This window comes from Pantoea rwandensis (genome assembly GCF_000759475.1).
Classification (GTDB): domain Bacteria; phylum Pseudomonadota; class Gammaproteobacteria; order Enterobacterales; family Enterobacteriaceae; genus Pantoea; species Pantoea rwandensis_B.
Map to the genome: position 1 here is coordinate 2065845 of NZ_CP009454.1, position 115343 is coordinate 2181187.

Here is a 115343-nt window from a genome sequence, read left to right on the forward strand (position 1 = left end):
GATTGGCATTCTTTCGCCGGTGATCGTACGCGTGCTGTATGGCGCGTCGCATGAGCAGGTTTACCATCTGATTCCACTGATGCTGCTATTCGGTATGCTGCGTCCGATGGGGGGCTTAACCGGCGCGATTTCCCAGGCGAACGGCAAGACCAACGTCGAGTTCTACTGGAACATCGTCGCCAGTCTGGTGGTGGTGGTGGTGTTGGCGACAACCTACATCTGGCCGAACGTGCTGTATGTGGCGCTGACGTTGTCTATCTCGCAGGTGTTGATTTCTGCCTTCGCCCATCCGTTCTTTATCAAGCCGGTGATTGGTATCCGCTTTATGCCGTATGCCCGCCAGTGGGTTTCGGTGTCGGTGGTGTTTGTCGGCCTGATGATGCTAGTGAATCACTTCAACTTGTTTGTGATGCCGGAGTGGTTTGAGGGTTGGCTGTAGGTTTTGCCATTACTACGTGATCTGCGCGGGCATGCACTTGCTGCCTGCACAGATCCGTAACGGCGACATGTATGGCGTAATGCCGCTCGCTTAAGCCAGGGAGTGCGTATTCAACCCGGTTCTCCCTCAATGCGCATCCTGTGAAATTCGCACTGAACAATGTAGGGTCGCCATTTATGGCGACCAAAACGCACTCAACTGACCAGCATTACGCCATTTATGGCGCAGTCTACCCGCACGCACCACGAAAAAACTCCGCTGAACTCATTCTGTAAACCACTGGTCTTAACCTCTGCCACTTTTCCATAGACCTCCCACTGTTTTTCAGCGGTTTAGCGCCTCCATTTTGCTTCGGTCAGGCGAAGCGGCAGCCCGCCATTTTGGCGATTTTTGATGTGGTGACAGAGAGTTAGTGCCGGATTTTCAGATAAAGATTATACTTGCTGCACCGGCCGATCCTGCATAATCGACCCCACGTATTCACTTCATGAAATGGAATAAATATGACCAAGCTTAAAGCAGTAATCCCGGTTGCGGGTCTCGGTATGCATATGCTCCCTGCAACGAAAGCCATCCCGAAAGAGATGCTGCCTATCGTCGACAAACCAATGATTCAATACATCGTTGACGAGTGCGTAGCGGCGGGCATCAAGGAGATTGTGCTGGTCACCCATGCTTCCAAAAATGCAGTGGAAAACCACTTCGACACCACTTATGAGCTGGAAGCGCTGCTTGAAGCGCGCGTAAAACGTCAGCTGCTGAGCGAAGTGCAATCAATCTGTCCTCCTGGCGTGACTATCATGAACGTGCGTCAGGCGAACCCGTTGGGCCTCGGCCACTCAGTGCTGTGTGCACGTCCAATGATCGGTGATAACCCGTTCGTGGTGGTACTGCCAGATGTGCTGCTGGATGACTCAACCGCTGACCACCTGCGCTACAACCTCGCTGCGATGGTCGCGCGCTTCGAAGAAACCGGTCACTCACAGGTGCTGGCGAAACACATGCCGGGCGAAGATCTGACCGAATACGGTGTTCTGACCACCGAAGCGCCAATTGATAACCCAGGTGACATCAGCACCATCACCAACATCATTGAAAAGCCAGAAGCGGGCCAGCTGGATTCAGACCTGACTGCGGTTGGTCGTTATGTGCTGTCTGCGGATATCTGGCAAGAGCTGGAAAATACCGAGCCAGGCGCTTGGGGCCGTATCCAGCTGACCGATGCCATCGCCTCACTCAGCAAGAAAAAACCGGTAGATGCACAATTGCTGACCGGTACCAGCTTCGACTGTGGTAAAAAAATGGGCTACATGCAGGCCTTCGTTTCTTACGGTCTGCGTAACAACGCGCAGGGCCGTGATTTCCGTGAAGCTATCCAGAAAATCCTGGCGAAATAATCCATTCTCATGCCGCGCCGCTTGCGCGGTTTAAAGGAGTACACATGGCTATTTTGGTAACGGGCGGAGCAGGGTACATCGGCTCCCATACGGTGCTGGCGCTGTTAGAGCGCGGCGACGACGTTGTGGTCCTGGATAACCTTTGCAATGCTTCGCGCGAAGCCGTCAATCGCGTGGAGAAGTTGTCTGGCAAGAAAGCGGTGTTCGTTGAAGGCGACATCCGCGATCGCGCTTGCCTGCGTGACTTGTTTGCGGCCAACGACATCTCTGCAGTGATTCACTTCGCGGCGTTGAAAGCCGTAGGTGAATCGACCCGCATGCCGCTGGAATACTACGAGAACAACGTGGCGGGTACCGTGGTGCTGCTGGAAGAGATGCGCGCTGCAGGCGTGTGGAACTTCATTTTCAGCTCTTCAGCGACCGTATACGGCGCCGATGCACCGGTTCCTTATGTGGAAACCACGCCAATCGGTGGTACCACCAGCCCGTACGGCACCTCTAAGCTGATGATCGAATTCGTGATGCGCGATTTCGCCAAAGCAGATCCGAATTTCAAAGCCATCGCGCTGCGCTACTTTAACCCGGTTGGCGCGCATGAGTCTGGCGAGATTGGTGAAGACCCAACCGGTATTCCTAACAACCTGCTGCCGTATATCGCGCAGGTGGCAATTGGTCGCCTGGAGAAGCTGGGCGTGTTTGGTGATGACTACGACACGCCAGACGGCACCGCTCAGCGCGACTACATCCACGTGGTGGATTTGGCCGAAGGCCACCTGAAGGCGCTGGATCATCTGCCGAAAGTCACCGGTTACAAGGCGTATAATCTTGGCGGTGGGGTAGGGTTCTCGGTGCTGGAAATGATTAAGGCGTTCGAGAAGGCTTCTGGTAAGGCGATTCCGTTTGAGTTTAAGCCGCGTCGTGATGGCGATCTGCCGGCGTTCTGGGCGGATGCGACGCTCGCAAACAATGAGCTGGACTGGCGTGTGACGCGTGGGATCGATGCGATGATGCGTGATACGTGGAACTGGCAGAGTAAGAACCCGGAAGGGTTTAAGTAATTGAAAAATGCGAACTCAGCTTTAAAGCCTGTTACTTAAACATGTTTATGAACATAAATTCACTTTCTTGCTTCAAGTTTATAATTAAGGCATTTGACTTGCAGGCATGTTTGCATTGATTAGAAGCTCGAACTCTCGGGCTTCAGTTCCTTAAGTGACCAGCATTAAACTCATGATAACTTTTTTATACCATTGAGCAGTCCTTAATAGCGTTTACATTTTTTACTCCCCCACTGAGTAAGATGTGATGAACTAGTATGCGTTAAACCCACGCAACGCAATTACCCTCTACCCTTCAAATATACGGTCAACTCGACAGGCTAACCCCCCGTTCATTAATAAATAACGATCCAATCTAGCGGAAATGCTCCTGATGCCTGAACAGCGGATTAAAGAACTGAAACAGCAACTGGCTAAATCTGAAATTAAAGCAGGTTTTGTATAAGTCTCTGAAGCGGGAAGAAGTAATCGAATAACGTTCCTAGCATATCGTGCAGCAGGTGGTAGACATCCGTCTGCATCTTCTCTAGCTGCGTAAACATAAGCTATGTCACCTGCCGCGGTGACAGCTGATGGCTGGCCATGGCCTCTTGTTCCAGTTGCTGCACAGCGGCAGGCTTCTAAAATTACCTTGGCGGGCATATTACAAACGACAATAACTATCACTACTTTATTGCCATCCCAATTTGCCAAAAGTGTTGGAAATCAAGAGAAAGTCAGCCGCCCGTAGCAGGTGCGGGTAGCCGAATCACTATTTTGCCTTTACGAGTGGGAACAGCATATGCCAGCCTGAAAACGGACGTCTGGTAAAATATAGGGAATATTATGTGCAGGGTAGCATGCATGCCCGCACGTTGACTGTGCGTTCAGGATCGCTCAGGGCAGCAGACGGTCATAGCTTCCGCTGGTACATCACTCAGACAGGGGCATCCAGTACTGCTCTGAGGAATATCTATCGGGCATTGCACAAACGATATGGCATCACGAACTCAATGACGGACGGTTACGACTGTTAACAGAATGCACTGGCGGAACGGATAAACGGGATACTAAAAACTGAATATCTGCCCGTGAAATCGGAAAATATAGAACAGGAAAGAAATATGGTTAGAGAGTCCTTGAAAGTCTACAGAACCCAACAGTTTCAGGTGTCGCTATAATACAAAACGCCCGCTGAAGTTCATCGGGCGTTAGATAACTGAAAGTGTAAACCTATTCCAAAAGCCGTAACATAACTTCATGGGGATTCTACAATGAATGATTATTATCAGAAAATATCAGACCCTCACTTCATACTTACGGGCAACTTTACGACCTTTATTTCGTAAAGGTATTTCCAGATATCGATAGCTTAATTCAGATGAAATAAAAATTAGCCCTAAAGCAAATATTGTCATCCATAGCGATCTAAGGTAGGAATCTCCAGCTGCAAAACCGTAGTGAACCATAATCCGAACTGTTGATTCCTGAACTAAATAGATTACAGGCATGTGTGCCAGATAAATACTATATGATCGTGATGCAATCCATCTCATAGAACGAGCTAAAATCCCTTCGAATTCGGGTGAAAGAAATAAGCCGCCGTCCCAAGATGCAATATAAACCAGCAATGTAGAAGTTAGTGCTAAAGAACCGAAGAGAAAAATAGAACCTTTTAAAGCTGCCGGAATGGCGAAAAGTGAAAACAGCAGCAAAGTATTCACCAGATATCGGAGATGCCACCGCCTCAAAAAAACGGGTTTGATTTTACTGCCCAGCGACAACTTTAATATGGCTAAGAGGACACCAAAAATAAGACCATGATAGCGAAAGTTCGGACTCCAATCACCCTGTTGAACATTGTAGAGCAGGAGAATAGCCACTATCGAAAATGTGATTATTTTCCAGCGCGTTCTCATGAAAAGAAGAATGAAAGGTGCAACAAAATAGAATTGTTCTTCTAACGATAACGACCAATAAGGTCCATAAGTTGGCAAGTAACCTTGTTCAAGCAGATAACCGGAAAAAGCATTAAATGAAAAAGTGATTATTGTAATGCAATAAATAATATTGTGCCTAAATTCTCCAAATGCGTTGGTGATATTATAAAACGCTGAGAAAAAAAGGACCACAAACATCCAGAACCATGAGGCAGGGATCAATCTGTATATTCTTTTCACAAAAAAAGGAATAATAGTATGACGGAAAAGTTGTGTAGGTGATTGATTATTATTTAGATGAGTCAGAAGGTTCGTAGTAATCAGGTAGCCAGAAATAGAAAAGAAGAGATCAACACCGGGCCAGAGTTCAACGTACTTGTTGATATTTTGAAGTAATTGATGTTTGCTCCAGATATACAGAGTAGGCAAGTGTTCAAGAAGAACAGCAACTATTGCAAAAAACCTCAAATACTCAATTTCAATATTGAGCTTGCCTTTTTTTACCATACTAATCACCACTGCTAAGGGATTTTGGCGGGAAGCCCCGCCAGAAAATTATTTTACCATTCCCAAAAGATATTGACCGTATTCAGTCTTAGATAATTTCTGACCTTCGTTATAAACATCCTGGCTCGAAAGCCAGCCATTTTTGAAGGCGATTTCTTCAAGGCATGCTACTTTAAATCCTTGCCTTTTTTCAATCGTATGAATGAACTGAGAAGCTTCGATCAGACTGTCATGAGTACCAGTATCAAGCCACGCAAAGCCACGTCCTAAAAGTTCTACATTTAGCGAGTTTTGCTCTAAATATAGACGGTTGAGATCGGTGATTTCCAGCTCACCTCTGAGAGAAGGTTTTAATGTACGCGCATAGTCAGTGACATTGTTATCATAAAAATACAAGCCAGTAATAGCCCAGTTAGATTTTGGTTGAACAGGTTTTTCTTCCAGCGATAGGGCCTTAAAGTTCTCATCAAACTCAACGACACCAAAACGCTCAGGATCTTTAACCTGATAACCAAACACGGTAGCACCGTTAGTGTTTGCAGTTGTGCGTGCCAGAACAGGGGCAAATCCCTGGCCAAAGAAGATATTATCACCAAGAACTAATGCACAACTTTCATTGTTGATGAATTTTTCACCGATAATAAAAGCTTGAGCAAGGCCATCCGGACTCGCTTGAATAGCATAACTGAGGTTGATACCGAACTGGCTACCGTCACCCATCAGCCTGACAAATGAAGCGTGATCATCAGGTGTAGTAATGATTAGGATATCTTTGATACCCGCCAACATGAGCACCGAAACCGGATAATAAATCATAGGTTTATCGTAAACAGGTAGCAGCTGCTTTGATACACCTTTGGTTATTGGGTATAATCGGGTGCCAGAACCACCGGCAAGAACGATACCTTTCATTACAAATACTCCCCTGAATTATTATTTAAACCCAAACGCTGTCCCTGATAAGACCCGTCCTTAACGCGTTTCCACCACCACTCGTTTTCGAGATACCACTGAATCGTTTTGCGTAAGCCAGTTGCAAATGACTCCTGTGGAACCCAGCCTAATTCACGCTCAATCTTTGAGGCATCAATAGCATAACGGAGATCATGGCCCGGTCGATCCTTGACGAATGTGATCAGCTCCCGGTAGCTGCTGAGGTTAGGGAGTGTTGATGGAGAAAGCTCATCAAGAATGTCGCATATACTCTGCACAACCGTAAGGTTTGTCTGCTCATTATGACCGCCAATATTGTAAGTCTGGCCAATGACACCGTTTTTAACGACTTCCAGGAGGGCTCTAGCGTGATCTTCAACATATAACCAGTCACGAATCTGGCTACCGTTACCATAAACAGGCAGAGGTTTACCATGCAGAGCGTTAAGAATAGTCAGTGGTATCAATTTTTCTGGAAAATGATAAGGGCCATAATTATTCGAGCAATTAGTCACAAGAACCGGAAGGTTGTAGGTTCGATGCCATGCTCTCACCAGATGGTCGCTGCTCGCTTTTGATGCAGAATAGGGACTGCTTGGCGAGTAAGGTGTGTTCTCAGTGAACAAATCAGAAGTATTGTGCAAATCACCATATACTTCATCAGTTGAGATATGATGAAAGCGAAAGTCAATTTTATTGGTATCACTCAACCGGTTATAATACAGGCGTGAAGCTTCCAGCAGATTATAGGTGCCAATAATGTTAGTCTGAATGAACGCTCCTGGCCCATCAATCGAGCGGTCAACATGACTCTCTGCAGCTAAGTGCATGATTGCATTAGGCTTGAAAGAGTTAATCACTGATCTTATTGCATCGTAATCGCAGATATTAGCTTCAACGAAAGAAAATCCGGGTGAATTTTTAATCGTTTTTAGTGAGTCAAGATTACCCGCGTAAGTTAAAGCATCAACAACCAATACTTCATTATCACGATCAGCTACAAGAAGTCTCACTACAGCTGACCCGATGAACCCTGCACCGCCAGTTACTAAAATTTTCATACTCTTCCCGAAGATTTTGTTGCACGGCTGTACTATCTCACGCCGTACTAAACTGATGTCAATAACTCTTCATTATGACGATTTAATCCAGCCTTGACCAGTTTAGCAAACATCAACTTGGACGATACCATATTGAGCATTATGATAACTATTGCCAATGATATTAATTGAATGTTAATAATAACCTTGTTTATTTTATTATGGATGCTATCCCATGCATAAATTTTCAGACATAAGATCACCTTACAAACACCCCTCCATATTTCGAAGAATGGTGCTACCGTGTTAGAATTAAGGAGTTTTTTCAAAGAACTAATCCTGCCTAAATCGTTTTTTTAATCAGGAAAAGTTAAAAAAACCAGATAAATCATAGGCTTGTCCTTTTTTTTGTTCTGCATTGATGAAGATTTAATGAGCACTTTAGTTGCTACAGCTAAGGGCGGTAGCGTACTCATTTTAGGCAAAATTTTCTGTTTACTTGACTTATCACACTTAAGAAACTGCTACTTTAAAACTAGGTATTTTTAAGGTTAATCTTATGGAAATTAAAAAAGTTGACCAATTCGTGCGCGGTTGGTTTGTTGGCGGTTTTGAGCCCACGCTTTTTAAAACAACCGATGTTGAAGTGGCTGTTCAGCATTTCAAAGCGGGTGATAAAGAAGCAAGCCATTGCCACAAAATCGCTACTGAAATCACTGTGCTCGTCAGTGGTAAAGCATTAATGAATGGTAAGCTTATCAATGCTGGAGAGGTTGTGAAAATATCTCCCGGTGAGTACACGGATTTCGAAGCAATAGAAGACACTGTTACTACAGTAGTAAAAGTTCCTGGCGCATTAAATGATAAATATCTTAAGGCAGAATGAAAATGTTAAATATCGTTGTTCCTATGGCAGGTCGAGGCAGTCGGTTCGCTAAAGACGGTTATAAAGATCCTAAACCTTTGATCCCACTCAACGACAAACGTATGATCCAAGTGGTTATTAATAATCTTAAACCCATTCAGCCTCATAAGTTTATTTTCATTTGTCAGCAGGATCATATTGAAAAATATGATTTATCAAAAAAGCTCAATGAGTGGGCGCCGGGGTGTGACATTGTTGGAATTAACGGTATTACGGATGGAGCCGCATGCACTGTGATGTGTGCGAAAGATTATATTGATAACGATCAGCCGTTGATGATTGCTAATTCTGACCAGTGGATTGATATCGATATTAACGATTATTTAAAGTATATGGATGATAACAAGCTTTCAGGCCTGATTATGACTATGTCAGCAGACGATCCTAAATGGTCTTATGCTGAATTAAATAATGTCGGCAAGGTTACTCGCGTTGTTGAAAAGGAAGTGGTCTCAGAAGAAGCAACGGTAGGTATCTATAATTTCAAACATGGCGCTGACTTTTGCCGTAATGCTAATAAAATGATTGAAATTAATGAACGTACCAACGGTGAGTTTTATGTAGCACCAGTATATACATGGATGTATCGCGAAGAAGATGCAAATATTGGTATTTATAATATTGGTGCTGAAGCAGACGGGATGTATGGTTTGGGCATTCCTTCTGATTTAAAATTATTTTTATCACTGGATGTTTCGAAGAAAGCGCTGGATTTTTAAGTATGACAAATGCTAAGAAAAAAATATGCCTCATTGGTCATGAATGTGGGTATTATAAAGGTCAAGGTGGGGTTGCAACCTATATAGAACATACAGCAAAAGGATTTAGTAGGTTAGGATATGAGGTCCATACTATTTTTTTGCACGGTAGTGACCTACATGATCCTGAAATCACGTGTTGGAAAATAAAAGATAACTATAGCATTTTCAAAAATTCTAAAGCAATTGACGAAGTGCTGTCGCAAATAAAACCTGATTTTGTTGAAGTTACCGACTTTATCGGTCTAGCGAGTTACACTCTTGCAAAGCGCGCGCTTGAGGGACTGGATTATTCATGTCGTTTTATCACGAACAATCATACCGGTATCCGTGAGGTTTGGGAGTGGGGAACAGCCCTTGACTTTATGGAGTGTGCTCCGCCATGGATGATCGAAATGTACCAATATGAGAGAGCTCAATCAATACTAAGTGATGCTAATTTCTCGACTTCAAATTTCCTTTCGAATTACCTCAGTGCTTTACATGACACTAAAGTTAAAACCTGTCCATCATATTATCCGTTAGCAGAACAAACCATCCCGCCTGTCAGAGATAGTAATGGATCTTTTGAAATTCTTTCTCTGGGGCGGTTTGAGCTTCGAAAAAAGCAGGAGTTGTTGATACTTGCTGCCTGCGAATTAATGAGCGAGGGTTGTAACCTGCATGTAACGTTGATCGGTAATAGCGGTGATGATTTTTATGATCGCCGCGACTATATGGATACATGCTATGGACTTATTCCACTTGAGCTAAAAAAGAACTTTAGTTTTTATGATTTTATTCCTTATAAAGAATTACAAAAACAATATAAAAATTATGATCTGTTCGTAATTCCATCGCCATATGAAAACTTCCCAAACACTGCGTTAGAAGCGATTAATTATGGTCTGATCGTCGCCGGTAGTAAAACCAGTGGTATAGCTGATATGAGCGGGCCTGCTGCTGAAAAACTTTGTTTTGAGAAAAACTCTGTTGACTCTATCAAGCAGATGTTGACAGAGTTTAGCAATATGAGTCGGGAAGAGAAAGAAGATATAAGAAAAGTACAGCGTGAATCGCTGAAGTCTTTGGTCAGTTTTGAGAGTGCTATTGTCGCCAGAGCGAGTCAATACGAAAGTATTGAAATCAAATCAACTAATGTCCGGCCGCTTCTTGAGAAATGTCTTTTCGTTACTATGAAAGATGATGCGCGTCTTGAATATATGTTTCTGGGAGACAAGAAAATTCATATCGATAGCAATGAGGCTTATCAATTTGTTGATGCAGCAGAATATATGATTATTCTGCCATCTGATAATTTGGACGATGCTATTACGGAAAAAAATTACCTACCGGAAAAAAATGTTATTTCTGCATTTTCATATGATCATCCCTACGGAACTGTTTTGGATATAAATAAATCAAGAAAAGCTTTTTCACAATTGACCATCAATGTCGCAGATGTCTCAATCAGTAAGCATGTTAAAGCGTCAAGATTGATTGCAGAAATATTGTTCTCCTGTAAAGATGTTGTCTTCTTCAGAGAAGATTCAACAAGGGTGGAAAAGGGTATTGGCATTGATTTAATGTATGAACTTGACCTGTTGAGATATAAATATAATGGTTAAAAACGTTTTCGTGATTATTCATGGCCCTCTTGAAGAGGATTTTTTAGAGAAAAACTTGAATGCAATTCACAAACAACTAAGCAATGCGAAAGTTTTAATATCGACGTACAAAAAAGACGCAGATAAAATTCAGGGTTTGTTAAAAAAATTTAATTTTAGTGCTCGTGATAACATTCAGGTGTTAGGATGTGATGATGTTTTTAATCCGGGTTTTTTTAATATAAATCGTCAGATTAATCTGGTCAATGCAGCACTGAAAGTTGTTGACGAAAATGCTTTTGTGATTAAAGTCAGGATGGACCAGACAATCAACTTTAAGTCTTTGATGAGAATGGTTAAGACCTTTTCAACGGATGTTAAGGATAAGCTTATTACGACTAACTGTTATACACGTGCAGACCGTTGGTATCATCCATCAGATATGTTGCTAGCAGGTGATTACAAGGTATTAAGAGATTATTATCCTGAGGACTTCTTTAGAGAAACGCATATGGATAACATTCTTCTTATCAGAGAGTTAGTCAAAAATAATCATGAGAAGGATTTCTATAATTATTGGCCGGAGTCTCGCTTGTTTACTAACTTTGTTAAAAAGAGAGGCGATGTAATTTTCGAGTCCAATGAAGACAGTCTTGAAAAGCTTAAAAAATATGTTTTTGTTATAAATAGCTGGGATATTTCCCTGAAATGGAAGAAGTTTTTGAAAGGATGGATTCCTGTCCTTCCTTATACTTTTAAAATGGCTCCTTTTAAAGACGGTCCTGAAGAAGATGCTTATAACTTTAAGGCTAGTGATCTTAACGCGGTTCCATCTAAAACTAAAGAAAGTATATTTATAAGGCTCTCGAAAATCTATTTCAAAACAGGAATGTATCATTTTAATCCACTCTTCTTTAGCTACCGTACTTTTCTGCTAAGAGTTGGGCGTAAAGTATTCGATATTTCTTTAAAGTTCATCCCACCTATTTTTCATCACACACTCGTTACGATAGGTAGAAAATTATATTATGCTATCAAGTAATCTATATATCGTGGGCTGGCGAGGTTACATTGGCCAATCTTTGCTGAAGTATTTGGGCAGAACTGGTTTTAGTAAGCAGGTTGTTCTTTATAAACGTAAAAATGAAGCGAGTACACTCGTTCCCAATTGCATTAATGTCAGTATGTCACAGCACGATGATTTCATTAGGAAAATATCTCAGGATGATAATCCTGTAGTCTATTATCTTGCCAATAGTATCTCCCCGGCAGAATCACAAAGTCTGGCTCTTGAAAGTGTTAGTTCCAATCTCCTACCTTTTATAAACTTTCTTGAAGATATAAAATCTTTAGCCAGTAAGGTTACTTTTATTTTTGCTTCGTCTGGTGGAACTATTTATGGAGACACTGGCGGTGAGAAGTGTCATGAAGACCATGTTCTTTCACCGAAAACTATTTATGCTGCGAACAAACTGGCTCAGGAATCTTATCTTCAAGTTTACCATTGTAACTATGGATTAAATTATAGGGTGTTACGGATTGCTAATCCTTATGGACCCGGACAAGTTTACAAAGGCGGGCAGGGCCTTATACCAGCAATCATGGATTCCTATAAAAAGAATAACCCAGTAAAAATTTATGGAGATGGTACAGCTTCACGTGATTACATTTACATAGATGATCTTCATGACTGTTTTATTAAGTCTGCTTGTTATGAAGGCGATATGAGAATCTTCAATGTAGGTTCAGATTCGAAATATTCAATTCTGGATATTATCGATAGATTCTATCGGCATGGTATTATTGTCGAGACTATTAAAGTAAAAAGCGATATATCAGTTATTAATTCCGTATCTCTGGATATTACGCGTGCTAAACGAGAGTTTAACTGGTCACCTCAAACAAGTCTTGAAAATGGATTAAAAAAATACATTGAATGGTATGAATTAACCCCTCATTAAATCAAGGCATGAATATTAAGTAACGTGGACAATGCATCCTGAAAATCTCATCTCACCGAGTGAAGTTTCCTTCATCATTCAAGGGGGGGTTTTAAATACCTCTCGCGAATTAGATAAAGAATTTATATTCAATCTCAACTTAATATTAAAAAATTTCCCAGAATCTGAAATCATAGTGTCAACATGGAAGGCAGATGATGTCATTGAAGACAATCTAATGACTACCTATTCTGGCGTTAAATTTTTATTTAATGATGATGTAGGATCAATATCTAAGAATGTTGATGGTGTCAAGGTTGTCAGTAATGTCAATCGAATGCTAGTATCAAGCCTTAATGGTTTGAGATGTGCTACAAAAAAATATTCGATAAAAATGAGGACAGACTCATATTTTTACAATGATAATATTCTTTCATGGCTTAGCGACTACTTTCTAGAAAATAAATTCCTGTCTGTTGACAATGTTCTAAGGCAGGATGAATACGCGGTTTTTAGTCGTCACCTAATTAACTGTAACCTGTTCGCTCGTAATCCCTTCAGTCAGTTACCTTTTCTCTATCACCCTGGTGATATTTTAGTGGCTGGCTTGACACTGGATGTATTAACTTTCTTTGATATTCCTCTAGCTGACGAAAACATTTTTCTACATTGTAAAAGCATGATGAATGCATGTTATATGCGGTTTGTACCAGAGCAGTATGTTTGGGTAAAAAACCTAGAGCGTTCCGTCCAGGACTTTAAATATTCCGGTAATTTTTCAAGAAATGCTGCTGAGGTTGAACGCTCAGAGAGGTTTTACGTAAATAATTTTTTGCCTTTAGATTCTAAAAGACTGGGGTTTGTATGGCGTAAGCATAAAGAGGTATATTTCAATAAAGGCTGGTCTAGTCTCTATCAACCCTTTGATTGGATTGGTTTATACTCCAAGTACATTTGTAATAAGAATAGCTCTTATCCTTTCATCTGGTATTTAAGATTATTACAAATAACGCTGATGAAGCTTTATTTCTTTTTCAGAACTCAACTGCTTAAGTTGCCTTTTGTGCGTAAAATTGCATATCGCTTATTTGTAAAGAGGGGAAGTTAATGAAAGGTTTTATATCTACTCCGCAAAGCAGGACGACTTTTGCGGAAGTCTTAGACTCCAGAAATTTGATCAAGGAGTTTATTCGAAGAGATTTTAATGTTCGCTATAAACAGACTAGCTTAGGCGTTTTATGGGCAATTATAAATCCAGGTGTAAATATACTCCTATACTTGTTTGTGTTCGGATTACTTGTTAAAGTCCCCACGCCAGAATATAACGCGCCTTACGCTGCTGTTTTAATATCCGGAATCCTTTTCTGGAATCTATTTGCTACCAGCATGATGGCTGCAAGTGATGCCATAATAAATAACATCCATCTTTTAACAAAAGTATATTTCCCTAGGATTTCGCTATGTATAGCGAGTGTATTTGTGGCTTTCATTGATTTTGTTATAGCATTCATTGTTTTTATTCCGCTAGCAATTTTTTATGGTGTTCATTTTGATTTTTCACGCCTCCTCTTCCTTATTCCATGCATAGCTATTACTCTTATGCTCGGATGTGGTGTAGGTTGTTTTATGGCGATTTTAAAATTACGGTTTCGTGATTTACGTCATGTGCTGCCGTTAGCGACGCAGGCTCTGTTTTTCGCTTCTCCGGTAGTATACACGCTTACAATAGTGCCGAAAGAATTCCACCAATATTATTCATTTAACCCCATGACAGGTATTGTTGCTCTTTCACGTTGGGCCTTGCTTGGGGGTGATAGCATTAATATTTCTACTATATTGTATAGCTTTGTTACTGCTATTGTTTTAGTCATCTTTGGTGTGTACTACTTTATCAAAAATGATAGATTAATTGCGGATTACGAATGATTACTTTTGAATCTGTTACACGCGAATTCAGTGTTGGAAATTACCAACACAGTACTCTTAAAGAGCTTTTTTCTTTTAGCAAAAAGCGTCCTCAACCCGGGAAAATTTACCGCGCTGTAGACGACGTCTCCTTTTCTATTACGCCAGGCCAAGCAGTTGGGGTTCTGGGGCGAAATGGGGCTGGTAAGTCTACCCTGCTCAAGCTTTTGACCCGGATCATCGCACCCAGTTCTGGGAAGATAACTGTCGATGGTTCTATTTCCTGTCTGCTGGAAGTTGGTGCAGGATTTCACCATGAGCTTTCAGGTTACGAGAATATTTTTCTTAGCGGTTCTATATTAGGTATGAGTCGCAAGGAAATTGAAACAAAACTTGAAAGTATCATTGAATTTGCTGAGGTTAGAGACTTCATTTACGAGCCTGTGAAATATTATTCCTCAGGTATGTACGTCAGGCTTGCCTTTTCAATTGGTGTACATCTGGATTCCGAGATTTTGGTCATCGATGAAGCTTTAGCTGTGGGTGATGCTAATTTTCAGGCCAAATGTCTGAAAAAAATAAATGAAGTAAAAGCAAGTGGAAAAACTATTTTCTTTGTTAGCCACAACGTTAATCAGGTTGAAAACATATGTGACGCATGCCTTGTTATGGAAAAGGGACAACTTATTTATCAAGGTGAAACTACACAAGCCGTTGAAATCTATAACCAGTTAATTAAGTAAAGAAGGTTAAAAATGATAGTTATTTCTCATCGTGGCTATTGGAAGTCTTTAGAAGAAAAAAACACTGAAGCAGCTTTTATCCGATCGTTTCAGCTTGATCTCGGCACAGAAACTGACTTACGTGACTTCAATGGTGAAATCGTAATCAGTCATGATATTCCTGATGCATCGTGTATTACATTCCAACATATGCTTGAATTGTATAAAACCTACACCAGTACTAATCCCCCATTGGCATTGAACGTCAAAGCCGATGGTTTGCAAGAGAAAGTCAAAGTTATTCTTGAGAAAATGCACATTACGAATTACTTTTTTTTCGATATGGCTTTACCAGACTCGCTTGCTTATTATAAACATTCCTTAAAAGCTTTTGTAAGATACAGTGAATTCGAATGCCTAAATGCACTTTATGATATTTCTGAAGGTGTATGGTTAGATGGTTTTGAAAAAGATCTGGTTGAAGAAGAGTTAGTGCAGAAAATTCTTTCTGATGGAAAAAAAGTTTGCATTGTTTCTTCTGAACTACATAAACGAAACCACCTTGAAATGTGGGGAAAATTAGAAAAATTTAACGGTAATTTACTTTCCTCATCTGATTTAATCATTTGTACCGATTACCCTGAAGAATGTATGGAGTTTTTGAATGTCTACTAATATTAAAGCTGTTATTTTCGATATGGACGGTGTCCTTATCGATGCTAAAGACTGGCATTATGAGGCCTTGAATACTGCTCTTGATCTGTTCGGACTGACAATTTCTCGACAAGAACATTTAACAACATATGATGGTTTGCCTACTAAAGATAAGCTTATCATGCTAAGCAAAGATAAAGGTTTATCAACAAATCTTCATGGTTTCATCAATGAAATGAAGCAGCAGTACACCATGGAGATTGTTAATAACAAATGTAAACCCATGTTTCATCATGAATATGCACTTTCAATGTTGAAAAAAGATGGTTATAAAATGGCCGTCGCTTCTAACTCTATCAAACACTCAATTGAAGTTATGATGGAACGTGCACATCTCGCACAATATCTTGAGTTTTATGTCTCTAACCAAGATGTTGTGAAAGGCAAACCCGATCCTGAAATGTACAACAAAGCTATATCAATGCTGGGTTTGGAACCTGCTGACTGCGTCATTGTTGAAGATAATGAAAATGGAATTAGAGCAGCAAGAGCTAGCGGAGCACATGTATTAGAAGTTGAAACGGTTCACGATGTCAATTATGCGAACATAAAACGTTTTATCTCTTTGGTAGAGAGCGAGGTTTAATGGCATGTTAAATATTATTATTCCAATGAGTGGAGCCAGCCTTTATGAAACCAGCGCTGATTTCATCTATCCAAAAATCCTTACTGAAATTAATAATAGGACCCTGCTGGAATATTCTCAGGATATCTTTTCTACGTTAACCGAAGAGTATAAAAGTCTTTTTGTTGTCCCTGCTGATAAGCTTACTAAGCTAGCGCTGGGTAACATTATTGAACTTATCTCACCTCAAGCGGTTATCATTCCACTACAGGGTATGACAAAGGGAGCTGTTTGCAGCAGCATGATGGCTATTGACGAAATCAATCTCGATGATGAATTGATTATCGCGTCAGCTGATCACTATATCAATGATAATTTGCAACAGGTGCTTGAATATTTTAGAAGTCTGGAGGCTGATGCCGGTGTCCTCACTTTTGAATCTGTTCATCCGAAGTGGTCTTTTGTAAAAACTAACGAAGAAGGCTTAGTAGTACAGACGGCAGAAAAAAATGCGATTAGTCGCAATGCCGTTGCAGGACTTTACTATTTTAAAATTGGCTCTGATTTCATCGAAGCTGCAAAAGAGCTTATCCGAAAGGATAACGCTATCGATAATAATTTCTATCTCTCTTCATCTTTAAATGAGTTGGTACTGAAGGGTAAAAAGATAGTGATGCGTCCTCTTAGCGATTCGGTGTATCACAATTTCTATGATGCCCATGCTGTAAAAGCATTTGAATCATCACACGCTAATCCTTTACCACCCGTTAAGAAACTGACTGAAAAATATATTGCTGCTTTTAATTCTCGTTCTTTACATGAAGTAGTCGAAATGTTTGACCGTAATGCCACGCTAACCGATCCTGGGAACCATAAAGTTGGTCAGGAAAACATCCGTAGTATGTTAGTACAACTTTTTACCGATACTAAATCTCTTGAATTTAAAGCTCTTTCTGTTCTAGCTGAGCAAAACAGATCAGTTATTGAATTTGAACTCCAACTTGATGATAAGTTGCTGCGCGGTGTTGATATTATTGACTGGGATAACAAAGGTCATATTCTAAAACTTAACGCTTATTTGTATTAGTGTTCCAACGAGCATGCTTATCCCTGGAACTTCTAATGATATCTCATAGCATCATTTTCTAACTGGTTGATGCTTACCTAGGTTAACATGTTTGCCACTTTTGTTCACAAACTGCTGCGTTTGTGAAGTGACCTCAGACAGGAGTATGTAATGTCCAAGCAACAGATAGGCGTTGTAGGTATGGCAGTGATGGGCCGTAATCTGGCTCTTAACATTGAGAGCCGCGGTTACACTGTTTCTATCTTCAACCGTTCACGCGAAAAGACTGATGAAGTTATCGCTGAAAGTCAGGGCAAGAAACTTGCTCCATTTTACACCGTTGAAGAGTTCGTTGAATCGCTGGAAAAACCACGCCGTATTCTGCTGATGGTGCAGGCTGGTGAGGCAACTGATAAAACGATCGCTTCTCTGACTCCTCACCTCGACAAAGGTGACATCCTGATCGACGGCGGTAATACTTTCTACAAAGACACCATTCGTCGCAACAAAGAGCTTTCAGATCAAGGCTTTAACTTCATCGGTACTGGCGTTTCCGGCGGTGAAGAGGGCGCACTGAAAGGTCCTTCCATTATGCCTGGTGGCCAGAAAGAAGCCTATGAACTGGTTGCGCCGATTCTGGATAAAATTGCCGCACGTGCAGAAGATGGCGAAGCTTGCGTTGCTTACATCGGTCCAAACGGTGCTGGTCATTATGTGAAGATGGTGCATAACGGCATCGAATACGGTGACATGCAGCTGATCGCTGAAGCCTATGCGCTGCTGAAAGGTGCGCTGGGTCTGAACAACGAAGAACTGGCTAAAACCTTTACTGACTGGAATAACGGTGAGCTGAGCAGCTACCTGATTGACATCACTAAAGACATCTTCACCAAGAAAGATGAAGATGGTAAGTATTTGGTTGATGTGATCCTGGACGAAGCCGCTAACAAAGGTACCGGTAAATGGACTAGCCAGAGCTCACTGGATCTCGGCGAGCCGCTGTCTTTGATTACCGAATCCGTGTTTGCACGTTACCTCTCTTCACTGAAATCTCAGCGTGTTACTGCTTCTAAAGTATTGAGCGGTCCACAGGCTAAAGCCTTTACCGGTGACAAAGCTGAGTTTGTTGAGAAAGTACGTCGCGCACTGTATCTGGGCAAAATCGTTTCATATGCTCAGGGCTTCTCTCAGTTGCGTGCTGCTTCAGAAGAGAACAACTGGGATCTGCATTACGGTGAAATCGCGAAGATCTTCCGTGCTGGCTGCATCATCCGTGCTCAGTTCTTGCAGAAGATTACTGATGCTTACGCAAGCAATGCTGACATCGCAAACTTGTTGCTGGATCCATACTTCAAAAACATTGCTGACGAATATCAGCAGGCGCTGCGTGATGTTGTTTCTTACGCGATTCAGAATGGCATCCCGACTCCGACCTTCTCGGCAGCCATCGCCTATTACGACAGCTATCGTTCAGAAGTTCTGCCAGCTAACCTGATTCAGGCTCAGCGCGACTACTTTGGTGCGCATACTTACAAGCGCATTGATAAAGACGGTGTATTCCACACTGAGTGGCTCGACTAATAATTGTGAGGCTTCCTTCGGGAAGCCTCAATTTTTTACCCCACCAACAACTCTCCCTCTCTGCCCGCATTTTCCCCCGCAAGCCTTACCACCAGCATTCCCGCCGTAGCAAACTTCATGAGATTTCGCGCATACAGCACCCCACCAAACTCTGCCACCAGCGGTGTCACCTGGTCGGTAATCGGATCCACAATCTCCGCCACCACTTCACCCGGCTTGATCCACTCACCCAACTCACGGCGATTCAACAGCAATCCAGAATGCGGTGCATGGATATACTCACAACCTGCCAGCGGTGTCGCGGGATTGATCAGGGCAGGGGACTCACCTGTTTCACCCGCGATATAGCCGCCTTCAATCAACGCGTTAATAATCGCATCCGCATCCTTCTCCGCCTGTTGCGGCGACACATCCGCAACCCCACGTAACTCCAGCGTCACTGGCAACAAACCACGAGGCATCGGATACTCACCACCAAATCGCTCAGCCAGTGTCAGCCACGGTTCACAGCAGGCCTCATCAAAGGGTTCGCCACCGGATATTTGCGCCAGCAGTTGCACTTCACTGCCTAACCAACGCGCTAATGGTTCGATATCCTGCCATGCGTGCGGCGTGGTATACAGATGCGGCAATGCGTCCCAGTCGCAGTGCAGATCAATCATCAAATCTGCCTGGCTGGCCATACGCATTAGCGTGAAGCGCTGCGCATCCAGTTCGGTACGAGCAATGCGATCGCGATAGTGGCGATCAATGGCATCACGGATCAGCCGTTTGTTCTCATATTCGCTTTGCGTCAACGAACCGGCCAACTCTTCAGCCAGGGTATCGCCTAACGCCGGGAAACGGCGATTGAAATCCTGACCTGAAAGCGTATGGAATCGACCCAAATGACTGCCGTGCCAGTGTTGACCCATCGCCAGCGGATTGGCCACCGGCACCAGCGTAATTTTGGATTTGAGCTGCCCGGCAGATTCCAGCGCCAGCAGCTTGTGTTTCAGATACCACGCCACCGCCATACCCGGCAGTTCATCACCGTGCAGTGCCGCCTGAATGTAGACGCGTTGCTGGGAATCGGTACCGAAATGAAAGCTGACGATTTCGCGCTGTGTACCGAGGGAAGCACTTAGCAAGAGATGATGTTGTTGTTGCATGGCGCGGTCGATGTCCTATATCTACGGCACACTGAACGTCGTGCCTGATTAATTTTATTGACTGGAATTATAGTGCTGCTGTGAAAATGAGCGGGGATGAAGCCGCTAAATTTGCGCTCGCTCATGTTAGCAGCGCGAACAGGGCGGCCTGAAGACCGCCCCTGCATTGATTAATGCTGGATCGAGATGTCAGTGGCGAAGTACTTCTTCTGGATCTTGTCAAAAGTGCCGTTTTTCTTGATTTCAGCAAAGGCGTTATCAAGGGCTGTTTTCAGCTCTTCATCGCCTTTACGCAGACCAATCGCCGTACCTGGACCGATAATAGGGTCTTCCACGATCGGGCCAGCCAGTTCGAAATCTTTGCCTTGCGGGTGTTTCAGGAAGCCGTTAGCTGCCTGTGCTGCATCGGTGAACACCACATCCAGACGGCCAGAAATCAAATCGCTCTCCACCTGCGCCTGATCGCCGTAAGGCACCACGTTTACACCGTGTGGCTGCCATTTTGCCAGCGCATAACGTTCCTGCACGGTTCCTTGCTCAACGCCAACTGTTTTGCCTTTCAGCGATTCAGCCGTTGGCAGCAGGCCAGAGCCTTTACGCGCAATTAGCTGAGTTTTGGTGTCGTACAACGGCACGGTGAAGTCGATCTGCTTCAGGCGCTCTTCAGTGATGCCCATATCAGAAAGAATCGCGTCGAATTTACGCGCTTTCAGCGCCGGGATCATGCCATCGAACTGGCTCTCCACCCAGACGCACTTGGTTTTCATCTGCTCGCACAGTGCATTGCCAAGGTCGATATCAAAACCAACCAGCTTGCCTTGTGGTGTTTTGGATTCAAAAGGAGGGTAGGTTGGGTCTACAGCGAAACGTACCTGTTCAATCTTTGCCTGCGCGCCAAATGCGCAACCTGCCAGCGCGGCCAGCGCCAGCGTTTGACGCAGGCGGGCAGTAAAACGAGAACTTGCCATAAAAACGGTCTTCTTTTTTCGTGATGTGGAACAAAGCAGAGTACCGATCACTGTCCGCCATGGCAATTAGCAGATTATTTTCATCACGTTACCATTATGAGTAAGCATTGCTTTCTGGCGTAGGAACAACAAAGCGCACCGAAGTGCGCCTGAATATTATCTGGGAATAAAGTTACTTATGACGCGCACGCAGATTATTAATAATCGTGCTCAAATCCAGCTCCTGGTCCTGCAGCAGCACCATCAGGTGATACAGCAAGTCAGAGGCTTCGTTGGTCAGCTCATGGCGGTCATTTACTGTGGCAGCCAGTGCGGTTTCCACGCCTTCTTCACCCACTTTCTGCGCGATACGCTTGGTGCCGCTGGCATACAGTTTCGCGGTGTAAGAACTCTCAGGATCGGCGCTCTTACGTGAAGCCAGCAGCTGCTCCAGCTGATACAGGAACGCCCAATCTGGCGCAGCTGGAGAGAAGCAGCTTGATGTTCCGAGGTGGCAGGTTGGCCCAATCGGGTTTGCCAGCACCAGCAGGGTGTCGTTATCACAATCCGGCGTGATGCTCGCGACCTGCAGGAAGTGACCGGAGGTTTCCCCTTTGGTCCACAAGCGGTTTTTGGTGCGAGAGAAGAAAGTGACGTTGCCTTCCGCCAGCGTCTTTTGCAGTGCTTCCTCATTCATATAACCGTGCATCAGCACTTCGCCAGAAACGTTGTGCTGGACGATGACGGGCATCATGCCCGCGGTTTTGGCCCAATCCAGTTTGGCCAGTTGTTCTGCAGTTAACACGCGCGAATCTCCACACCGTTGTCGATCAGGAAGTTTTTCAACTCGCCGATATTAATAATTTGTTTGTGAAACACTGAAGCGGCCAGCGCACCATCGACGTTTGCCTGTTCAAAGGCTTCGAGGAAATGCGGCATGGTGCCTGCTCCGCCAGAAGCGATGAGGGGCACTTTACACACGTCTCGGACTTTCTTCAGCTGCACCAGATCGTAGCCATTACGTACGCCATCCTGGTTCATCATGTTCAGCACGATTTCGCCCGCACCCAGCTTCTGCACTTCCTGCACCCAATCCAGGGTTTCCCAGGTGGTGACACGGGTACGTGACTCATCGCCGGTATACTGGTTGACGTGATACTTGCCTGTGGCTTCATCAAACCAGGTATCAATACCCACCACGATGCACTGCACACCAAAGCGATCCGCCAGACGCGTGATCAGCGTCGGGTCAGCCAGCGCCGGGGAGTTGATGGAGATCTTATCCGCACCGAACTGCAGAATGCGCGCGGCATCCTCCTCACTCTTGATACCGCCCGCCACGCAGAACGGAATATCAATCACTTCTGCGACGCGTGACACCCAGCTTTTATCCACCACGCGGCCATCGGAAGAGGCGGTGATATCATAGAACACCAGCTCGTCAGCGCCTTCCTGCGCATAGCGCTGCGCCAGTGGCACGATATCGCCAATAATTTCGTGGTTGCGGAACTGCACGCCTTTTACCACTTGTCCGTCACGGACATCGAGACAAGGAATTATCCGTTTTGCCAGCATGCAATCGCCTCCGCTACGGTGAATTTATCTTCCAGTAAAGCACGACCGACAATCACGCCCTGTGCGCCACTGCCACGTAAGGCAGCGATGTCATCCAGCGATCCAATGCCGCCGGAACTCTGAAACGCGATGTCGGTGAAGGCATCAGACACTTCTTTATACAGCGCCACGTTGGAACCACTTAAGGTGCCATCGCGGGAGATATCGGTGCACAGCACGTGCTTCAGGCCAACCGGCTGATACCAGCCAATCACCTCTTCCAGTGTTACGCCAGCCGCTTCCTGCCAGCCACTGATCGCCACTTCTTTACGATTGTTGGCGTCAATGCGCACATCCAGTGCCAGTACAATGGCATCGGCGCCGAACTCGTTGAACCAGCTTTTCACTTCTTCTGGCTGTTTCACGGCCGTGGAGCCCACCACCACGCGGGTCGCGCCGGCTGCCAGCAAGGCCGCAACATCTTCACGATTGCGGATGCCGCCGCCGACCTGCACCGGTACATTCACGCCGCGCAGCAGGGTAGTAAGCAGAGGGATCTGGCGTTTAGCCGGATCTTTGGCGCCAGTGAGATCCACCAGGTGCAGCACTGCCGCGCCCTGACGTTCGTAATCCTGCAGGCGCGGCAGCGGATCGCTACCGTAGTCGCGCTGCTGGCCGTAGTCGCCCTGATGCAGACGCACCACTTTGCCGTCGATTAAATCTAATGCCGGGATAATCATCACATCTCCAGGAAGTTTTTCAGCAACTGCGCGCCTGCTTTGCCAGAACGCTCCGGGTGGAACTGCACGCCGAAGAAATTATCTTTCTGCAACGCAGCGGTGAACGGATGGCCGTAATCGCACTGGGCGATGGTGGCGGCGTTCACCGGCATGGCGTAGCTGTGCACAAAGTAGAAGTAGCTGCCGTCCGGGATATTACGGAACAGGTGGTTGCCAGCTTGCGAAGTGATCTGGTTCCAGCCCATGTGCGGCAAGGGCAAACCCTGAGTATCCATCAGCGAGACCGGTTCATCCACCAGACCCAGCGTGGTCACGCCGCCATTCTCATCGCTCCCGCGACCCAGCAACTGCATACCAAGACAAATGCCGAGCACCGGTTGTGTACAGGCTTTGATCAGATCGATCAGGTCACGCTCCTGCAACTGGTTCATGGCGGCTTGGGCGGTGCCCACGCCCGGCAGCAACAGCTTATCGGCGCGCAGCACCACATCCGGATCGCGGCTCACCTCGGGCGTATAGCCGAGGCGCTCAATTGCCCACTTCACCGATGACAGGTTGGCGCACCCGGTATCGAGAATCACCACGTTCATCACAGCACTCCTTTCGAACTCGGCAGGGTGTTGCCATCCACGCGAATTGCCTGGCGCAAGGTGCGGCCAAAGGCTTTGAACAGGCTTTCCACACGATGATGGTCGTTCTTACCTTTGGTTTTCAGGTGCAGGGTGCTCATCATGGCGTAGGAGAGGGAGCTGAAGAAGTGCTCAACCATCTCGGTGCTGAGATCGCCGACACGCTGGTAGCTGAACTCGGCTTTAAATTCGATGTGCGGACGACCAGAGATATCCAGTGCGCAGCGCGCCAGGCACTCGTCCATCGGCAGCACGAAGCCGAAACGGCCGATGCCTCGCTTGTCGCCCAGCGCTTTCAGCAGTGCTTCACCCAGCGCCAGACCGGTATCTTCCACGGTGTGGTGATCGTCAATATAGAGATCGCCTTTCACGTCGATGTTCATGCGGAAGCCGCCGTGTACGGCAATCTGATCCAGCATGTGGTCAAAGAAGCCGACGCCGGTGTTAATCTTGCTGCCGCCTTCGCGGCCCAGCCACACTTCCACTTTAATCTGTGTCTCTTTGGTGTTGCGTTGCACCAGCGCATGGCGGTCACGTTTGGTCAGACGTGCCTGGATCGCGTCCCAGTCAATACCTTCCGCACCGTAACGCAGGCCCTGAATGCCCATGTTTTCAGCCAGCTGGATATCGGTCAGGCGATCGCCAATCACGTAGCTGTTTGCGGTATCCAGTGCGCCTTGTGCCAGCCAGGCTTCCACCATTTTGGTTTTCGGCTTGCGGCAATCACAGTTATCTTCTGGCTTGTGCGGACAGATCAGGATGTCGCTGAAGTTCACACCCTGTGAAGTCAGGATCTGCATCATCAGGTTATGTGGGCCATCAAAATCAGCCTGTGGGAAGCTGTCGGTGCCCAGACCATCCTGATTGGTGATGATCACCAGCTGATAGCCGGCATTTTGCAGGGCCAGCAGCGCAGGGATGGCGTTCTTTTCAAACGCCAGCTTCTCCATGCGATCTACCTGAAAATCCGTTGGTGGCTCAGAGATGATGGTACCGTCGCGGTCGATAAAAAGGGTCTTCTGACTCATGCTTGCTCCACTGATAAGGCTTGCAGCGCGGCGATCAGGCGCTCGCACTCTTCACGGGTGCCGATGGAGATGCGCAGGCATCCCGCAAGGCCGGGGTTTTTGTTTTGGTCGCGCAGAATAATGCCTTGATCCCACAACGTTTTAAACACTTTTGGCGAATCAGTGAAACGCGCCAGAATATAGTTGGTTTCGCTCGGGAACACCTGCTGTACCACGCTCAACTGTGGCAGCTGCTCAAACAGCCAGGCGCGATTGGCGTTGAGTTCCGCCACGTGCTGACGCATCAGCGCAATGCCTTCTTCGCTCAGCGCCTGTCCTGCCACATCAGCAACCGGGGTCGCCAGCGGGTAAGGAGCGATCACTTTCATCAACAGGTCGATCACTGGCTTGTTGGCCAGCGTAAAGCCACAGCGCAGGCCAGCCAGCGCAAAGGCTTTTGACAGCGTGCGCAGGATCACCAGCTGTGGATATTCTTTCAACCAACCCGCGAGAGTCGCTTCCGGGCAGAACTCGATATAGGCTTCATCGGCGACCAGCAGTGCTTTACCGGCGGTCATCTCCAGCAGTTTGCGGATATCATCTTGATTGATCAGGTTGCCGGTCGGATTGTTCGGGCTGCACATATAGACCACTTTCACGCCGTCTAACTGGTCCGCAATCGCCGGCAGGTTCAGCTGCCAGTCATCCAGCGCTGCCACGGTGCGATACTCAATGCCGATGGTTTCTGCGCTGACGCTGTACATGCCGTAAGTCGGCGGACAGAACAGAATCGCATCCTTGCCCGGCTCACAGAAAGCACGCATTAACAGCTCAATGCCTTCATCAGCGCCACGGCTGACAATCACTTGCTCCGGCGATAAACCGGCATAAGCCGCATAGCGCTCAATCACAATCTTCGGCTGGCATTCCGGATAGCGGTTCAGCGTTTGCTGAGACAGCTCAAAGGGCACCGGAAGCGGGAATTCGTTGGCATTCAGCCACACATCACCGTTCCCCCCCAAACGACGCGCAGATTGATACGGCGTCAACGCGCGCACATTGGCGCGGGCTAAATCTTCAATGCTCATGCTTGCTCCTTCAGCGCGGCAACACGCAGGGTAACGGCGTTCTTGTGGGCTTCCAGCTGCTCAGCGGCGGCTAAGGTTTCAATGGTGGCCGCCAGATTGAGGAAGCCTTGCGGCGTCAGCTCTTGCACCGTCATACGCTTCTGGAAATCGGCTAATCCCAGGCTGGAGCAGGTGGCGGTATAACCGTAAGTCGGCAGCACGTGGTTGGTGCCGGAAGCGTAATCACCTGCCGATTCCGGTGACCAGTCGCCCAGGAACACGGAACCCGCGCTGGTGATGGCATCCACCAGATCGCGTGGCTGGCGTGTCTGAATAATCAGGTGCTCAGGACCGTAAAGGTTGGAAATTTCCACACACTGCGCCAGATCGCGCAGCACGATCAGACGGCTACTCTCCAGCGCCTGGCGCGCCGTGGCAGCACGTGGCAACTGCGCGAGCTGTTCTTCCACCGCCTGAGCCACGCCTTCAGCCAGTTTCAGCGAAGGGGTCAGCAAGATGACCTGTGAATCCGGGCCGTGTTCTGCTTGTGATAGCAGATCAGAAGCGACAAATGCCGGTGTGGCACCTTCATCAGCAATCACCAAAACCTCTGATGGGCCAGCAGGCATATCAATCGCGGCACCATCCAAACGCTGACTCACCTGGCGTTTAGCTTCGGTGACGTAGGCGTTGCCTGGGCCAAAGATCTTGTCAACTTTCGGCACGGTTTCAGTGCCGAAGGCCAGCGCAGCAATCGCTTGCGCGCCACCAACCTGAAACACTTCTTTCACGCCGCACAGTTGCGCGGCATAGAGAATTTCATCGGCAATCGGCGGGGGCGAACAGAGCACCACACGACCACAACCGGCGATACGTGCTGGGGTTGCCAGCATCAAAACCGTGGAGAACAGCGGGGCAGATCCGCCAGGAATATACAACCCAACCGATTGCACCGGACGGGTGATCTGCTGGCAGCGCACGCCAGGCTGCGTCTCGATATCCACCGCGGGCAGAATCTGCGCGTTATGGAAAGTTTCGATATTACCGACAGCCACTGCCATCGCCTGCTTCAGCGTATCGCTCAAGCGATCGCTGGCGGCTTGCATCTCTTCTGGCGTGACGCGCAGGTTTTCCACCTGCGCCTTGTCAAAGCGCGCGCTGAACTCGCGCAGCGCATCATCGCCTTGTTCTTTTACTTGCGTCAGCACATCGCGCACGATTTCGCTGATGCTCGCCGAAGCAGAAATTGCCGGGCGCATCAGCAGCGCTTGCTGCTGTTGTTCATCACACTGTTGCCAGTCAATCGGGGTCATGATTGTGCTCATGCTGTTACTCCAACATTTTTTCGATTGGCAGTACCAGGATGGAGCTGGCACCCAGCGCTTTCAGTTTTTCCATGGTTTCCCAGAACAGGGTTTCACTGCTCACCATGTGCATCGCCACGCGGCTCACTTCGCCTGCCAGCGGCAATACGGTTGGGCGCTCGGCACCTGGCAGCAGGGCGATCACTTCTTCCAGGCGCTCGCTTGGCGCGTGCAGCATGATGTACTTGGATTCACGTGCTTTGATGACGCCCTGAATGCGCGTCATCATTTTGTCGATCAGTTCTTGTTTCGCCGCTGGCAGTTCGCCATCGCGCTGAATCAGTACCGCTTTAGAACGGTAAATGACTTCCACTTCGCGCAGGCCGTTGGCTTCGAGGGTGGCACCGGTCGATACCAGGTCGCAAATGGCATCGGCCAGACCCGCACGTGGCGCGACTTCCACCGAACCGTTCAGCAGGCAAGACTTAAAGGAAACGCCTTGCTTATCGAGATATTTCTTCAGCAGGTGCGGATAAGAGGTGGCAATACGTGAGTTCTGCAGGCACTGCGGGCCGGTGTATTCTGCATCTACGGGCATCGCCAGCGACAGGCGGCAGCCGCCGAAATCGAGACGGCGCAGGGTGAAGTAGCGTGGATCTTCGCCTTGTGCACGGCGGTCCAGCAGCTCTTCTTCCAGCACGTTCTCACCGACGATGCCGAGATCCACCACGCCATCCATCACCAGGCCAGGGATATCGTCATCACGCACACGCAGGATATCGATAGGCATGTTCTCCGCAAACGCAATCAGACGCTGCTGCTGAAGGTTGATTTTGATGCCGCAGCGGGCCAGCAGTTCGCGTGATTCATCACTTAAACGGCCAGATTTCTGCATAGCTATGCGAATACGGGTGTTATCTAACATGTTTCCTATCCTCTTATTCAATCCTGTCTGAACTCAGTTGGGTTGCGTTCGCCCATAAAAAAAACCCCCGGAAGATGATCTTCCGGGGGCTCTCTTTGCGTTCGCACCACTGGAAGATCCTAATCGTCTCCCAGCACACATCGCCTGAAAGACTAGTCAGGATGATGGTGATGATGGTGGTTGAACTGAACGCGTGTCATAGTAAATTCCGTTGCTGAATGAGTATTCATTTGCGTGCTGATTAACCTAACGAAGATGACGGCGCTTGGCAACCCTTTTTTAACGTCAGTTCTCGGAACCTTCCGCAACAGTTTGCGCTGGTTTGCCACAATCGCTGGGACTAAGATGAAGTGTCTTAGCGCTGTAAAGCAGGAGTCGGTATGAAAAAAGTCGCGATTGTAGGTCTGGGATGGCTGGGTATGCCGCTGGCGATGGCGCTGACGGCGCGCGGCTGGCAGGTAACCGGCAGCAAAACCTCCCCCGATGGTGTGGATGCTGCGCGCCGCTGCGGTATTGAGGCATTTCAACTGGTGCTAACACCCGAGATTGAATGTGAAGCGGATGAGTTGGCCACGCTGATGGCGGTGGACGCGCTGGTGGTGACGTTGCCTGCCAGCCGCACGGTGCAGGGCGGAGAAGATTACATGCAAGCCGTGCAGAACGTGGTCGATACGGCATTAGCACACAAGGTGCCGCGCATCATTTTTACCAGCTCGTCGTCGGTGTACGGCACCGGTTCGGGCGTCATGAAAGAGAGCAGTGCGCTACAGCCAGAAAGTGTGGCGGGCAAGACGCTAGTAGAACTGGAAAACTGGTTGCATGATCTGCCCGGTACCAGCGTGGATATTGTACGACTGGCGGGTCTCGTCGGGCCAAACCGTCATCCGGGGCGCTTCCTCGCCGGGAAGGTTGGACTGGAGAATGGCGGTCATGTGGTCAATCTGGTGCATCTGGATGATGTGGTGGATGCCATTGTGCTGCTGCTGCAAACGCCGAAGGGCGGACGCGTGTATAACTTGTGTGCCTCAAAGCATCCAGCGCGTGATGATTTCTATCCGTTTGTCTCGAAGCAGTTAGGGCTGGTGGCACCAACGTTTGTTGCCGAGCCGGAGCGAGAGGCGGGGAAAGTGGTGGATGGGTCGAAGATCTGTAATGAGCTGGGGTTTGAATACAGCTACGATGATCCAATGAAAATGCCGCTGGAGTGAGGTTAGCGTTCGAGTGCCGACTTTTGCACTTTTTCCGTAGCGGCGAGGTTTATCGCGCGTTGTGCAAAACCCACGCAATAAACTTTGCCGCTACAATACGTTACGGCTAAACCCCCAACCGATCCCGTAACGCATACCACACCGCACCCATCGCCGTCAGTGGCACTTTAAATCGCCTGCCCCCCGGAAACGGTAAATGCGGTAATTTGGCAAACGCATCAAATCTTTCTGCCTGTCCGCGCAGCACCTCGGCAATCAGCCTTCCAGACAAGTGGGTACAGGTCACGCCATGTCCGCTATCCCCTTGCATAAAGAACGCATTCTTCTCGATTTGTCCAAACTGCGGCATACGTGACAGCGTCAGCAGGAAGTTGCCGCTCCAGCGATGGCTGAATTTCACCTCCTTCAGTTGCGGGAAGGTGCGCAACAGCTTGGGGCGAATCAGCGCTTCAATATCATCTGGCTCGCGTGCGCCATACACTACGCCGCCGCCGTACAGCAGTCGGTTATCGGCGGTGAGACGGAAGTAATCCAGCAGGTAATTACAATCTTCGACACAGTGATTGTTCGGCAATAAACCTAATGCCTGATCGAGGCTTAATGGCTCGGTGGTGATGATTTGCGAGCCGCACGGCATGCTTTTACGGCTCAGGCGCGGTTCAAGTTGTGAGGGGAGATAAGCATTACCGGCAAAAATCACAAAGGTGGCAGTGACTTCGCCTTTAGCGGTCTTTACCCGATGCGGCTCGCCATACTTCACTTCCAGCGCAGCAGATTGTTCATAGATACGTCCACCGTGCCGGCGAATTGCTTCCGCTTCACCCAGTGCCAGATTAAGCGGATGCAGATGCCCGCCGCGCTTATCCAGTAAGCCGCCGACGTAGCGATCGGTCGCCACTTCGCGACGAATCGCGCGCTCATCCAGCAGTTCTAATTGATGGTTGCCATAGCGCTCCCAGTTGGCTTTTTGGTTGCGCAAGTGGCCCATCTGGCGCTGATTCAACGCCGCAAAAATGCCGCCTGGACGGTAATCGCAGGCGATGGCGTAACGATCAATGCGATCGCGAATAATCTCCGCGCCCTCAAACATCATATTCCCCAGCATCTTCGCCACGTCTTTGCCGTAGCGCTGTTCGATCACGTCCACGTCGCGGCTGTAAGAATTCACCACCTGGCCGCCGTTACGACCGCTGGCTCCGAAACCAATCCTGGCCGCTTCAAGTAGCACCACGTCATAACCGGCTTCGGTCAAAAACAGCGCCGAGGAGAGGCCGGTAAATCCGCCGCCAATAATACAGACATCACACTGCACCGATTCCTGCAGTTCGGGCCACGGCTCATGCGCATTAGCCGTGGCTGAGTAATAACTTCCCACATGTTGCATCACATCCTCCTTTAGCGCGTGAACTCAGAAATTCGCTGGGGTGTGCGCACTGACGATGCGACACGGCAGCTCAGACGTATTGGTAAAACTGTGCGGCAAGCCGGTATCGATCACATAACTCTCGCCACTATAAAGGTGATAACTCTGACCATTGACTACCAGCGTGATTTCCCCTTCCAGCACCGTGCCGGTCTCCTCGCCAGGGTGACGCAGTTTCTCTCCGGTGCTGGAACCCGGTTCGTAGCGTTCAATCAGCATCGCCAGCGCACGTTTTTCAGCGCCGTTCTCCACCAGACGCAACGACACGCCGAGGCTGCCGATCTCCACGCACTCTTCCGGACGGACAATAACGCGCGGCGTGCTGTTCACCTTGGGTTCCGAAAAAAATTCTGACAACGACAAGCCGTACACTTTCAGCAATTTCTGCAAGGTACTCAGCGCTGGGCTGACTTTGTCCTGCTCAATGGTGCTAATGGCACTGTGTGTGAGTCCTGACAACTCAGCGACGCGACGCTGAGACAATCCCATCTCCTGCCGGATTTGCGATAAACGTCTTCCGGGCGCCAGAGTGGCATCATTCATGGCTGTTTTTCCTTGTGATAACAGACAGCTGCGTGGATAAAAGCCGCAAACAGGCGTTGCGAAACCGGGTCTTGATCGGAGTGCCACTCCGGATGCCACTGCACCGCAAGTGCAAACGGGTGCTGACGCAAACTCACTGCTTCAATCAGCCCATCAGGCGCACGTGCTTCAATACGCAACTGCGGGCCGGGTTCGCGGATACCTTGTCCATGCAGAGAGTTCACGGCAAAGGATTGCGCGCTGCCCAGCAGCTTGCTCAATAAACCTTCCGCTTCAGGCTGCACTTCATGCACCGGCGCGTATTGCTGTTCGAGCGGCAGCGCATCATCCTCACGATGTTCCTGAAACTGGTGCGTCATGTGCAGCTGGCGATGCAGGGAACCCCCGTTGGCCACCACCAACTCCTGCAAGCCCCGACAAATACCCAATATCGGCATTTTTTTACCGATTGCATGAGTGATCAGACCAAATGCGAGGCGATCGCGTGCCGGATCGGCATGTTCTTCTTTACCCTCTTCGCCATAATGCCAGGGCTCAATATTGCTCGGGCTGCCGGTGAGTAAAATGCCGTCCAGCAGCGTCATACTGTTTTCTAATAGATAAGGGGCGTGCATCAGTTGATGCGGCAAAGGCAAGGGAACACCACCGGCAAGCACGATGGCATCGAGATACTTATTGTGAACTGTCTGTCCGAGATGGCTGCCGATGTGGTTCTGACACATCACTACGCCAATCAAGGGTTTGTCAAAAATAATGCCCATAACGTCTCCGCGTTGCTGTTCAATATTTTCACCGTTTTTGCGCGTCCGGCCTAAAAAGTGTGCAATATATTGTCAATCTAGCAACCGTCTGTTCGTTCTTCCAACAGATTTGTTACATTTGCACACTTTTTGCGTTAGCGCTATGTTAGAGGAGTGGCTGTTATTTTGAGCATTGCGCGAACCAATACTAAACGGTAAAGGGCGGGTGGGAACATGACGAACCTCGTAGAAGTAGAAGACTTCACGCGGCACAGTGAAGAGAAACGAACAAGCGCGTTCCAGCTGGAGGTCAAAACCTGGCTGGAACGCCATCCTGAAACGCAGTATGTCGATATTCTTCTGAATGATTTAAATGGGGTATTTCGCGGAAAGCGCATTCCCATCGCTGCATTGGCAAAACTGGAAAAAGGGTGTTACTTCCCGGCCTCGGTTTTCGCCATGGATATCCTCGGTAATACCGTCGAAGAAGCCGGACTCGGACAGTCCCTGGGTGAACCCGACAACCTCTGCATCCCGGTTCCCGGAACCTTAATTCCCTCTGCCGCCGATCCTGAACGCATTGCGCAACTGCTGCTCACGATGTGTAACCAAGATGGCACTCCCTTTGACGTTGAACCCCGCAATGTCCTCAACCGCTTGTGGCAGCAACTGCGCAATCGAGGGCTATTCCCGGTGGTAGCGGTAGAGCTGGAGTTCTATCTGGTGGATAAAAAGCGCGATGCGGAAGGCTATATCCAGCCACCCTGTGCACCGGGCAGCGACGAACGCAATATGCAGAGTCAGGTTTATTCGGTCGATAATCTCGACCACTTTGCGGATGTTTTGCGTGAAATCGACGATATTGCAAAACAGCAGGGCATTCCTGCTGATGGCGCGCTGGCGGAAGCTTCGCCGGGCCAGTTTGAGATCAATCTGCATCACACTCGTGATGTATTAAAAGCCTGCGATCATGCCATTTTGCTCAAACGTCTGGTGCGCCAGGTGGCGGAAAATCACGGCATGACGGCGACCTTTATGGCCAAGCCCTATGAGGAGTATGCGGGCAGTGGCATGCATGTGCACATCAGCATGCTGGACGCCGCCGATCACAACGCTTTCTCACTCGACGACGGCAGCGACTCGCCGCTGTTAAAACGCGCGTTAGCCGGGATGATCGATTTAATGCCCGCTTCAATGGCGCTGCTGGCACCGAACGTGAACGCTTATCGCCGCTTCTTGCCTGAGGCTTACGTGCCCTTGCAGGCTTCATGGGGACACAACAATCGCACCGTTGCTCTACGCATTCCCTGTGGCGATGTGGATAACCATCGCGTGGAGTATCGTGTAGCCGGCGCGGATGCAAATCCTTACCTGGTAGTGTCAACAATTCTTGCCGGTATTTTGCACGGCCTGGATAATCAGCTACCTTTACCGCATGCAGTGCAGGGCAATGGACATGAGGCGGAAGGGCTGCCATTACCGGTCCGCCAGAGTGATGCGCTGTATGAATTTGAAAATAGCTACCCACTGCAAAAACTGCTGGGCGAGCATTTCAGCGGTGTGTGGCACAGCTGCAAACAGAACGAGTTAATGCAGTTTGAACGCCTTATCACCGCCACGGAAATTGACTGGATGCTGAAGAACGCCTGACCTGCAGAAGAATTTCGCTAACGTCTTGTGCCGATGGCATAAGTTGGGGCAGAATACGTCCCCTGCAAAATACGAAACATAACCGACGCTTATACCGTCGGTTATTTTTTTGCAGATAGCAGTACACACACAAATTACCGAGGCCGGACATGCATCCGGATAGATAGATACTGACAACACGCTTGGGCGTGAGATTTGAGGAAAACAAAGATGGGGCTGTTTACAATTGCACCAGCGCAAGCTGGTTCTCGCTTTCGTGATGATTACGGCGCGGCGACAATCGCAAACACTAATATCACTTCTCACTGCAGCACGTTGCGCAGTATCCCGCAGATCACCTCTGTTGGGGGCCTGAACAATGTCGCTTAACACCTCCGCACCACAGCGTGCACACCTGAAAAAATCCCTGACTCTGATCCCGGTTGTCATGATGGGCCTGGCGTATATGCAGCCAATGACCCTGTTTGATACTTTCGGTATCGTCTCTGGATTGACCGACGGCCACGTCGCCACCGCTTATGCTTTCGCGCTGATCGCGATACTGTTTACTGCCGTGAGCTACGGCAAGCTGGTACGCCGCTTCCCATCTGCGGGCTCCGCTTACACCTATGCTCAGAAGGCTATCAGTCCGCATGTCGGCTTTATGGTGGGCTGGTCATCACTGCTGGACTATTTGTTCATGCCGATGATCAACATCCTGCTGGCGAAAAGCTACTTTGAGACGCTGGTGCCGGGCATTCCATCGTGGATTTTCGTGGTGTTGCTGGTGGCCTTTATGACCATCTCTAACCTCCGTGGTATCAAAACCGTTGCCAACTTCAACAGCGTGATCGTCGTGCTGCAAGTGGTCGTGATGGTGGTGATTACCGGCATGGTGGTTTACGGTGTGGCGCACGGTGTTGGCGCAGGAACCCTGACCAGCAGCAAGCCTTTCTGGTCTGAGAATGCTCACGTAGTGCCGATGATTACCGGTGCGACAATTCTGTGCTTCTCGTTCCTCGGCTTTGATGGCATCAGTTCGCTGTCAGAAGAGACCAAAGATGCAGAACGTACCATCCCGCGCGCGATTTTCCTGACCGCGCTGATCGGTGGTGTGATCTTTATCGGTGTGTCTTACTTCCTGCAGTTGTACTTCCCGGACATCTCGCGTTTCCAGAATCCGGACTCTTCACAGCCTGAAATCATGCTGTTTGTAGCGGGTAAAGCGCTGCAGATTGGCATCCTGATTTTCTCTGTGGTCACCGTGCTGGCGTCTGGTATGGCCGCACACGCAGGCGTTTCTCGTCTGATGTACGTGATGGGCCGTGATGGCGTGTTCCCGCAGCGTTTCTTTGGCTTCGTGCATCCGAAATACCGCACGCCATCACTGAACGTGCTGTTGGTAGGCGCTGTGGCACTGCTGGCGATTAACTTCGACCTGGTCACGGCGACTGCGCTGATTAACTTCGGTGCGCTGGTGGCATTCACCTTCGTCAACCTCTCAGTGATTGCGCAGTTCTGGATCCGTGAAAAGCGTAACAAGACGCTGAAAGATCACCTCAACTATCTGGTGTTACCAGTGATGGGTGCTTTAACAGTGGGTGCCTTGTGGATCAACCTGGAAGAGACCTCGATGGTACTCGGCCTGGTGTGGGCAGCGGTCGGTATTATTTACCTGGCGTTTGTTACTCGCACCTTCCGCAATCCGGTTCCGCAGTTCAGCGAGGAAGTGTAATTTTCGCTGCGCAATGCGTAGCGGATAAAGACTTCATGTTGTATGCAAAAGGTCGCCATATTGGCGACCTTTTGCTTTTATCCCGGCACATTCAACCCGCCAGCACCAACTCCCAACTCCCCGCACTCAGCGTTTCACGTCCCGCTTTACTTAATTCTGAATCGGTCACCAGGGTATCAAAGCGCTCCAGCGGCAACGCCAGATGCGTGGCAATCTTGTTGTATTTCGAACTGTCGCTCAGCAGCACGCGTTTACTGCTGACATCGCTGGCCGCCAGCTTGACTGGCACCTTATCTTCATCCGGTGTAAACAACCCACGTGGCCCCCAGCAGGAGGCAGAAATAAACGCGATATCAATCGCCAGCATGCGCAGACTTCTCGCCGCCGCTTCACCCACGCTGGAACGATTCTCACGGCATACGGTGCCGCCAGTGTGAATCAGTTTGCAGCCGCTGCTCTCCATTAATAAACGGGCGATCACGAAATCATTGGTGACCACCAGCAAATCGTCGCGCTCGACTAACTCACGGGCCAGCGCCAGCGTCGTGGTGCCTGCATCGAGATAAATGCAGCTGTTGCGTGGGATGTGGCGCGCGGCAAACTGACCAATCGCCATCTTTTCACTGCTGTACATGCTGGTTTTCGCCAGATGTGATGGCTCGGCCGCCAGTCGATCGGCCGAGCGCACGCCACCCGATACCGACAGCACGGCACCTTGCTCTTCCAGCTTCTGCACATCGCGACGAATGGTCATGTGTGAAACGCCCAAGCGCTCGGTTAGCTCGACAATGCTCACCACGCCGCGTTCGGCAACCAGCGCTAAAATTTGTTGATGACGTTCTACCGGAATCACATCGATCTCCCTGAATTACCAATTTTTCACATTGTAAGGCATCAATTCACAGCCTGCAGCACAAATTATCCCAGAGAAATGTTAGCAAATACCCCGCCATACTGGGCGTTCCCGTGGGGATGCAGGGGTGTGAATCGATGTTATACGTTGTGCGTGTAAGTTAATTTTTGTGATTTACCGCACGTTTCTCCGCCAGTAACTGCGGCAGAATTAACACCATTGAACAAAATATCACTTAAATTAACAGCGGAGGTGTGCTGTGTCAGCAACCGTGAATAACATTGGCGTCATTGGTTTGGGTTCCATGGGCATGGGCGCAGCGCAGTCCTGTATTCGCGCTGGATTGAACACCTGGGGCGTTGATTTAAATCCGCAGGCGCTAGAAACCCTGCGTCAGGCGGGTGCGCGCGATGCACAGACTTCCGCTGCCAGCTTCGCCGCAGAGTTAGATGCCGTGCTGCTGCTGGTGGTCAACGCTGCGCAGGTCAAAGCGATTCTGTTTGGCGAAACCGGTCTGGCGGCACAACTCAAGCCGGGCACCGTAGTGATGGTCTCTTCTACCATTTCTTCGCAGGATGCCCAGGCGATTGAACAGCAGCTGGCGCAACATCAACTGCTGATGCTGGATGCGCCGGTCTCAGGCGGCGCAGCAAAAGCGGCGGTCGGCGAGATGACCGTGATGGCGTCCGGCAGCGATAAAGCCTTTGCCCTGCTGAAGCCGGTACTGGATGCGGTTGCCGCCAAAGTGTATCGCGTGGGCAGCGAAATTGGCCTGGGATCAACGGTGAAAATCATTCACCAGCTGCTGGCGGGTGTTCATATTGCGGTAGGCGCTGAAGCGATGGCGCTGGCTGCGCGCGCAGGCATCCCACTCGACACCATGTACGACGTGGTCACCAACGCCGCGGGTAACTCGTGGATGTTTGAGAACCGCATGCGTCATGTGGTGGACGGTGACTACTCACCGAAATCCGCCGTCGATATCTTTGTGAAAGATCTTAACCTGGTCGCCGATACGGCAAAATCGTTGCATTTCCCGCTGCCGCTCGCTTCCACCGCACTCAACATGTTTACCGAAGCGAGTAATGCAGGCCACGGCCGCGAAGACGACAGCGCAGTCATCAAGATTTTCAGCGGCATCACGCTGCCAGCGTCGAAGGAGAAGTAACCATGCGTTTAGGCGTGATTGCAGACGACTTTACCGGTGCAACGGACATCGCCAGCTTCCTGGTGCAAAACGGTTTGCCCACGATTCAGTTCAACGGCGTGCCTCAAAGTCATGACGATGTGAGCGCGCAGGCGATTGTCATTAGCCTGAAGTCACGCTCTTGCCCGGCGAAGCAGGCGATTGATCAGTCACTGGCGGCGCTCGCCTGGCTGCAACAGCAAGGCTGCGATCGATTCTATTTCAAATACTGCTCGACCTTCGACAGCACCGAACACGGCAATATCGGCCCGGTGACCGATGCACTGCTGGCCGCACTGGGGGAAACGCAGACGGTGATCTCCCCAGCGCTGCCAGTGAATGGCCGCACGGTGTATCAGGGCTATCTGTTTGTTGCCGACCAGCTGCTGTCTGAATCGGGCATGCGTCATCATCCGGTGACACCAATGACCGACAGCAATCTGGTGCGTCTGATGACACGCCAGGCGAAAGGGCAGGCGGCGGTGATCAATGCTGCACAGTTGGATAAAGGCGCTGCAGAGGTGCGTGAACAGCTGAATGTGCTGAAAGCACAGGGCATCAACTATGTGGTGCTGGATGCACTCAACGAACAGCATCTGTTGACACAAGGTGAAGCCCTGAAAGAGACAGTACTGGTCACCGGCGGTTCAGGTCTGGCGATTGGTATCGCACGCGCCTGGGCCACCCAGCAGCAAAACAGCGATGCCGAGCAAGCGGGTCGTCCACAAGGCGAACGTGCAGTGGTGATTTCTGGCTCTTGCTCGCAGATGACCAATCGTCAGGTGCAGGCCTATCGCCAGCAAGCGCCATCGCACGAGGTGTTGGTAGAGCGCTGCCTCGACGATGCGCAAGGTTACGCGCAGGAGCTGTGTGATTGGGTGGCAGCGAATAACGAGCAGCCTTTGGCACCACTGCTGTTTGCCACCGCGGATGCACAGCAATTGCAGGCAATCCAGCAGCAATATGGCGCAGCACGCAGCAGCGAAGCGGTTGAGCACTTGTTTGCCGCCGTCACCCGTGAGCTGAAATCACGCGGCTGGCAGCGTTTTATCGTCGCCGGGGGTGAAACCTCTGGCGTGGTGGCACAGAGCCTGGGCGTAACGGCGTTCCATATCGGCCCGATGATCTCCCCTGGGGTGCCGTGGGTGCGCGACATCCAGCAGCCGCTATCGCTGGCCCTGAAGTCGGGCAACTTTGGTGACGAACAATTCTTTGCCCGCGCACAAACGGAGTTTTCAGCATGACCGAACAACAAGCACGCGAAGAGATGGTGCAACTGGGCGCGTCCTTCTTCCAGCGCGGATACGCCACCGGTTCAGCCGGCAATCTTTCACTGTTGCTGGAAGATGGCAATCTGCTGGCGACACCCACCGGTTCTTGCCTTGGCGAATTGCAGGCCGACCGCCTGTCAAAAGTGACGATGCAGGGCGAGTGGATTTCCGGTGACAAGCCTTCTAAGGAAGTGGCGTTTCACCGCGCGCTTTATCTGAACAATCCCGCCTGCAAAGCGGTGGTGCACCTGCACAGTCACTATCTGACCGCGCTTTCGTGCCTCAACGATCTCGACAGCGAAAACTGCATTCGCCCGTTCACGCCCTATGTGGTGATGCGCGTGGGCGATGTGCCCGTGGTGCCGTATTACAAACCGGGTGACGATCGCCTGGCCGAAGATCTTGCGCAGCTCGCGCCACGTTACAACGCTTTTCTGCTGGCCAATCACGGTCCAGTGGTGGTCGGAAAATCGTTGCGAGAAGCGGCCAATAACACTGAAGAACTGGAAGAGACCGCGCGTCTGATGTTCACGCTCGGCGACCGCTCAATTCGCTATCTTACCGATAGCGAAGTGGCGGAATTGAGGAATTACTGATGCCTAAGTTTGCAGCCAATTTATCTACGCAGTTCGGCGAATTACCCTTTATTGAACGCTTTGCCGCAGCGGCTAACGCCGGTTTCCGTGCGGTGGAGTTCCTGTTCCCGTACGACTATCCGGCTGAGGTGATCAACGCTGAGCTGGAGAAACATCAACTGGAGCTGGTGCTGTTCAACACGGCTGCCGGGAATGTGCAGGCGGGTGAGTGGGGCGTGTCGGCAATTCCAGGACGTGAAGACGAAGCGCGTGCCGATATCGATCGTGCGCTGGAATATGCGCTGGCGCTCAACTGCCCACAGGTGCATGTGATGGCGGCAACGGTGCCTGAAGGTGCCGACCACGCTGCATACCAAGAGACCTTCGTGCGTAATATGCACTACGCTGCTGAGCGTTTTGCGCCACACGGTATTCGCCTGCTGCTGGAAGCGCTCAATCCAGTGACGAAACCGAATTACCTCTACTCCAGCCAGTATCAAACGCTGGCAATGATGGAACGGATCGATCGTCCTAACGTGTTTACGCAGTTGGATCTGTTCCATGCGCAATTGGTAGACGGCAACCTCAGTCATCTGATTCGCGAGTACGCCGGGCGTTATCGCCATATTCAGATCGCTTCTGCGCCGCATCGTCACGAACCAGACGAAGGCGAGATCAACTATCCGTACCTGTTTAACCTGCTGGATGAAGTGGGCTACGACGGTTGGGTCGGCTGCGAATACTTCCCACGCGGTCGCACCGAAGCGGGCCTCGGCTGGTTCGCACCGTACGCAAAATAACTTTTTTGTACCGACCTGCACAGGGCCTTTACGCCCTGTGCGGGGAAAAATTGCCTGAAGCCGTCAATACCAGAGAAAGCTGTACCCAAAATATACTAATATAATTAGAGGTTTATCATGTCTACCGCGTTACTGCTCGCTATTGCGACAGCCAGCATTGTGATATTGCTGCTGCTGGTGATAAAAGCCAAAGTCCATCCGTTTGTTGCTTTACTGATTGTCAGTCTGATCGTCGCCATCAGTACCGGGATTCCGGCTGATAAGATTATGGAAACCATCTTTAGCGGCATGGGCAACCTGCTGGGTCATATCACCATTATCATCGTGTTGGGGGCGATGCTCGGCGCAGTGATTGAAGCCTCGGGCGGTGCCGAATCACTGGCGCAGCGCTTCAGTAAGTCGCTGGGTATCAAGCGCACCGTCGCAGCCCTGACCATGGCGGCATTCATCCTGGGTATTCCGGTATTCTTTGAAGTCGGCTTTATCATTGTGATCCCGCTGATTTACGGCTTTACCAAAGTGGCACGCGTCTCACCGCTGAAATTCGGTTTACCGATGGCGGGCGTGATGTTGACCGTGCACGTAGCGTTGCCGACACACCCAGGCGCAGCAGCCGCAGCCGGTATTCTGCATACCGACATGGGCTGGTTAATGATGCTCGGTATCCTGATTTCTATTCCGGTGGGTATCGTCGGTTACTATGTGGCAAAAGCGATGAACCTGCGTCAATACCATCTCTCAGTGGATGTACTTGAGCAGTTGCAGCTGGCAAAACCGGAAGGCACGCCAAAAAGCGAAGTGCCACCACCGGGTGCGATGACCATTGCGGGTCTGATTGTCGTGCCGATTGTGCTGATCGTGTTGGGTACGCTGGCGCACACCATGCTAGCGGAAGGCAGCATTCTGCGTGACGTGATGACGGTGATTGGCAATCCGCTGATTGCGCTGGCACTGGCGGCATGGCTGCTGGGCGTGCGTCGCGGCTGGAGTAAAGAGAAGCTGGAAGACTTAACTGGACGCGCGATTCCCAGTTCAGCCAGCGTGATTCTGGTCGCCGGTGCGGGCGGTGCATTCGGTAAAGTGCTGGTGGAATCCGGTGTGGGTAAAGCCCTGGCGGTGACGCTGGAAACCCTGCATCTGCCTCTGGTGCCCGCTGCTTTTATCTTGTCACTGGCACTGCGTGCGTCTCAGGGTTCTGCCACGGTGGCGATTTTGACCACCAGCGGCTTGTTGAGTCAGGCGGTGGGCGATGTGACCGATATGCAGCGCGTGCTGGTCACATTGGCGGCGTGCTTCGGTGGCCTGGGCTTGTCCCACGTTAACGATGCTGGTTTCTGGGTGGTAACGCGTTATCTGGGGCTGTCAGTCGCCGATGGCCTAAAGACCTGGACCGTACTCACCACATTGATGGGGTTAAGTGGTTTTGCGCTGACCTGGATGGTGTGGGGGATGATTTAAGGTATTAAGCGGTCGTCATAAATGGCGTAATGCCGCTTACTTAAGTCAATGAGTGCGTATTTAACCCGGTACGCATAAATGCGTACCGGGTCGAATGGTGCGCCGATTCGAATGAAGCATTTATGCATACCTGTCGCATGATGCACTGATTCGAATAACGCATTTATGCGCTCTTGCTGGGCAGATGACGCATTGATACCCACCTGGCAACCTTTAAGACACCAACTCCTGCGCATACAAATACAACGCTTTCAGCTGCGCCATCTTCTCCGCATTATCCTCATGCAAGCTCGCTAACGACTCCAGCTCTAACAGGAACGCCTGCACGCGATCGGCATTAAGTGCTTCACGGCGATGCTGCAACCAACGCTGCTGCTCGTGATCATCCAGCGTGCCGGGGAAGTTACGCGCACGATAGCGGAACAACAGTTTCGCAATACGTTTATCGTCGAAGGTCAAATCCAGTGCCGGTAGATTCTGCGGCGGCGTCTGACGCACAATGTTCATTGCCGCACGATCCGCATCGCTAAAGAAGCCGTCATACAGTTGCGCATCGACATCATCGGAAGGTTTGAACGGCTCCGCTTCAGCAAACAGCGTCACTGCTTTCTCACGCACTTCGGCATGCTGACGCAGCAGCGCCAGGTTCGCCAGACAGCGCTCACGATCAATATTCAGGCGTGCAGCATCTTCAGGGCGTAAGGTATTCGCCGGGGCTAACACCGGGCATTTATTAATGTGCACCAGCTTAATCGGCACTGCTGCGCGGTCTCCTAACTCACTCTGTTTGGTATACAACCGCTCGCGCAGTTCATCCGCATCCAGTTCCAGCAGCGGCGACATATCACCCGCCAGATCCACCACAATCAGCGCATTGCGATTATCCGGATGCCATGCCAGCGGAACGACCCAACTGGTGTTGCCACGTGCCGCACCGAACATGCCGGAGACGTGCACCAAAGGCTTCATCTGCGGAATATCAATCAGGTTCATCAGTTTCTGCTTGTTGCGATGGGTAAACAGAAACTCGAACAGCTTCGGCTGCTTCTCTTTCACCAGTTTCGCCATCGCCAGTGCGGCATACACATCCGACATCGCATCGTGCGCCTGTTCGTGCGCCACGCCATTGGCTTTGGTGAGATGCTCCAGTTTGAAACTGGGGAAGCCGTCATCGTTTTCAGGCCAGATAATGCCTTCCGGGCGCAGGGCATAACAGGCGCGCATTACATCCAGCAGATCCCAACGCGAATTGCCGTTCTGCCAGCTCCAGCCGTAAGGATCGAAGAAATTACGATAGAAGATATTGCGCGTCACTTCATCATCGAAGCGCACGTTGTTGTAACCAATCACACAGGTTTGTGGCTCGGTAAACAGCCCATGAATTCGTTCAGCAAATGCCGTCTCTGTTACGCCGCGCGCTTTAGCGACCTGTGGCGTGATGCCGGTGATCATCACCGCTTCTGGCTGGGGCAAGTAGTCATCGGCTGGCTGGCAGTAAAACACCTGCGGTTCACCTACGGCGTTGAACTCTTTATCGGTGCGCAACCCAGCAAACTGCGCCGGACGATCCAGTGAGGGACTCTTACCGAAGGTCTCGTAATCGTGGAACAAGAAGGTGAACTCAGAGGCGGGCACGGCAGTATCCTGGCAATAGAAAATCAACGCACAGAATAGTCGTGTGCAGCAGGCAGCACAACCTTGTTTACCGCTGCTGCGGGCAGGCGCACAGCATTTGTCCGCAGTTCATACTTTTTTTCAATTTATTCAACTATCCAAGCGCTAATTGCCGTAAAACGTGCGGCGGTAAATTCATTTTTTGATTTGAGGAAGAAGTGTTGAAAAGGCGTCTGCTGGTAACTGTATCTGGAATGATTGTTTGGGCATCACTGGCACACGCTGATGACAGCATGCCATTCCCAATGACACCTCCGCCGATCGATGCGGCTTCGTGGGTGTTAATGGACGCCACCACGGGCCAGATCCTCACTGCCGGCAATCCCGATGAAGAGCGTAACCCGGCCAGCCTCACCAAGCTGATGACCGGCTACGTGGTGGATCGCGCGGTTGATCAGAAAAAAATCACCCGTGATGATGTGGTCACTGTCGGTAAGGATGCCTGGGCTGCAGGTAATCCGGTGTTCAAAGGCTCCTCACTGATGTTCCTCAAGCCCGGCGACAAAGTGACGGTACGCGATCTGATGCGTGGCGTAATCATCGACTCCGGCAACGACGCCTGTGTGGCGCTGGCGGATTATGTGGCGGGCAGTCAGGACAGCTTCGTCAATATGATGAACAACTACGTACAAAAACTCGGTCTGACGCATACCCATTTTGAAACCGTGCACGGCCTGGATGCACCCGGCCAGCACACCACCGCGCGTGATTTGGCGGTGCTGTCGCGTGCCATCATCAATGGTGAGCAGGATTTCTACGCCATGTACGCGGAGAAAACCCTGAGCTGGAACGGGATTACGCAAAATAACCGTAACGGTTTGTTATGGGATCAAAACCTTCACGTTGATGGCATGAAAACAGGCCATACTGAAACGGCAGGTTTCAACATCATCGCATCGAACATTGTTGGTCGCCATCGCCTGATTGCGGTGATCATGGGCGGTAAGAGCTCGAAAGGGCGTGAAGAGCAGGCGCGTAAATTGCTGGTGTGGGGCCAGAACAACTTCGATACCGTGCAACTGTTCCATGCAGGTAAGAAAATCGGCACCGAAAACGTCTGGTACGGCAATCCGCACAAAGTGGATGTCGGCACCACTCAGGATATTTATCTGTCTCTGCCGCGCACCGAAGTTTCAAACGTCATGGCGAAATATGTGATTGAGCGTAAAGACCTGGAAGCACCGCTGAAAGCCGGTGAGCAGGTGGGTGAGATCCAGGTGATGGATAAAGATAAGCAGTTGGCGAGCTATCCGCTGTATGCCTTACAAGGTGTGGATAAAGCCGGCATCATCACGCGTATCAGTGACTACGTAAAACAGAAATTGTAATCCGCAGCGGATAGCTGAGTTACTCCCATGGCACAACAGCATGGGAGTGAAACAGTGAAGCTTTCTGCTGCTGAACGGAGGCAAAGGTATGAAAGCATCTATCGTTGAACGCAATCCTCAAAGCTGGCTGGGCTACCATCTACATGGGCCGTGGCAGGAAACCGTGCCGCGTGGGTTTAACCAGCTTAAAAGCTGGGTCGAGCAGCATGGCATGACAGGCGAGTGGCTGGCCATCTATTACGGCAATCCTGAAGTTCTGCCGCCGGAAGAACTGCGGGTTGAAACGGTGATCACCGCGCCTGCTGATGCAGTGCCCTCCTATGGCGACGACATCGAGCAAGGATTGCTGCCCGGTGGGCCATATTTTCATGCGCGCATGGAAGTGATGAATAACGATTTCTTCACCGCCTGGCACAGTCTGTTTGATCACCTCAAGACGCAAACCGACTGGCAGGTGGATAACCGCCCTTGCTTCGAACACTACCTGTCCGACGGCTCCGACAGTGGCGACTGGCTGGTGGACATGTACATTCCAGTACGTTCAGCCGACTAATATCATCAGTGCGTTACCTCGATGTTTCATAAGAGAAAATAAGATGTAGCGCACTTGTTGAATCGTAAAAAAAGAGCGGAAATAGTGCTGCGCAGCACTCAATGTTCGTGCCGTGCCAGGGTAACATAGCGCGCAAATTTTTATCGTTTCCGGACCACCATGTTACGCGCCGACAAACCCATCTCTGCCATTGAGTTCTGGTTCTACCGCCACTATCGCGCTGTGCACGGCGTGCGCATCGCTATTGCCTTCGTGCTCTGTTTTCTATTTGTGCGTTTGACGGATATTCCAGAGGGAACCTGGCCACTGATCACCCTGGTAGTCGTGATGGGGCCGATCTCGACCTGGGGCAATGTGTTTCCGCGTGTGATCCAACGTATCAGCGGCACTTTTGCCGGGCTGGCATCGGGTTTGATTGCTCTGAAGCTGGAGCTGATCTCGCTGCCGATGATGCTGTCATGGTGCTTCGTGGTGATGATTATTTGCGGCTATCTGACGCTCGGTAAACATCCTTATATGGCGCTGCTGATTGGTATCACGCTCGGCGTGGTAGTGGGTGCACCGGCCGGTGACTTCACCGTGGCGCTGTGGCGTGGCGGCGATGTAATCCTGGGTTCGATTATGGCGCTGCTGTTTAGTGCGATTCTCGCTCAGCGCGCCTACACACACTGGCGCATTCAGCTGTCTGATTCATTTCTGGCGATGGCGAAACTGCATCACACCGGCTTTTCCGCTAACCTGCTGGAAAAACCCCGACTAAACAAACCATTCCAGAAACAGCTGACCAGCGTCATTAAGATGCGCGCGCTGCTGGAACCGGCCAGCAAAGAGACGCGTATTCCTAAATCGGTGTTTGAAGCGATTCAGACCATCAACCGTAATATGGTTAACACGATGCAGATGCAAATTGATGCATGGTGGTCATCACGTGAAAGCCACCTGTTACTGCTCAATGCCCCGACGCTGCGCCGCAGTCAGAAAATGACTGAAGACACGTTGAACGCGCTGGCCACATTGATGGTGAAAGGGGAGACGGAAGGCGTGATCGCCAACAGCCATGAGTTGGAAGAGATCACCCAGGAGCTGGAGCAGTTGATTGCCAACCGCAGTGGGCGCTTAGAGACCACGGCGATCTATGGCTACGTGTGGTTGAGTCTGGAACAGGCGCGTCAACTGGAGCGCATTACGGACTTGGTCCGTCTGGCACTGCGCAAATAGTTTTCTCAGGCAATGACTTAATGTGAATCACCCTTTCTTTGCGCTAAGATAAGTGCCTGTCCGAAATTAGCTGTGAAAATTGCGAACTCAGCTAGCAAGCCGCTAAGCTGTAGCTCACCCGTCATACTTCAAGACGCAGGTGCGTTAGCTACATTCACACACCCCGGTCACTTACTGATGTAAGCTCGCGGTGATGTGTTCATTTGCTGCCTTCCTGCGCCTTGAACTATCTAGGGTGTATGACTATTCCGCCTGCCGCGGCAGGCTCAAAGAAAGGTGCCAACATGGAAAATGCCAAGCAATCATTTCAGGACGTGCTGGAGTTTGTACGTATGTTTCGTCGTAAAAACAAACTGCAGCGCGAAATCGTGGATAACGAGAAGAAAGTCCGTGATAACCAGAAACGTGTGTTGCTGCTGGACAACCTGAGCGAGTACATCAAACCAGGCATGAGCGTTGAGGCGATTCAGGAAATCATTGCATCCATGCGTGTGGACTATGAAGACCGCGTCGATGAGTACATCATCAAAAATGCTGACTTGTCGAAAGAGCGTCGCGAGCTGTCGAAGAAGTTGAAAGCGATGGGTGAACCAAAGCCGCAGTAAAAATGTTGGGACCGTAAGGTCCCAAATTTTTTGCAGCGCAACGGCTTCCGCCACGCATTGCCTGCCGTGGCATGCGTATTAGCCTGTACTGCTTTAACCTGGTCAGGCTTTGGGTTTTAATTGTCGCGCTAATACCTGCAACTGAACGGCGATCTCCGCCATATCCACATCGCCTTGCGTCGGCGCAGCTGTTGTTTCGCGCAATACCAGCTCGGTTACCAGCGGCAGAGGCTGTACCGCTTCTCCGGCCAGTTCCGCCAACAAGCGGTCCACAGATACCGCCCCCAACTGCTGCAAATCCTGACGCACGGTGGTGAGCGGCGGCTGATACCACGCACTCTCGGCAGTGTCGTCATAACCAATAATCGACATCTCTCCAGGAATCTTCACGCCGTGTTGGTGCAGTGCACGCATCGCCCCAAGCGCCATCTGATCGTTCGCCACCAGCAGTGCCTGTGGCAGGCGATCCGGCAGCAACTGCAATAGCGCCTGATATCCGGATGCCGCGCTCCAGTCGCCATGCAGTACGCATATCGGCTGCAACTGGTGTGACGATAACGCCCGTTGCCATGCAGTGAAGCGCGCCCGCGCCGAAGCCGAACTTTCAGGCCCATTCAGCACGCCAATCTGCTGGTGGCCCAGCGCGATGAGATGCTCTACTGCCTGCTGCGCACCCGATTCACTCTGATACTGGCACTGGCTGACAGCAGCATGTTGTTCAACATCGAGAAACAGCACAGGCTTGCTGCCGCACTGCTGCTGCACCTGTGCCGCCTGTTCAGCATCGAGCGGCAGGTTGATGAGTAGCGCATCAACGCGCTGTGCCAGCAGTTCATTCACTGTGTCCTGGGCATTTCCGGCCGTATTCGCCATGGCGATAACCAGATGGTAACCCTGTGCGGCGGCACGTTCATGGATCGCAGAGGCAATCTGTGCCGGGGCCATCAATGCCAGATCGCTGGTTGCCAGCCCCAGCGTGCGCGTGGCTTTTCCTGCCAGCTGCTGTGCCACGCGGTTGGGCACATAGTTCAGCTGTTGCATCGCGGCTTCGACTTTGGCGCGCGTGCGTGGCGAAACCTGCACGGAATGGTTGAGCACACGGGAGACGGTCTGGTAGGAAACCCCCGCCAGTGCAGCGACATCATCGAGGGTAACGGAACGCGCAGTCATAAACTCTCCTGAATCTGATAGCGGCGAGTGTAGCAAATTTTTCTCTGCTGTCGCGGAGTTAAGCCGCTACACTGCCAGTGTTAATGCGAGGAGAACGCGATGCAGCTCAATAGCCAACAGATTCAGGATATCAATACGCTTGCGGCCTGGCTGGCGCTTGACCACATGCCGACAGATGGCACGCTCGAGGTTGATTTGGCAATTCTTGCCGGTCACGCGGTACTGCCCAACGTTGAAGGTGTGATTGCGCTGGCGAAGAAGTATCAGCTGCCTCTGCTGATCAGCGGCGGTATCGGTCATTCCATGGTGCTACTGGCGGAGATGATCGCTAATCATCCGCTTTATCGTCAGATTTCAACCCTAGGCAAAAGCGAAGCAGAGTTGCTGGGCGACATGGCGCGGGTGTTTGCCGCACTGCCGGACGATCAGCTGCTGCTGGAAACCGCCTCACGCAACTGTGGTGAGAATGCCGCCTTCAGCCAAAAACTGCTGGATGAGCAGAAGTGGCAGCCGCAGCATGTGCTGCTGGTGCAGGATCCACTGATGCAGCGACGCACCTGGGAAACCTTCCGCTACCAGTGGCGCGACCGCACCGATGCGCCTGAATTTATCAGCTGGCCGGTGTTTGTTCCGCAGGTCATGATGGATGCCGGTATGCTGCGCATTATCGGTGCGCCGCCGCAAGGATTGTGGTCGATGGAGCGTTTTCTCTCGCTGCTGATGGGTGAGATCCAGCGCCTGCGCGATGATGAAAACGGCTACGGTCCGCGCGGCAAAGGTTTCCTCGGGCATGTGGATATCCCGGATGAAGTTGAAGCAGGCTGGCAGCGCTTGATGCAACTCAAAGGCGTGCAGTCACGTTTTTGAACATCAGGCCACCACCCACAGTGGCCCAACAATCCCCGTAGGGTGTGCATGTTGTACGACGGATGTTAACCATCAGGTCACCAGCAACAGCGACCTTACAAACCGCGCAAAGGTGCGCTTTTATGCGCACCTGGCCCGAAAACCGCAGCGGTTAACGTGGCGCAACTATGCGCTGCGATGCTGTAAATACACCTGCAAATTCACATACACCGCATTCAACAACGGCGTCACCACGCCACTGCGTGCGCCTCGCACCAGCAGATCACCAATCACCTGATCCGCCTCAATCTCATAACCCTGGGTTAAATCGCGATACATTGAAGAGGTCATCGCCACCTGTGGATTATTCAGCGTCTCATAAATCTTTGCCGTGACCGCTGGCCGTTCCTGATAGCCGTCAGCAGCAATCACTGAAAGCACTTCAGTAAAAATCCCCTGCAATAAGGCTTCACCACCTTGAGACCGCAACACCTGCTGGGTATTACCCCGCGCGATGCAGCACACCGCCCCTAAGGTGCTTAGCAGCAGCCACTTCTCCCACAATTCGCTGATGATGTTGTCAGCAAAGACCGTATCGAATTGCGCGATGTTCAACGTCTCATCGACACGTTGCAGACGTGCATCATTGTGCCCATCGAGTGCACCGTAGTAGAGGGTATGCAGTGGCGTCATCTGCACCACTTCACCTTGTTCACCCAGCGTGGCGTTGATTTTGCACAGGCCGCCAATCACCTTGTCGCCAAAGCGCGCGCGCAGCGTATCGATATGCCGCATGCCGTTGAGGATCGGCATGATCAGGGTTTCTGGCCCGACGGCGGGTGCGATATCCGCGATAGCCTGATCGAGCCCGAAGCTTTTCACCGTCAGAATGATCAGATCAAACTGGCCTGTAAGCTTGCCGGTTTGCGCCAGCTGCGGCTGAATCACTTCTGTGCCGCCCGGAGTTTTTAGCACCAGGCCGTTTTGCTGCAGTTGCTGAAAACGGCGCTCGCGCACCAGAAAAGTCACATCACGTCCTGCTTGCGCCAGACGTGCACCGAAATACCCGCCGGTGGCTCCGGCGCCGACAACCAGAATGCGCATGGTTAGATTTCCCGTTGAGAGTGAGACCTTTACCATAAATCGCCTGGGATAAGCTTGCCAGCCCGTAAATGCTGAATCTATTGCAAGATTTTTTCGATGGCTAAAAAAGGCTCAAACTGTTCGTATTTACTCGTACAATAGGTCTATGCTGTTGCGCAGCGGCGGGCAATGGTGCCCGCCCACTTTTCCAGTCGAACAGACTAAGGACGCATCATGCCCCGACCCCTACCTATCGAACGTTATCGCAATATCGGCATCTCCGCGCACATCGATGCCGGCAAAACCACCACAACGGAGCGCATCCTGTTTTATACCGGAATGAGCCACAAGTTAGGTGAAGTGCACGATGGCGCGGCAACCACCGACTGGATGGCGCAGGAGCAGGAGCGTGGAATTACCATCACCTCTGCGGCGGTGAGTTGTTATTGGCCGGGAATGGATGGCAGCTTTACGCCGCACCGCATCAACATCATCGACACGCCCGGACACGTGGATTTCACCATCGAAGTGGAGCGATCCATGCGCGTGCTGGATGGCGCCGTCATGGTGTATGACGCTGTAGGTGGCGTGCAGCCGCAATCGGAAACCGTGTGGCGCCAGGCCAACAAGTATCATGTGCCGCGCATTGCTTTCGTTAACAAAATGGACCGCCAGGGCGCGGACTTCTTCCGCGTGGTACAGATGATGAAAGATCGTCTGCATGCCAACCCGGTGCCGATTGTGATTCCGATTGGTGCGGAAGAGCACTTCGCGGGCGTGGTCGATCTCAACAAGATGCGCGCCATCTATTGGGATGACGCCAGCCAGGGCATGACGTTCAGCTATGCGCCGATCCCTGATGAGTTGCAGGCGCTGGCCGCCGAATGGCGTGAGAATATGGTGGCCGCAGCGGCAGAAGCCAGTGAAGCGCTGATGGATCGCTATCTGGAGCAGGGTGATCTCAGCGAAGAAGAGGTCATCGCGGGGTTACGTCATCGCACTTTGATTGGCGAGATCCAGCCGATGCTGTGTGGTAGCGCGTTCAAAAATAAAGGTGTGCAGCGCATGCTTGATGCCGTGATTGAGCTGATGCCTTCACCGCTGGACGTGCCGCCGGTTTCCGGTGTGAACGAAAAAGGCGAACACGATGAACGCCATGCTGATGACGATGAACCGTTCTCGGCGCTGGCCTTCAAACTGATGAGCGATCCCTATGTGGGCCAACTGACCTTTGTCCGCGTCTATTCAGGCGTGCTGCGCAAAGGCGACAGCGTGTGGAATGCGGTGAAAGGGCGTAAGGAGCGCATCGGACGTATCGTGCAGATGCAGGCTAACGATCGCATCGAAATCGAGGAGATTCGTGCGGGTGATATCGCTGCCTGTGTCGGTTTGAAAGAGGTGACGACTGGCGAAACGCTGTGCGATCCCAATGCGGTGATCACGCTGGAACGCATGGAGTTCCCGGACCCGGTGATTTCTCTGTCGATTGAGCCGAAAACCAAGGCTGATCAGGAGAAAATGGGGCTGGCGTTGCAGCGTCTGGCCGCAGAAGATCCGTCATTCCGCCTGCACACCGATGAAGAGTCGGGCCAGACGATTATCTCCGGTATGGGTGAGTTGCATCTGGAGATCATCGTTGATCGCATGAAGCGTGAATTCGGTGTGGAAGCCAACATTGGTCGGCCACAGGTCACCTATCGCGAAACCATTCGTAAGACGGTTCGCGATGTGGAAGGCAAGTTTGTGCGTCAGTCGGGCGGTAAAGGACAGTATGGTCATGTAGTGCTGACGCTGGAGCCGCAGGCAGCAGGCGTCGGTTTTGCCTTTGAAGATGCCACCAAAGGCGGCGTAGTGCCACGCGAGTTCATTCCTTCGGTGGAGAAGGGGATCCGTGAAGCGCTGAATAGTGGCGTACTGGCGGGTTATCCGGTGGTAGACCTTAAAGCCACGCTGACCTTTGGTTCGTATCATGACGTCGACTCCTCGGAAATGGCGTTCCGCATGGCGGCGATTTTCGGTTTCAAAGCCGCTGCAAAACAGGCTGACCCGGTGATCCTTGAGCCGGTGATGCAGGTGGAAGTGGAGACGCCAGAAGAGTATGCCGGTGGTGTGATGGGCGATCTGTCCTCACGTCGCGGTACGCTGCAAGGCATGGACGAACGCTTTGGCGCTCGTATCATTCGTGCGGAAGTGCCGTTATCGGAGATGTTTGGCTACGCCACCACGCTGCGATCCATGTCGCAGGGCCGTGCCACTTACAGTATGGAGTTTGCGCATTACGCTGAAGCACCACGCAATGTGGCCGAGGAGATTATTGCGGCGCGTGCGGAGTAATTTTATCGGCGGCAGGGAAGCCGCCACTTAATGCCCTTTCAGATCATGACTCGTAAAGTACGCATGACAGCGCCGGATTGCAGATCGCCATAAATAGCGACCTTACGGTTTTATTTCCCGCCTTAAATGATTTCATCACAACCTTTGCCACTATTGTCGTTTTACATTTATTTATCCGGATTTTAATAATTTAGCGGAAATTAAAAACAGACCGAAATCGGACTGATTAAAAATAACACCTGCTATCACCAAGGATAATATGAAAATAAATGCAATTTCTCTGGCACTGGGCCTCAGTTTGCTCAGCGGCGCACCTCACGTTGTTGCCGCCGATAAACCGGTGACCGGTGGCAGTTTGACGGTGGGCGTAGAAACCGAACCCACCACTTTTAACCCGCAGCTGAACGGCCAGGACAAAGCCGAAATCACCCTGCGCAATTTCTGGGAATCGCTGTTGGCACGCCGTCCTGACGGCAGCTTTGTGCCCTGGTTGGCCGAAAGCTATCAGGTCAGCGAGGATAGCAAAACTTTCCGCTTTAACCTGCGCCGCGATGTCACCTTCTCCAACGGTGAAAAATTGGATGCAAACGCGGTGGCTGAAAACTTCCGTCAAACTCAGGTGGCGCAATACTGCGCCGGCACCAGTCTGTGCCTGATGGGATCGCACATCGACAAGATTGAAACGCCAGACGATCACACGCTGGTGATTACACTCAAAGAGGTCTATTCACCGTTCCTCTCTTTCGCAGCAGGGCTGCAGATCCTCTCTCCATCCAGCTGGAAATCATCGCAGTTGAAATCGGGCGGTCCAGAGATTGTGGGCACCGGGCCGTTTATTCTGCAAAGTTACGAGAAGGGTCAGCAGGTAACCTTCGTCAAGAACCCGAAATACCACTGGGCGCCAGCCACCGCTAAGCATCAGGGGCCAGCTTATCTTGACCGTGTGACCTATCGCTTCCTGCCAGAATCATCAGTGCGCACCGGCGCGTTGCTCTCTGGTCAGGTCGATGCCATTGAAGGCATTTCGGGTAACGATGCCGGTGAATTCAAAGACAACAGCGATTTCACCTACCAGCACGCGCTCAATACCGGTACGCCGTACTCGCTGTTCCTCAACGTCGAGTATGGTCCCACGCAGGATGTGAAAGTGCGTCAGGCACTGCTGCAGGGGCTGGAAATCGACCCGCTGCTGAAATCAGTGTATCGCGGTGAACGTACGCGCGCATGGGGCATTACTTCGCCAATTGATCCGCTGTATAACAATGAATTAGAAGGGAAATACGGCAATAACCCGGATGCTGCTAACAAGTTGCTGGATGAAGCGGGCTGGCAAACCCGTGACAGCGAAGGCTTCCGCACTAAAAATGGCGAACGCCTGCGCATTGAACTGATTCAGGCACAGGCCACGGTTCGTGACCAGCGTGACGTATTGTTGCAGGCGATTCAGGCTCAGGCGCGTCAACGTTTAGGCATCGATCTTAAACTCAACTACGTGGATTCCGGCACCTATGCGGACGTGCGCAAGAGCGGCAAATTCGGCACCATTGCTAACTCCAACACGCCGACCGATGGCGTAGATATTGAGAATCACTATCGGCCGATAGCCCAGGGGGGTGCGATTAACTACAGTCGCGTCAACGATGCCAGTATCAATACCTTGCTGGATAAGGCGGCCGCAACGCTGGACTTGCAACAGCGCCGTCAGTTCTACAGTGAACTGCAACAGCGAGCACTGCCGCAGCTAGCCTTAGCGGTTCCGCTTTACGAACCGGAAGATCAATTGGCCTCCGCCAGCTATGTGCACGGTTACGGGTTCCGCAGTTATAAACAGATGCCGGAAAGCGTTTACGATGTGTGGTTAAGCAAACACTGATCCATAAAACGATTTGTAGCGGCATGATTTATTGCGCGTGTATGAAAAGCAGCTTTATTGCTCATCGGCGCGCGATAAATTTTGCCGCTATGCTGCGTGCCGAATAAAATGAGGGTGTTATTTCCCATTATTAACAAATCGATTGCCACTATTCTCGTTTTACTTTAATTCCCCGGATTTCAATAATTCCCTGAAGATTAATTCAGGAAACTCGCAGATGAGCCAATCTATTCAGGTCGCAACTCCCGACGATGCCGAAGAAATATTTGCCCTGTTACAACGGGCGTACGCCTCGCTGGTGGCGCTGGATGTGCATTTCACCATCTCGCAGGGCAACGTGGAGCAAGTCCGTCGCGTCATTGAACAGGAAACCGTATTGGTGCTACGCAAATGGAAGCGGGCGGTGGCGACCGTGACGGTACGTTTTCCATGGCAGCAAGAGACGGATGCGCCTTCCTCATTGCCGTTTATCCACTGGTTTGCCGTGGACCCCGATTACAAGGGGCAGGGCTATGGCCGTGAAATCATCAGCTACGCCGAAGACACACTGCTGAAACAGACACTGAAAGCACCGGGTGTTTATCTGGCGACGGCCACCAAACATCCGTGGTTGAGCGAGCTTTATCTGCGTCGTGGCTATCAGCCTTTCTATCATCGTACCAATGCGTTGGGCGAAGCGCTGGTGTTCCTGAAAAAGGAATTCCACCCGCAGCCCATCGCCAATATTGCCTGATTTACCGGATTTAAAATAACAGGGACATTATGAAAGCGAATTCAATCACGCTCGCTCTGGGGCTGGCGTGCCTGCTGATCACCACGGCGACGTTGGCCGCAGAACAACCGCGCAGTGGCGGTTCACTCACCTATGGCGTGGAAACTGAACCGGCACCGTTAAACCCGCAGTTAAATGGGCAGTCAAAAGCGGAAGTCACGCTGCGTAATGTGTGGGAATCACTGCTGGCGCGACGCACCGATGGCAGTTTTGTGCCGTGGCTGGCGACAGGTTACGAAGTCAGCCCGGACGCGAAAACCTATCGATTCACGCTGCGTCGTGACGTCACTTTCTCGAACGGTGAGAAACTGAATAGCCGCGCGGTGGCGGAGAACTTCCGCCAGGTTCAGGATCCAAAATACTGCGCCGGAACCAGCATTTGCGCCCTGAGCGCACGCATTGCCAGCGTTGAGACACCCGATAACGACACCGTGGTGATCACCCTAAAAGAGGGTTATGCGCCATTCCTCTCGTTTGCCGCAAAGCTGCAGATTCTGGCTCCCGCTAGCTGGCACTCCCCACAGCTCAAAGCGGGCGGTAAAGATATCGCCGGGACCGGACCTTTTATCATCGAAAGCTACGAAAAGGGGCAGCAGCTAACACTGGTGCGCAATCCACACTACAACTGGGCTCCGGCGACGGCACATCACCAGGGTCCGGCATATCTGGAACGGGTGACGTACCGCTTCCTGCCAGAATCCTCGGTACGTACCGGCGCGTTGCTTTCCGGACAGTTGGATGTGATTGAAGGCATCTCGGGGAATGATGCCAGCGAGTTTAAAGACAGTGCGGATTTCACCTATCAGCACGCCCTCAACACCGGTACACCCTATTCGTTATTTCTCAACGTGGAGTATGGCCCTACGCAGGATGTGAAGGTGCGTCAGGCGCTGCTACAAGGGTTGGATATCGATCCGTTGCTGAAGTCGGTGTATCGCGGCGAACGTACCCGAGCGTGGGGCATCACCTCACCCGTGGACCCGCTCTACAACAACGATCTGGAAGGGCAGTACGGCAACAACCCGACGGCGGCCAATAAACTGCTCGATGAAGCGGGATGGCAAACCCGTGATAGTGACGGTTTCCGCACCAAAGCGGGTCAGCGCTTGAGCATTGAAGTAATTCAGGCGCAGGCCACGGTGCGCGATCAGCGTGATGTGTTGCTACAGGCGATTCAGGCACAGGCACGTCAACGTCTCGGTGTCGAAATCAAACTGCGTTATGTCGATTCCGGCACCTATGCCGAGGTGCGTAACAGCGGCCACTTCGGTTCTATCGCTAACTCTAATACCGAAACCGACGGTATCGACATTGAAAACCACTATCGCCCGGTCAATGCCGGCGGGGCGATCAACTACAGCCGGGTAAATAGTCCGGAAATCAATGGCTGGCTCGATCAGGCTGCCGCCACCCTGGATATCAACCAACGCCGCAAGTTCTACAGCCAGCTGCAGCACTATGCACTGGCGCAGCAGGCTTTGGCGATTCCGTTGTATGAACCGGAAGACCAGATTGCGGCAGCCCGCTATGTGCACGGTGCAGGTTTCCGCAGTTATAAGCAGATGCCGGAGAACGCTTACGACATCTGGCTAAGTGACCATTAATCAGGAGGCGAAGATGAGTCTGGAAAGCATCGTAACCCGCGCACCACGACCGCGTAAGCCGGCCCTCTGGCGCGGTGAACTGTCGCGCCGCATTATCGGCCGCTTGCTGGGAGGTGTGCTGGTGCTGTGGGCTGCCGTCTCACTGGCCTTCCTCGGTGTGCATTTAGCACCCGGTGATATCGTCAGCTTGCTGATTGGTGAGCAGGTACGCACCCCGGCGATTGAAGCGGCGATCCGAGCCGAATGGGGGCTGAACGAGCCGCTGTGGTGGCAGTATCTGCACTACCTGTGGCGAGTACTGCACGGCGATTTTGGCCGTTCCTACATGCTCAATACAGAAGTCAGCCATCTGCTGGCGACCCAGCTGTGGCCGACCATCAAGCTCACGCTGGCGGCACTGCTGGTGAGCATCATTTTCGCCGTGGCCGTTGCTGTGGGAACGGCACATCGCCGTATCGGGCGCCGTGTTGCCAACAGCGTTGAGCTATTACTGGCGTCCACACCTTCTTTCTGGATGGGCATCGTGTTGCTGTTTATTTTTAGCTTCACGCTGCGCTGGTTCCCGGTGGCTGGCGATCGATCGTTATCTTCGCTGGTGTTGCCGGCGCTGGCGCTGGGACTGGCACAAGGTGCGGTGGTTGCACAGCTGCTGCGACGTGAACTGGAACGCGCTTTGGATGCCCCGTTCACACTGACACTGCGCGCCTGGGGCGTGGGGGAAACCACCATACGTTTGCGCCATGCGCTGCGCCATGCTGCGTTACCCGCGGTGACCTTAACCGGCTGGCTGGTGGGGGGCTTGCTGAGCGGCGCGGTGATCACGGAACAGGTGTTTGGTCGCCCTGGCCTCGGCAAGCTGACCGTTGATGCCGTGTTAGCCAAAGACCTGCCCGTGGTGCTGGCGGTGGCGATTCTCTCGGCGCTGATCTACGTGGTGATGAGTACGCTGGTCGATATCCTGTCGTTGTGGATCGACCCGCGTCTGCGTGGGGAGAACAAATCATGATTGCCGCATTGCAAAGGCTACCCGCCACATTACCCAGCGCGGTCTGGCTGGCACTGCTTTACCTGGTATTACTCGCCATCGCGGTGATAGCACCAGGTGTGCTCACCCACAGCGATCCGCTGTTAGCCGATCCGGTCAATGCCCAGTTGCCACCTTCCGCCACACATTGGCTGGGCACCGATCAGCTTGGACGCGATCTGCTGACTCGCGTCATTTACGGTAGCCGCTATTCGCTGTTGATCAGCGTGGCCGCCATGGCCTTGGCTGTGGTGTTTGGCACCTTACTGGGTCTGCTTGCCGCGCTGGCGCGTGGTGTGATCGATGAGCTGTTAAGCCGTGCGGTGGACGTGATCTCCGCCTTTCCGGATCTGCTGCTGGCACTGATGCTAATCGCCTTTACCGGGCCAGGAACCAATAACCTGATCATTGCTTTAGGCGTGGCGTCGGTGCCGCGCTTTGCCCGCGTGGTGCGTGCACAAACCTATACGGTGATGACCTCTGGGTACGTCGAGCAGGCGCGTACATTTGGCTTGTCACGCTTCACTTTGATCACTCGCCATATTCTGCCACATGCCATCGCGCAGGTGCCGGCCTTAGCCACGTTGGGTCTCGGCACTGCCATTATCGGCACCGCCGGGTTGAGCTTTCTCGGCATGGGGCCGCAACCGCCGACGGCTGAATGGGGCTTGATGCTGGCGGAAGGGCGTAACTATCTGCGCAATGCCTGGTGGATTGCCGTATGGCCGGGGGTGTTTATCACCCTGACCGTGATTGCGGTGAATACGCTGGGCCGCTATTGGCAGGCCCGTTTTGAAGGGAGAAGCGCATGAGCCAGCCATTTATTGATATTCAAAATCTCAGCATTCGCTTTGGCCCACAGCAGGTGGTGAAAAATCTCAACCTACAGGTATGGCCAGGTGAATCGGTGGCGCTGGTAGGGGAATCTGGATCGGGTAAAACCCTGACCGCACGCAGTTTGCTTGGCCTGTTGCCCGAGGGGGCGGAGATCAGTGCAGACCGCTTCATGATTGATGGTCGCGATATGCGCAAGGCTAACCGCGCTGACTGGCGCGCACTGCGCGGTCGTCGCATCGGCTATGTATTGCAGGATGCGCTGGTTTCACTCGATCCGTTGCGCCGGATTGGACAACAGCTGAGCGATGCACTGAATGCCGCTGGGCATCGTGAAGGGATTGAGGAAAAGAGTCTGTCCCTGCTGAAAGCGGCAGGTATTCATGATGCCGAGAGTCGCCTGGCGCGCTATCCGCACCAACTCTCCGGTGGCCAGCGCCAGCGCGCGTTGATCGCCACGGCATTGGCGGGCAGTCCGATGCTCTTGATTGCAGACGAACCCACCACCGCGCTGGATATGACCGTGCAGCGCCAGATTTTGCAGCTGCTGGCACAACGCCGTCGCGAGGGTCATGGCCTGCTGCTGATCAGCCACGACCTGGCGGTGGTGGCTGAGCTGGCGGATCGTGTGCTGGTGATGCGCGATGGTGAAGTGGTGGAGCAGGGTGAGAGTGGCCCGCTGCTGCAGCGCCCGCAGCATGCCTGGACGCAACGCCTATTGCGCGCGGTGCCCACACCGGCCACCCGTGGGTTGCGCCTGAGTGCCGCAGAACCCACGCCGCTGCCGCCACGTCCACAGCCGGGTCATGCACCGTGGCTGCAGGGCATTAACCTGAATAAAGCCTATGGCGATCGGCAGGTGCTGAACAACATCAATTTCACACTGCATTCCGGGGAAACCTTGGGTGTGGTCGGAGAATCTGGATCGGGCAAAACTTCGTTAGTGAAAGTGGTGATGGGCTTAACCGAACCCGACAGTGGCACGCTGCAACTTGAAGGCGAACGCTGGGACCGCCTGCCAGAGAAAGCCCGTCGCGCACGTCGTGCTCGCTTACAACTGATCGCGCAGGACCCGTTCAGCTCTTTCGATCCACGCTACACGGTCGAGAAAATCATCGGTGAAAGTCTCGACAGCGTGGGGATTTATGGCGACGCACGGCGTCAGCGCGTGCGGCAACTGCTGGATGAAGTGCAGCTTGGCGATCGCTTCCTGCAACGCTATCCACAACAGCTGTCAGGTGGGCAACGGCAACGTGTGGCGATTGCCCGCGCCTTCGCCCCCAATCCGGCACTGTTAGTGGCGGATGAACCCGTCAGCGCATTGGATGTGTCGGTGCAGGCACAGGTGCTGGATCTGCTGGCAGAGATGCAGGCCGAGCATGGCACCGCACTGCTGTTTATCTCCCACGACCTTGGCGTGATCCAGCATCTGGCGGATCGCGTGCTGGTGATGCAAAACGGTCAAATCGTCGAGAGCGGGGCGCTAACGCAAGTCTTTGCCGCCCCACAGCATCCGTGGACACAAAAACTACTTCAGGCGCTGCCGGTCATCCCTGACTGGCAGCCCGCACACGTATAAGAGGAGCACGACATGAGTCAGACACAACGCCAGCTGCGGTTAGGCGCCATCATCCAGGGTGTATCCGGCAATATGTCCGCATGGCGCCATCCTGACGCGGTGGCGGATGCCAGCGTCAATGTGGATTACGTGCTGGATCTGGCACGTAAAGCCGAACAGGCAAAGATTGATTTCCTGTTCGTAGCTGATGGGCTGTACATCACCCCGCAGTCGATCCCGCATTTCCTTAACCGCTTTGAGCCAATAACGCTGCTCTCGGCGTTATCGCTGGTGACGAAAAACATCGGGTTAGTGGCGACACTTTCCACCTCGTATAGCGAGCCGTTTACCGTAGCACGTCAGTTTGCCAGCCTCGATCATCTCAGTCATGGGCGCACGGGCTGGAATGTGGTGACTTCCCCGCTGGAAGGTTCAGCGAAAAACTTCTCACGTGCCACCCATCCTGAGCACGATGAGCGCTACCGTGTGGCCAGCGAATATCTTCAGGTGGTGAAAGGGCTGTGGGACTCGTGGGAAGAAGGTGCTTTTGTGCGCGACAAAGCCAGCGGGCAGTTCTTTGACGCGAGCAAACTGCATACTCTGAATCACAAAGGTCAATACTTTGCGGTTCAGGGGCCGCTCAACGTCGGGCGCTCACCGCAGGGACGCCCAATCGTTTTTCAGGCAGGCGCTTCGGAAGCGGGGAAAGCTTTTGCAGCAGAAGCAGCGGATGCGATATACACCCGACAGGAGACGCTGGCGGAGGCACGCGAGTTTCGTGAAGACGTGCGCCGTCGTTTAGTGGCGCGTGGTCGTGGTGCCGACGATATCCGCGTGTTCCAGGGCATCAGTGTGATCATTGGTGCAACTGAAGCGGAAGCCGAGCAGCGCTACCAGCAAACCGCAGAACTGGTGACCATCGATAAAGCACTGGAGTATTTGGGCCGTTATTTTGAACACCATGACTTCAGCCAATATGCGTTGGATGAACCCTTCCCGGAGATTGGCGATCTCGGCGCAAACAGCTTCCGCAGCACCACCGATAAGATTAAGCAGAATGCGCGCGAGCGCGGTTTAACCTTGCGTCAGGCCGCGCTAGAGGAAGCCACTCCGCGTCCGAGTTTCCTCGGCACTGCACATCAGGTGGCAGACGGATTAGCGCAGTGGTTCCTTGCAGGGGCAACCGACGGCTTTATCGTACGCGGCGGCACACCGAATGCCTTTGATGATTTTGTTGAACAGGTGATCCCGCTGCTGCAGGCGCGCGGTATTTACCGCACCGAGTATGAAGGGGAAACCTTGCGTGCGAACCTGGGCTTAGCCGAGCCAGCAAACCAGTTTGCAGATCAGCGTCGTCAGCACGTGGCGTAAAACTCTGTTAAAGCGCCGCCAGCACGTGGCGTATTACTCTGTTAAAGCGCCGTCATCAAATGGCGTATTACTTTGTCAAAGCGCCGCAAAACCCGTAGCGGCGCGATTTATCGCGCATCATTTAACCGCAGAGCACCAGACAGACGACACATCTCGCCGCTAACCCTCCTATCACAACGCCGTCACACCGTATTCCGCTGCCTGATCTTCCCACGCTTGCACCTCATCGTAGAATGCGCGTTCTGGCACAGCAAAACCGCCGATCAGACTCTGTGCCAGCAACGGCTGATACTTCTTATCCTTGGTGAGTTCGGTCAGGGCGCTGCGCAAATGCTCAAGGGTGGCGGCATCTGTTTTCGCGGAGGTGATCAGTGGCAGGGCGGCGCACAGCGGGGTTTCGCCGATGATCTCTAACCCGGCCAATTCTTCAGGATGATGAGCACGCAGCAGTGCCCAGGTGATGCAATCGATCGCCGCAATATCCGCACGCTGTTCACGCAGCGCGGTCAAAGACTGACGATGACTGCCACTCAGCAGCGTCGTACTAAAGAACGTGCCAGCGCGAGCCAGTGGGGCGATCACATAGCGCAGTGAGTTATAGCCTGAGTGCGAATCCTCGCTGTTGCACACCGCGCGGCGACCGCGAAAATCACGCAAAGTGAGATTCTCATCCTCCTTACGCGCCACCAACCAACTGCGATAGCGTAATCCCTCGCAACCCTGTGCGCTGGATTGAAATGCCCCAACCAGTTGCACATCAGGCAGCAAAGCGACCAGCGGATAGCCGCAGGTCTGGCTCAACAGCACATTATCGTCGCGCCAGTGGGGTAAGAGATCGTTGTGCCACTCAACCTCAGCCAGCACGCCGCGTTGGGTCAACAGCGTCGTTAGCGCTGTGGTCAGGCCAAGCGTCGTCGGATGATGGATGTCGTACATTGGCAATGAAAGGATCGGCATGCTGTGCATCCTTGTGCGTTCCCGGGTGGGCGTTTACATCGACCGGTTTGCGCCAGAAGCGCAGCAACCACTCGCCATAACCGGCGACGCGGAAACCGTGATTGCGCTGATGGTAGCCGTCGCGATACAGCAAATAGACTTTGCGCAGGCCGTACCATGGCAAACCGGGCAGATCGTGATGTACAGAATGATAGTTGAGATTCAGAAATAGCAAACGCCACGGCCACGCGGCTTCGTTGTTAACGGAACGTGCCAGCGGGGCCTCTTCTGCGCGATGCTCGTAAAAGGAGCGTACTTTAGTCAGTGCCAGCGCTGGATAACTGACCGCAACCACAAACCATAGCGGCGACAATCCTTGCTGCTGCATCCAGTAAAAAAGCCCAGCGAGCAGCGTCAAATGAATCACCCACATTGAAACCGCGGCACGACCCCGCGCCAGCAGCATCATTTTCAGCGCAGCCACGATATCCAGCAACGGTGCTAACAGCAAACGACCGGGAAAGGTATTGCGCAGATGGATGACGCGCTGTTGCCACGGTTTGAGCTGCGCCCAGCGTTCCGGTGACAGGTAATAGGTTTCCGGGTCGTCATCCGGTTCGGTCAGAGTGTGATTACGGTGATGGGCCAGATGCGAATCACGATACAGCCCATAGGGGTACCACACCGCCAGCGGCAGGGTGCCGAACAACTGATTGAAGCGTGGCCAACGCGTAGGGTGGCCGTGGATCAATTCATGCTGGAGCGACATATACCAGGTGGTCAACACGATCAGCAGCAGGGTGGTGACGAACAGTCCCAGCGTTTGCCAAAAAATGACACAGGCAAACCAGCCGCTATAGACGGTCACGATTAACACCCAAGTGGGCAACTCGCTGCGCCACAGCCAGCTCCGCGCCAGTTGATGCACCACTGCGCGCTGCTGGGTGTTGATATAGTCGTTTGCCATGCGGATACCCTAAACCTGCAAAACCGGGGAAATTCTGCGCACGATGATTGATCACCGTGATAAACACAAAGACCCTGTTTTTATGACTTATGCAAAAAAGTTGATGAAGCGCGCGAAAACTATTGGCTATCAGTCACCTCTTGCGTGGCGTAACCTTTCTCCATCGAAACGTAATGCATCACGTGCGGGCCAGTGCGGCCCCCTGGAGAATTTCACTATGAAAAAGATTGGCTTCCTGTCCTTTGGTCACTGGACCCCGTCATCGCAGTCAGCGACCCGTTCCGCTCAGGATGTTTTACTGCAATCCATCGATTTAGCCGTGGCGGCGGAAGAGTTGGGCGCGGATGGCGCCTACTATCGCGTACACCACTTTGCGCGTCAGTTAAGCTCGCCTTTCCCACTGCTGGCGGCAGTCGGTGCCAAAACCAACCGCATTGAAATAGGTACTGGCGTAATCGATATGCGCTATGAGAACCCGCTGTATATGGCGGAAGATGCCGGTGCGGCAGATCTGATTTCTAACGGACGCTTGCAGCTGGGATTAAGCCGCGGCTCCCCGGAGCAGGTGATCGAAGGCTATCGTTACTTTGGTTTTAACCCGAAAGAGGGCGAAACTGATGCCGATATGGGACGTCGCCATACTGAGGAACTGCTGGAAGTGCTGCGCGGTGAAGGTTTTGCCAAACCGAATCCGCAGCCGATGTTCCCAAATCCGCCGGGCCTGCTGCGTCTGGAGCCGTTCTCAGAAGGCCTGCGTGAGCGTATCTGGTGGGGCTCCGGCTCAAACGCGACATCAGTTTGGGCAGCACAGCAGGGGATGAATCTGCAAAGCTCCACACTGAAGGATGATGAAACCGGCGAACCGTTCCACATCCAGCAGGCGAAACAGATTCGCGCTTACCGTGAAGCCTGGAAAGCAGCTGGGCACCAACGTGAACCGCGTGTTTCAGTGAGCCGCAGTATCTTTGCGCTGACCAACGATATCGACCGTGCTTACTTTGGTCGCAGTGGCCAGGATCAAGACTCTGTGGGCTTCCTTGATGAGAAAACCCGTGCCATCTTCGGTCGCAGCTATGCAGCAGAGCCAGAGCAGTTGATTAAACAGCTGGCACAGGACGAAGGGATTGCCGAAGCCGATACGCTGTTGCTCACTATCCCGAACCAGTTGGGTGTCGATTACTGTGCGCATGTGATGGAAAGCATCCTGACCCATGTGGCACCTGAGCTGGGCTGGCGTTAAACCTTAAAAGGCGCACTTTTTGAAGTGTGCCTTTTCTTAACCATCACCTTAATCAGTATATCAATCTAACTTAAATTAAAAGATAACTCTGGCAACCCCGAGCATTGCAATTTAGGGTTATTGGAGTTATCTTTCTGCTTTCAGGACGAAGCAGAGAATGGACATGGATAGCAGGTCATTAATGGCTGAGATCAAGGCCGATGGTTGGGAGCTGATTCGGATTAACGGTAGCCATCATCATTTTGTGCATCCTACCAAGAAAGGTCTGGTAACGATTCCGCACCCCAAAAAAGATCTGCCGATTAAGACGGTAAAAAGCATCCGTAAACAGGCCGGGCTTGCAGTTCATTAAACTGAGAGAGGTATTCCTTATGTTCTATCCGATTGCGATTGAAGCGGGTGATGAAAGCACGGCGTTTGGTGTCACGGTTCATGATTTACCTGGCTGCTTTTCAGCCGGAGATACGCTGGAAGAAGCGGTAAAAAACGCGAGAGAAGCCATTATTGGTCATCTGGAATTGATGGTTGAGTTGGAGCAGGATATTCCCGCGGTTTCAGAGTTAAAAAGCGTGATGAAAAATCCCGCCTATACAGGTTATGTTTGGGTGTTGGTAGAAGTAGATGTCACACGCATTTTAGGTGGTTCAGAGAAGATTAATGTCACTCTGCCGAAGTTGTTAATTGACCGGATTGACCGTTGTGTCGCTACCCATCCGGAATTTAAAACCCGTTCAGGTTTTCTGGCTCAGGTGGCACTAGAACGAATTGCCAAAACTCGCTAGTAAACTGTTGGCAAATAAGGGCCTCCGCAATATTGCAGAGGCCCGTATTTGTGAGCCGCATGCCTCAGGCGTTTCTGAGGCGATAATGTTAATTGACCCCTAACTCCCACCACAGCTTATCCAGCGCATAGTAGCGGTCGCGTTCGCTTTCGGGCTGGTTGAGATCGCGCTTCCACGGCTTAGCCAAAATAAAGTGCAGATTCTTCACTTCATCCTCTTTCCACATCACGCTGTGCTGGAACGGCAGCGTTTTCAACGCGTTGTAGATATATGGCAGCGGCAGCCAGCGATGCTCAAACACTTCATTGAGCAAATCCTGTTCAGAGAACGGATAGCGGCGTAAATCCGTGATGGCCGCAACTTTTTGCTGTAGCCAGTTAAACACCTCTTCATTCGGTTCAAGCACCAAAAAGCCGCCATTCAGATAACGGTCAAGGCTAGCCGGTGCCGGCTCACCGCGATCCTGCCACGTATAGTGACAGTTCTCCGGTTGCCAGCTGGCAGGATAACTGGCGATCTTGTTGGGATTGCAGCGGCAGGCATGGCAGGCGGCCAAAGCGTGATCGCCCAGATCCAGCGTAAACAGCTCATCCATATTACGCAGCACCAGCATATCCGCGTCGAGAAACACCACGCGCTCGCAGCCGGTCAGTTCCCAGGCCCGCAGCTTGCTCCACACTTCGCCGAATTGAGCAGAAGCGTAGTGCTGCTCCAGGTCGGCGCTGGGCATCAACGGCTCAACCGGGTGAATCACACATCCTAATTCCTGTAAGGCTTCACGCGTTTCGATATCAATTGCATCGGTGACCATGACAATTAACGGCCATTTCGTTTCGCTGCGTTTTAGCGATCGGTGCAGCACTTTTACGCCGATAAAATAGTCCGGCTGCGTCAGCAGTGTTACCCAGGCGTACATAAATTCTCCCCCGTCAAAATTCAATCAAATAAAGCCGTGACATAGTCATTGCTAAAACGACACTGCGGATCGAGCTGTTCACGCACCGCGCGGAAGGCATCCCACTGTGGATAAATCTCCCGCCAGCCGTAGCGCTGTGGATCGTAATATTTGCCCCAGTGCGGTCGCCCACCTTCTGCGGCCAGCAATTTCTCCACTTCGGTGAGGAAGTGCAGGCCTTCCTGGGACAGCGAACCGTCATCGGCGTAATAGACCACGAAGCCAAAGAAACAGGTCGGCTGCTGATAAGCCGGGCTGAGCCAGGCTTCGGACGCGCCGGTGCAGCGCAGGATAATGGGGTAGTGCATGTGCGGATGATTCTCCGCATACCAGGCTTTGATTTTGCTGATAATCTCCGGGGTTCTGTCCAGCGGCACGCCAATTTCAACATTGATTTGCGGCACGGCAATACCGCGACAAAACAGCTGGTAGATATCGCCGCTCAGGTCGGTGAAATCGCGAAAACGCGTTACCGTACGGAACTGTTTGCCGCCTTTACCTTCGATCTGCGTATCACGATGCATGTGCGCCAGCGTCTGATCGATGGTGTCATTCAGACTGCTGTCGGTATCCTCGCCATGCTCGATCACCTCGCCGCCATTGGCGTGCCACGCCTGAACATCTGCTTCACTGGCGGGGTTGGCATTCCAGACGTGCATCAGGTTGTCATCCACAAACCACCAGGCTTTGCTCAGCTCATATTGTTGATTCCAGCGCGGCAGATCCTGCTCCAGGGTATCGGCAGACACCGCGAATTTATGGCAGGTAAACAGGCGAAATGGCTGGGTACGCAGCGTTATGGCGGTCACAATCCCCAGCGATCCCAGAGACGTCTGTGCAGCAGGAAAATCTGCTTCACCCCGATGAAATTCTCGCACGCGGCCATCAGCCATCACCATGCGGATGCTTATCACTTCATCCGCCAGTGAACTCTGGTCCAGTCCCTGGCCGTGGGTGCCCGTTGCTATCGCGCCCGCCAGCGTCTGCACGGATATCACGCCAGGCGAACAGCCTAACATGCGATTGCGTGCGGTGAGTGCGTCGAACACCTGCTGCAGCAGCGTGCCTGCCGCGAAAGTGATGCTATCGTCATCCTCTCCCAATACGCCTCGCATGGCGCTAAGATCGAGTAACAGATCGTCGCCATTCACACACAGCATGCGGCCGGGTGACAAACGGCTGCCGATGACGCGCACTTTGCCTTTTGACGAACTCAGCAGCTGTTGCAGTTCGGCTTCATTTTGTGGCTGATGGACTTGCTCACGCTGGCCCACCACGGTGTTTTGCGCCCAGTTCCACAGGGCACTGTCGTGCTCGGTATTTTGCGGGTTGCGGAGGGGATAAAGGAGGGAATCTCTATTCACTACGGCGTTCCTTATGCTGAGGTCTGTGACGGTCCCAAACTTTAAGCGTAGACCATCACAGCACTGCTCAGTTTTAAGGCGCCTTGCAGATGTAGCGCAGCGTTGCGGTCACGGCCAGTTGGCGGTTACGACGGATGCTGTCCTCTTCCGTATCTTCAGGGGTGAACAGGAAGTGGAAGGTGTAACGGTTGGCGACGTGGTGCACACAGATACTGCTTAGCAAGCGGTGTACATCCACGGTATTCAGGCCATCAATGAAGATGCCTTGCTGCTGACCGCGCGTCAGAATGTCATCCAGCAGATCCAGCGTACTTTTGTTCAACGCTTTAATGCGCTCGGACTGCACAATGTAGCGTCCGCGCAACAAGTTTTCCGTACACACCAGGCGCATAAAATCCTGATGAGTGGCGTGATAATCGAAGCTGGCTTCGACCAGTTTAATCATCGCCTGCTCGGGCTCCATCTTTGCCAGATTCAGCCCGGTTTCATGTTCGCGAATCGCCTGATACACCTGCTCCAGCACCTCAATATACAGCTTCTCTTTATTGACGAAGTGGTACACCACCATGCGTTTGGTGGTTTGCGCATGTTCAGCGATCTGATCAAGGCGTGCACCCTGCATGCCAAACTCGGCGAAGGTCTTTAGGGCACCGGCAAGGATGCGTTTTTTTAGCCCTTCCGGGTCATTTTTACGTTTCGTTGTAGTGTCCGACATAGCGCTCAATACAGGTCAATCAAAACGGCATGGTATCACAGCCACCCTCTCACTTGTGGCGATGCGAGCGGCTGCGCGTCTTTATTCTTTTCAGGAATAGCATTCCCGAATAAATCATAATGCAGGAATAAGCATCTGCGTATACTGCGGCTAACTGTTCATCACAACAGTCGATTTTACCTGACGCAATAATAACGATTAGGAAATAACTATGCACACACGCCTGGCCTCTGCCAAAAATAAATTTTTGTTAACCGCTGGCGCTTTGCTGCTGGCTAGCACTACCTTAGCACCGCTGTCACTGGCGCACGCCGCCGATAAAACCTCAGTGAAAGTCGGCATCATGAGCGGAGAAGATGAAGACGTTTGGCGCGAGGTGAGCAAACAAGCCGCTGCTAAAGGATTAACGGTGAAAACCGTGATTTTTAACGATTACAACCAGCCAAATGAGGCACTGCAAAACGGTGAAGTCGACGCCAATGCCTTCCAGCATCAGCCGTTCCTCAACAACCAAATCAAAGTGAATCATTATGATATCGTGCGCGTGGGCGATACCGCTGTATGGCCGATTGGCCTTTACTCGAAGAAAGTGAAGAAGGCGGCTGAGCTGAAAGACGGTGCCGTAATTGGCGTGCCAAACGATCCCTCCAATGAAGCGCGTGGTTTAGTGCTGCTGGAACAGCAAGGCCTAATCAAGCTGAAACCGGGCGTCGGTATTGCCGCCACCACCGCGGATATCACCGCCAATCCACATCACCTGCAAATCAAAGAACTCGACTCGGGCATTATTGGCCGTTCAGTACCGGATCTGGACGCAGCAGTGGTGAACACCGACTGGGCATTGAAAAGCGGCTTGACGGCTGACGACCGCATTGCGCAAGAACCGGTGAAGGACAATCCTTACAACAACTTTATCGCCGTAAAGAAAGAGAACGTGGGCGCGCCTTGGGTGAAAACCCTGGTGTCCTCGTATCAGAACGAGGCTGTTAAGACCGTGTTTGACAAGGTCTACAAGGGCACTGGCGAAACGGCCTGGTAAGGATTAAGCATGACGATTTTCTCAGGAGCCGAAGCACCCTTTAGCACGTTGACGCGTGGCGTGGTAGAGAATGCACAAGACCGTGAACGCTTTGCTCGCGAAAGCGGCAGTGTGGTGCGCTTACAGGGTGTTTCACGTCGCTTTGGTGAAACCCAGGCGCTGCGCGATATTTCACTGACGGTGCAGAAGGGTGAAATTCTCGGCCTGATCGGCCGCAGTGGTGCGGGCAAATCGACGTTGATTCGCTGTTTGAATGGACTCGAACAACCTGACGAAGGCGTCATTGAAATCGAAGGCCGGAAAATTACCGGCCTGTCGGAAAAACAGCTGCAATCGGTGCGCAGCCGCGTCGGTATGGTGTTCCAGCACTTCAATCTGCTGTCGGCGAAAACCGTGGCGCAGAATGTGGCGCTGCCGCTGAAAATAGCCGGTCTGGATAAGGTGCAGCGTGCACAGCGCGTGACGGAGCTGCTGGAACTGGTCGGTCTGGCGGATAAGGCGCATCACTATCCGGCGGCGCTGTCGGGCGGACAGAAACAGCGTGTCGGCATTGCCCGCGCACTGGCGGCAAGCCCGGCGCTGCTGCTGTGTGATGAAGCGACCTCTGCGCTCGATCCTGAAACCACCCGTTCCATTCTTGCCTTGCTTAAATCGCTTAATCAAAAACTGGGCATCACTATTCTGCTGATCACTCACGAAATGGAAGTCATCAAGTCGGTGGCACACCGCGTGGCGGTGATTGATGCGGGTGAGATCATTGAGCAGGGCCCGGTGTGGCAGGTGTTCGCCCATCCCCAATCCGAACTGACACGCACCTTGTTGCGGGGTTTGCTGCCGCAACTGCCAGATGCGCTGGCCGCACGGATTAGCGAGCAGAAGCAGGGGGAAGCCATCTACAGCGTGCACTTCGCTGGCGAAGACGCGCAGGGCGATTTGTTGACACGATTCGCGGCGGCGTTGCCCGGCAAGTTCCGCTTATTACAGGGCGGCATCGACCATATTCAGCACTACGCCGTGGTGCGTTTCTTTATCGCGCTTCCGGTCGCCAACGTGGCCGATGAGCTACAGATTCTCAGCTGGCTGCGCGGGCAGCAGGCACAAGTGGAGTTAGTCGGTTATGTCGCCAGTGATGATTGATTTATTGCTCAACGCGTTGGGCGAAACGTTATTAATGACGCTGATTTCAGGGGTGTTTTCGCTGGTGGCCGGCTTACCGTTGGGGTTGATTCTGGTGATAACCAGTGCGGGCGGCATTGCGGAACATCGCGGCATTAACCGGGTGCTGGGGCTGGTGATCAACGGTTTTCGCTCACTGCCGTTCATTATTTTGCTGGTGGCGCTGATACCGTTTACCCGTTTTCTGGTCGGCACGTCACTGGGGACCTGGGCGGCGATTGTTCCGCTGTCGATCACCGCAACGCCCTATTTTGCTCGCGTGGCAGAGGTCTCGCTGCGTGATGTGGATCGCGGTCTGATTGATGCGGTACGTGCGATGGGTGCCAGCAAGCTACGTATCGTCTGGGATGTCCTGATTCCTGAAGCGCTGCCTGGCATACTCTCGGGGTTTGTGGTGACGCTGGTGGCATTGATCGGCGCATCAGCGATGGCCGGGGCGATTGGCGCGGGCGGATTAGGGGATTTGGCGATTCGTTATGGTTATCAGCGCTTTGAAACTTCTGTGATGATTGCGGTGATCGCCGTGTTGATTGTGTTGGTGTGCGGCATTCAGTGGGTTGGCGATCGACTGGTGCAGTACATCGATAAGCGACACTAGTTTTCGCGCGATACATTGCCTGGCTACCGATGTTTAGGCGCTGCGAATCGTAGCTGATGTCCAGCACGCTAAGCATTTTCACGGTGCAGCCTTCAGGCCGCCCAATTCGGGCGTGCCAGGACACGCCGTTGCGAAATAACTGTAACGGCGCAAATTATTACGTATTTTTGTCACAAATCAGTTGTGCCTTTTCCCGCAATCCTTATCACTATTTCTTGATAAACATCAGCAGGTAACGCGCTTAGAGTGAGGGCATTCGATTGCCTTGATTCAGGAGACTTCGTTATGCCGCTGAACACCCTTCAGCTCACGCTGGAAACCCATATCGAACAGCACAACGCCGCGTATATTGCAGTGGCGAAATCGATCTTTGCTAAGCCGGAAACCGGTAACAACGAATACTTTGCCAGTGAGCAGTTGACGCGATTGCTTACTGAGCAGGGCTTTAAAGTGACGCGCAACGTTGCGGGTCATGAGACCGCGTTCTACGCGGTGAAAGCCAGCAGTAAGCCGGGACCAACCGTTGCCTTCCTGGCAGAATACGATGCGCTGATCGGCATCGGCCATGCCTGCGGACACAACCTGATCGGCACCACCAGCGTCGCGGCAGCTATTACGCTGTCTCAGGTGCTGGAACAAACCGGCGGTCGTGTCGTGGTGTTAGGGACGCCAGCGGAAGAGGGCGGGCTGGCGGGTCCCGGCGGACCCAAAGGCAATGTGAAGAAGCGTTTTGTCGAAGCCGGGCTACTCGATGACGTCGATGTGGCGCTGATGGTGCATCCCTCAGGTAAAACGCGCCTCACCGAATCGACGCTGGCGAACAATCATCTCTACTTCCACTTCTATGGCAAACCTTCGCACGCAGCCGGTGCGCCGCATGAAGGTATTAATGCGCTGGATGCGCTGGTGCTGCTGTACAACGGCATCAGTGTTTTGCGCCAGCAGTTGCCGGATGGCGTACGCGTGCACGGAATTATCACTAATGGCGGCCAGGCACCGAACGTCATTCCGGAATACGCTTCGGCGCACTACTACATTCGTGCCGATAGCCGCGAGGTGGTGGAGTCCCTTGAACCTAAGCTAAGAGCGATCGCAGAAGGGGTGGCGCTGGCGACGGGAGCTCGCGTAGAGATAGACCATCAAATTGGTCCGCGTGATTTCAAACTCAATCCCGCACTGGATGCCTTGTTGCTGCAGGAGTTTCGTGCGGCGGGTGAGCAGGTCGATCTCTCGCCGCAGCGCAATAAAGTCTCAACCGATGCCGGGGACATCAGCCATGCGGTGCCCACGGCGCACCCCTGGCTGAAAATCGGCCCGGATGATCTGATTTTTCATACCGTGCCGTTCCGTGAAGCTGCCAACTCGGAACGCGGCTATCAGGCGTTGCTGATTGGCGCTCGCGTGCTGGCACGCACCGGGTTACGTCTGCTGATTGATGCAGACGCACTTCAGGCCGTTCAGGCCGATTTCATCCGCCAGGCCTAAAGGAGATTAGGGTGTCGCAAACGTATCGTCGCAAACTCAAAACATTAGTGGGTGCCAGCAGTGTGATCTCCGCGGGCAATGACAACCAACCTGGCGTGGGGATCACGCGTGCTATTGAACTGGCGAAAATCGCGGAGCGCGAGAAAATCACCGGCCTGTTCACCGCTGATTTGCTGCAGGCTGATCCGGCCGGTTTAGCGGGTACGACGGGCACGCAGGACCCGCTTATCGCATTAGCGGCGTTAAGTCAGGTGACGTCGCAGATTGGCCTGATCGCCACTGTCAGCACAAGTTGGCTACACCCTTATAATCTGGCACGTCAGGTCGCCACGTTAGACCATATCAGCGGCGGCAGAGCAGGCTGGAATGCGGTGACATCCTCGGTCGGTGAGGAGAATTTTGGTGAAGGTCAGCTGCCACCGCCACAGGAACGCTATGCACGCGCCACCGAGTTTATCGAAGTGATGAACGCGCTGTATGACGCCAATGAACGGGCGGCAGTACAGCGCACGGCAAGCGGTGGCATTCGCCTTGACCCTCGCAAACTGCATCCTATCCATTATCGTGGTGACTTTTTCCAGGTCGCCGGCCCACTGAATGTCCCGCCGCCCCCGCAGCGTCGCCCCGTCCAGTTTCAGGCCGGGCAATCTGAGGCTGGTGTCACGCTGGGTGCGCGCTACGCCGAGGTGATCTACACCTCGCAGCCCACCTTTGAAGCGGCACAGACGTTTGTGGCTGTTGTGCAGCAGCGTGCGCGACGTTTTGGCCGGGAGCATAACCCACCGCTGATCATGAACTCATTCCATTCCATCATTGGTGAGAGCGATGCGGACGTAGCACGCCGCTTACGCGACAAACATGACCGCATTAATTATGAACAGGGCCGATTGCGTGTCGCGGATATGTTGGGCGGCGAGGTGAATCTGACAGAAGTGCCGCTTGATCAGCCCCTGCCAGCTGCTTTAATTCCACCGCTGGAGCAGGTGCATCGCCGGCAGGGACGAGCCGCCATTTTTCGCCAATATGCGCTGGAAGGGTTGACGCTACGTGAGCTGATTATTAAAGCAGAAGAGACGGGACACTGGTTTGTCGCGGGTACGCCAGAGCAACTCGCCGATGCTATTGAACAGCGTTATCAGGCGGGCGTACTTGACGTGATTTCCCTGCACGGCCTGGGGAGCCCAGACCAGCAAGATTTGCTGTTAAACGGACTGCTTCCCGAACTGCGTCGCCGTAACCTGCTGGATAGCGACTATCAAGGCAGCGATTTCCGCAGCAGCCTGGAGCTGGCACCTTTACCGCCTGCCGTGGATTAGCGTTTTCGTTGATGAGGGCCACGCCCGCTCAGGACAACTGAGCGGGCATTTTTTTTGGAATCTCTATCGACACGTCATTACAGATAAAGTGCCTGATTTGCCCTACTTCGCCACACTGATTATCGTCTTTAACCTATATAGCATTTGACCTATATCGACAGAAGCGTATCATGTGGCAGATAGTAACAACGGACACTTTTGATGATTGGCTGGTGGCGCAAGATGACACTGCCCGAGCATGCGTCTTGTCTGCATTAATTGTATTGCAGCAAGCAGGCCCAGCGTTATGCAGGCCTTACGCTGACACCCTAAAAGGCTCTCGTTTTAGCAATATGAAAGAGCTTCGTATTCAAAGCATAGGTGTTCCTATCCGGGCTTTTTACGCATTTGATCCCTGGCGCAGCGGTGTAGTGCTTTGCACAGGTCATAAGAGTGGCAATGAAAAGCGTTTTTATGCCGGGCTGATCCCGCTCGCAGATAAAGAATTCATGCATCATCTTCAACGCGAAGAGAGAAAGGAGTAACGGTATGGGCAGAACACTTGAACAAATTCTTGCAGCTGAGAGGCCGGAAGTGGTGGCTGAAGCTAACGCCATGGCTGAAGAAGTCTTACTGAATATCCACCTTGCTGAATTGCGTGAAAGAGTAAAAAAAACTCAAGTGGAGATCGCGCAACAATTAAATATTAAACAGCCTACGGTTGCAGGAATGGAGAAACCCGGCCGGGATTTAAAACTCTCGACGCTTAAGCGTTATGTTGAAGCTGCAGGAGGAAAACTCCGCCTTAACATTGAGCTTCCCGATGGCTCGCATTACGAGTTTGTCGTTTAAACCCCATTTGTGTCCCACCATCCGTGAAAAAACAGTGCGTTCACGCGCATGTAAACCGACTCACTTCTCCTGTCTTGCTTCTTTACTCACGAACAAATCACTAAATCGACAACTGGCGTATAAAAAACTCAAAATGATCAAATCACCCTGAATCTTTCATTTTGGCTCCTCTGACTGGGAGCATTATTGCCGAAGTCTGGTCAGAAGGGATTTGTGCAAGCGGTGCTTGCACAATTACCCTGAAACCATCAGCTTCCCTGCTTAACAAACTCAACAGTCAGTTAAAACGGGGCGGGTATCTGCCAAAGCTAAGACTTCCTTCGTATCCGTTGCAATTAGCTTTTTTGCAAACAAAAAGCCCGCTCAGGTTTCCCTGAGCGGGCTTCTCTAAATATGGCTCCTCTGACTGGGATCGCCTTAGCCAGTAACTGGCTAATAAATAAGCTAAACCTGAATAGTAGTTCTGTCAAGACCACCATAATGACCACCACTTGTTGTTGGTTACATAAATCTGGCATGGGGACTTCCACTGCATGGGATGATCATTCATCAGATGGCTGCAACATTAGCAGGCACAAGTTAAGCTACTCGGCTATGTCACCGGTAATGATTGATTCAATGCTTAATGCCATTGGCTATACTTTGCTGACGATGCTGGTTTCTGGCCTGGTTTGAAGGGGTTAACGGGTTCAACTGGTTTAATTGGTTGCCGGGTCGCCATTGGGTTTGATTATAGTGGTGACCAGCTCCGGTGGCATTGCCGAGCAACGGCTGATTGAACATGTGTTGAGGATCATTATCAACGGATTTCGATCCTACCATTTAATATTCTACTGGTGGCGCTGATTCCTTTTACGCGTTTTCTGGTTGGCACGTCGCTTGGAACCTGAGCAGCGATTGTTCCACTGTTGATCACCGCGACGCTTTATTTTGCCCGCGTGGCGAACGTGTCATTGCGCGAGGAGGATCGTGGTTTGATTGATGCCGTACGTATCATGGTGGTCAGCTAATTGCGTATCGTCTGGGAAATGTTGGTACCGGAAGCGTTACCGGGCATTCTGGCAGGACTCGTTATGACATTAGTGGCGCTGGTCGGGGCATCCGCGATGGCCGGGGCAATTTGTGCCGGAGGCAGGGTGTTCTCGCGAGTCGTTATGGCTATCAGCGGTTTGAAACTAATGTGATGCTGGCGGTAATCACGGGGTTGATCATTCTGGTGTGCGGTATTCAATGGCTGGGCGATCGTCTGGTGCTAAAGTGGATAAAACGTCATTAGTGACGATTTCCCTGTAAAGGCGCGGTTTATCGCGCCATTTTTTATCTTTCTTCCGTTCATTCCTGCCTGAACCATCCATTCATTTCATTTCCTTTACATTCATGCCGGGCGTTTCTGTCTAAGATGCAGGCGAAATTCTGCGATAAACGGACAAAATATCCGCTTCGTAATGTTTTTTAAGTATAAAAACCTGACCTGTCATGGTTAACCCAAATTGAGTAAACACTTCTTTAATCAGTGCCACTTTGTTTGTGAATTTTTATGAATTTTTAATGGATGGTTTTTTATCTTAAGTGGTAATTTTCTTATGTATTCTAAGTTTTTTTTGAGAAGAATCTGATTTCATTAGCGCAAGGCGTGGTGAGTTTCCATTAAATGCATTTGTTAAGCAATGTTTATGTATTTTTTCTAAGGGGAGCGGACGTTGATATTTTGTCAGGCTTATGTAAATCTTTCGCGGATGTAAATACATGGATGATTATTTGTACTCGCGAGCGGATTTAACTGAGCTCGTGCGGTAGCTATGGAGCTACAAGTTGATCTTAAATTATTGATTTAGATCGATTACAATCCATCTTTCTCGCGATTAATATTCGTCACGACTTTTGCACCCTGATTGAGTGGTTTCATATGGCAGGGTGGATTTCAGACCAGGAATGTCATTAGTAAATCTTGTGAACGCTGCTTTACCCTATTTTTGTTGCAAATATTGATCACTTTGATGAATGTTTTAGTTGCAGCTTAAAATCCTTCCTGGTCTTGCGCTCCCTTTTATTGCATCTGAATTACATAATTTGTATTGATCAATCTTAAATTGATATTTGATCTAAAGGTTCCAAAAAAATCCTAGAGACAAAATATCAAATGGTCCTGAATGCATAGGCTTGTCCCTGCATTTAGTGATTTGTTTTGCTAACAACCGGCCAATGGCCATTTTTTAGAGATTAATGGAACTAAACATGAAGAAAATGGTGAATCTCCGCATCGCGTTAAGCCTGCTGTTTGTCTTTGCTATGGCAGGTTGTAAAGCGCCACCGCAAATCACTGATGACATGCTTGAAACCAGCACCGTTGACGGTGTGGCACTGGTCCACCGCCATGCAGTTGTGCCGCCGGCCCAGTTCAGCCCGATCAACGAAACCTATCGTGCGCTCTACCCGACCTCGGTTATGACCCGTCCTGATTTTGGCGGCAAAGTGGTGACTACCCTGGAAACCGGAGGAACCTACACCGTGCTCGGCACCGTAGAGAACAATTGGCTGGCGATTGGCGAACTGGCTCAGCAGGCAGAAGCCGCCCCGGCAGACGGCCAGAAAACTACTGATGCAAAAGCCGCAGCCGCACCAGCCGCTGCCCAGCTCACCGGTTATGTGCCGTTCCGTGCGTTGGTGAAAAGCGATCTTTATGACCAAACCCTGAAAGCTGACCAGCCTAAACGCCGTGTACGCAGTGCGAAGAAAAAGACCTGTGTCTCGGTCGATGGCGACAGCAAAGCCTGCCAGAACGGTAACAGCGGTACCTGGATCATTAACTAAGTGCGCTGAACATGGAGGGAAAGGTGAGGGTGATAATCCGTCTGAAAAAGTGGTGTTTTCCGCTGTTCGCCTTGCTACTGGCTGCATGCAGTGGCGGGCAGCCTTCAGTGGCGCGTTACAACCTGCATTTCCAGGCGCACCCGCAAATCAATTCGGGTGCGCCGCTAAAAGTTCGGGTGATGCTATTAACCTCTGACGCCGCATTTATGTCTGCAGATTTCTATTCTATGCAAAATCAGCCGGCTACGGTGCTGGGCAATTCACTGTTGAACAATCAAGAGTTCTTCCTCAGGGCAGGGCAGTTAAGCAACACGCTCAGTGGCAAAAGCCTCGATCAAGCGCGCTTCATCGGCATCATGGCGGAATACCAGACATTGGACAGAAAAGTCTGGCGTCTGGCGCTGCCCTTCCCGGATGGGAATGACAGTGCGTTCTGGCAATTCTGGAAAAGTCATGATGGCGAGCTGGATGCCAACATCGTTGTCGATATCAATGGCCTGCGCCTGGTTAAGCAGTAAAGGATGATTATGAACAGAGCCGAAAAGGTGGTGTGGACGGAGGGGATGTTTCTGCGGCCACATCACTTCCAGCAGTCGGAAAATTTTCTGCACAGTACCTTACGTGAATGGGGGCAGTCCCAGCGCGTCTACACCTGGGGTTTTTTTGATGTTGAATTTGATGAGGCGCTGTTGCGTCAGGGCAAGCTGGCTTTAAATACGGCCAGCGGCTGCCTGCCGGACGGCACCTTTTTTGCTTTCAGCCAGCCTCAGCAGGGACCGGCTCCGTTGGATCTGCCAGACAATGTCGATCGGGCAAAAGTGGTGCTGGCGATCCCGACGCGACGCAATGGACGTGAGGCTGTGACCTTTCAGGATTCACAAGACTCACTGGCGCGTTATCTGGCATGGGAAAGCGAGGTGGAAGATGACAACGCAATGGCGGTGGGGGCAGCCACGGTTCAATTCGGCAAACTGCGCCTGCGCCTGATGCTGGAGCAGGATCTCACCGCAGAATGGACGGCGATGGGAGTAGCGCGCGTGGTTGAAAAGCGTAGCGATAATCACCTGCGTCTCGATAACGATTACATCCCGCCGATGCTGACCCTGACCGGGAGTCACGGGCTGCAAAGTATGATGAACGATCTGCATGGCCTGATTCTGCAACGCAGCCAGCAACTGAGTCAGCGCACACCGGGCACCGGTCGTTTTAACAGCGCCGATATGGTTGATTTCATGCTGCTGGCCTTATTAAACCGGCAGTTGGGTCTGCATGCGCATCTGCAAAGCCTACCGTTGCTGCATCCTGAATCCCTATATTGCCACTGGCTACAACTGGCGTCAGAGTTGTGCACCTGGTCACCCGCGCGCACGCCGGATGTGTTTCCGCGTTATGACCATGACGATCTGTATGGCTGCTTTACGCGCTTGACCCTGCAACTGCGGCAGGCGTTGTCGCAGGTGATGGAGGAGAGCGCCATTCAACTGCCTCTGACCCAGCGCTCACATGGATTGAATGTGGCAACGGTGCCGGAAAGCAGCATGGTGCGCGAATTTGGCTTCGTGCTGGCGGTAAAAGCCAACGTGCCTGTCGATGCATTAAAAACCCATTTCCCTGCGCAGATGAAAGTCGCCCCTGTCACCAAAATTCGCGATCTGGTGCAACTTCAGTTGCCTGGCTTGTCTCTGATCAGTATGCCGGGTGCGCCACCGCAAATTCCATGGCATGCCGGGTATAGCTACTTTGAACTGGATAAAAACAGTGAGTTGTGGAAGGAGATGGAACGATCAGGCGCCTTTGCGCTTCATCTCGCCGGAGAATTTCCTGGCCTGAATATGGAGTTCTGGGCCATTCGCAGTCAGTCAGAATAATCAAAACTGAGCACGCATGATGCAGCCACAACAGAAATCGAATAGCGATGTCGCACAGCCCGACGTGAGCCACCAGAATGCGTTGGTGGCAGCGGCTAACCCGCTGATTAACGCCATCCCGCAGATCCGGCACTCCGTTTCCCATGACGATCCCGCACGTCTGCGTCAGCAATTGATAGACCAGATCCGTCACTTTGAACTGCGTTGTCAGCAGTCGGGCCTGAGTTATGAAGTGATCATCGGTGCGCGTTATTGCCTGTGCACCGCACTGGATGAAGCCGCCGCGCTGACGCCTTGGGGCAGCCGCGGCGTCTGGACCAGCAAAGGTTTGCTGGTCACTTTTCATAATGAAACTTGGGGTGGGGAGAAATTTTTCCAGTTGCTGGCAAAACTGTCGCAGAATCCGCGTCAGCATATCCTGTTACTGGAATTGATCTACTTTTGCCTGCTGCTCGGTTTTGAAGGGCGCTATCGGGTACTGGACAATGGGCGCTCGCAGCTGGAAACCATCAAACAACGACTGTTGCAGATGATCAAAAGCGTACGCGGCAGCTATGCGGCGGCGCTGTCGTTGCATCCGACCGATCAACCGGTGTTGCGCAAGTTGTGGCGTCCGATGATCCCGCTGTGGGCCTGCGCTGCAGTGGCCGCGCTCGGTGCCTGTCTGTTCTATATCGTTCTCAACTGGCGGCTGGGGGATTACACCACGCCAGTGCTGGCCAACATTTACCAGACTTCATTACCGGAAATGCAGATTCGTCATCCGGCACCGCCGCCACCGGCTGCGCTCAATCTGAAAACGTTCCTCAAACCGGAAATTGATGCTGGCCTGGTCGTGGTGCGGGATGAAGCCGATCAAAGCGTCGTGACGCTAAAAGGGGATGGCTTGTTTACCTCCGGCGCAACCACGGTGCGGGGCCGTTATGAAGCGGTTATCGAACGTATTGCGGCGGCGATGAATAACGTCAGCGGCAAGATTCTGGTGGTGGGTTACAGCGATAACGTACCGATCCGCAGCGCCCGTTTTGCTTCCAACTATGAACTCTCGCTGGCACGTGCCCAGACGGTTCAGAGCTTGCTGCAAAAGCAATTGACCCAACCGGCACGCGTGAAAGCTGAAGGGCGTGGCGAGAGCAATCCAATTGTGCCAAATACCAGTGCTGAGAACCGTGCGCGTAACCGTCGTGTGGAGATTACGCTGCTGGTGGCGCCGGATGCGACGCTAGCTGAACTCAACGGCCTGGCGAGAGGGAACTAATCCATGCTGAATATGCTTTTTGCCGTGCTGACCAGCCGCCTCGCCTGGGGTTTTGTCGGTATCACGGCGCTATCATTTATCATCTGGGTGATTGGCCCGGTGTTCTCGATTGTCGATTCGCGGCCGCTTGAACCTGAGCAGAATCGCGTGATCAGTATTGCCTTGCTGTATCTGGTGTGGGGTTTGAGCCAGGCGATTCCTCGCCTCTACAACATGTGGCTCAACCGTAAACTGATGTCGAGCCTGGAAACCAGCCCGAGCGGCGAACCAGAACAGGATCGCAAACGCCTCACCAACGAAGAGCAAGTGCTGGCAAGCCGTTTTGGCGAAGCGACGGAGATGCTGAAAAAAGCGCATTTCCAGCGTCATAACAGTAAAGGTACGCCGTTTTGGGCACAGCGTTTCAGCCGTCAATACCTTTACCAACTGCCGTGGTACATGATCATCGGCGCTCCGGGGGCCGGTAAAACGACTGCGCTGGTCAATTCCGGTCTGCAATTCCCGCTGGCGGATAAGTTTGGAAAGGCCGCACTGCGCGGCATAGGTGGCACGCGTAACTGCGACTGGTGGTTTACCAATGACGCAGTGCTGCTGGACACCGCCGGACGCTATGCCACCCAGGAGAGCCAACAGGAGCGTGATGCCAGCGAGTGGCACCACTTTCTGGGGTTGCTGTGCAAATACCGTGGTCGCCAGCCGATCAATGGTGTCATCGTCACCCTGAGCGTGGCGGATTTACTCAGTCAGACGCCGGAAGCCTTGCGCAATCAGGCCCTAACCTTACGTCAGCGTCTGATGGAGTTGCACGACCGCCTCGGTATTCGTTTCCCGGTCTACGTGCTGGTTACCAAAGCGGACTTGTTGAAAGGGTTTCGCAGCTATTTTGCCGGGCTGGATAAAACCCAGCGCGAACAAATCTGGGGCTTTACTTTTCCCTGGGCGCAGGCGTCTACGGCCGATTTCGAACTGAGTGGCAAGTTCCAGCAGGAGTATTCGCTGCTGCAACAACGTCTGGATGCCGGGCTAGCCGCTACCTTGCTGGCTGAAAGCGATGCCCAGTCGCGCGCGGATAGTTATCTGTTCCCGCAGGAGTTTGCCGCATTACGTCCGTTGCTGGCCGAAGCACTGGAGACCTTATTCGCCCGCTCCGATTTTGAAACCCAGTTCGCTCCGCGCGGTATCTACTTTGCCAGTGGTACCCAGGAAGGACTGCCGTTTGACCGCGTGATGGGGGAGTTAACCCGCGCGTTGCATTTGCCGGGACAACAGAACGGTGAATCAGGTCGCTGGGATCAGGTTGGCAAAGATGCACCCATCCCCCCGACCAAAGGGCAAAGCTTTTTCCTGAAAGACATGCTGGAAGATGTGGTATTTCAGGAATCCGGCCTGGCAGCCAGCAATCGCTGGTGGGAACTGCGCAATCGTGCGGGATTATGGTCCGGCTATCTGGCGCTTTTGGTCATTGTGGTCGTTGCAGGGGCGTTGTGGCTGACCAGTTACAGTAAAAATAAAACCTATTTACAGGAGATGGCAGCAAAGACGCCGCAAGTTGAGCAACTTGGCGAACAACTGCAACGCCAGGGTAATGGCGATTTGTTTGCGCTGGTGCCTTACCTCAATACGCTGTTGCATCTGCCGGAGAGCAAAGACTTCTCATTGCAGGAACCACCGCTAACGCGTCGTATGTGGTTATACCGTGGCATTGAAGTAAGTGACGCCAGCCAGGCACTTTACAGCAAAGCGTTGAAGCAATTGTTGCTGCCGCAGGTGGCACAAAACATCACCCGCTGGCTGCGTAATGACAACGGCAGTGATGCGGATTACAGCTACGAGGCGCTGAAGGCATATCAGATGCTGTATCAACCTAAGCATTATGACGGCAAGTTCCTGCAAGCCTGGCTGATGCTGAATATCTCGCGTGAGCTACCGCAGAACGTGACCCAGCAGGAAGTCAAACAGCTGGCGTGGCATCTGCAACAGTTGCTGGAAACGCAAATCCAATCCTCGCCTTATGCGCAGGATGATGCGCTGGTAAAGCGCGAGCAGGCGCTGATTAATCAGATGCCGCTATCACAGCGCGTCTACGGACGCCTGAAGCGCCTGCTACAACGTGATGGCAGCTTACCTACGGTTACCCTCGCCGCGCTCGGTGGCCCGCAAAGCGAACTGGTGTTCTCACGTAAAAGTGGAAAGTCGGTTAACGATGGCGTCGCAGGCCTGTATACCCCGGACGGATACTGGCAGCACGTTGATAGGCAAATTGCGCCGGTAACTCAGGCACTGTATCAGGACGATCGCTGGGTATTGGGCGGCACCACGCAACAGGAAAACAGCCAACAGACCGACTTAGCGGTGCGCCAGCTCTATATGCAGGATTACATTCGTCAGTGGGAACAATTCCTCAGCGATATTCAGCTCAATAACAGCGCTGATCTGGCACAGCGTATTAACACCGCTCGTTTACTTTCCGGCAACCACTCACCATTGCGCCAGTTGGTTATCAACCTGAGTAAAGTGTTGACGCTGACGCGTCCGATAACAGATGACAAAGCAGCACAAACCGCGCCGCCAGCGTCAGACAATAGCGCTACCCGCACCTTGCAGGCGTTATTTAGTGCGCCGAAGGCCAGTGCGGCACAGAACGAAGCGAATCCGGCACCAGAACAGGTAGTGGGTGCGCACTTTGCCTCGATTATCGAACTGGCGCAGCCGTTACAGCAGGGCAGTAAAGTGCTGGCGGTGGATGATTTTCTGCACCAGATTGACGATCTCTATCGTTACCTGACCGCGGTGCAAGATGCGGCTAACAGCGGTATGCCACCGCCATCGAGTGATGCCATTAGCCGCGTACAGGCCAGTGCGGGTCGTTTACCTGGTACATTACAAAACATGGTTTCCAGCATGGCGGTGGGGGCCAGTTCAGACGCCCAGCGTCGCGATATGGATAACGTACGCAAACGTATCCAGATGGAGGTGGGCAGTTTCTGTCAGCAGGCTATCGCCGGACGTTATCCGCTGGTGCGCAATGGTCGCAACGAAGTGACTCCCGATGACCTGGCACGCATGTTTGCGCCGGGAAGCGGCCTGATGGACAGCTTCTTCCGTGACAATCTGGCGAGCAAAGTTGATACCACCCACGCGGCCTGGCGTTTCACACCCGGGATTGATGGCAAAACCTTGCCGGGTGGTGAAGCGTTGCTGCGTCCGTTCCAGCAGTCGCAGTCAATTCGCGATGCGTTCTTTACCAACGGCGCGACCACGCCATCTTTTCGCGTCACACTGCGCACGGTAAAAATGGATAACGAAATCCTCACCCTGACGCTGGATGTCGATGGGCAGATCCTGCGCTACAGCCATGGCCCACAGGCGGTACAAATGGTCAGTTGGCCGGGGCCTGGTGGCACCAGTCAAGTGCGTATGCAGCTTGGCTTAACTAATGGTACCACCTCCACGCTGGTCACCAGTGGTCCCTGGGCGCTGAATCGCTTTTTCGATCGCGCCCGGCTGACACAGTCCGGTGGCCTGACGCGCGAAGCCAACTTTAACGTGGAAGGACATCAGGTCACGCTGTCATTTACCCCCGGCAGCATTCGCAACCCGTTCCAGCTTCCCGCTTTTAGCTGTCCCTGAATCGGAGCCTTACGATGACGCAATACGCAGCACCCGGCTGGTACGGCAAACTCCCCAGTGCGGGGGACTTTGTTAAGCGACGCATTCCCGACAGCTTGCTACGGCAATGGTCACACTGGTTTCAGGTGGGGTTACACCACTGGCAAACCAGTGCCGAAGGGGAGAATGCGCCTTCGCGAGCGTTTCTCAGCGCTCCAGTATGGAATTTTGTCGTGCCACCGATGCTCGGCAGCCAACTGGTGCAGATGGGGAGCCTGACCGCTTCACGCGATAGCGTTGGCCGCCACTATCCGCTGTGCGCCCTGCGCCACTTCAGCCCGACAGAATGGTCGCCTGCCATGCTGGGCTATGCGGGCGACTGGTATCAACAGGTCGGCAACACACTACTGCGTGTGGTGCGCGACGGTAGTAGCCCGGAACAGTTGGATCAGGCTTTGCTCAGCATTCCTCTGCCGCAGCAGCCAGAGGAGGAGGCATCAGAGATTCTGGCGATTATTGGTGAAGGGAGCAGCGTGTCGAACCTGAGCTGGCAACTGCCTGCCGACATCTTTGATCCCCAGTTTTACACCAGTTTCTGGTGGACCAATCAAAGCGACGGCTTCCCGTTATACACCCATGTGCATAGTGGCAACTTCACCGCCCAGTTATTTTCGCTGCTGTTTGATCCGGCAGGCGGTGCGAAGCCCGGACGAAATGGACTTTACCCCCCGATGTTTGAATCCTGAGGTGCAACCGCATGACTATTAATCTCGACGCGTTGCTGGCGCCGATCGGTAATGATGACCCTTGCGGCGACAACCTTGAATATCACGCTGATTTTCAGGCGATGGAGCAGGCCAGCGCGGGTAAAGCTGAGCAACAGTTTGGTGAAACCATTATCCCGGCTGAGCCAGCTGACTGGAACCGGGTAGAAAAGCTGGCGACGGAATTGCTGAGCCGCAGCAAAGATTTACGCGTGATGCTGGCCCTCACCCAGGCGTGGACCCATCTTAATGGCCTGCCAGGCTATGCGCAGGGGCTGGAACTGATTGAAAAAGCACTATTGCGTTACTGGGAACCGCTCTGGCCACGGCTGGAAGAGGACGGCGAACAGGATCCGTTCTATCGCATCAATGCGCTGGCACTGCTTGAAGACGCTTCTGCGTTAACGGCAGCCGTGCGCCAGGCCTGGCTGTTACGTCAAGCCTCGGACGGTATCACGCTTCGTGATGCAATCGCCCTGTGTGATGGCAGCAAATTAGAGACACCTGACTACCCAGGCGGGATGGCGCGTCTGCGCGACGAACTGGCGCAGCAGGGGCAACCCGCCGCTGCCACCTTGCAACACATCTATCAATACCTGCAAAGCCTGCACGCGCTGCTCGCCGAACGTCTCGGGGAAAGCGCGGTGCCTGATATGACGCAGTTGCAGAAAAGTTTTGCCTTGCTGGTCAGCCTGACGCAATCCGCAAACTCAGCGGAGGCACTGCCAGATGCTGCTGATGATCAGCCCGCAGACGTGCCAGCATCTACGGCGACTCGTAATGCGCCAGACTGGCGGACAGTACAGCTTACCAGCCGCGCGGATGCCCAATTGATGCTGGAAAAGGTGAAGCAATACTTCGCCCAGCATGAGCCAAGCCATCCGGCGCCGTTAATGATTGACCGCGTACAGCGGCTGGTCGAACTCGATTTTATGGACATCATTCGCGATCTGGCACCGGACGGCGTTCATCAGTTGCAAAACATCTTCGGACGCCACGACTAACGCCGCGTTCCTCATTTCATCACGCAGTGACACCTGCGCGCCTTAACCGCGCATCATTTATGGAGAAAATCATGGCCACTATGAAATCCAGCGGGCAGAAATTTATTGCCCGCAATCGCGCGCCCCGCGTTCAAATTGAATATGACGTGGAGATTTATGGTGCGGAACGCAAAATCCAGCTGCCGTTCGTGATGGGCGTGCTGGCAGACCTCGCTGGCAAGCCCCTGGAACCGCAGGCTGCTGTTGATGATCGTAAGTTCCTCGAGATCGATATTGATAATTTTGACGAGCGCATGAAGGCGATGAAACCGCGTGCGGCGTTTCAGGTTGAAAACACCCTGACGGGTGAGGGAAAACTCAATGTCGAACTGACCTTTGAAAGCATGGATGACTTTTCACCTGATGCGATTGCCCGCCACGTTGAGCCATTAAACAAGCTGCTGGAAGCACGTACCCAGCTTGCCAACCTGTTGACCTATATGGATGGCAAAAACGGCGCGGAAGAGTTGATTGGCAAAATTCTGCATGACCCGACGCTCTTGCAGGCGCTGACGCATCTGCCTAAGCAAGCCGACTTAGCAGAAGGTAAGGAGGAAGAATAATGAGTGAGAAATTGCAACAGCAGCCGCAAGGCGCATCCAGCTTTAGCCAGGATGAATTCAGCGCGCTTCTCAGCAAAGAGTTTCGTCCGAAGAACGACCAGGCGCGTGAAGCGGTTGAAAGTGCGGTCAAAACTCTGGCCCAGCAAGCGCTGGAGAACAGCGTCACCATCTCTAACGACTCGTACCGCACTATCCAGTCACTGATCGCTGAAATTGACGAGAAATTGTCGGCGCAAGTTAACCAGATTATTCACCACCAGGATTTCCAAAAACTGGAAAGCGCGTGGCGTGGCCTGAGTTATCTGGTGAACAACACCGAAACCGATGAGATGCTTAAAATTCGCTTTATGAGTATTTCCAAGCAGGAGCTGGGACGTACCCTGAAACGTTACAAAGGTGTGGGCTGGGATCGCAGCCCGCTGTTCAAGAAAATCTATGAGCAGGAATACGGCCAGTTTGGTGGCGAACCTTTCGGTTGCCTGGTCGGTGATTACTACTTTGATCATGGCCCACAGGATGTGGAGTTGCTGGGAGAGATGGCACGTATTGGCGCAGCGGCACACTGTCCGTTTATTACCGGTGCGGCACCCGAAGTCATGCAGATGGAGTCATGGCAGGAACTAGCGAATCCACGCGATTTGACCAAGATTTTCCAGAACACTGAATATGCTGCCTGGCGCAGTCTGCGTGAATCAGAGGATTCACGTTATCTGGGCCTGGTGATGCCACGTTTCCTTGCTCGTCTGCCATACGGTATCCGTACTAATCCGGTGGACAGTTATGATTTTGAAGAGCAAACGGATGGCTCTGATCATGGCAATTACGCCTGGAGTAACGCCGCCTATGCGATGGCAGCCAACATCAACCGTTCCTTCAAAGAGTACGGCTGGTGCACCTCAATCCGTGGTGTGGAATCGGGCGGGGCGGTAGAAAACTTACCGTGCCATACCTTCCCGAGTGACGATGGTGGTGTGGACATGAAATGTCCAACTGAGATCGCCATCAGCGATCGTCGTGAAGCGGAGCTGGCGAAAAACGGTTTTATGCCACTGGTACATCGTAAAAATTCGGACTTCGCGGCCTTTATTGGTGCGCAGTCATTGCAGAAACCGGCGGAATACCACGATGCCGACGCTACCGCCAATGCGCGTCTGGCGGCGCGTCTGCCGTATATGTTTGCCTGCTGCCGCTTTGCTCACTATTTGAAGTGCATTGTGCGTGACAAAATCGGCTCATTCCGTGAGCGCGATGAGATGGAGCGTTGGCTGAATGATTGGGTGATGAACTATGTCGATGGTGACCCGGCCAACTCCTCGCAGGAAACCAAATCACGCAAACCGCTTGCCGCAGCCGAGGTGAACGTTGAGGAGCAGGAAGACAATCCGGGTTATTACGCGGCGAAATTCTTCCTACGTCCGCATTATCAACTGGAAGGTCTGACGGTATCGCTGCGTCTGGTATCGAAACTGCCTTCGCTGAAAAATGACAATACGTAAGTTTTAATAAGGATGTGCGATGCCTGAGTTTTACCAAGCAGAACACATCCTGAAACTTATAGGATGTCAGGCGCTAAATGGCTTTGCGCCTGATGTCTTCTGGAATCATCGCTGTTTAAAAAGGATTCGGGATATGGATTCGCCGAAAAGTATTGCTGATGGCATGCTGGCCCTGTTCAATACCAAAAAGAAATCGGATGTTGAGACGTTTATGGTGAGTGCGCTGAGTGGATTTGCCGCTATTCCAGGTGATCTCTATGCGCTGACCAAAGACTTTCTTGATAGTGACCATCGCTGGGATAACGAAACGGATCGCATCCGCTTGATCAGCCTGCTGAAGAAGGGAGCGACAAGTGATGATCTGCGCAAGTTGATAAAACTCGTGGTTGAGCAATATTTTAAACGGCTTAGCGAAGAGCAGTTAGAAAAATTACTGGTAAAAATGGGTGGTAGTGCAGCGGGATCTTTTGCTTTTAAATACCTGTTTGTTAATGAGATTGTGTCACGATTCTTTATCCGGGTCATCCCTAAGTTTCTTTTTAGCGCGGGGATGACAGGGATCATCACCATTGGTGCTTCTGTTTCAAGGTCAATCTATACCTCGCGGGATTTGATGAAAAAGAATAAGGAGGTCTATGCCATGTTGCGCGGTGCAGGTGATCTCGATTTACTCTATTTTCTGCTACAAGATAATATTGACCCTTGGCTGGATGCGATTGCACTACAACAGAATAATTCGCCACTGGCGCAAGAGGTGTTTTCGAACTTTCTGGAAGGAATACGTGATGTTTAAAAAAACAGCTCTCTATATCATGAGCCTTTTGCTGACCTTTTTGTCTGCGCTGATTTTAATAACATGTGTAGGTTATTATATTCTGTTCTTTGACTGGGATATCTCTTTGGTGGGGAAAGTTATCAACGCAGTTCTGATAATTATTTCAATAACTGCGTCAATTGCAATCTATGCAGTAGCCGAAAAGTTAAAGCGAACTAATTAAACGGTCTTTTGTGTACTCTTTTATATAAAATAAAAATAATAGCGATGCAGAGCGCTGCAAAGATAATTTTACCGGCAATGATTCCGGTGGAATCGGCATTAAAGTTTTCATAACGAGAAACCAGAACTATCGATTCGATAATATCTGCGATTGAATAGAGTGAGAGCAGCGATAACACTAATATCAGGGATGCTGAGATGACCTTTTTCATATTCGTTCCTTCGGTAAACTTTTGATACGCTGTGCTACTATAGACTATCTGTCAGGTCGCTGTCCATGAAATGAGTGCGTGAAGTTCGGGCATGCAAAAGGGAATCAGGTTTTCAATATATATATCGATTTAAAAACGCATACAAGTTTTTGTCGGATATAAATTCGGCAATACGTTATCTGAAATATTGTTTACGACACTGTTTCAGAAGCAAGGCAAAGGTAAAATATGGACTGTTTTATTCAGCCCCATGCTTTTCTTTTTGCCATATCCTTGCTTTTTTTAAAGCAACAATCTCAATCAATTAAGAGAGAAAGATAATGGCTATTGATATGTTTATGAAGGTCGACGGCGTTACCGGCGAGTCTAAAGACTCAAACCACACTGGCTGGACCGATATTACCTCTTTCTCATGGGGAGCTACTCAACCAGGCAATATGTCTGTTGGCGGTGGCGGCGGTGCGGGTAAGGTTAATTTCAACGATCTGCACGTCAATGCACTGATCGATAAATCCACCACTGCGCTACTGAAGAACTGCGCCAGCGGTAAGCATCTCACGAAAGTCGAACTCTCTATCTGTAAAGCGGGTGGCACTCAGGTTGAATATGCTCGCATTACACTGGAAGACGTGCTGGTAACTAATGTGAACTATAATGGCTCTGACAATGGCGATACGCTGGGAATGAGCTATTCTTTCCAGGCCTCTAAAGTTAAGCAGCAGTATTGGGAGCAGAGCTCTTCTGGTGGTAAAGGTGCAGAAAGCAGCTCAGGCTGGAACATTAAAGAAAACAAAGAAGCGTAATATTATTTATTTGTTAACTCTGCAGTAATTTGTAGCGGCGCGATTTAGTTTCTTTTCAAAGGTGCGCGATAAATCGCGCCGCTACAATGTTATGGGGCTTAAAGCGGGTATTGGTGTTTACTATGATAATAGTACGACGGAAAAATTCCAGAACTCCTCGCTGAAATCTATTGCTGAATTACGCAAGGCCTATCTAAAGTAAAACTCAGCGGTCTTCATAAGGACGCTGAAAAATTTTAAACGATAAGGACGTTGGTATGAAAAAGGGAATCATTGTCTTTCTGTTTATCGGTGTGTTACAGAATTACGCTAATGCAGAGGATGTTTGCGGCAAAGCTGTGAATGATGGTGAGGTTTTCTCCTGCTTTAAATCCGCAAAACAGACAGCAGAAAAAACGTTAAATGAAGAGTATCTCGCAACAAAGAATAGAATCGCGGCTGAGTATTCCGCTTCACCGGCAGCTTTGCAAAGCTATACGTTAACCTTAACCGAGTCACAGCGCGGCTGGCTAAAGTATCGCGATGGTCAATGTAACCTTGAGTCTTTTATGGCTGAGAAAGGAACCGTTACTTACGATGCGCTTAAGGATAAATGCATTGCCAGAGTTGACCTGGAACGTGTTGAGCAACTTAAATCGATTCCTTATGAATAATTATTGCTAATTACTTCTTCTTGCTGACTCCTGTTTGGGGGCCGCTGCTTGTAATAAACTCAAGACAAATAAAATTTCTAATTGTTTAATTATTATATCTTCTCTCTCATCTTTTTTTGATAAATCCCACATTCTGTAGTGAAGCGATTTATCGCGCAGTTTTAAACTAATAATCAACCAGCTAAAAAGAGCGCGATAAATCGCGCCGTAGCCCATCATAAAAACGCTTCCTATATTCCGCCTCTTTCACGAGAGAGGCGCGATATAGATGCCGAACAGCCAACCGCAGGAATCCGTTATGCGCTTTACGATAATAACGACTAAACCCGGCCATCAGCCGCCGCAGACTCTCTTTGACTTCTTACCTCCCGGCGGCACCATTGGTCGTGGGGTGGATAACAATCTGGTATTACCTGATGATGACCGTACCATTTCCCGATTACAGGCCATTGTGCATATTACTGCTGACGGTGAATGTCGTCTGACCAACCGTGGTAATGTCACTCGCGTGCTTCTTAACGATATTCCGCTGGAACGTGGGCGTCAGGTGGAATTGCAGGACGGCGATATTATTGGCATTGATGATTATCAGTTGCTGGTTAACGATACTCACGCCGCATCGTCTGCCAGCGTGGTCGCTAAGCCAGCCGCCAAAGCGGCAATCATTGTCGATGAGCCAGCCACAGCGGTGAGCAGCACTGCCGCAATCCCCAGTGAGATCTGGGACAGCCTGGCGAAAGAATTTTCCATCTCTGACGATTTATCGCAACGTAAAAAACCTGCGCCAGCGTCATCCGAAGCTCATCCGCTGACTGCTCCCGCTGCCGCCGAACGTAATCCGGAAAATCCACTGGCTGCGCTGATTAGTGATGCGCCACTGGATATCGGCCAACAGCCGACTCATCGCAGTTTGTTTGATGAAGAGGATGCGTTGTTTGCCCAGGACAGCATTTTTGATGATGCGACCCCGAGCGCGCTGGTCGGGCAGAAGAGTGTTGCGGCCTCTGCACCGGTTGAGAAGCAGCCTGATGAGCTGGATCCTCTTAGTCTGTTTGGCTGCCAGAATACCCCCGATCCCCGCCATCACGATGACCCACTAGGTTTAATGATGAGCGGGGCGGTTCCGCTGGCGCAACCCGAAGTACCGCCGCTGCCAGAAGTTGAACCAGAACCAGAACCAGAACCAGAGCTAAAGCCAGCTTCGGTCGCGCCTGACGCCGTTGATCTGGCTGAACTTAGCAGCTCGCCATTATTTGATGATACCGACACGGCGCCTGCGCCAATAGTGGCTGAAGAAGCTGAAGAAGCTGAAGAAGCTGAAGAAGCTGAAGAACCGACCGAAACCAGCCCGACACCGCTTGAATATGGTGGTATCACCTTGCCGACGCCGCAGGCGGTGCAGCGTACTCCATCACCTACCCCGAAAGGGCGTCTGCGCATTGATCCGGTGGCGTCTCACAGCCAGCGCGAGGCGGCGGCTCAAAGCAGTGGTGATGCGCTGAAAGGTGAGTTACTGGATGCCTTGCTGGAAGGAATGGGTCTACAGGATTTGCAGCCCACGCCGCAGTTCGATTGCGATCAGATGCGCCAGTTTGGCCAGATGCTCAGCATGTTCTCGCAGGGTACCGTCGCATTGCTCTCATCACGTTCCATTCTCAAGCGTGGCGTAAAAGCAGATATGACGGTGATCCTCGACGATGCCAATAACCCGTTCAAACTGCTGCCCTCTGGCAAAACCGTGCTGATGCAGATGTTTGGTAGCCGGATGCCCGGCTTTATGCCGCCGCGCCAGGCGGTACGTGATGCGCTGATCGATCTTCAGGCGCACCAGTTAGGGATGATCGCCGGTATCCGCGCCATCATCGCTTCTATGCTGCAATCCTTTAATCCTGATCAGCTAGAAGCAGAAGCGCGCGAGGCAGGTTCCGTATCTCGCCTTGGTCTGCCGGGGAGCCGTAAAGCGGCGTTGTGGGAGCATTTTGTCGAGCGCTACGGCGAAACTGCTGGCGAGATCGAAGATGACTTTCACACCCTGTTTGGCGAAGCTTTCCTGCACGCCTACGACATGGAAGTTAATCAGTATAAAGATTCACAAACCCACACGGATGACGCATGAATATCACTATTGCTTCCACGTCGAATCAGGGCGACCGCGCCAGCAATCAGGATCAGACCGGTGAGATTATCGGTGAACGTTCAGCCTGCTTTGTCGTCTGTGACGGCGTGGCCGGTTTCCCGGGTGGAGACGTCGCTGCCACTATCGCCCGCAGCAGTTTAATGGAGACGTTTAACGGCGAAACCCATCTGAATGCGCAGTCGATACGTAACTATGTCAATCACGCGAATCACTCCATCCGTCAGCAACAAAAGGCCAGCAGCGAGCACAGCCGGATGGGCACAACACTGGTGAGCCTGTTTATCGATCGTGATTACGGCCTGGCTTACTGGGCACACGCCGGTGACAGTCGCCTTTATCTGTTTCGACGCGGTTATCTCTTCCACGTCACCACTGACCACAGCCTGGTGCAGCAAATGAAAGATGCCGGGCATCAGACCGAGGGCATCAACACCAATTTGCTCTATTTCGCGCTCGGTATGGGCGACGAGCAGCGTGATGCCAGCTACAGCGATGTGGTGGCGATTGAGGATGGTGATGCCTTTCTCCTGTGTACCGACGGCTTCTGGCATGGGGTCACGCTGGAACAGATGCAGCAGTCACTGCATATGGTCAACACGCCGCAAGAGTGGCTCACGCTGATGCAGCAAATCATTAAAAACGAACAACCGGAACAGGGGCAGCAGGACAACTTTAGTGCGCTAGCCGTGTGGGTTGGTTCACCTCAGGACACCACCTTACTGCACTCGCTCTCAGATGCGGCGCAGTTTTTCCCTCTTCGCGATTGAGAACGCCAACATGAAATATGGATTATTGGGGCTGGCTGCGCTGCTACTGAGTACACAGGCCTTGGCTGAGAACTACCGCATTGTGCAGTCCCCGGCACAGAAACTGGATGTCTGGATCGATGACGTCAAAGATAACCAGCTGGCGAGTTGGTGTCAGAAGAGTGTGGATCTACGCATCGTCAGCAAAGGTGAAAAAAGTGCCAGCGTGCTGGATGGCTTCCTGCCGCGTGTCGCCGGGTTAATGGCGTCGCAGTGCAAATCGCTGCAACAACTGCACTGGCAATTGCAGGATGCAGAAGGTAATGCACTGGCAGAAGGTACTGCTGAGCGGACGAAAGATTGGCAGCCGGTGGTTACCCCGCCACCGCAGGCGGCGATCCCAACACCTCAGGTAGCCACCCCGACACCGACTATCAGTTCACCGCCTGCGGACACCACGCCCTGGCAGCAATTCAGTCTGTTGGATGGCTGCCACTTCCGCACCTGGTGGCAGCAACCGGCTCAATCCAGCGCCATCTTTGTGCCGACAAAGCAGGGGCTGGTGTGTGGCAAGGATGGCTGGTTGAGCGGCAACAGCAATCTGACACAGATGGGTAACGGGGCCACAAAATCAGTCTCTGTTACTTATTTACAAGGTTTCCCGATTGCCGGTTTAAGCAGCGGGCAGTCGACCAGCGAACTAACCATCACCACCGTCAACCGTGAACGTATGGTGCTGGCGAATGAGAAATCCCCGGAAAGCTGGTTGGTGCTGCCGTTCAGTACCCAATTTAATGGCTGGCAGGCACCGGATCAGGTGGTAGTGCAGATGCACGCCAGCGATGCAGCAGATGAAAGCGCACTGCGCGCCCGCTTGCAGGAAGTACGTAAAGTCTGGTCGCCGTGGTTGAAAAGCGCCGCGCCGCTGAAAGTACAACTGGTGGAGCAACTGCATCCGGAATTGAAAGATCCGGCCGCAGCGGCTTACCGCACCCTTAACTAGCGCAAAAGGAGTTTGCATGGAGTCTTTACAACAACGTCTGGCTGATGCATCACTGGCAGAGAATCTGGCCCGTACCACGGCGCAGATTCAGGCCAATCCTGCCGATGCCAACCTGCGTGCCACATTTGTACAACTGCTGTGTCTGGCCGGTAACTGGACGCGTGCACAGACACAACTGCAATCCTGGCTGGCGCTTACCCCGCAGGCACAACCCACCATCACTCTGTTGCAACAGGCGATTACCGGGGAATTACAACGTGCGGCGGTGTTACGCGGTGAGTCGCAGCCCCAACTGCCAGGCAGTGCATGGGAATGGAGTGAAACCCTGCTGGCGGCGTTGCAAGCCGAGGTCAAGGGGGATGAAGCACGCGGCACGGCGCTACGCCAGCAGACGCTGGAGCAAGCCGACGTCAATCCCGGTACCTTAGAGCAGCAGGACCAGTCAGTGGCGTTCCCGTGGTTGATGGATGGCGACAGCCGTTTTGGTCCGGTATGTGAAGCCATCGTCAATGGTCGTTATTACTGGGTGCCGTTTGCCGCTATCCGGGAAATGCAGTTCCAGGCACCGGCCAGCGTAACGGATTTGGTGTGGCGTCATACGCTGATCCAACTGGTGGATGGCAGTGAACAGGTGTGCCAGATTCCGGTGCGCTATCCCTTACCGGCGCAAGCGGAGGAATCCTGGCTGCGCGCCAGCGTCACCGAATGGCAGCCGCTGGGCAACGTTGACAGCCAGTTTATCGGTCTGGGACAGAAAGTCTGGCTAAGCGACAGCGCGGAATTCTCACTGATGACACTTCAGCGCATCACTTTTAACGATATCGGGCCAGCTTATGAGTCGTGAAGACGGCTATGCACAGCTGCACGGCGGCTATCGTGCGCGTAAAACCCGCGACACGCTGACCTCACGCGACAAGCTGCAGTCCTCGCTGCTCGATCGCCTGACAGATGATGCACCGGACAAACGGAGAGAGCCGGGGAATAGCGTGCTGATTACCCATAACACGCTACGCCGCCATGTGCTGCGCGATTTACAGTGGCTGTTTAACACCATCAATAACGAAGCGCAGCAGGATCTCAACCCGTTTGGTGAGGTACAGCGATCGGTATGGAATTTCGGTGTCGCGCCGCTGGCCGGACAAAACATGTCGGATATCGAATGGCAGGACATCCAGCGCAAAATGACCAACGCCATTTTGCATTTTGAACCACGCATACTGCCACAGGGTTTGCAGGTCCGTTGTGTCAGCGATCTGACGGCGCTAGACCTGCACAACGTGTTATCGATTGAGATCAAAGGTCGTCTGTGGTGTGTGCCTTATCCGCTGGAATTTCTGTTTCGTACCCAGGTCGATCTTGAAAATGGCCATTTCGAACTCCAGGATGCGGGGTAATCATGGACAGCAAACTGCTCGACTACTACAACCGTGAACTGGCCTATCTGCGTGAGATGGGCGCCGAGTTTGCCGAACGTTATCCCAAAGTGGCAGGACGGCTGGGGATGCGCGGCATTGATATCGCCGATCCTTACGTTGAACGCTTAATGGAAGGCTTTGCGTTTCTCACCTCACGCGTTCAGCTAAAAATGGATGCGGAATTCCCGCGTTTTTCCCAGCGCCTGCTGGAGATGATTGCACCAGGCTATTTAGCGCCAACACCTTCAATGGCGATTGCCCAACTGACGCCGGATAGCCGCAAAGGGGATATCAGCAACGGTTTTCGGGTGCCGCGTGGCACCATGATGGAGAGCCAGAGCCTGAAGAAATCGGGCGTCACCTGTAGCTATACCACGGCGCATGACGTGATGTTGCATCCGTTACGCATCAGCAATGTGACGCTCGGTGGCGTACCCGGTGACATCCCGCTGGGTGAGCTGAAATTGAGCGGTCTGGGTGCAGCCAGCGCATTACGCATCAGAATTGAGTGTGAAGGCGTTTCCTCCCTAAGCCAACTGACAATCGATGAACTGATGCTTTACCTCAGCGGCCCGGATATTCAGGCGCTCAGGTTGCTGGAACTGTTGATGCAGCATCGTGTGGGCATCGTGCTGCAATCGGTGGAGCCACAGCCGCAGCGTCAGGTACTGGCCGATAACGCGCTGCAACAACAAGGTTTTGCGCCGGAGCAGGCATTGTTACCGGACGATTTGCGCAACTTCGATGGCTACCGTCTGTTGCAGGAATATTTTGCTTTTCCGGCAAGGTTTCAGTTTATCAGCCTGCATCAACTGGCGGCGCTATTGTGCCGTTGCGAACATGCCACAGCCTTCGACATCATTATTCTGCTGGATAAGGCCGATGCCGAACTCGAGAGTGTGGTGGATCGCAGCCATCTGGCGCTGCATTGTACGCCGGTGATTAACCTGTTCCCGAAAATGGCAGAGCGACTAAAAGTCAGCGATAGCCAACATGAATATCACCTGGTGGTGGATAATATACGCCCGCTGGATTACGAAGTGCATTCGGTGCAACGCTTGTTTGCCAGCGTACAAGGGCAGCGCGAGGAGCAGGTATTCCGACCCTTCTGGAGCACCTTCAGCGCGGATAACGGTGACTACGGCGCCTATTTTTCCCTGCGTCGTGAACAGCGCACGCTGTCTGAGCATGCGCAACGCTATGGCACTCGCACCGGCTATATTGGCTCTGAAGTGTTTCTCTCGCTGGTGGATGAACATCACACACCGTGGCGCGATGATATGCGGCATCTCTCCGCTGAGGTCATGTGTACCAGCCGCGATTTACCGCTGATGCTGCTGCAACCGGAACACGGCCAGTTTGTGATGCCGGATTCAATCCCGGTGAGTCAGCTGACATTGTGCAAAGGGCCAACGCCACCGCGTCCGGCGCTGGCAGAAGGCTTATCCTCCTGGCGGCTGATAAGCCATCTGCAAATGAACTATCTGAGCCTGATGGACAGCGCTGACGGGGAAGGGGCAGCCGCCTTGCGCCAGTTATTAAGTCTGTACGCCAATCTGGCGGAAGCCCCAGTGGCGCGCCAGATTGAGGGCATTCGCCATTGCCAACTGAGTGCGGTACATCGGCGAGTGCCGGAACCGGGGCCCGTCGTGTTTGCACGTGGGGTCAGTATTGCGCTGGAAGTGGATGAGCAGGTGTTCTCCGGAGCCAGTCCATGGCTGTTTGGCAGCGTGCTGGAACGGGTCTTCTCGCGATTGGTGGCGCTCAACAGTTTCACCGAACTGACGCTGAGCAGCCAGCAACGTGGCGAAGTGGGTTACTGGCCGCCGCGTATGGGCAAGAAGGCGCTGCTATGAGTGAGGTTGCACAGATTATCCATCTATCGCGCGCCAGCCGTCTGCCGGACGATTTCTGGCCAGCGGTGATGGCGACTCCCTGGCGCTATGACCTGTTCCAACTGTTGCGTCGGTTAAATGCGCAAAGTGGTCAGCGTTATGCGCTGGGGCGTGCACCCCTGCCAAAGTTCGAAAGCCTGCGCATCGGCCAGATGCCCTCCCTGACCTTCGCCCCGGCGACGCTCGCCTCGGTGCGCGAGCGCAAAGAAGAGGGGCGTCATGATGTCTCCATCTACAGCTTTGGCCTGTTTGGCCCTAACGGGCCGCTACCTACACACTTGACTGAATATGTTCGCGAGCGTATCGACCATCATCAGGATCACAGTCTGGCGGCTTTTGCAGACCTGTTTCATCACCGGGCCGCTTTACTGTTTTACCGCGCCTGGGCGGATGCGCAGCCGACCGCTTCTCTCGATCGCGGCGATGATAAACGTTTTCAGGATTATCTCGCCTGTCTGGCCGGGATTGGTTTTCCGGCTCAGCAACAGGCCAGCTCGCTGAGCCTGCATGCGCGCCTGATGTTGGTGGGGCATCTCAGTCGCCACGGACATGATGCGGAGGGTCTGGTGCGCATTTTGCGCCTCTATTTTGGTATCCCGGTGCGGCTTGAGCAAAACCAACCGCAGTGGCTGACGCTGGATAGCCGCGATCAGGCACGCCTGGCCGCCGGGCGGCACATGCCACGCCTGGGTGAGTCGGCTTTTCTCGGGGTGGCGGTGCGCGATGTGCAGCACCGTTTTCGCCTGCGTTTGGGACCACTCACCGCCGCGCAATATGCCCACTTCTTACCCGATGCGCCAGGGGCATGTGAAGTGCGCGACTGGGTGCAGCACTACATCGGTATTGAAATGCAGTGGGATCTTAGCCTAATCCTTGCCGCGAATGAGGTTGAGGGTACGACCTTGGGCGGCAGCGCCCGACTCGGTTACACCAGTTGGCTGGGACAACCAGAACAGCCTGCCGATCGTGAAGATTTTGTTTTTGAAGTTGAGGCAGCCTCGCGCTAGCCCATCGCCTTTTCCTGTCACATAGCCTGCTTCTTCTATTACAGAGATTCGATATGTCAGAAATCAGCCGCGCCGTGTTATTCGGCAAACTGGACACGCTGTTATTTACCTCGCTGGAAAGCGCCACCGCCTTTTGTAAGCTGCGCGGCAATCCCTATGTCGAGTTGGTGCACTGGTTGCATCAACTGATGCAGCAACAGGACGGGGACTTACAGCAGATAATCAGTCATTTTTCACTGGATGAAAACGCGCTGACGCGGGATATCGTGGCGGCGCTTGACCGTCTGCCACGCGGTGCGAGTGCCGTCTCCGATCTTGCCGAGCACATCGACAGTGCCGTGGAGCGCGCCTGGGTCTATGCCTCGCTCAAATACGGAGCAAACCGTATTCGTGGCGGTCATCTGTTGGTCGGTCTGCTTAAAACCTACAGCCTCGCCAGTGTGCTGAAAGGTATTTCAGCGCAGTTTGCACGCATTAACGTCGATGCGCTGTTGGATCAATTCGATGCTTTACTGAGCCAGAGTAAAGAGGCGCAACAGGCGCTGTCCCAACCGGATGTTGCTGCAGCTCCGGCAGCCACCGGCAGCAGCACCCTGGCGCAGTACGCCCAGGATCTTACTGAGCGAGCGCGTGAGGGCCGTATCGATCCGGTCTCCGGGCGCGATGAAGAGATTCGTCAGATAGTGGATATATTGATGCGCCGTCGCCAGAACAACCCGCTACTGACCGGCGAAGCCGGTGTCGGCAAGACGGCGGTGGTGGAAGGGTTGGCACTGCGCATTGCTGCGGGTGATGTGCCTGCGCCATTACGCGATGTACAACTCTGGCTGCTGGATATCGGCATGTTGCAGGCCGGTGCGGGGATGAAGGGGGAGTTTGAAGCGCGTCTGCAAGCGTTGATCAACGAAGTGCAGTCGAGCGCGACCCCGATTGTGCTGTTTGTGGATGAGATTCACACCCTGGTCGGCGCGGGTGGACAGCAAGGCACGGGTGATGCCGCTAATCTGCTAAAACCGGCACTGGCGCGCGGACAGCTGCGCACCATCGGCGCCACTACCTGGGCCGAATATAAAAAATATATCGAGAAGGACCCGGCACTGACGCGTCGCTTCCAGACCGTGCAGGTGCAGGAGCCGGATGAAGCCAAAGCCATCCAGATGCTACGCAGTACGGTTAGTGCGCTGGAGAAACATCATCAGGTGCTACTGCTGGATGAAGCGGTCAGTGCAGCGGTCAAGCTGTCGCACCGCTACATCCCGGCGCGGCAGTTACCGGATAAAGCAGTGGCGCTGCTGGATACTGCCTGCGCACGGGTCGCCGTCAGTCAGGGGGCACAGCCTCCGGCGCTGGAAGATTGTTTGCATCGTCTGGCGGCACTCGACATTGAAGCGGAAATCGCTGGGCGCGAGGCGAAAGTCGGGCTCGGTGCCCCAGAGCGCCAGCAGGAAATTGCCCGGCAGCAGGCATCACTCAGCGCTACGCGAGAGGCATTGACCGCGCGCTGGCAGCAGGAACGAACGCTGGTGGATCAACTTATCGCGTTGCGTGCACGTTGTGTCACTGAAGATGAAACTGCGCTGCGCAGTGAGCTGGATGCCACCCGGCAGCAGTTGCATGAATTGCAGGGTGAAGCACCGCTGCTGTTTGCCGCCGTGGATGCCAGCGTGGTGGCGGCCGTAGTGGCAGACTGGACCGGCATCCCCTTAGGACGCATGGTAAAAAACGAGATCGATGCGGTGCTGAACCTGGCGGAAACCCTGAACCAAAGAGTCATCGGCCAGCGCCATGGGCTGGATCTGATTGCGAAACGTGTGCGCACCTCACGCGCCCGTCTGGATAACCCCAACAAACCGGTCGGCGTGTTTATGTTGTGTGGCCCGTCTGGTGTGGGGAAAACCGAAACCGCGCTGGCGCTGGCCGAATCGCTGTATGGCGGCGAGCAGAACATCATTACCATCAATATGAGTGAATTCCAGGAAGCACACACCGTTTCCACCTTGAAAGGCGCGCCTCCGGGCTATGTCGGTTACGGCGAAGGGGGTGTGCTGACCGAGGCGGTTCGCCGTCGGCCTTATAGTGTGGTGCTGTTGGATGAAATCGAGAAAGCACATCCGGATGTGCATGAACTGTTCTTCCAGGTGTTCGACAAAGGCTGGATGGAAGATGGTGAAGGACGCCATATCGATTTTCGTAACACCATCATCATCCTGACCTCCAATGTGGGCACACAGCTGATTAGCGCATTGTGTGCCGATCCGGAACTGTTACCGGAACCTGACGCGCTCAGCAATGCACTGCGCAAGCCGCTGCTGGAGGTGTTCCCGCCCGCGCTGCTTGGACGCCTGCTGGTGGTGCCGTACTACCCGCTCAGCGATGCGATGCTGGCACAGATCGTCCGATTGCAACTGGCGCGCATTGTGCGCCGTCTTGAGGAGAACCACGGAATCTCAGCGGAAATTGAAGATAGCGTCGTCAGCCAGATCGTGCAGCGCTGCACCGAAGTGGAGTCCGGCGGACGTATGGTCGATGCCATTCTCACTAATACCCTGTTGCCGCAAATGAGCCAGATACTGCTCAGCGCCCACGCCCGCGATGAACGTTACCGTCGGGTGCTGGTGCGTTGTGAACAGGGTGAGTTTGTTTGCCAGTTTGATGTCTAAAGCCGTTCGTTATCAGAGAGTTTTCGTCTATGTCGGAACACGATAATCACCTCAATGTACCCAACGCCTTGCCGCTGGGTTATCGGTTTAATGAGTTTGAGATAAAAGAAGTCATCGGTGGTGGCGGCTTTGGCATCGTCTATCGCGCCTGGGATCATCAGCTGGAGCGCGATATCGCCATCAAAGAGTTTATGCCGGCCTCGTTGGCGGTGCGTAGCGATGGGTTGAATCTGGTGTTGCGCAGTGAGCGGTTCAGCAAAACCTTCCACGCCGGTCTGAACAGTTTTATCCAGGAAGCGCGCTTGTTGGCACGTTTTAATCACCCCAACCTGTTACATGTGCTGCGCTTCTGGGTGCAGAATGACACCGCCTATATGGGGACGACGTTTTACAGTGGCACCACTTTGTCTAATGTACGTGTGCGCAATCCACAGCAAATCGACGAAGCTTGGATCCGTCGTCTACTCCCCCCATTGCTCGGGGCGATAAAAACCATTCATGACGCTGGCTATCTGCACCGCGATATTTCGCTCGATAACATCCAGATCCTGAGCAATAGCGAACCCGTACTGCTCGATTTTGGTTCCGCACGTAAAACCATCGGTAACCTGTCTGATGAAAGCGAGACCATGTTGCGTCCTGGTTTTGCGCCGATCGAGCAGTATAGCGACAACGATGAAAGCGAGCAGGGTGCCTGGACTGATATCTATGCGCTAGGGGCAGTACTGCACATGTTAATCACCGGTGCGCCGCCGCCGGTTAGCGTGGTGCGCAGCATCGAAGATAATTACCAGCCACTGGTGCAAAGTCGCCCTGCTGGCTATTCCACGGCGCTGCTGAATGCGGTCGACCAGGCACTGGCGTTGAAAGCCGAGGATCGCCCACAAAACATCGATGCGTTTGCGGAACTGATGGCGCTGCCCGAGCGCGAATCTGAACCCTTGCTCGCGGCGAAAATCAGTGGGCCGGGCACCATGCTGGTGCCGATCGAAGAGGTGGAAGCCGAGGCTCCGTTATCGCCAGCGAAACGTTTCCTGCAACACCGCTTTGCGCTGCCAGGCCTGGTGGCGGCGGGTGTGCTGGTCGGGCTGGGCGTGGGGGTATTGATGGCCGGAGGCGGTGATGACGTGCCCGCGCAGGCGCAAAACGCCACGGTGGCTCAACCGGCTACACTGCCCCCGGTGGTGGCAGAGAAACCGGTGTCCCAGGCCGAAGTCCAGACCGCACAGGCTAAAGTGGAACCCGCACCGCCCCCGGCACCAGTGGCACAGGTCTACATCCGTCTGCAATCGGGCGAACACGTGCAGGTCAACGGCAAACAGCAGGCCGTGGTGCCTGCGGCGAATGGTTTTGCCGCGCTGCAACTGGCTCCGGGCAACTACACCTTCTCTATCAGCAGCCATAACGGCGCTCGTGAACAGACACTCACCATCAGTGCGGAAGGTGTCTGGCTGCTCGATCCTCACAGTTAATTATTTTCCGGGATTTACTTATGTTCTCACGCATCACCGTCCAGCTGCCCACGGAGGGCCTGCTGTTCTGGAAACTCAGCGGGCGTGAAGCCCTGTCGGAATCATTCACCCTCCAGGCGGAGTTGTTGGCGACCGATGCGCGCATCGATCGCCATGCACTGCTGGGCAAGTCGGTGACTTTTACCCTGCCGACACAGAACTTGCTTACGCCACGTTACTTCAACGGCAAAATCACCCGCGTGGCCGTGCGCAGTGAGGAGCTGAATGGCTCGCGCTATGCGGTTCATGCCCTGACCGTCGAGCCGGATGTGTGGCCGATGAAGCGTGATCGTAACCTGCGTATTTTCCAGAGCCAGACTGTGCCGCAAATCGTGCAGACGTTGCTGAAAGAGTACAACGTCAATGTCGAGTCAAAACTCGCCAGTAGCTACCGGGTGTGGGAATACTGCGTGCAGTATCAGGAGAGTAGCTTCGATTTTATCAGCCGTTTGATGGAGCTGGAGGGGATCTACTACTGGTTCCGCCACGAATCCGATAAACATACGCTGGTTCTGTGCGATGCAGCCGACCAGCATCAGCCGTTCAGTGGCTATGCCACCATTCCTTACCACGTTGCTCCTTCCGGTGGCAGCATAACGGAAGAGGGGATCAGTCAGTGGTCACTGGCCGAGAGCGTGACGCCGGGGATGTACAGCACGGATGACTATGACTTCCGTAAACCCAATGCCTGGATGTTACAGGCGCGGCAGAACCCGGTGGCGCCCACGCCAGGAACGGTGGATGTCTACGACTGGCCGGGCCATTTTGTTGACCACAGCCACGGCGAGTTTTATACCCGCATCCGCCAGGAAGTGTGGGAAGTGGAGCATCACAGCGTCAGTGGTACAGGTACGGCGACCGGCATTGCGCCTGGTTACACCTTCGGGCTGCTGGATGCGCCGCATTTCAGCGATAACGGCACTTATCTCACCACCAGTGCCGAATATAAATTCGAAGAAAACAGCTATGCCAGCGGCAATATTACCTCCTCGCACAACATCATCTTTACCGTGCTGCCGAACGCGATCACGTTCCGTGCGCCACCCCGCACGCCATGGCCAAAAACCCACGGCCCACAGACCGCGAAAGTGGTGGGGCCAAAGGGGGAGTCGATCTGGACCGACCGTTATGGCCGGGTCAAGGTGAAGTTTCACTGGGACCGGCTGGCAAAGGGCGATGATACCAGCTCGTGCTGGGTGCGTGTTTCCAGCGCCTGGGCGGGTCAGGGATTTGGCGGCGTGCAGATCCCGCGTGTCGGCGACGAAGTGGTGGTGGATTTTATCAATGGTGACCCGGATCGTCCGCTAATCATTGGCCGCGTCTATAACGAGGCGAGTATGCCGCCCTGGGCGCTGCCTGCCGGTGCAACCCAGATGGGCTTCCTCAGCCGTACCAAAGATGGCACCGCAGAAACCGCCAATGCCCTGCGCTTCGAGGATAAGTCTGGGCAGGAGCAGTTGTGGATTCAGGCGCAGAAGAACATGGATACCAATGTTAAAAACGACGAAACCCACAGCGTGGGTGGTTCGCGTACCGTCAGTGTCACCCAGGACTACAACGGCACGGTGTCGGGCAGCCACACGGAGGCAACGCAACTGGCCCATTCCCAACTGGTGGGCGGTGGTTTTATCCAACGAGTGCAGGGGGCAATTGTGCAGGCTTCCGACAGCGGCATTCGTCTGGTGGCGGGCCAATCGGTGCTGGAATTAGGCGCAAACGGCCAGGTCACGTTGCAGTGCGTGAATTTTAATATCGATGCCTCCGGCACCGGGCAGATCAACACCGGCGGTACGCTGGATCTGAACCTGAAACAACCCGGAGCATTACCCGCAGTGGAACCCACTCCAGCGCAAATCCAGGACGCCGTTAAAGCGGCATTTGATCAAGGAAAAGATAAAGCATGAAAACCGTCCCTTTTGCCCTCTCAGAAGGCGTACTTAACCTGCCCGCCGCAGTCCAAGACCACAGCATCAATGTGCTAAAATTCGCTGATGCGACGTTGGTCATTACCCGAGCCTGGGATGTCCCGGCAGGGGATGAGGAGAAATACCTCAGCCAGCAACTGGGCAAAATTAAACGCAATATGAAAAAGGTGGTGCTGAGTGAAGTTGCAGATAGCAACATCGCCGGGATCCCTGCCCGCGAGGTGGCGCTGCGCTTCGAAAATCAACATGTGATGGTATATGAAAAACTCGCCGTGGCGCGGGTGGATGACCACTTGCTGGCGTTTACCCTTAGCCGCATGCAGCCGTTTGATGCCGATGGCGATGCCTTCTGGACCGCGATCAAAGCGGGTCTGCAACCGGGAGGCTGAGGATGACAGATTATCTCGCGGCGCGCATTGGCGATCCGCTGGTACACAGTTCGGCGCTGGCGGATTTTGTCGGCGGCCTGGTGGAAGGAGCGATTGTCGCAGGCATCATGATCGCCGCCGGCACCGGCGTTGGGGCGCTGCTGGGTGGCGTGGCCATTGCTACGCTGGTGTTCAGTGGAGGGCTGGAGAAGATCGGCAACGCGGCGGCATCGCTGGTCGACAGCCTGATCGACCCAGGACCGCCGGATGCGTTTATTGTCAGCGGGTCCGGCAACGTCCATATCAAAGGGAAGCTGGCCGCGCGCGCGGCGGGCAGCGTGTCGCGTGATTACCTCAACGCGCCCGCCGCGGTTGACAATGGCATCGACTGGGCGGCGGTTGGCATGCTAGCACTGACCGGTGTGGCGGCGGCGATGAAGACCGCGCTTAACCCTGGTGCCGCGCTGATGGCGGTAGCCGAGCGCGCCAGCCATCTCTCAGTGGATGATGTAAAGGAGTGGGGCAAGAACGTCTGGACCAGCCTGATGCAGCCTGTGGTGGAGAGCGCCAGTCCGTATGCAACCCCACTGCCGCTCGATACCGTGGCCTGTACTAAAGGTCATATGGTCACCAGCAGCAATTTTATTGCGCAGGGCTCGAAAAAGGTGCTGATCAACAATCAGCCTGCCGCACGTAACGGCCACAAAAGTACCTGTGAAGCGGAGATCAAACTGAGCGAAAACCCGCGCGTACGCATCGGTGGCGATACCATCACGGTGCGCGATATCCACAGCGGTAAAAACATCTGGGCATACATGGCCGGTAACCTGATTGGCGGGGCGCTGGTAGGTATTCTGCCGGAGCTCTACCGCTTCGGCTTCAGCCGCCTGATTTTACGCGGGCTGGCAAAAGATATCGTTTGCCCCATCGGCGGGAATATCGTGATGGAAGGCGCTGTCCAGACGCTACACCCGGTGAATATTGCCACCGGGGCGAAAATTCTGGCACGGGAAGAGGATCTCGATTTTGTGTTGCCGGACCGCATGCCGCTTTACTGGCAGCGCATCTACCACAGCCGCAATCTGGCGACCGGGATGCTCGGCACCGGCTGGATGCTGCCGTTTGAGGTGCGTATCTGGCGCCTGCCGGATAATCAGCTGATCTACCTGGATATGACCGGCCGTGAGCTGGGCATGGGGGAAGTGCGCGCGGGCGACGTGATTGATTTCCAGGGCGAGGGGCTGAAGCTGTTTTGCAGCCCAAACGGCGCGATGGTGATGCAGACCAGCGAAGGTGAGCATCAGCTGTTTGAGCCGGACCCTACGCGACCGGGTGAATGGCGCATCCACCGTATTTATGATCGCCATGAAAACGTGCAGCATTTCAGCTGGAACGACGAGGGCAGACTGGTGCGCATCTCCAGCGATAACGATGCGCTGGACGTGGAGCTGGAGTATGGCACGCATGCCGGACGCCTGAGCGCGGTTTATCAAATTGCGGCAGGGGCACGCCATCTGCTGGTTTCCTACGGATATAACCCGCTGGGGCAGCTGACAACAGTGACGGACGCCGACGCTGTCGTCACGCGCCGTTACGGCTGGGATCAGGCGAGCGATATGCTGGCGTGGCACAGCTATTCCACCGGACTGAAGGTCCAGTATCAGTGGCGGCCCGCACTCAACTCACGGCACTGGCGTGTCGATGCTTATCAGGTTTGTGACGAACAGGGTGACGTGCTGGAGAGCTGGCGCATTGAAACGGATGAGCAACAGCGAGTAGCGCGTGTCAGTAATGATGAAGGCGTCAGCAGCGAGCACCACTGGGATGCACTGAGCCGCATCACCGCATGGACCGATGCACACGGCGGACACTGGTCATATACCTGGAGCGGCGACAGCGAACAGTTGCTAGCGATGACGCAGCCGGGTGGCGCACGCTGGGAATACGCCTGGGATGAACGCGGCAATCAGACGATGGAGCGTGACCCGCTGAATCGTACCCGCATCACCACCTGGCATCCGCTATACGCGTTGCCCCTCAAAGAGGTGCTGCCGGATGGCGCGCAGTGGCAGTACGACTATAACCTGGCGGGGGATGTGGTCGCGATGACCGATCCCGCCGGTGGCGTGACCCGCTTTGAGTGGAACGATCAGGGCGACCTGACGCGCCGTATCGACGCGCTGGAGAACAGCCATCAGTTCTGGTGGGACATGCGCGGGCAGCTGATACGTGAAGAGGACTGCTCGGGTTACCAGAGCCAGCGCCAGTATGACGCCTGCGGAAAACTGCTCAGCACCACCGATGCGCAGGGCAACACCGACCGCTACCAGTGGAGCGCCGCGGGACGCCTGCAAACTTATGTGCGCGCTGACGGGCGGGAAACGCTGTTTAAATACAACAAAGCCGGGTTGCTGTGTGGCCAGAACATCGACGGCATGCTGGAGCGCCGGGTCACGCTCAATGCGCGCGGGCAGGTCATCGAGGCTATCGATCCCGCCGGACAGGTGACGCGCTATGACTTCAGCCGGGCCGGGCGGCTGGTGACGCTCACCAACGGCAACCGGCAGCAGTGGCGTTTTGACTACACTCCGGCCGGGCTGCTGACGCAGCAGCAGGATTACGCCGGACGTAAAACCGAATACCAGTATAACGGTGTGCAACAGGTGGAGAGCGTGATCAGCCACCCGGTGCCCAACAGCCCGCTGGCACCGCGGGTGGTGAATTACGAATACGATGTGCTGGGCAGGATAGCGGCACGCGAAACGGCACAGCATCGCAGCGAATATCACTACCACGCGCTGAACACCGAGATCCATCGTTTCCCCTACGCCGCATGGAGGCAGGCGATGATCTGCGAGTGTGAACCGGCGGATGCGGAAGTGATCGTGTTTCAGCGTGACGCGCTGGGCAACCTGGTCAGCGAGCAGAACCACTCTGGCGCTTATCACCATCAGTATGATGCGCTGGGCAACCTGAGCGCGTCGGTCTACCCTGACGGGCGCGAAATGCAGTTCCTGCGCTATGGCACCGGCCATCTGCTGGAGATGCAGCTGACGCTGGGCGGGCGCACGTATGCGCTGGCGGGCTACCGGCGTGACCGTCTGCATCGCGAAACTCACCGCACGCAGGGCGAGCTGGAGCTGGAGACGCAGTACGACATTGCCGGGCGCATCACCCGGCGCTGCAGCGTGGATAACCTGCGGCAGCGTCTGGTATCTGAACGGCGCTATCAGTGGGACGGTGCCGATCAGATCATTCGCCAGATTGTCACCGATGGTGCCCCGTCCAGCCCGGCAGAAAAATACAGCCAGTCACTGTGGGGCTACGATGCGGCAGGCAGAATGACGCGCAGCATTCTGCCGGACGGCGAGGAACGTTTCTGGTATGACGCGGCGGATAACCGCACCGGCGAGGATTTGCACCCGGTGTGGAATAATCTGCTGAAGCGTCTCGAGGGTATCCGCTGGGAATACGACGGTTTTGGTCGTATGACGGAACGGCACGACACCCGGCGCGGTATTGTGCAGCGCTTTCATTACGACGATGAACACCGCATACGTGAGGTGCTTATAGAGGGTGATGCCGACTACACCCGCGCGCAGTATCAGTATGATGCGCTGGGGCGCCGCACCGGCAAGCAGGTCTGGCGGCGTCATGCTGTGAAGCCGGAATGCACGCACTACTCGTGGTCCGGCATGCAGATGGTGGGTGAGCACAGCGACAGCAAACCCGATGCCGCAGTGCAGTATGTCTATGCAGAAAACAGCTACGAACCGATAGCGCGCGTCGACAGCAGTCAGCAGCACGCGGAGGTGTACTGGTATCACTCGGAGATGAATGGCCTGCCGGACAGGGTGACGGACAAGCGGGGTGACACCGTCTGGCAGGGGGCGTTTACCGCCTGGGGCCGCACGAAGCGGGAAAGTAGTGGAGTTGACTGGAAAGTGCCGCAGAACCTGCGGTTTCAGGGACAGTACCTTGACCGGGAAACGGGTCTGCACTATAACACTTTCCGGTACTATGACCCGTGCGGAGGGCGGTATACGCAGCTTGACCCGATAGGGTTGATGGGTGGGTTGAATGTCACAGCCTATGTGATGAACCCTCTAACGTGGATAGATCCCTTAGGGTTAGAAGGATGTTCTACACGACTTGGAAGAAATATGATGGAGTCTATGGGCCTCCCGCGCTCTACAACTTGGAAAGGTTATCAGGCGCACCATATTATTCCGAAAGAATTAGCCAATCATCCAGCCTTGAAGAAGATTAACTACTATATTGATGATGCTTCTAATGGTATTTTTCTCCGGAAAGCGGATGATGCAACAAGTGCTATGTCAAGACATCAAGGAAATCATCATGGATATACTGATGCTGTTAAAGACGCTCTCGACAGAATTAACATTAACCAATCTTCTAGCAATATTTCTAAACAGGTTAGTGCCATTCAGGAAACTGCTCGTCGCGGGATGCAAGATGGAGTGCCAATAAGATCAAAAGAAATGTATAACTCTGACATTTTTGGTCGAGATATTGAACAGGTTGGTAGGCAGAGAGTATATAATTTGTGGTCAGACATTTTTGGGTGATTAAATGAATATTCAATCTGATGATTATATGGAACCAGTAGTTTTTATTAATGATGCACTTTTTCTATCGGGGACAAGTGAACCCCTTTTAAATTATGATGTTGTTTTGGATCCAAAAAAAGCTAAGGAATTGCTTTTTGATCAAAACTTGAGTGAACCATACCTGAATTGGAGTGATTTTTTCTCCGCGTTGATCTCTGATTTAATTCTTGATAAAGATTACAAAAACTCTCAAAAAGAAATAATTGATAACGCAAAAAAATTAAAGGGGGATGTTCTCAAGGATAATATTCGTAAGAGAAAGGCATTTTTACTGAGAAAGAAAAATGGATTAATAGACAATGGAGAATATGATTTATTTGTTAATGAAGTAACTGATGAAGCTGTTAATATGCTTAACTGGGTGGCAACACAAAGATATTTGAAGGGATATCTAGAGGGATCAATGCTAGAAGAGGTTTTTTTAATTTTCAAAAAAGGCTGCATGCCGTGTGGAATTAATAGGGATGGAAGAACACTTTCAGTCTTCAACCCTAATGTGCTGAAAAAATATTAAAAAGTTATTTTTATCTGTGTTAATATTTTATAGGCGACAGGTTATACTCCAGGTGAGGTTAATACAGCAGTAAAGTATAGTATAAAAACCCGTCTGGAGTATGATGTTGTTGGTGGGGGGAATATTTCAAGAATTACAGCAATAACAAATCAGCTGGAACCATGAATATATCCAGATTAGCAATATAACGTCTGCTGAAAATTAATTGGTTTATAAATATTGGAAAGAAAACTGTTTTGCAGAATGTAAGGCAGTTAACAAATGATTCAGATTTTATTACTGAAATAACTAATATTGATTGGGAAAATACTACTCTTGAAGCCAGTAATGAGATAACTGGCCACTTGACGAAAAAACATACCAAGGATTACCAGGAATGGAATGTCATTGTTCGAGAAGCAAAAAAATAATTGATAATGAGCTTCTTCCATTGTTGAGAGATAAAGGTGTAAGTGAGGATATTATAATAGATAATCTTAAATGGGATTTTTTTAATTTTTTGATGTAAGATACCTATAAAAAACCTTTAAAAGGTGACATTTTTTTGATTCCATTATTAAAGTATATGAATTAGGGTATATACCCTGTGGCTGGGATGGTAAATGGCCAGCAGGAAAATTAGTAATTTACTAACGTTATCATAAATGAGATGTATAATAATCAAAACGCCGAAAACGATCTCTGTGATCCTTCCGGATTTTCGTTTCAGCAGCCCATCGCGCCAGCGCGACCCGCATCTTCTGAAGAACCTGTCAGGCTCTAACAAGAGATGCTTGATTATAAATTTCCTGGTAACCAGCTAAGAAATTACTTTTCTATGCATATAACTACTTTGATGGAATCAAATTAAGTAACTAAAAAATCCATTGTTTGAGATTTGAAATTTCATTACGCACAAGTTAAGGTGTCTCAATGGATAAAAATAAAGTTTTAGAAGAGTTAAGATTTATAGAGATTAATTTAAATATAGCATTTCCAAGTGCTTATAAGCGGTTTTTATCTGAAGAAGTACAAGATGCAGATGTTTATGAGATAAAAGATAAACAAGATAATTCTGTTTTTATTTTTAATTTTATGAGTGTCGCTGAGAGAAATGAAATCTATACTGTCCAAGATGTAGAACCTGACTATTTTTTGATTGGTCAAGACGGTGGTCTAGGGTATTTTATCAACTTAAAGAATAAGAGTGATAAAATTTATAGCTTAGATCTTGGAGCACTTGGCAGTCTGGATATGGATGAAGAAGCAAAAGATCTATACGAATTACGAGCATAGTCATGGTTAGACAATGTTTACAAAAATCCAGAAGAGATCTGAATGATCTTTCCGTCTTTTATCGTCAGCCGCTGACCTGCGCTAGCAAGGTCTCGATCTGTTGTCGGGTCTGTCTGGCGTCCCGCTTCTGCTGCACATAGCGGGCCACTTCCTCATTCACACAGGCCAGGCTGAAATCTTCGGGTAGCCGTCCATCACCCGCACGCGAATGCGCATACCCATACTCACCTCAAACCCCGTCTGAGTCAGCCACTTCCCGGTGATGCTCAGCTGCGGTCAACGCCCTGTGGGCGATAGCCGCCGCTACGACGTCTGCGGAAAACTGCTCAGCACCACCCATGCGCAGGGTAACACGTGGAGCGCCGCGGGACGCCTGCAAACCTATGTGCGCGCCGACGGGCGGGAAACGCTGTTTAAATACAACAAAGCCGGGTTGCTGTGTGGCCAGAACATCGACGGCATGCTGGAGCGCCGGGTCACGCTCAATGCGCGCGGGCAGGTCATCGAGGCTATCGATCCCGCCGGACAGGTGACGCGCTATGACTTCAGCCGGGCCGGGCGGCTGGTGACGCTCACCAACGGCAACCGGCAGCAGTGGCATTTTGACTACACTCCGGCCGGGCTGCTGACGCAGCAGCAGGACTACGCCGGACGTCAAACCGAATACCAGTACAACGGCATGCAGCAGGTGGAGAGCGTGGTCCGTCACCCGGTGCAGGACAGCCCGCTGGCACCACAGGTGGTGAATTACGACTACGACGTGCTGGGCAGGATGACGGTGCGCGAAACGGCACAGCACCGCACCGAGTATCGCTACCACGCCATGAGCACGGAGATCCACCGCTTCCCCTACGCTGCATGGCGGCAGGCCATGATCAGCGAGTGTGAACCGGCGGATGCGGAAGTGATCGTTTTTCAGCGTGATGAGCTGGGCAGGCTGGTCAGCGAGCAGAACCACTCGGGCACTTATCATCATCAGTATGATGCGCTAGGCAACCTGAGTGCCTCCGTCTACCCTGACGGACGGGAAATGCAGTTCCTGCGCTACGGAACCGGCCATCTGCTGGAGATGCAGCTGACGCTCGGCGGGCGTACGCATGCGCTGGCGGGCTACCGGCGTGACCGTCTGCATCGCGAAACGCACCGTACCCAGGGTGAGCTGGAGCTGGAGACGGAGTACGACATTGCCGGGCGCATCACCCGGCGACGCAGCGTTGATAATCTGCGGCAGCGTCTGGTGTCTGAACGTCGCTACCAGTGGGACCGTGCCGATCAGATCATCCGGCAGATCGTGACGGATGGCGCACCTGCCAGCCCGGCGGAAAAATACAGCCAGTCGCTGTGGGGCTACGATGCGGCGGGCAGAATGACGCGCAGCATTCAGCCGGGTGGCGAAGAACGTTTCTGGTATGACGCGGCGGATAACCGCACCGGTGAGGATCTGCATCCGGTGTGGGATAACCTGCTGAAACGTCTGGCGGGTATCCGCTGGGAGTACGACGGTTTTGGTCGTATGACGGAGCGCCATGACACCCAGCGTGGCATTGTGCAGCGCTTTAATTACGACGAAGAGCACCGCATATGCGAGGTTCTGATTGAAGGGGATGCCGAATACAGCCGGGCGCAGTATCAGTACGATGCGCTGGGGCGTCGCACCGGCAAACAGGTGTGGCGACGCCATGCGGCTCGGCCGGAATGCACGCACTACGCGTGGTCCGGGATGCAGATGGTGGGTGAGCACAGCGACAGCCGACCTGACTCCGCCGTGCAGTATGTGTATGCGGAAAACAGCTACGAGCCGGTTGCGCGGGTCGACAGCAGCCAGCAGCACGCGGAGGTTTACTGGTATCACACGGAGATGAATGGACTGCCGGACAGGGTAACGGACAAGCGGGGTGACACCGTCTGGCAGGGGGCATTTACCACCTGGGGCCGTACGAAGCGGGAAAGCAGTGGGGTTGACTGGAGAGTGCCGCAGAATCTGCGGTTTCAGGGACAGTACCTTGACCGTGAAACGGGTCTGCACTATAACACTTTCCGGTACTATGACCCGTGCGGTGGGCGGTATACGCAGCTGGATCCGATAGGGCTGGCGGGTGGGTTGAATTTGTATGCGTATGTGCAAGATGCGCTAACGTGGATAGATCCGCTTGGACTTAGCGGGTGTTCACCAAATAGGGAATTTTGGAAAGACAACCCTATTGATTTTAAAGGTAATAAGGTCTATCAACGTAATGACTTATTTGATCCAAATCTCATGACAACCTGGCGTGATAAAGGAAAAGTATTTAAAGGTACAAATATTGAAAGGATGGCGACGGGCAGAGCTCCTGTTGGATACGATGGCAAAGCGGTGAACCTGCATCACATGCTTCAGTCTCAGGATGGACCAATAGCAGAAATGAGTCAGACATTCCATAAAGTTAATCATGGAATTATTCATATCAATCCAAATACGATTCCTTCAGGCATAAACAGAACCGAATTTAACGCCTGGCGAGAAGATTACTGGGCTTTTAGAGCGAGTGGATATCAATGAACAGAAATGAACTAATTAAATTGATTGATAATCATGAGGATATTTGTAACTTTGGCTCCTCAGATGATGCTCCATCAGCAGAGTGGATCCAGAAAGCTGAAAAGGCATTGGGTGTTCAGTTACCGGATGATTATAAGTGGTTTTTAAACTTCTACGGCGGTGGTGATATCAGTGGAGAAGAGATTTATAGTATTTATTGCATTTCATTTGATGAAGCTGTTGGTGGTGATATAATCTATCAAAATACGATTGCAACAAATAATGTGGCATCGGGTAAGCTTGTTTTATCTAATACAGACTTCGGAGAGGAGTTTTATTTTAAAATAGGTGATGGTGATCAGGTTTACCTTGAATATGGTACTAAAAAAGAAATTTACGCGGAAAATTTTCTTGAATATATTGAGAAAAGAATAAATTCTTATCTCTGATAAAAGGCCGGGGTGATCTTAACGATCTTTCCGGCTTTGCCTTCTCATTTACCCGCAATATTCAGCTTCGGTGAAAACAATCTCACTGAGATGCTGTGGTGAGCGGTGATAAAGAGTGTACGCTCTTTAAAAGACGCTATTTATAGAATTTAAATTAGTTA

At 52.4% G+C, this 115343-nt stretch carries 103 protein-coding genes, 2 pseudogenes and 1 other annotated feature (1 of these 106 only partly in view); of the genes and pseudogenes, 75 read left to right on the top strand and 30 right to left on the bottom strand.

What is annotated here, in order from left to right; genetic code table 11:
* The 3 genes from LH22_RS09395 to galE form a co-directional block, all read left to right on the top strand.
* Positions 1-439: the final stretch of an MOP flippase family protein gene (locus LH22_RS09395; RefSeq protein WP_038645964.1), read on the top strand. It extends 902 nt beyond the left edge of the window; only the last 439 of its 1341 coding nucleotides appear in the window; its start codon lies off the left edge, out of view; the stop codon is at positions 437-439.
* A 503-nt stretch (positions 440-942) separates the two neighbouring features.
* The gene (gene galF / locus LH22_RS09400; RefSeq protein ID WP_038645967.1) at positions 943-1836 is read left to right on the top strand and encodes a UTP--glucose-1-phosphate uridylyltransferase GalF; all 894 of its coding nucleotides are present in this window, start codon (positions 943-945) and stop codon (positions 1834-1836) included.
* Between the two features lie 44 nt (positions 1837-1880).
* Positions 1881-2894, top strand: a complete 1014-nt coding sequence (galE, locus tag LH22_RS09405) for a UDP-glucose 4-epimerase GalE (protein ID WP_038645969.1) — start codon at positions 1881-1883, stop codon at positions 2892-2894.
* Positions 2895-4171: 1277 nt separating this feature from the next.
* Here the strand turns inward: galE and LH22_RS09410 are convergent.
* From LH22_RS09410 to rfbB, 3 genes are read right to left on the bottom strand one after another with little or no spacing between them, the layout of a single operon-like run.
* The gene (locus tag LH22_RS09410; RefSeq protein ID WP_038645971.1) at positions 4172-5320 is read right to left on the bottom strand and encodes an acyltransferase family protein; all 1149 of its coding nucleotides are present in this window, start codon (positions 5318-5320) and stop codon (positions 4172-4174) included.
* 48 nt (positions 5321-5368) lie between these two features.
* Complete coding sequence (gene rfbA / locus LH22_RS09415) at positions 5369-6232, bottom strand: glucose-1-phosphate thymidylyltransferase RfbA (protein WP_038645973.1); 864 nt, start codon at positions 6230-6232, stop codon at positions 5369-5371.
* A complete protein-coding gene (gene rfbB / locus LH22_RS09420) occupies positions 6232-7314 on the bottom strand; it encodes a dTDP-glucose 4,6-dehydratase (RefSeq protein WP_038645975.1) in 1083 nt (360 codons plus the stop codon). The genes rfbA and rfbB overlap by 1 nt, the downstream gene beginning before the upstream one ends.
* 538 nt (positions 7315-7852) lie before the next feature.
* Between rfbB and LH22_RS09430 the strand changes: the two genes are divergently transcribed.
* The 12 genes from LH22_RS09430 (at position 7853) to gndA (ending at position 19055) form a co-directional block, all read left to right on the top strand.
* Positions 7853-8179, top strand: a complete 327-nt coding sequence (locus tag LH22_RS09430; protein ID WP_038645979.1) for a hypothetical protein — start codon at positions 7853-7855, stop codon at positions 8177-8179.
* Positions 8180-8181: 2 nt separating this feature from the next.
* Positions 8182-8937, top strand: coding sequence for a glycosyltransferase family 2 protein (locus LH22_RS09435; RefSeq protein ID WP_038645981.1), 756 nt, complete (start codon positions 8182-8184; stop codon positions 8935-8937).
* A gap of 2 nt (positions 8938-8939) precedes the next feature.
* Entirely contained in the window at positions 8940-10583 is a 1644-nt protein-coding gene (locus LH22_RS09440) for a glycosyltransferase family 4 protein (RefSeq protein ID WP_038645984.1), read from the top strand.
* Positions 10576-11604 carry a WavE lipopolysaccharide synthesis family protein gene (locus LH22_RS09445; RefSeq protein ID WP_038645986.1) on the top strand — a complete coding sequence of 343 codons (1029 nt, stop codon included), beginning with the start codon at positions 10576-10578 and terminating at the stop codon, positions 11602-11604. Before LH22_RS09440 ends, LH22_RS09445 begins: the two co-directional genes overlap by 8 nt.
* Entirely contained in the window at positions 11591-12523 is a 933-nt protein-coding gene (locus LH22_RS09450) for an NAD-dependent epimerase/dehydratase family protein (RefSeq protein WP_038645988.1), read from the top strand. Before LH22_RS09445 ends, LH22_RS09450 begins: the two co-directional genes overlap by 14 nt.
* Before the next feature lie 31 nt (positions 12524-12554).
* The gene (locus tag LH22_RS09455) at positions 12555-13610 is read left to right on the top strand and encodes a WavE lipopolysaccharide synthesis family protein (protein ID WP_038645990.1); all 1056 of its coding nucleotides are present in this window, start codon (positions 12555-12557) and stop codon (positions 13608-13610) included.
* The gene (locus LH22_RS09460; protein WP_038645992.1) at positions 13610-14428 is read left to right on the top strand and encodes an ABC transporter permease; all 819 of its coding nucleotides are present in this window, start codon (positions 13610-13612) and stop codon (positions 14426-14428) included. Before LH22_RS09455 ends, LH22_RS09460 begins: the two co-directional genes overlap by 1 nt.
* Positions 14425-15150 carry an ABC transporter ATP-binding protein gene (locus tag LH22_RS09465; protein ID WP_038645994.1) on the top strand — a complete coding sequence of 242 codons (726 nt, stop codon included), beginning with the start codon at positions 14425-14427 and terminating at the stop codon, positions 15148-15150. The genes LH22_RS09460 and LH22_RS09465 overlap by 4 nt, the downstream gene beginning before the upstream one ends.
* Positions 15151-15162: 12 nt before the next feature.
* The gene (locus tag LH22_RS09470; protein ID WP_038645995.1) at positions 15163-15804 is read left to right on the top strand and encodes a hypothetical protein; all 642 of its coding nucleotides are present in this window, start codon (positions 15163-15165) and stop codon (positions 15802-15804) included.
* Positions 15794-16429, top strand: coding sequence for an HAD family hydrolase (locus LH22_RS09475; RefSeq protein ID WP_038645998.1), 636 nt, complete (start codon positions 15794-15796; stop codon positions 16427-16429). The genes LH22_RS09470 and LH22_RS09475 overlap by 11 nt, the downstream gene beginning before the upstream one ends.
* Before the next feature lie 4 nt (positions 16430-16433).
* A complete protein-coding gene (locus LH22_RS09480) occupies positions 16434-17495 on the top strand; it encodes a nuclear transport factor 2 family protein (protein ID WP_038646001.1) in 1062 nt (353 codons plus the stop codon).
* 150 nt (positions 17496-17645) lie between these two features.
* Positions 17646-19055 carry an NADP-dependent phosphogluconate dehydrogenase gene (gene gndA / locus LH22_RS09485; protein ID WP_038646003.1) on the top strand — a complete coding sequence of 470 codons (1410 nt, stop codon included), beginning with the start codon at positions 17646-17648 and terminating at the stop codon, positions 19053-19055.
* Between the two features lie 35 nt (positions 19056-19090).
* Here gndA and LH22_RS09490 read toward each other — a convergent pair whose 3' ends face one another.
* The 11 genes from LH22_RS09490 to hisL all read right to left on the bottom strand — a co-directional run bounded on the left by LH22_RS09490 (position 19091) and on the right by hisL (position 28579).
* Positions 19091-20206 (bottom strand): succinylglutamate desuccinylase/aspartoacylase family protein, encoded by a 1116-nt coding sequence (locus tag LH22_RS09490; RefSeq protein WP_038646005.1) that lies wholly within the window; start codon positions 20204-20206, stop codon positions 19091-19093.
* Between the two features lie 170 nt (positions 20207-20376).
* Positions 20377-21174 carry an ABC transporter substrate-binding protein gene (locus LH22_RS09495; protein ID WP_038646007.1) on the bottom strand — a complete coding sequence of 266 codons (798 nt, stop codon included), beginning with the start codon at positions 21172-21174 and terminating at the stop codon, positions 20377-20379.
* A 172-nt stretch (positions 21175-21346) separates the two neighbouring features.
* Positions 21347-21958 (bottom strand): bifunctional phosphoribosyl-AMP cyclohydrolase/phosphoribosyl-ATP diphosphatase HisIE, encoded by a 612-nt coding sequence (hisIE, locus tag LH22_RS09500; RefSeq protein ID WP_034824749.1) that lies wholly within the window; start codon positions 21956-21958, stop codon positions 21347-21349.
* On the bottom strand, positions 21952-22728 hold the full coding sequence (gene hisF / locus LH22_RS09505) for an imidazole glycerol phosphate synthase subunit HisF (protein ID WP_034824747.1): 777 nt from the start codon (positions 22726-22728) through the stop codon (positions 21952-21954). The genes hisIE and hisF overlap by 7 nt, the downstream gene beginning before the upstream one ends.
* Positions 22710-23447 carry a 1-(5-phosphoribosyl)-5-[(5-phosphoribosylamino)methylideneamino]imidazole-4-carboxamide isomerase gene (gene hisA / locus LH22_RS09510; protein ID WP_038646009.1) on the bottom strand — a complete coding sequence of 246 codons (738 nt, stop codon included), beginning with the start codon at positions 23445-23447 and terminating at the stop codon, positions 22710-22712. Before hisA ends, hisF begins: the two co-directional genes overlap by 19 nt.
* Entirely contained in the window at positions 23447-24037 is a 591-nt protein-coding gene (gene hisH / locus LH22_RS09515; RefSeq protein ID WP_034824743.1) for an imidazole glycerol phosphate synthase subunit HisH, read from the bottom strand. The genes hisA and hisH overlap by 1 nt, the downstream gene beginning before the upstream one ends.
* Complete coding sequence (gene hisB / locus LH22_RS09520; protein ID WP_038646011.1) at positions 24037-25104, bottom strand: bifunctional histidinol-phosphatase/imidazoleglycerol-phosphate dehydratase HisB; 1068 nt, start codon at positions 25102-25104, stop codon at positions 24037-24039. The genes hisH and hisB overlap by 1 nt, the downstream gene beginning before the upstream one ends.
* On the bottom strand, positions 25101-26171 hold the full coding sequence (gene hisC, locus LH22_RS09525; RefSeq protein ID WP_038646014.1) for a histidinol-phosphate transaminase: 1071 nt from the start codon (positions 26169-26171) through the stop codon (positions 25101-25103). The genes hisB and hisC overlap by 4 nt, the downstream gene beginning before the upstream one ends.
* Positions 26168-27475 (bottom strand): histidinol dehydrogenase, encoded by a 1308-nt coding sequence (gene hisD, locus LH22_RS09530; protein ID WP_038646016.1) that lies wholly within the window; start codon positions 27473-27475, stop codon positions 26168-26170. The genes hisC and hisD overlap by 4 nt, the downstream gene beginning before the upstream one ends.
* Before the next feature lie 4 nt (positions 27476-27479).
* Complete coding sequence (gene hisG / locus LH22_RS09535) at positions 27480-28379, bottom strand: ATP phosphoribosyltransferase (RefSeq protein ID WP_034824735.1); 900 nt, start codon at positions 28377-28379, stop codon at positions 27480-27482.
* A gap of 55 nt (positions 28380-28434) precedes the next feature.
* Positions 28435-28556 (bottom strand) — a sequence feature (His leader region).
* Positions 28532-28579, bottom strand: a complete 48-nt coding sequence (hisL, locus tag LH22_RS20555) for a his operon leader peptide (protein WP_100396937.1) — start codon at positions 28577-28579, stop codon at positions 28532-28534. (Overlaps the previous feature by 25 nt.)
* A gap of 180 nt (positions 28580-28759) precedes the next feature.
* Between hisL and LH22_RS09540 the strand changes: the two genes are divergently transcribed.
* The gene (locus tag LH22_RS09540; RefSeq protein ID WP_038646018.1) at positions 28760-29587 is read left to right on the top strand and encodes an SDR family oxidoreductase; all 828 of its coding nucleotides are present in this window, start codon (positions 28760-28762) and stop codon (positions 29585-29587) included.
* Between the two features lie 106 nt (positions 29588-29693).
* On the opposite strand, the gene LH22_RS09545 is transcribed toward LH22_RS09540, so the two are convergent.
* Genes LH22_RS09545 through puuD form a run of 3 tightly spaced genes read right to left on the bottom strand, consistent with a single transcriptional unit; the run spans position 29694 to position 32314 of the window.
* A complete protein-coding gene (locus LH22_RS09545; RefSeq protein ID WP_038646021.1) occupies positions 29694-30971 on the bottom strand; it encodes an NAD(P)/FAD-dependent oxidoreductase in 1278 nt (425 codons plus the stop codon).
* A gap of 24 nt (positions 30972-30995) precedes the next feature.
* The gene (gene puuR, locus LH22_RS09550; RefSeq protein ID WP_038646024.1) at positions 30996-31553 is read right to left on the bottom strand and encodes an HTH-type transcriptional regulator PuuR; all 558 of its coding nucleotides are present in this window, start codon (positions 31551-31553) and stop codon (positions 30996-30998) included.
* A complete protein-coding gene (puuD, locus tag LH22_RS09555; RefSeq protein WP_038646027.1) occupies positions 31550-32314 on the bottom strand; it encodes a gamma-glutamyl-gamma-aminobutyrate hydrolase in 765 nt (254 codons plus the stop codon). The genes puuR and puuD overlap by 4 nt, the downstream gene beginning before the upstream one ends.
* Positions 32315-32527: 213 nt before the next feature.
* Here puuD and LH22_RS09560 point away from each other — a divergent pair, with 213 nt between their 5' ends.
* Positions 32528-33943, top strand: coding sequence for a glutamine synthetase family protein (locus LH22_RS09560; RefSeq protein ID WP_038646030.1), 1416 nt, complete (start codon positions 32528-32530; stop codon positions 33941-33943).
* Between the two features lie 358 nt (positions 33944-34301).
* Entirely contained in the window at positions 34302-35657 is a 1356-nt protein-coding gene (locus tag LH22_RS09565; protein ID WP_038646033.1) for an APC family permease, read from the top strand.
* A gap of 91 nt (positions 35658-35748) precedes the next feature.
* Here LH22_RS09565 and ygbI read toward each other — a convergent pair whose 3' ends face one another.
* Positions 35749-36510 (bottom strand): DNA-binding transcriptional repressor YgbI, encoded by a 762-nt coding sequence (ygbI, locus tag LH22_RS09570; RefSeq protein ID WP_038646036.1) that lies wholly within the window; start codon positions 36508-36510, stop codon positions 35749-35751.
* Between the two features lie 259 nt (positions 36511-36769).
* Between ygbI and ltnD the strand changes: the two genes are divergently transcribed.
* From ltnD to LH22_RS09595, 5 genes are all read left to right on the top strand, one after another.
* A complete protein-coding gene (ltnD, locus tag LH22_RS09575) occupies positions 36770-37678 on the top strand; it encodes an L-threonate dehydrogenase (protein WP_038646039.1) in 909 nt (302 codons plus the stop codon).
* 2 nt (positions 37679-37680) lie between these two features.
* Positions 37681-38940 carry a 3-oxo-tetronate kinase gene (otnK, locus tag LH22_RS09580; RefSeq protein ID WP_038646042.1) on the top strand — a complete coding sequence of 420 codons (1260 nt, stop codon included), beginning with the start codon at positions 37681-37683 and terminating at the stop codon, positions 38938-38940.
* Entirely contained in the window at positions 38937-39563 is a 627-nt protein-coding gene (locus tag LH22_RS09585; RefSeq protein ID WP_038646045.1) for an aldolase, read from the top strand. Before otnK ends, LH22_RS09585 begins: the two co-directional genes overlap by 4 nt.
* A complete protein-coding gene (locus LH22_RS09590) occupies positions 39563-40342 on the top strand; it encodes an HPr family phosphocarrier protein (protein WP_038646048.1) in 780 nt (259 codons plus the stop codon). The genes LH22_RS09585 and LH22_RS09590 overlap by 1 nt, the downstream gene beginning before the upstream one ends.
* 117 nt (positions 40343-40459) lie before the next feature.
* Positions 40460-41800: a GntP family transporter gene (locus LH22_RS09595; protein WP_038646051.1), complete on the top strand. Its 1341-nt coding sequence runs from the start codon at positions 40460-40462 to the stop codon at positions 41798-41800.
* 213 nt (positions 41801-42013) lie between these two features.
* On the opposite strand, the gene sbcB is transcribed toward LH22_RS09595, so the two are convergent.
* The gene (sbcB, locus tag LH22_RS09600; protein ID WP_038646053.1) at positions 42014-43435 is read right to left on the bottom strand and encodes an exodeoxyribonuclease I; all 1422 of its coding nucleotides are present in this window, start codon (positions 43433-43435) and stop codon (positions 42014-42016) included.
* 200 nt (positions 43436-43635) lie between these two features.
* Here sbcB and dacD point away from each other — a divergent pair, with 200 nt between their 5' ends.
* The 4 genes from dacD (at position 43636) to tmaR (ending at position 47178) form a co-directional block, all read left to right on the top strand.
* Positions 43636-44802: a serine-type D-Ala-D-Ala carboxypeptidase DacD gene (gene dacD / locus LH22_RS09605; RefSeq protein WP_200680210.1), complete on the top strand. Its 1167-nt coding sequence runs from the start codon at positions 43636-43638 to the stop codon at positions 44800-44802.
* Positions 44803-44890: 88 nt separating this feature from the next.
* Positions 44891-45355 (top strand): GyrI-like domain-containing protein, encoded by a 465-nt coding sequence (locus LH22_RS09610; protein WP_038646059.1) that lies wholly within the window; start codon positions 44891-44893, stop codon positions 45353-45355.
* A 159-nt stretch (positions 45356-45514) separates the two neighbouring features.
* Entirely contained in the window at positions 45515-46573 is a 1059-nt protein-coding gene (locus LH22_RS09615) for an FUSC family protein (protein ID WP_034824691.1), read from the top strand.
* A gap of 284 nt (positions 46574-46857) precedes the next feature.
* The gene (gene tmaR, locus LH22_RS09620; protein WP_034824689.1) at positions 46858-47178 is read left to right on the top strand and encodes a PTS system regulator TmaR; all 321 of its coding nucleotides are present in this window, start codon (positions 46858-46860) and stop codon (positions 47176-47178) included.
* A gap of 102 nt (positions 47179-47280) precedes the next feature.
* Here tmaR and LH22_RS09625 read toward each other — a convergent pair whose 3' ends face one another.
* Entirely contained in the window at positions 47281-48348 is a 1068-nt protein-coding gene (locus LH22_RS09625) for a LacI family DNA-binding transcriptional regulator (protein ID WP_038646063.1), read from the bottom strand.
* 99 nt (positions 48349-48447) lie between these two features.
* Here LH22_RS09625 and LH22_RS09630 point away from each other — a divergent pair, with 99 nt between their 5' ends.
* The gene (locus tag LH22_RS09630) at positions 48448-49215 is read left to right on the top strand and encodes a YdcF family protein (RefSeq protein ID WP_038646064.1); all 768 of its coding nucleotides are present in this window, start codon (positions 48448-48450) and stop codon (positions 49213-49215) included.
* 165 nt (positions 49216-49380) lie between these two features.
* Here LH22_RS09630 and LH22_RS09635 read toward each other — a convergent pair whose 3' ends face one another.
* Positions 49381-50298 carry a ketopantoate reductase family protein gene (locus LH22_RS09635; RefSeq protein WP_038646067.1) on the bottom strand — a complete coding sequence of 306 codons (918 nt, stop codon included), beginning with the start codon at positions 50296-50298 and terminating at the stop codon, positions 49381-49383.
* 213 nt (positions 50299-50511) lie between these two features.
* Here LH22_RS09635 and fusA point away from each other — a divergent pair, with 213 nt between their 5' ends.
* The 8 genes from fusA to LH22_RS09675 all read left to right on the top strand — a co-directional run bounded on the left by fusA (position 50512) and on the right by LH22_RS09675 (position 61647).
* Entirely contained in the window at positions 50512-52611 is a 2100-nt protein-coding gene (fusA, locus tag LH22_RS09640; protein ID WP_038646070.1) for an elongation factor G, read from the top strand.
* A gap of 259 nt (positions 52612-52870) precedes the next feature.
* Positions 52871-54484 carry an ABC transporter substrate-binding protein gene (locus LH22_RS09645; protein ID WP_038646072.1) on the top strand — a complete coding sequence of 538 codons (1614 nt, stop codon included), beginning with the start codon at positions 52871-52873 and terminating at the stop codon, positions 54482-54484.
* A gap of 217 nt (positions 54485-54701) precedes the next feature.
* Positions 54702-55217, top strand: a complete 516-nt coding sequence (locus LH22_RS09650; protein WP_038646074.1) for a GNAT family N-acetyltransferase — start codon at positions 54702-54704, stop codon at positions 55215-55217.
* Between the two features lie 29 nt (positions 55218-55246).
* The gene (locus LH22_RS09655) at positions 55247-56860 is read left to right on the top strand and encodes an ABC transporter substrate-binding protein (protein WP_038646075.1); all 1614 of its coding nucleotides are present in this window, start codon (positions 55247-55249) and stop codon (positions 56858-56860) included.
* A 13-nt stretch (positions 56861-56873) separates the two neighbouring features.
* Positions 56874-57866 (top strand): ABC transporter permease, encoded by a 993-nt coding sequence (locus LH22_RS09660; RefSeq protein WP_038646076.1) that lies wholly within the window; start codon positions 56874-56876, stop codon positions 57864-57866.
* Complete coding sequence (locus tag LH22_RS09665; RefSeq protein WP_038646077.1) at positions 57863-58696, top strand: ABC transporter permease; 834 nt, start codon at positions 57863-57865, stop codon at positions 58694-58696. The genes LH22_RS09660 and LH22_RS09665 overlap by 4 nt, the downstream gene beginning before the upstream one ends.
* Positions 58693-60297, top strand: a complete 1605-nt coding sequence (locus LH22_RS09670; protein WP_038646079.1) for a dipeptide ABC transporter ATP-binding protein — start codon at positions 58693-58695, stop codon at positions 60295-60297. Before LH22_RS09665 ends, LH22_RS09670 begins: the two co-directional genes overlap by 4 nt.
* A 12-nt stretch (positions 60298-60309) precedes the next feature.
* A complete protein-coding gene (locus LH22_RS09675) occupies positions 60310-61647 on the top strand; it encodes an LLM class flavin-dependent oxidoreductase (RefSeq protein ID WP_038646081.1) in 1338 nt (445 codons plus the stop codon).
* Positions 61648-61818: 171 nt separating this feature from the next.
* Here LH22_RS09675 and LH22_RS09680 read toward each other — a convergent pair whose 3' ends face one another.
* Together LH22_RS09680 and LH22_RS09685 are read right to left on the bottom strand one after the other, a co-directional pair.
* Positions 61819-62604, bottom strand: a complete 786-nt coding sequence (locus tag LH22_RS09680) for a phosphate/phosphite/phosphonate ABC transporter substrate-binding protein (protein ID WP_430905172.1) — start codon at positions 62602-62604, stop codon at positions 61819-61821.
* Positions 62501-63550, bottom strand: a complete 1050-nt coding sequence (locus LH22_RS09685) for a fatty acid desaturase (protein ID WP_038646085.1) — start codon at positions 63548-63550, stop codon at positions 62501-62503. The genes LH22_RS09680 and LH22_RS09685 overlap by 104 nt, the downstream gene beginning before the upstream one ends.
* A gap of 217 nt (positions 63551-63767) precedes the next feature.
* Between LH22_RS09685 and LH22_RS09690 the strand changes: the two genes are divergently transcribed.
* The 3 genes from LH22_RS09690 (at position 63768) to LH22_RS09700 (ending at position 65572) form a co-directional block, all read left to right on the top strand.
* On the top strand, positions 63768-64790 hold the full coding sequence (locus tag LH22_RS09690) for an LLM class flavin-dependent oxidoreductase (protein ID WP_038650005.1): 1023 nt from the start codon (positions 63768-63770) through the stop codon (positions 64788-64790).
* A gap of 163 nt (positions 64791-64953) precedes the next feature.
* The gene (locus LH22_RS09695; RefSeq protein WP_034824653.1) at positions 64954-65142 is read left to right on the top strand and encodes a type II toxin-antitoxin system HicA family toxin; all 189 of its coding nucleotides are present in this window, start codon (positions 64954-64956) and stop codon (positions 65140-65142) included.
* Positions 65143-65161: 19 nt separating this feature from the next.
* Positions 65162-65572, top strand: a complete 411-nt coding sequence (locus LH22_RS09700) for a type II toxin-antitoxin system HicB family antitoxin (protein ID WP_038646086.1) — start codon at positions 65162-65164, stop codon at positions 65570-65572.
* Between the two features lie 88 nt (positions 65573-65660).
* Here the strand turns inward: LH22_RS09700 and LH22_RS09705 are convergent, their stop codons facing one another.
* The 3 genes from LH22_RS09705 to LH22_RS09715 all read right to left on the bottom strand — a co-directional run bounded on the left by LH22_RS09705 (position 65661) and on the right by LH22_RS09715 (position 68606).
* Positions 65661-66488: a glycosyltransferase family 8 protein gene (locus LH22_RS09705; RefSeq protein WP_038646090.1), complete on the bottom strand. Its 828-nt coding sequence runs from the start codon at positions 66486-66488 to the stop codon at positions 65661-65663.
* Positions 66489-66508: 20 nt separating this feature from the next.
* Positions 66509-67891, bottom strand: a complete 1383-nt coding sequence (locus LH22_RS09710) for a D-arabinono-1,4-lactone oxidase (RefSeq protein ID WP_038646092.1) — start codon at positions 67889-67891, stop codon at positions 66509-66511.
* Between the two features lie 73 nt (positions 67892-67964).
* Positions 67965-68606: a TetR family transcriptional regulator gene (locus tag LH22_RS09715; RefSeq protein WP_038646094.1), complete on the bottom strand. Its 642-nt coding sequence runs from the start codon at positions 68604-68606 to the stop codon at positions 67965-67967.
* A 211-nt stretch (positions 68607-68817) separates the two neighbouring features.
* Between LH22_RS09715 and LH22_RS09720 the strand changes: the two genes are divergently transcribed.
* From LH22_RS09720 to LH22_RS09750, 7 genes are all read left to right on the top strand, one after another.
* The gene (locus LH22_RS09720) at positions 68818-69645 is read left to right on the top strand and encodes a MetQ/NlpA family ABC transporter substrate-binding protein (protein ID WP_038646097.1); all 828 of its coding nucleotides are present in this window, start codon (positions 68818-68820) and stop codon (positions 69643-69645) included.
* Between the two features lie 9 nt (positions 69646-69654).
* The gene (locus tag LH22_RS09725; protein WP_038646100.1) at positions 69655-70782 is read left to right on the top strand and encodes a methionine ABC transporter ATP-binding protein; all 1128 of its coding nucleotides are present in this window, start codon (positions 69655-69657) and stop codon (positions 70780-70782) included.
* Positions 70763-71419 carry a methionine ABC transporter permease gene (locus LH22_RS09730; RefSeq protein ID WP_038646102.1) on the top strand — a complete coding sequence of 219 codons (657 nt, stop codon included), beginning with the start codon at positions 70763-70765 and terminating at the stop codon, positions 71417-71419. Before LH22_RS09725 ends, LH22_RS09730 begins: the two co-directional genes overlap by 20 nt.
* A 285-nt stretch (positions 71420-71704) precedes the next feature.
* Positions 71705-72904 carry a M20 family metallopeptidase gene (locus tag LH22_RS09735; protein ID WP_038646103.1) on the top strand — a complete coding sequence of 400 codons (1200 nt, stop codon included), beginning with the start codon at positions 71705-71707 and terminating at the stop codon, positions 72902-72904.
* 11 nt (positions 72905-72915) lie between these two features.
* The gene (locus LH22_RS09740) at positions 72916-74220 is read left to right on the top strand and encodes an NtaA/DmoA family FMN-dependent monooxygenase (protein ID WP_038646105.1); all 1305 of its coding nucleotides are present in this window, start codon (positions 72916-72918) and stop codon (positions 74218-74220) included.
* 170 nt (positions 74221-74390) lie between these two features.
* Positions 74391-74744 carry a type II toxin-antitoxin system RelE/ParE family toxin gene (locus LH22_RS09745; protein WP_038646106.1) on the top strand — a complete coding sequence of 118 codons (354 nt, stop codon included), beginning with the start codon at positions 74391-74393 and terminating at the stop codon, positions 74742-74744.
* A gap of 4 nt (positions 74745-74748) precedes the next feature.
* Positions 74749-75051: a helix-turn-helix domain-containing protein gene (locus LH22_RS09750; protein WP_038646107.1), complete on the top strand. Its 303-nt coding sequence runs from the start codon at positions 74749-74751 to the stop codon at positions 75049-75051.
* Positions 75052-75386: 335 nt separating this feature from the next.
* On the opposite strand, the gene LH22_RS20810 is transcribed toward LH22_RS09750, so the two are convergent.
* Positions 75387-75569 (bottom strand): hypothetical protein, encoded by a 183-nt coding sequence (locus LH22_RS20810; RefSeq protein WP_038646109.1) that lies wholly within the window; start codon positions 75567-75569, stop codon positions 75387-75389.
* A gap of 1705 nt (positions 75570-77274) precedes the next feature.
* On the opposite strand from LH22_RS20810, the gene LH22_RS09765 reads away from it, so the two are divergent.
* The 10 genes from LH22_RS09765 to LH22_RS09810 all read left to right on the top strand — a co-directional run bounded on the left by LH22_RS09765 (position 77275) and on the right by LH22_RS09810 (position 89256).
* Positions 77275-77862 (top strand): hypothetical protein, encoded by a 588-nt coding sequence (locus LH22_RS09765; RefSeq protein WP_038646118.1) that lies wholly within the window; start codon positions 77275-77277, stop codon positions 77860-77862.
* Positions 77863-77885: 23 nt separating this feature from the next.
* Positions 77886-78380, top strand: coding sequence for a type VI secretion system lipoprotein TssJ (gene tssJ, locus LH22_RS09770; protein ID WP_156102785.1), 495 nt, complete (start codon positions 77886-77888; stop codon positions 78378-78380).
* A gap of 9 nt (positions 78381-78389) precedes the next feature.
* Positions 78390-79730 carry a type VI secretion system baseplate subunit TssK gene (tssK, locus tag LH22_RS09775; RefSeq protein ID WP_038646123.1) on the top strand — a complete coding sequence of 447 codons (1341 nt, stop codon included), beginning with the start codon at positions 78390-78392 and terminating at the stop codon, positions 79728-79730.
* A 16-nt stretch (positions 79731-79746) separates the two neighbouring features.
* Positions 79747-80988 carry a DotU family type VI secretion system protein gene (locus tag LH22_RS09780; RefSeq protein WP_081946721.1) on the top strand — a complete coding sequence of 414 codons (1242 nt, stop codon included), beginning with the start codon at positions 79747-79749 and terminating at the stop codon, positions 80986-80988.
* A 3-nt stretch (positions 80989-80991) separates the two neighbouring features.
* Positions 80992-84618 carry a type VI secretion system membrane subunit TssM gene (gene tssM / locus LH22_RS09785; protein ID WP_038646125.1) on the top strand — a complete coding sequence of 1209 codons (3627 nt, stop codon included), beginning with the start codon at positions 80992-80994 and terminating at the stop codon, positions 84616-84618.
* A gap of 14 nt (positions 84619-84632) precedes the next feature.
* Positions 84633-85343, top strand: a complete 711-nt coding sequence (gene tagF / locus LH22_RS09790; RefSeq protein WP_038646127.1) for a type VI secretion system-associated protein TagF — start codon at positions 84633-84635, stop codon at positions 85341-85343.
* Between the two features lie 11 nt (positions 85344-85354).
* Positions 85355-86365 carry a type VI secretion system protein TssA gene (tssA, locus tag LH22_RS09795; protein ID WP_038646129.1) on the top strand — a complete coding sequence of 337 codons (1011 nt, stop codon included), beginning with the start codon at positions 85355-85357 and terminating at the stop codon, positions 86363-86365.
* Between the two features lie 71 nt (positions 86366-86436).
* Positions 86437-86967 (top strand): type VI secretion system contractile sheath small subunit, encoded by a 531-nt coding sequence (tssB, locus tag LH22_RS09800; protein ID WP_038646131.1) that lies wholly within the window; start codon positions 86437-86439, stop codon positions 86965-86967.
* Positions 86967-88463 (top strand): type VI secretion system contractile sheath large subunit, encoded by a 1497-nt coding sequence (tssC, locus tag LH22_RS09805; protein ID WP_038646133.1) that lies wholly within the window; start codon positions 86967-86969, stop codon positions 88461-88463. Before tssB ends, tssC begins: the two co-directional genes overlap by 1 nt.
* A 19-nt stretch (positions 88464-88482) precedes the next feature.
* Entirely contained in the window at positions 88483-89256 is a 774-nt protein-coding gene (locus LH22_RS09810; RefSeq protein WP_234472763.1) for a hypothetical protein, read from the top strand.
* Positions 89257-89453: 197 nt separating this feature from the next.
* Here the strand turns inward: LH22_RS09810 and LH22_RS09820 are convergent, their stop codons facing one another.
* A complete protein-coding gene (locus LH22_RS09820; protein ID WP_038646139.1) occupies positions 89454-89672 on the bottom strand; it encodes a hypothetical protein in 219 nt (72 codons plus the stop codon).
* Positions 89673-89992: 320 nt separating this feature from the next.
* On the opposite strand from LH22_RS09820, the gene LH22_RS09825 reads away from it, so the two are divergent.
* Both LH22_RS09825 and LH22_RS09830 read left to right on the top strand, forming a co-directional pair.
* Positions 89993-90475, top strand: coding sequence for an Hcp family type VI secretion system effector (locus LH22_RS09825; RefSeq protein WP_038646141.1), 483 nt, complete (start codon positions 89993-89995; stop codon positions 90473-90475).
* Between the two features lie 257 nt (positions 90476-90732).
* Complete coding sequence (locus LH22_RS09830; protein ID WP_038646144.1) at positions 90733-91128, top strand: lysozyme inhibitor LprI family protein; 396 nt, start codon at positions 90733-90735, stop codon at positions 91126-91128.
* Between the two features lie 6 nt (positions 91129-91134).
* Here LH22_RS09830 and LH22_RS09835 read toward each other — a convergent pair whose 3' ends face one another.
* Entirely contained in the window at positions 91135-91347 is a 213-nt protein-coding gene (locus tag LH22_RS09835) for a hypothetical protein (RefSeq protein ID WP_038646146.1), read from the bottom strand.
* Positions 91348-91426: 79 nt separating this feature from the next.
* Between LH22_RS09835 and tagH the strand changes: the two genes are divergently transcribed.
* From tagH to LH22_RS09905, 14 genes are all read left to right on the top strand, one after another.
* Positions 91427-93244: a type VI secretion system-associated FHA domain protein TagH gene (tagH, locus tag LH22_RS09840; protein ID WP_038646148.1), complete on the top strand. Its 1818-nt coding sequence runs from the start codon at positions 91427-91429 to the stop codon at positions 93242-93244.
* Positions 93241-94032: a PP2C family protein-serine/threonine phosphatase gene (locus tag LH22_RS09845; RefSeq protein WP_038646150.1), complete on the top strand. Its 792-nt coding sequence runs from the start codon at positions 93241-93243 to the stop codon at positions 94030-94032. Before tagH ends, LH22_RS09845 begins: the two co-directional genes overlap by 4 nt.
* A 10-nt stretch (positions 94033-94042) precedes the next feature.
* The gene (locus LH22_RS09850; protein ID WP_038650010.1) at positions 94043-95014 is read left to right on the top strand and encodes a hypothetical protein; all 972 of its coding nucleotides are present in this window, start codon (positions 94043-94045) and stop codon (positions 95012-95014) included.
* Positions 95015-95030: 16 nt separating this feature from the next.
* Positions 95031-95858: a type VI secretion system accessory protein TagJ gene (locus LH22_RS09855; RefSeq protein WP_038646152.1), complete on the top strand. Its 828-nt coding sequence runs from the start codon at positions 95031-95033 to the stop codon at positions 95856-95858.
* Complete coding sequence (gene tssE, locus LH22_RS09860) at positions 95848-96408, top strand: type VI secretion system baseplate subunit TssE (RefSeq protein ID WP_038646155.1); 561 nt, start codon at positions 95848-95850, stop codon at positions 96406-96408. Before LH22_RS09855 ends, tssE begins: the two co-directional genes overlap by 11 nt.
* Positions 96409-96410: 2 nt before the next feature.
* Complete coding sequence (gene tssF / locus LH22_RS09865; RefSeq protein WP_038646157.1) at positions 96411-98285, top strand: type VI secretion system baseplate subunit TssF; 1875 nt, start codon at positions 96411-96413, stop codon at positions 98283-98285.
* Entirely contained in the window at positions 98282-99331 is a 1050-nt protein-coding gene (gene tssG, locus LH22_RS09870; RefSeq protein WP_038646159.1) for a type VI secretion system baseplate subunit TssG, read from the top strand. The genes tssF and tssG overlap by 4 nt, the downstream gene beginning before the upstream one ends.
* Before the next feature lie 53 nt (positions 99332-99384).
* Positions 99385-101991, top strand: a complete 2607-nt coding sequence (tssH, locus tag LH22_RS09875) for a type VI secretion system ATPase TssH (RefSeq protein WP_038646161.1) — start codon at positions 99385-99387, stop codon at positions 101989-101991.
* 29 nt (positions 101992-102020) lie between these two features.
* The gene (locus tag LH22_RS09880; RefSeq protein ID WP_038646162.1) at positions 102021-103463 is read left to right on the top strand and encodes a serine/threonine protein kinase; all 1443 of its coding nucleotides are present in this window, start codon (positions 102021-102023) and stop codon (positions 103461-103463) included.
* 20 nt (positions 103464-103483) lie between these two features.
* Positions 103484-105406, top strand: coding sequence for a type VI secretion system Vgr family protein (locus tag LH22_RS09885; protein WP_038646164.1), 1923 nt, complete (start codon positions 103484-103486; stop codon positions 105404-105406).
* Positions 105403-105816: a DcrB-related protein gene (locus tag LH22_RS09890; RefSeq protein ID WP_038646166.1), complete on the top strand. Its 414-nt coding sequence runs from the start codon at positions 105403-105405 to the stop codon at positions 105814-105816. Before LH22_RS09885 ends, LH22_RS09890 begins: the two co-directional genes overlap by 4 nt.
* Positions 105817-105818: 2 nt before the next feature.
* Positions 105819-110384 carry an RHS repeat-associated core domain-containing protein gene (locus tag LH22_RS09895; protein WP_038646169.1) on the top strand — a complete coding sequence of 1522 codons (4566 nt, stop codon included), beginning with the start codon at positions 105819-105821 and terminating at the stop codon, positions 110382-110384.
* 4 nt (positions 110385-110388) lie between these two features.
* Positions 110389-110940, top strand: a complete 552-nt coding sequence (locus LH22_RS09900) for a hypothetical protein (protein ID WP_038646171.1) — start codon at positions 110389-110391, stop codon at positions 110938-110940.
* A 912-nt stretch (positions 110941-111852) separates the two neighbouring features.
* Entirely contained in the window at positions 111853-112215 is a 363-nt protein-coding gene (locus LH22_RS09905; RefSeq protein ID WP_038646174.1) for a hypothetical protein, read from the top strand.
* 156 nt (positions 112216-112371) lie between these two features.
* On the opposite strand, the gene LH22_RS21030 is transcribed toward LH22_RS09905, so the two are convergent.
* Positions 112372-112485 carry a SymE family type I addiction module toxin gene (locus tag LH22_RS21030; protein ID WP_081946751.1) on the bottom strand — a complete coding sequence of 38 codons (114 nt, stop codon included), beginning with the start codon at positions 112483-112485 and terminating at the stop codon, positions 112372-112374.
* Between the two features lie 28 nt (positions 112486-112513).
* Here LH22_RS21030 and LH22_RS09910 point away from each other — a divergent pair.
* The 3 genes and pseudogenes from LH22_RS09910 to LH22_RS09915 form a co-directional block, all read left to right on the top strand.
* Positions 112514-114376: pseudogene (locus LH22_RS09910) on the top strand (RHS repeat-associated core domain-containing protein); the annotation flags it as partial.
* 147 nt (positions 114377-114523) lie between these two features.
* Positions 114524-114754: pseudogene (locus tag LH22_RS20865) on the top strand (HNH/ENDO VII family nuclease); the annotation flags it as partial.
* Entirely contained in the window at positions 114751-115182 is a 432-nt protein-coding gene (locus LH22_RS09915) for an SMI1/KNR4 family protein (protein ID WP_038646176.1), read from the top strand. The pseudogene LH22_RS20865 and the gene LH22_RS09915, both read left to right, overlap by 4 nt.
* The last annotated feature ends 161 nt before the right edge of the window (positions 115183-115343 follow it).

What these genes read in the sequence shown, in the direction of transcription:
- tssK (WP_038646123.1), top strand. Translation starts at nt 78,390, where the DNA reads ATGAACAGAGCCGAAAAGGTGGTGTGGACGGAGGGGATGTTTCTGCGG.
- hisD (WP_038646016.1), bottom strand. Translation starts at nt 27,475, where the DNA reads ATGAGCACAATCATGACCCCGATTGACTGGCAACAGTGTGATGAACAA.
- LH22_RS09595 (WP_038646051.1), top strand. Translation starts at nt 40,460, where the DNA reads ATGTCTACCGCGTTACTGCTCGCTATTGCGACAGCCAGCATTGTGATA.
- LH22_RS09750 (WP_038646107.1), top strand. Translation starts at nt 74,749, where the DNA reads ATGGGCAGAACACTTGAACAAATTCTTGCAGCTGAGAGGCCGGAAGTG.
- LH22_RS09610 (WP_038646059.1), top strand. Translation starts at nt 44,891, where the DNA reads ATGAAAGCATCTATCGTTGAACGCAATCCTCAAAGCTGGCTGGGCTAC.
- LH22_RS09645 (WP_038646072.1), top strand. Translation starts at nt 52,871, where the DNA reads ATGAAAATAAATGCAATTTCTCTGGCACTGGGCCTCAGTTTGCTCAGC.
- LH22_RS09680 (WP_430905172.1), bottom strand. Translation starts at nt 62,604, where the DNA reads ATGCCGATCCTTTCATTGCCAATGTACGACATCCATCATCCGACGACG.
- LH22_RS09430 (WP_038645979.1), top strand. Translation starts at nt 7,853, where the DNA reads ATGGAAATTAAAAAAGTTGACCAATTCGTGCGCGGTTGGTTTGTTGGC.
- LH22_RS09725 (WP_038646100.1), top strand. Translation starts at nt 69,655, where the DNA reads ATGACGATTTTCTCAGGAGCCGAAGCACCCTTTAGCACGTTGACGCGT.
- LH22_RS09735 (WP_038646103.1), top strand. Translation starts at nt 71,705, where the DNA reads ATGCCGCTGAACACCCTTCAGCTCACGCTGGAAACCCATATCGAACAG.
- LH22_RS09885 (WP_038646164.1), top strand. Translation starts at nt 103,484, where the DNA reads ATGTTCTCACGCATCACCGTCCAGCTGCCCACGGAGGGCCTGCTGTTC.
- LH22_RS09670 (WP_038646079.1), top strand. Translation starts at nt 58,693, where the DNA reads ATGAGCCAGCCATTTATTGATATTCAAAATCTCAGCATTCGCTTTGGC.
- LH22_RS09460 (WP_038645992.1), top strand. Translation starts at nt 13,610, where the DNA reads ATGAAAGGTTTTATATCTACTCCGCAAAGCAGGACGACTTTTGCGGAA.
- fusA (WP_038646070.1), top strand. Translation starts at nt 50,512, where the DNA reads ATGCCCCGACCCCTACCTATCGAACGTTATCGCAATATCGGCATCTCC.
- LH22_RS09590 (WP_038646048.1), top strand. Translation starts at nt 39,563, where the DNA reads ATGCCTAAGTTTGCAGCCAATTTATCTACGCAGTTCGGCGAATTACCC.
- LH22_RS09465 (WP_038645994.1), top strand. Translation starts at nt 14,425, where the DNA reads ATGATTACTTTTGAATCTGTTACACGCGAATTCAGTGTTGGAAATTAC.
- LH22_RS09705 (WP_038646090.1), bottom strand. Translation starts at nt 66,488, where the DNA reads ATGTACGCCTGGGTAACACTGCTGACGCAGCCGGACTATTTTATCGGC.
- LH22_RS09470 (WP_038645995.1), top strand. Translation starts at nt 15,163, where the DNA reads ATGATAGTTATTTCTCATCGTGGCTATTGGAAGTCTTTAGAAGAAAAA.
- tagH (WP_038646148.1), top strand. Translation starts at nt 91,427, where the DNA reads ATGCGCTTTACGATAATAACGACTAAACCCGGCCATCAGCCGCCGCAG.
- tagF (WP_038646127.1), top strand. Translation starts at nt 84,633, where the DNA reads ATGACGCAATACGCAGCACCCGGCTGGTACGGCAAACTCCCCAGTGCG.
- tssH (WP_038646161.1), top strand. Translation starts at nt 99,385, where the DNA reads ATGTCAGAAATCAGCCGCGCCGTGTTATTCGGCAAACTGGACACGCTG.
- LH22_RS09495 (WP_038646007.1), bottom strand. Translation starts at nt 21,174, where the DNA reads ATGGCAAGTTCTCGTTTTACTGCCCGCCTGCGTCAAACGCTGGCGCTG.
- LH22_RS09915 (WP_038646176.1), top strand. Translation starts at nt 114,751, where the DNA reads ATGAACAGAAATGAACTAATTAAATTGATTGATAATCATGAGGATATT.
- LH22_RS09765 (WP_038646118.1), top strand. Translation starts at nt 77,275, where the DNA reads ATGGAACTAAACATGAAGAAAATGGTGAATCTCCGCATCGCGTTAAGC.
- LH22_RS09900 (WP_038646171.1), top strand. Translation starts at nt 110,389, where the DNA reads ATGAATATTCAATCTGATGATTATATGGAACCAGTAGTTTTTATTAAT.
- LH22_RS09650 (WP_038646074.1), top strand. Translation starts at nt 54,702, where the DNA reads ATGAGCCAATCTATTCAGGTCGCAACTCCCGACGATGCCGAAGAAATA.
- LH22_RS09660 (WP_038646076.1), top strand. Translation starts at nt 56,874, where the DNA reads ATGAGTCTGGAAAGCATCGTAACCCGCGCACCACGACCGCGTAAGCCG.
- rfbA (WP_038645973.1), bottom strand. Translation starts at nt 6,232, where the DNA reads ATGAAAGGTATCGTTCTTGCCGGTGGTTCTGGCACCCGATTATACCCA.
- LH22_RS09665 (WP_038646077.1), top strand. Translation starts at nt 57,863, where the DNA reads ATGATTGCCGCATTGCAAAGGCTACCCGCCACATTACCCAGCGCGGTC.
- LH22_RS09730 (WP_038646102.1), top strand. Translation starts at nt 70,763, where the DNA reads ATGTCGCCAGTGATGATTGATTTATTGCTCAACGCGTTGGGCGAAACG.
- galF (WP_038645967.1), top strand. Translation starts at nt 943, where the DNA reads ATGACCAAGCTTAAAGCAGTAATCCCGGTTGCGGGTCTCGGTATGCAT.
- LH22_RS09545 (WP_038646021.1), bottom strand. Translation starts at nt 30,971, where the DNA reads ATGCAACATGTGGGAAGTTATTACTCAGCCACGGCTAATGCGCATGAG.
- tmaR (WP_034824689.1), top strand. Translation starts at nt 46,858, where the DNA reads ATGGAAAATGCCAAGCAATCATTTCAGGACGTGCTGGAGTTTGTACGT.
- LH22_RS09700 (WP_038646086.1), top strand. Translation starts at nt 65,162, where the DNA reads ATGTTCTATCCGATTGCGATTGAAGCGGGTGATGAAAGCACGGCGTTT.
- LH22_RS09720 (WP_038646097.1), top strand. Translation starts at nt 68,818, where the DNA reads ATGCACACACGCCTGGCCTCTGCCAAAAATAAATTTTTGTTAACCGCT.
- tssG (WP_038646159.1), top strand. Translation starts at nt 98,282, where the DNA reads ATGAGTGAGGTTGCACAGATTATCCATCTATCGCGCGCCAGCCGTCTG.
- LH22_RS09655 (WP_038646075.1), top strand. Translation starts at nt 55,247, where the DNA reads ATGAAAGCGAATTCAATCACGCTCGCTCTGGGGCTGGCGTGCCTGCTG.
- hisC (WP_038646014.1), bottom strand. Translation starts at nt 26,171, where the DNA reads ATGAGCATTGAAGATTTAGCCCGCGCCAATGTGCGCGCGTTGACGCCG.
- hisG (WP_034824735.1), bottom strand. Translation starts at nt 28,379, where the DNA reads ATGTTAGATAACACCCGTATTCGCATAGCTATGCAGAAATCTGGCCGT.
- LH22_RS09475 (WP_038645998.1), top strand. Translation starts at nt 15,794, where the DNA reads ATGTCTACTAATATTAAAGCTGTTATTTTCGATATGGACGGTGTCCTT.
- LH22_RS09850 (WP_038650010.1), top strand. Translation starts at nt 94,043, where the DNA reads ATGAAATATGGATTATTGGGGCTGGCTGCGCTGCTACTGAGTACACAG.
- LH22_RS09480 (WP_038646001.1), top strand. Translation starts at nt 16,434, where the DNA reads ATGTTAAATATTATTATTCCAATGAGTGGAGCCAGCCTTTATGAAACC.
- LH22_RS09560 (WP_038646030.1), top strand. Translation starts at nt 32,528, where the DNA reads ATGACGAACCTCGTAGAAGTAGAAGACTTCACGCGGCACAGTGAAGAG.
- LH22_RS09905 (WP_038646174.1), top strand. Translation starts at nt 111,853, where the DNA reads ATGGATAAAAATAAAGTTTTAGAAGAGTTAAGATTTATAGAGATTAAT.
- LH22_RS09490 (WP_038646005.1), bottom strand. Translation starts at nt 20,206, where the DNA reads ATGCAACAACAACATCATCTCTTGCTAAGTGCTTCCCTCGGTACACAG.
- hisH (WP_034824743.1), bottom strand. Translation starts at nt 24,037, where the DNA reads ATGAACGTGGTGATTCTCGATACCGGGTGCGCCAACCTGTCATCGGTG.
- hisA (WP_038646009.1), bottom strand. Translation starts at nt 23,447, where the DNA reads ATGATTATCCCGGCATTAGATTTAATCGACGGCAAAGTGGTGCGTCTG.
- LH22_RS09690 (WP_038650005.1), top strand. Translation starts at nt 63,768, where the DNA reads ATGAAAAAGATTGGCTTCCTGTCCTTTGGTCACTGGACCCCGTCATCG.
- LH22_RS09745 (WP_038646106.1), top strand. Translation starts at nt 74,391, where the DNA reads ATGTGGCAGATAGTAACAACGGACACTTTTGATGATTGGCTGGTGGCG.
- LH22_RS09540 (WP_038646018.1), top strand. Translation starts at nt 28,760, where the DNA reads ATGAAAAAAGTCGCGATTGTAGGTCTGGGATGGCTGGGTATGCCGCTG.
- LH22_RS09565 (WP_038646033.1), top strand. Translation starts at nt 34,302, where the DNA reads ATGTCGCTTAACACCTCCGCACCACAGCGTGCACACCTGAAAAAATCC.
- LH22_RS09695 (WP_034824653.1), top strand. Translation starts at nt 64,954, where the DNA reads ATGGATAGCAGGTCATTAATGGCTGAGATCAAGGCCGATGGTTGGGAG.
- LH22_RS09780 (WP_081946721.1), top strand. Translation starts at nt 79,747, where the DNA reads ATGATGCAGCCACAACAGAAATCGAATAGCGATGTCGCACAGCCCGAC.
- hisF (WP_034824747.1), bottom strand. Translation starts at nt 22,728, where the DNA reads ATGCTGGCAAAACGGATAATTCCTTGTCTCGATGTCCGTGACGGACAA.
- rfbB (WP_038645975.1), bottom strand. Translation starts at nt 7,314, where the DNA reads ATGAAAATTTTAGTAACTGGCGGTGCAGGGTTCATCGGGTCAGCTGTA.
- tssF (WP_038646157.1), top strand. Translation starts at nt 96,411, where the DNA reads ATGGACAGCAAACTGCTCGACTACTACAACCGTGAACTGGCCTATCTG.
- LH22_RS09675 (WP_038646081.1), top strand. Translation starts at nt 60,310, where the DNA reads ATGAGTCAGACACAACGCCAGCTGCGGTTAGGCGCCATCATCCAGGGT.
- LH22_RS09450 (WP_038645988.1), top strand. Translation starts at nt 11,591, where the DNA reads ATGCTATCAAGTAATCTATATATCGTGGGCTGGCGAGGTTACATTGGC.
- LH22_RS09685 (WP_038646085.1), bottom strand. Translation starts at nt 63,550, where the DNA reads ATGGCAAACGACTATATCAACACCCAGCAGCGCGCAGTGGTGCATCAA.
- LH22_RS09830 (WP_038646144.1), top strand. Translation starts at nt 90,733, where the DNA reads ATGAAAAAGGGAATCATTGTCTTTCTGTTTATCGGTGTGTTACAGAAT.
- LH22_RS09635 (WP_038646067.1), bottom strand. Translation starts at nt 50,298, where the DNA reads ATGCGCATTCTGGTTGTCGGCGCCGGAGCCACCGGCGGGTATTTCGGT.
- LH22_RS09855 (WP_038646152.1), top strand. Translation starts at nt 95,031, where the DNA reads ATGGAGTCTTTACAACAACGTCTGGCTGATGCATCACTGGCAGAGAAT.
- tssC (WP_038646133.1), top strand. Translation starts at nt 86,967, where the DNA reads ATGAGTGAGAAATTGCAACAGCAGCCGCAAGGCGCATCCAGCTTTAGC.
- LH22_RS09585 (WP_038646045.1), top strand. Translation starts at nt 38,937, where the DNA reads ATGACCGAACAACAAGCACGCGAAGAGATGGTGCAACTGGGCGCGTCC.
- LH22_RS09810 (WP_234472763.1), top strand. Translation starts at nt 88,483, where the DNA reads ATGCCTGAGTTTTACCAAGCAGAACACATCCTGAAACTTATAGGATGT.
- otnK (WP_038646042.1), top strand. Translation starts at nt 37,681, where the DNA reads ATGCGTTTAGGCGTGATTGCAGACGACTTTACCGGTGCAACGGACATC.
- gndA (WP_038646003.1), top strand. Translation starts at nt 17,646, where the DNA reads ATGTCCAAGCAACAGATAGGCGTTGTAGGTATGGCAGTGATGGGCCGT.
- LH22_RS09435 (WP_038645981.1), top strand. Translation starts at nt 8,182, where the DNA reads ATGTTAAATATCGTTGTTCCTATGGCAGGTCGAGGCAGTCGGTTCGCT.
- hisB (WP_038646011.1), bottom strand. Translation starts at nt 25,104, where the DNA reads ATGAGTCAGAAGACCCTTTTTATCGACCGCGACGGTACCATCATCTCT.
- LH22_RS09845 (WP_038646150.1), top strand. Translation starts at nt 93,241, where the DNA reads ATGAATATCACTATTGCTTCCACGTCGAATCAGGGCGACCGCGCCAGC.
- LH22_RS09715 (WP_038646094.1), bottom strand. Translation starts at nt 68,606, where the DNA reads ATGTCGGACACTACAACGAAACGTAAAAATGACCCGGAAGGGCTAAAA.
- LH22_RS09455 (WP_038645990.1), top strand. Translation starts at nt 12,555, where the DNA reads ATGCATCCTGAAAATCTCATCTCACCGAGTGAAGTTTCCTTCATCATT.
- LH22_RS20810 (WP_038646109.1), bottom strand. Translation starts at nt 75,569, where the DNA reads ATGCCAGATTTATGTAACCAACAACAAGTGGTGGTCATTATGGTGGTC.
- LH22_RS09835 (WP_038646146.1), bottom strand. Translation starts at nt 91,347, where the DNA reads ATGATGGGCTACGGCGCGATTTATCGCGCTCTTTTTAGCTGGTTGATT.
- LH22_RS09615 (WP_034824691.1), top strand. Translation starts at nt 45,515, where the DNA reads ATGTTACGCGCCGACAAACCCATCTCTGCCATTGAGTTCTGGTTCTAC.
- tssB (WP_038646131.1), top strand. Translation starts at nt 86,437, where the DNA reads ATGGCCACTATGAAATCCAGCGGGCAGAAATTTATTGCCCGCAATCGC.
- LH22_RS09820 (WP_038646139.1), bottom strand. Translation starts at nt 89,672, where the DNA reads ATGAAAAAGGTCATCTCAGCATCCCTGATATTAGTGTTATCGCTGCTC.
- tssE (WP_038646155.1), top strand. Translation starts at nt 95,848, where the DNA reads ATGAGTCGTGAAGACGGCTATGCACAGCTGCACGGCGGCTATCGTGCG.
- LH22_RS09625 (WP_038646063.1), bottom strand. Translation starts at nt 48,348, where the DNA reads ATGACTGCGCGTTCCGTTACCCTCGATGATGTCGCTGCACTGGCGGGG.
- LH22_RS09890 (WP_038646166.1), top strand. Translation starts at nt 105,403, where the DNA reads ATGAAAACCGTCCCTTTTGCCCTCTCAGAAGGCGTACTTAACCTGCCC.
- puuD (WP_038646027.1), bottom strand. Translation starts at nt 32,314, where the DNA reads ATGGGCATTATTTTTGACAAACCCTTGATTGGCGTAGTGATGTGTCAG.
- LH22_RS09410 (WP_038645971.1), bottom strand. Translation starts at nt 5,320, where the DNA reads ATGGTAAAAAAAGGCAAGCTCAATATTGAAATTGAGTATTTGAGGTTT.
- LH22_RS09880 (WP_038646162.1), top strand. Translation starts at nt 102,021, where the DNA reads ATGTCGGAACACGATAATCACCTCAATGTACCCAACGCCTTGCCGCTG.
- LH22_RS09630 (WP_038646064.1), top strand. Translation starts at nt 48,448, where the DNA reads ATGCAGCTCAATAGCCAACAGATTCAGGATATCAATACGCTTGCGGCC.
- tssA (WP_038646129.1), top strand. Translation starts at nt 85,355, where the DNA reads ATGACTATTAATCTCGACGCGTTGCTGGCGCCGATCGGTAATGATGAC.
- LH22_RS09825 (WP_038646141.1), top strand. Translation starts at nt 89,993, where the DNA reads ATGGCTATTGATATGTTTATGAAGGTCGACGGCGTTACCGGCGAGTCT.
- LH22_RS09440 (WP_038645984.1), top strand. Translation starts at nt 8,940, where the DNA reads ATGACAAATGCTAAGAAAAAAATATGCCTCATTGGTCATGAATGTGGG.
- LH22_RS09895 (WP_038646169.1), top strand. Translation starts at nt 105,819, where the DNA reads ATGACAGATTATCTCGCGGCGCGCATTGGCGATCCGCTGGTACACAGT.
- puuR (WP_038646024.1), bottom strand. Translation starts at nt 31,553, where the DNA reads ATGAATGATGCCACTCTGGCGCCCGGAAGACGTTTATCGCAAATCCGG.
- LH22_RS09445 (WP_038645986.1), top strand. Translation starts at nt 10,576, where the DNA reads ATGGTTAAAAACGTTTTCGTGATTATTCATGGCCCTCTTGAAGAGGAT.
- galE (WP_038645969.1), top strand. Translation starts at nt 1,881, where the DNA reads ATGGCTATTTTGGTAACGGGCGGAGCAGGGTACATCGGCTCCCATACG.
- tssM (WP_038646125.1), top strand. Translation starts at nt 80,992, where the DNA reads ATGCTGAATATGCTTTTTGCCGTGCTGACCAGCCGCCTCGCCTGGGGT.